This window comes from Bacillus sp. FSL M8-0350 (assembly GCF_038593345.1).
GTDB classification, from domain to species: Bacteria; Bacillota; Bacilli; order Bacillales; family Bacillaceae; genus Bacillus; species Bacillus safensis.
Genome location: NZ_CP151985.1, coordinates 3,564,362 through 3,679,704 on the forward strand (window position 1 = coordinate 3,564,362; position 115,343 = coordinate 3,679,704).

At 42.2% G+C, this 115,343-nt stretch carries 118 protein-coding genes, 1 pseudogene and 3 riboswitches; of the genes and pseudogenes, 25 read left to right on the plus strand and 94 right to left on the minus strand.

Features of this window, described 5'->3' with window-relative positions; all coding sequences use genetic code 11:
- Positions 1-24: 24 nt before the first annotated feature.
- Positions 25-1,236, minus strand: coding sequence for an FtsW/RodA/SpoVE family cell cycle protein (locus NSS80_RS18580; RefSeq protein ID WP_041115417.1), 1,212 nt, complete (start codon positions 1,234-1,236; stop codon positions 25-27).
- Positions 1,237-1,705: 469 nt separating this feature from the next.
- Here NSS80_RS18580 and NSS80_RS18585 point away from each other — a divergent pair, with 469 nt between their 5' ends.
- On the plus strand, positions 1,706-1,969 hold the full coding sequence (locus NSS80_RS18585) for a spore morphogenesis/germination protein YwcE (protein WP_008345491.1): 264 nt from the start codon (positions 1,706-1,708) through the stop codon (positions 1,967-1,969).
- Between the two features lie 77 nt (positions 1,970-2,046).
- Here the strand turns inward: NSS80_RS18585 and qoxD are convergent, their stop codons facing one another.
- The 8 genes from qoxD to NSS80_RS18625 all read right to left on the minus strand — a co-directional run bounded on the left by qoxD (position 2,047) and on the right by NSS80_RS18625 (position 11,327).
- A complete protein-coding gene (qoxD, locus tag NSS80_RS18590; RefSeq protein ID WP_012011667.1) occupies positions 2,047-2,427 on the minus strand; it encodes a cytochrome aa3 quinol oxidase subunit IV in 381 nt (126 codons plus the stop codon).
- Position 2,428: 1 nt separating this feature from the next.
- The gene (gene qoxC / locus NSS80_RS18595) at positions 2,429-3,046 is read right to left on the minus strand and encodes a cytochrome aa3 quinol oxidase subunit III (protein ID WP_041115415.1); all 618 of its coding nucleotides are present in this window, start codon (positions 3,044-3,046) and stop codon (positions 2,429-2,431) included.
- Positions 3,046-5,004, minus strand: a complete 1,959-nt coding sequence (gene qoxB, locus NSS80_RS18600) for a cytochrome aa3 quinol oxidase subunit I (RefSeq protein WP_024423835.1) — start codon at positions 5,002-5,004, stop codon at positions 3,046-3,048. The genes qoxC and qoxB overlap by 1 nt, the downstream gene beginning before the upstream one ends.
- A 27-nt stretch (positions 5,005-5,031) precedes the next feature.
- A complete protein-coding gene (gene qoxA / locus NSS80_RS18605) occupies positions 5,032-5,988 on the minus strand; it encodes a cytochrome aa3 quinol oxidase subunit II (protein ID WP_087977856.1) in 957 nt (318 codons plus the stop codon).
- Between the two features lie 517 nt (positions 5,989-6,505).
- Positions 6,506-7,588 carry an aminopeptidase P family protein gene (locus NSS80_RS18610; RefSeq protein WP_342498381.1) on the minus strand — a complete coding sequence of 361 codons (1,083 nt, stop codon included), beginning with the start codon at positions 7,586-7,588 and terminating at the stop codon, positions 6,506-6,508.
- 12 nt (positions 7,589-7,600) lie between these two features.
- The gene (gene galT, locus NSS80_RS18615; protein WP_041115411.1) at positions 7,601-9,112 is read right to left on the minus strand and encodes a UDP-glucose--hexose-1-phosphate uridylyltransferase; all 1,512 of its coding nucleotides are present in this window, start codon (positions 9,110-9,112) and stop codon (positions 7,601-7,603) included.
- Positions 9,113-9,147: 35 nt separating this feature from the next.
- The gene (galE, locus tag NSS80_RS18620; protein WP_041115409.1) at positions 9,148-10,140 is read right to left on the minus strand and encodes a UDP-glucose 4-epimerase GalE; all 993 of its coding nucleotides are present in this window, start codon (positions 10,138-10,140) and stop codon (positions 9,148-9,150) included.
- Positions 10,140-11,327 carry a galactokinase gene (locus NSS80_RS18625; RefSeq protein WP_317221760.1) on the minus strand — a complete coding sequence of 396 codons (1,188 nt, stop codon included), beginning with the start codon at positions 11,325-11,327 and terminating at the stop codon, positions 10,140-10,142. The genes galE and NSS80_RS18625 overlap by 1 nt, the downstream gene beginning before the upstream one ends.
- Positions 11,328-11,502: 175 nt before the next feature.
- Between NSS80_RS18625 and NSS80_RS18630 the strand changes: the two genes are divergently transcribed.
- Positions 11,503-12,348, plus strand: a complete 846-nt coding sequence (locus NSS80_RS18630; protein WP_024423841.1) for an AraC family transcriptional regulator — start codon at positions 11,503-11,505, stop codon at positions 12,346-12,348.
- Positions 12,349-12,382: 34 nt separating this feature from the next.
- Here the strand turns inward: NSS80_RS18630 and NSS80_RS18635 are convergent, their stop codons facing one another.
- Both NSS80_RS18635 and NSS80_RS18640 read right to left on the minus strand, forming a co-directional pair.
- Positions 12,383-12,640: a hypothetical protein gene (locus tag NSS80_RS18635; RefSeq protein WP_041115405.1), complete on the minus strand. Its 258-nt coding sequence runs from the start codon at positions 12,638-12,640 to the stop codon at positions 12,383-12,385.
- Positions 12,641-12,666: 26 nt separating this feature from the next.
- Positions 12,667-13,050 (minus strand): GtrA family protein, encoded by a 384-nt coding sequence (locus NSS80_RS18640; RefSeq protein WP_012011676.1) that lies wholly within the window; start codon positions 13,048-13,050, stop codon positions 12,667-12,669.
- A gap of 454 nt (positions 13,051-13,504) precedes the next feature.
- Here NSS80_RS18640 and NSS80_RS18645 point away from each other — a divergent pair, with 454 nt between their 5' ends.
- The 3 genes from NSS80_RS18645 to NSS80_RS18655 all read left to right on the plus strand — a co-directional run bounded on the left by NSS80_RS18645 (position 13,505) and on the right by NSS80_RS18655 (position 15,301).
- Positions 13,505-13,645, plus strand: a complete 141-nt coding sequence (locus tag NSS80_RS18645) for an anti-repressor SinI family protein (protein ID WP_008345506.1) — start codon at positions 13,505-13,507, stop codon at positions 13,643-13,645.
- A 305-nt stretch (positions 13,646-13,950) separates the two neighbouring features.
- Complete coding sequence (locus NSS80_RS18650; RefSeq protein WP_317221759.1) at positions 13,951-14,640, plus strand: class I SAM-dependent methyltransferase; 690 nt, start codon at positions 13,951-13,953, stop codon at positions 14,638-14,640.
- Positions 14,633-15,301 carry a glycosyltransferase family protein gene (locus NSS80_RS18655; protein ID WP_317221758.1) on the plus strand — a complete coding sequence of 223 codons (669 nt, stop codon included), beginning with the start codon at positions 14,633-14,635 and terminating at the stop codon, positions 15,299-15,301. The genes NSS80_RS18650 and NSS80_RS18655 overlap by 8 nt, the downstream gene beginning before the upstream one ends.
- Positions 15,302-15,552: 251 nt before the next feature.
- Here the strand turns inward: NSS80_RS18655 and NSS80_RS18660 are convergent, their stop codons facing one another.
- A complete protein-coding gene (locus NSS80_RS18660; protein WP_041115399.1) occupies positions 15,553-15,837 on the minus strand; it encodes a hypothetical protein in 285 nt (94 codons plus the stop codon).
- Positions 15,827-16,954: a Rap family tetratricopeptide repeat protein gene (locus NSS80_RS18665; protein WP_144496442.1), complete on the minus strand. Its 1,128-nt coding sequence runs from the start codon at positions 16,952-16,954 to the stop codon at positions 15,827-15,829. The genes NSS80_RS18660 and NSS80_RS18665 overlap by 11 nt, the downstream gene beginning before the upstream one ends.
- Positions 16,955-18,054: 1,100 nt before the next feature.
- Between NSS80_RS18665 and NSS80_RS18670 the strand changes: the two genes are divergently transcribed.
- On the plus strand, positions 18,055-18,633 hold the full coding sequence (locus NSS80_RS18670) for a hypothetical protein (RefSeq protein ID WP_317221757.1): 579 nt from the start codon (positions 18,055-18,057) through the stop codon (positions 18,631-18,633).
- Positions 18,634-19,242: 609 nt separating this feature from the next.
- Here NSS80_RS18670 and NSS80_RS18675 read toward each other — a convergent pair.
- A complete protein-coding gene (locus NSS80_RS18675) occupies positions 19,243-19,506 on the minus strand; it encodes an SEC-C metal-binding domain-containing protein (protein ID WP_051627325.1) in 264 nt (87 codons plus the stop codon).
- A gap of 315 nt (positions 19,507-19,821) precedes the next feature.
- On the opposite strand from NSS80_RS18675, the gene NSS80_RS18680 reads away from it, so the two are divergent.
- From NSS80_RS18680 to NSS80_RS18690, 3 genes are all read left to right on the plus strand, one after another.
- Positions 19,822-20,136: a DUF485 domain-containing protein gene (locus NSS80_RS18680; protein ID WP_034281315.1), complete on the plus strand. Its 315-nt coding sequence runs from the start codon at positions 19,822-19,824 to the stop codon at positions 20,134-20,136.
- Positions 20,133-21,674, plus strand: a complete 1,542-nt coding sequence (locus tag NSS80_RS18685; RefSeq protein WP_041115397.1) for a cation acetate symporter — start codon at positions 20,133-20,135, stop codon at positions 21,672-21,674. Before NSS80_RS18680 ends, NSS80_RS18685 begins: the two co-directional genes overlap by 4 nt.
- Before the next feature lie 319 nt (positions 21,675-21,993).
- Positions 21,994-22,332, plus strand: a complete 339-nt coding sequence (locus tag NSS80_RS18690; protein ID WP_046312819.1) for a DUF4288 domain-containing protein — start codon at positions 21,994-21,996, stop codon at positions 22,330-22,332.
- Positions 22,333-22,356: 24 nt separating this feature from the next.
- Here the strand turns inward: NSS80_RS18690 and NSS80_RS18695 are convergent, their stop codons facing one another.
- The 4 genes from NSS80_RS18695 to NSS80_RS18710 form a co-directional block, all read right to left on the minus strand.
- Positions 22,357-22,731, minus strand: coding sequence for a nuclear transport factor 2 family protein (locus tag NSS80_RS18695; protein WP_034281317.1), 375 nt, complete (start codon positions 22,729-22,731; stop codon positions 22,357-22,359).
- Positions 22,732-22,864: 133 nt separating this feature from the next.
- Complete coding sequence (gene thiE, locus NSS80_RS18700; RefSeq protein WP_041115395.1) at positions 22,865-23,533, minus strand: thiamine phosphate synthase; 669 nt, start codon at positions 23,531-23,533, stop codon at positions 22,865-22,867.
- Complete coding sequence (thiM, locus tag NSS80_RS18705; protein WP_041115393.1) at positions 23,520-24,344, minus strand: hydroxyethylthiazole kinase; 825 nt, start codon at positions 24,342-24,344, stop codon at positions 23,520-23,522. The genes thiE and thiM overlap by 14 nt, the downstream gene beginning before the upstream one ends.
- Before the next feature lie 17 nt (positions 24,345-24,361).
- On the minus strand, positions 24,362-25,249 hold the full coding sequence (locus tag NSS80_RS18710) for a LysR family transcriptional regulator (RefSeq protein WP_039182411.1): 888 nt from the start codon (positions 25,247-25,249) through the stop codon (positions 24,362-24,364).
- Between the two features lie 165 nt (positions 25,250-25,414).
- On the opposite strand from NSS80_RS18710, the gene NSS80_RS18715 reads away from it, so the two are divergent.
- Both NSS80_RS18715 and NSS80_RS18720 read left to right on the plus strand, forming a co-directional pair.
- Positions 25,415-25,798, plus strand: coding sequence for a CidA/LrgA family holin-like protein (locus NSS80_RS18715; protein WP_080701177.1), 384 nt, complete (start codon positions 25,415-25,417; stop codon positions 25,796-25,798).
- On the plus strand, positions 25,792-26,472 hold the full coding sequence (locus NSS80_RS18720) for a CidB/LrgB family autolysis modulator (protein WP_024423852.1): 681 nt from the start codon (positions 25,792-25,794) through the stop codon (positions 26,470-26,472). The genes NSS80_RS18715 and NSS80_RS18720 overlap by 7 nt, the downstream gene beginning before the upstream one ends.
- A 36-nt stretch (positions 26,473-26,508) precedes the next feature.
- Here the strand turns inward: NSS80_RS18720 and NSS80_RS18725 are convergent, their stop codons facing one another.
- On the minus strand, positions 26,509-27,690 hold the full coding sequence (locus NSS80_RS18725; protein ID WP_211043683.1) for a class I SAM-dependent rRNA methyltransferase: 1,182 nt from the start codon (positions 27,688-27,690) through the stop codon (positions 26,509-26,511).
- Between the two features lie 118 nt (positions 27,691-27,808).
- Between NSS80_RS18725 and NSS80_RS18730 the strand changes: the two genes are divergently transcribed.
- The gene (locus NSS80_RS18730; RefSeq protein WP_024423854.1) at positions 27,809-28,192 is read left to right on the plus strand and encodes a VOC family protein; all 384 of its coding nucleotides are present in this window, start codon (positions 27,809-27,811) and stop codon (positions 28,190-28,192) included.
- Positions 28,193-28,277: 85 nt separating this feature from the next.
- Here NSS80_RS18730 and NSS80_RS18735 read toward each other — a convergent pair whose 3' ends face one another.
- The 3 genes from NSS80_RS18735 to NSS80_RS18745 form a co-directional block, all read right to left on the minus strand.
- Entirely contained in the window at positions 28,278-29,006 is a 729-nt protein-coding gene (locus tag NSS80_RS18735) for an amino acid ABC transporter ATP-binding protein (RefSeq protein ID WP_034281322.1), read from the minus strand.
- A complete protein-coding gene (locus NSS80_RS18740; protein ID WP_024423856.1) occupies positions 29,003-29,647 on the minus strand; it encodes an amino acid ABC transporter permease in 645 nt (214 codons plus the stop codon). The genes NSS80_RS18735 and NSS80_RS18740 overlap by 4 nt, the downstream gene beginning before the upstream one ends.
- Before the next feature lie 70 nt (positions 29,648-29,717).
- On the minus strand, positions 29,718-30,482 hold the full coding sequence (locus tag NSS80_RS18745; protein WP_252049912.1) for a transporter substrate-binding domain-containing protein: 765 nt from the start codon (positions 30,480-30,482) through the stop codon (positions 29,718-29,720).
- A gap of 518 nt (positions 30,483-31,000) precedes the next feature.
- Here NSS80_RS18745 and NSS80_RS18750 point away from each other — a divergent pair.
- Positions 31,001-32,086 carry a Rap family tetratricopeptide repeat protein gene (locus NSS80_RS18750; protein WP_317221756.1) on the plus strand — a complete coding sequence of 362 codons (1,086 nt, stop codon included), beginning with the start codon at positions 31,001-31,003 and terminating at the stop codon, positions 32,084-32,086.
- 19 nt (positions 32,087-32,105) lie between these two features.
- The gene (locus NSS80_RS18755) at positions 32,106-32,246 is read left to right on the plus strand and encodes a hypothetical protein (RefSeq protein ID WP_162860197.1); all 141 of its coding nucleotides are present in this window, start codon (positions 32,106-32,108) and stop codon (positions 32,244-32,246) included.
- 45 nt (positions 32,247-32,291) lie between these two features.
- Here the strand turns inward: NSS80_RS18755 and NSS80_RS18760 are convergent, their stop codons facing one another.
- The 5 genes from NSS80_RS18760 to NSS80_RS18780 form a co-directional block, all read right to left on the minus strand.
- Positions 32,292-32,924: a GTP pyrophosphokinase family protein gene (locus tag NSS80_RS18760; protein ID WP_025093809.1), complete on the minus strand. Its 633-nt coding sequence runs from the start codon at positions 32,922-32,924 to the stop codon at positions 32,292-32,294.
- Between the two features lie 95 nt (positions 32,925-33,019).
- Positions 33,020-34,033 carry an ABC transporter permease gene (locus NSS80_RS18765; protein WP_070326173.1) on the minus strand — a complete coding sequence of 338 codons (1,014 nt, stop codon included), beginning with the start codon at positions 34,031-34,033 and terminating at the stop codon, positions 33,020-33,022.
- The gene (locus NSS80_RS18770; RefSeq protein WP_065214934.1) at positions 34,030-35,526 is read right to left on the minus strand and encodes a sugar ABC transporter ATP-binding protein; all 1,497 of its coding nucleotides are present in this window, start codon (positions 35,524-35,526) and stop codon (positions 34,030-34,032) included. The genes NSS80_RS18765 and NSS80_RS18770 overlap by 4 nt, the downstream gene beginning before the upstream one ends.
- Before the next feature lie 69 nt (positions 35,527-35,595).
- Positions 35,596-36,714, minus strand: coding sequence for a sugar ABC transporter substrate-binding protein (locus NSS80_RS18775; protein ID WP_024423861.1), 1,119 nt, complete (start codon positions 36,712-36,714; stop codon positions 35,596-35,598).
- Between the two features lie 170 nt (positions 36,715-36,884).
- Positions 36,885-36,994: riboswitch (SAM riboswitch) on the minus strand.
- A 97-nt stretch (positions 36,995-37,091) separates the two neighbouring features.
- The gene (locus tag NSS80_RS18780) at positions 37,092-38,519 is read right to left on the minus strand and encodes a right-handed parallel beta-helix repeat-containing protein (RefSeq protein WP_342498382.1); all 1,428 of its coding nucleotides are present in this window, start codon (positions 38,517-38,519) and stop codon (positions 37,092-37,094) included.
- A gap of 367 nt (positions 38,520-38,886) precedes the next feature.
- On the opposite strand from NSS80_RS18780, the gene NSS80_RS18785 reads away from it, so the two are divergent.
- Positions 38,887-39,978: a branched-chain amino acid aminotransferase gene (locus NSS80_RS18785; protein WP_024426445.1), complete on the plus strand. Its 1,092-nt coding sequence runs from the start codon at positions 38,887-38,889 to the stop codon at positions 39,976-39,978.
- Between the two features lie 316 nt (positions 39,979-40,294).
- Here NSS80_RS18785 and NSS80_RS18790 read toward each other — a convergent pair whose 3' ends face one another.
- From NSS80_RS18790 to sigY, 13 genes are all read right to left on the minus strand, one after another.
- Positions 40,295-40,693, minus strand: coding sequence for a hypothetical protein (locus NSS80_RS18790; protein WP_087977942.1), 399 nt, complete (start codon positions 40,691-40,693; stop codon positions 40,295-40,297).
- Between the two features lie 118 nt (positions 40,694-40,811).
- A complete protein-coding gene (locus tag NSS80_RS18795; protein ID WP_342498383.1) occupies positions 40,812-42,140 on the minus strand; it encodes a 6-phospho-beta-glucosidase in 1,329 nt (442 codons plus the stop codon).
- Complete coding sequence (locus tag NSS80_RS18800; protein WP_024427495.1) at positions 42,137-42,463, minus strand: PTS lactose/cellobiose transporter subunit IIA; 327 nt, start codon at positions 42,461-42,463, stop codon at positions 42,137-42,139. The genes NSS80_RS18795 and NSS80_RS18800 overlap by 4 nt, the downstream gene beginning before the upstream one ends.
- 26 nt (positions 42,464-42,489) lie before the next feature.
- Positions 42,490-43,839: a PTS cellobiose transporter subunit IIC gene (gene celB / locus NSS80_RS18805; RefSeq protein WP_025093803.1), complete on the minus strand. Its 1,350-nt coding sequence runs from the start codon at positions 43,837-43,839 to the stop codon at positions 42,490-42,492.
- 14 nt (positions 43,840-43,853) lie between these two features.
- Positions 43,854-44,159, minus strand: a complete 306-nt coding sequence (locus NSS80_RS18810) for a PTS sugar transporter subunit IIB (protein WP_024423869.1) — start codon at positions 44,157-44,159, stop codon at positions 43,854-43,856.
- A 122-nt stretch (positions 44,160-44,281) separates the two neighbouring features.
- Positions 44,282-46,225, minus strand: a complete 1,944-nt coding sequence (locus NSS80_RS18815) for a BglG family transcription antiterminator (protein WP_342498384.1) — start codon at positions 46,223-46,225, stop codon at positions 44,282-44,284.
- A 237-nt stretch (positions 46,226-46,462) separates the two neighbouring features.
- Entirely contained in the window at positions 46,463-47,077 is a 615-nt protein-coding gene (locus NSS80_RS18820) for a class F sortase (protein WP_135031496.1), read from the minus strand.
- 59 nt (positions 47,078-47,136) lie between these two features.
- Positions 47,137-48,528 (minus strand): copper amine oxidase, encoded by a 1,392-nt coding sequence (locus NSS80_RS18825; protein WP_317221753.1) that lies wholly within the window; start codon positions 48,526-48,528, stop codon positions 47,137-47,139.
- A gap of 125 nt (positions 48,529-48,653) precedes the next feature.
- Complete coding sequence (locus NSS80_RS18830) at positions 48,654-48,767, minus strand: hypothetical protein (RefSeq protein WP_223250414.1); 114 nt, start codon at positions 48,765-48,767, stop codon at positions 48,654-48,656.
- Between the two features lie 82 nt (positions 48,768-48,849).
- Complete coding sequence (gdhA, locus tag NSS80_RS18835) at positions 48,850-50,220, minus strand: NADP-specific glutamate dehydrogenase (protein ID WP_317221752.1); 1,371 nt, start codon at positions 50,218-50,220, stop codon at positions 48,850-48,852.
- A gap of 311 nt (positions 50,221-50,531) precedes the next feature.
- Positions 50,532-50,747, minus strand: a complete 216-nt coding sequence (locus tag NSS80_RS18840) for a hypothetical protein (protein WP_046312798.1) — start codon at positions 50,745-50,747, stop codon at positions 50,532-50,534.
- The gene (locus NSS80_RS18845) at positions 50,744-51,055 is read right to left on the minus strand and encodes a YxlC family protein (RefSeq protein WP_034281336.1); all 312 of its coding nucleotides are present in this window, start codon (positions 51,053-51,055) and stop codon (positions 50,744-50,746) included. The genes NSS80_RS18840 and NSS80_RS18845 overlap by 4 nt, the downstream gene beginning before the upstream one ends.
- Positions 51,052-51,585 carry an RNA polymerase sigma factor SigY gene (gene sigY, locus NSS80_RS18850; RefSeq protein WP_041118218.1) on the minus strand — a complete coding sequence of 178 codons (534 nt, stop codon included), beginning with the start codon at positions 51,583-51,585 and terminating at the stop codon, positions 51,052-51,054. The genes NSS80_RS18845 and sigY overlap by 4 nt, the downstream gene beginning before the upstream one ends.
- 461 nt (positions 51,586-52,046) lie before the next feature.
- Between sigY and NSS80_RS18855 the strand changes: the two genes are divergently transcribed.
- A complete protein-coding gene (locus NSS80_RS18855) occupies positions 52,047-53,084 on the plus strand; it encodes a pectate lyase (RefSeq protein ID WP_034281462.1) in 1,038 nt (345 codons plus the stop codon).
- 57 nt (positions 53,085-53,141) lie between these two features.
- Here NSS80_RS18855 and cydC read toward each other — a convergent pair whose 3' ends face one another.
- The 15 genes from cydC to NSS80_RS18930 form a co-directional block, all read right to left on the minus strand.
- On the minus strand, positions 53,142-54,875 hold the full coding sequence (gene cydC / locus NSS80_RS18860; RefSeq protein ID WP_317221751.1) for a thiol reductant ABC exporter subunit CydC: 1,734 nt from the start codon (positions 54,873-54,875) through the stop codon (positions 53,142-53,144).
- Positions 54,865-56,601: a thiol reductant ABC exporter subunit CydD gene (cydD, locus tag NSS80_RS18865; protein WP_041118222.1), complete on the minus strand. Its 1,737-nt coding sequence runs from the start codon at positions 56,599-56,601 to the stop codon at positions 54,865-54,867. Before cydD ends, cydC begins: the two co-directional genes overlap by 11 nt.
- Positions 56,601-57,617 carry a cytochrome d ubiquinol oxidase subunit II gene (gene cydB, locus NSS80_RS18870; RefSeq protein WP_041108365.1) on the minus strand — a complete coding sequence of 339 codons (1,017 nt, stop codon included), beginning with the start codon at positions 57,615-57,617 and terminating at the stop codon, positions 56,601-56,603. Before cydB ends, cydD begins: the two co-directional genes overlap by 1 nt.
- On the minus strand, positions 57,604-59,019 hold the full coding sequence (locus NSS80_RS18875) for a cytochrome ubiquinol oxidase subunit I (protein ID WP_163114663.1): 1,416 nt from the start codon (positions 59,017-59,019) through the stop codon (positions 57,604-57,606). Before NSS80_RS18875 ends, cydB begins: the two co-directional genes overlap by 14 nt.
- Positions 59,020-59,340: 321 nt before the next feature.
- Complete coding sequence (gene isdG / locus NSS80_RS18880; protein ID WP_024427505.1) at positions 59,341-60,462, minus strand: heme oxygenase; 1,122 nt, start codon at positions 60,460-60,462, stop codon at positions 59,341-59,343.
- Position 60,463: 1 nt separating this feature from the next.
- Positions 60,464-61,477 carry an iron ABC transporter permease gene (locus NSS80_RS18885; protein WP_125586876.1) on the minus strand — a complete coding sequence of 338 codons (1,014 nt, stop codon included), beginning with the start codon at positions 61,475-61,477 and terminating at the stop codon, positions 60,464-60,466.
- Positions 61,474-62,412 (minus strand): ABC transporter substrate-binding protein, encoded by a 939-nt coding sequence (locus NSS80_RS18890; protein WP_024423884.1) that lies wholly within the window; start codon positions 62,410-62,412, stop codon positions 61,474-61,476. Before NSS80_RS18890 ends, NSS80_RS18885 begins: the two co-directional genes overlap by 4 nt.
- An 18-nt stretch (positions 62,413-62,430) precedes the next feature.
- Positions 62,431-63,183, minus strand: coding sequence for a class B sortase (gene srtB / locus NSS80_RS18895; RefSeq protein WP_034281345.1), 753 nt, complete (start codon positions 63,181-63,183; stop codon positions 62,431-62,433).
- 26 nt (positions 63,184-63,209) lie between these two features.
- Positions 63,210-63,980 carry an ABC transporter ATP-binding protein gene (locus NSS80_RS18900; RefSeq protein WP_024427508.1) on the minus strand — a complete coding sequence of 257 codons (771 nt, stop codon included), beginning with the start codon at positions 63,978-63,980 and terminating at the stop codon, positions 63,210-63,212.
- Positions 63,967-64,953 (minus strand): iron ABC transporter permease, encoded by a 987-nt coding sequence (locus NSS80_RS18905; RefSeq protein WP_041118234.1) that lies wholly within the window; start codon positions 64,951-64,953, stop codon positions 63,967-63,969. Before NSS80_RS18905 ends, NSS80_RS18900 begins: the two co-directional genes overlap by 14 nt.
- A 33-nt stretch (positions 64,954-64,986) precedes the next feature.
- Positions 64,987-65,874 carry a heme ABC transporter substrate-binding protein IsdE gene (gene isdE / locus NSS80_RS18910; RefSeq protein WP_034281348.1) on the minus strand — a complete coding sequence of 296 codons (888 nt, stop codon included), beginning with the start codon at positions 65,872-65,874 and terminating at the stop codon, positions 64,987-64,989.
- A gap of 75 nt (positions 65,875-65,949) precedes the next feature.
- Positions 65,950-67,761, minus strand: coding sequence for an NEAT domain-containing protein (locus NSS80_RS18915; RefSeq protein ID WP_342498385.1), 1,812 nt, complete (start codon positions 67,759-67,761; stop codon positions 65,950-65,952).
- A gap of 19 nt (positions 67,762-67,780) precedes the next feature.
- A complete protein-coding gene (gene isdC, locus NSS80_RS18920; RefSeq protein ID WP_317221749.1) occupies positions 67,781-68,434 on the minus strand; it encodes a heme uptake protein IsdC in 654 nt (217 codons plus the stop codon).
- Between the two features lie 20 nt (positions 68,435-68,454).
- Positions 68,455-68,913 carry an NEAT domain-containing protein gene (locus NSS80_RS18925; protein WP_044334343.1) on the minus strand — a complete coding sequence of 153 codons (459 nt, stop codon included), beginning with the start codon at positions 68,911-68,913 and terminating at the stop codon, positions 68,455-68,457.
- 370 nt (positions 68,914-69,283) lie between these two features.
- The gene (locus tag NSS80_RS18930) at positions 69,284-69,616 is read right to left on the minus strand and encodes a helix-turn-helix domain-containing protein (protein ID WP_024427514.1); all 333 of its coding nucleotides are present in this window, start codon (positions 69,614-69,616) and stop codon (positions 69,284-69,286) included.
- A 177-nt stretch (positions 69,617-69,793) separates the two neighbouring features.
- Between NSS80_RS18930 and NSS80_RS18935 the strand changes: the two genes are divergently transcribed.
- From NSS80_RS18935 to ribD, 3 genes are read left to right on the plus strand one after another with little or no spacing between them, the layout of a single operon-like run.
- Positions 69,794-70,648: a VOC family protein gene (locus NSS80_RS18935; RefSeq protein ID WP_268420460.1), complete on the plus strand. Its 855-nt coding sequence runs from the start codon at positions 69,794-69,796 to the stop codon at positions 70,646-70,648.
- A 16-nt stretch (positions 70,649-70,664) separates the two neighbouring features.
- Entirely contained in the window at positions 70,665-71,426 is a 762-nt protein-coding gene (locus NSS80_RS18940) for a GTP cyclohydrolase II (RefSeq protein ID WP_024427515.1), read from the plus strand.
- On the plus strand, positions 71,413-72,504 hold the full coding sequence (gene ribD / locus NSS80_RS18945) for a bifunctional diaminohydroxyphosphoribosylaminopyrimidine deaminase/5-amino-6-(5-phosphoribosylamino)uracil reductase RibD (protein WP_041118242.1): 1,092 nt from the start codon (positions 71,413-71,415) through the stop codon (positions 72,502-72,504). The genes NSS80_RS18940 and ribD overlap by 14 nt, the downstream gene beginning before the upstream one ends.
- 44 nt (positions 72,505-72,548) lie before the next feature.
- On the opposite strand, the gene NSS80_RS18950 is transcribed toward ribD, so the two are convergent.
- From NSS80_RS18950 to NSS80_RS18980, 7 genes are all read right to left on the minus strand, one after another.
- Complete coding sequence (locus tag NSS80_RS18950) at positions 72,549-72,917, minus strand: VOC family protein (RefSeq protein ID WP_041118244.1); 369 nt, start codon at positions 72,915-72,917, stop codon at positions 72,549-72,551.
- Between the two features lie 308 nt (positions 72,918-73,225).
- Entirely contained in the window at positions 73,226-74,059 is an 834-nt protein-coding gene (locus NSS80_RS18955) for a polysaccharide deacetylase family protein (protein ID WP_317222493.1), read from the minus strand.
- A gap of 80 nt (positions 74,060-74,139) precedes the next feature.
- Positions 74,140-74,469: a PTS lactose/cellobiose transporter subunit IIA gene (locus NSS80_RS18960; RefSeq protein ID WP_024423898.1), complete on the minus strand. Its 330-nt coding sequence runs from the start codon at positions 74,467-74,469 to the stop codon at positions 74,140-74,142.
- A gap of 19 nt (positions 74,470-74,488) precedes the next feature.
- Positions 74,489-74,812: a PTS sugar transporter subunit IIB gene (locus NSS80_RS18965; RefSeq protein ID WP_024427519.1), complete on the minus strand. Its 324-nt coding sequence runs from the start codon at positions 74,810-74,812 to the stop codon at positions 74,489-74,491.
- Between the two features lie 12 nt (positions 74,813-74,824).
- Positions 74,825-76,258, minus strand: coding sequence for a glycoside hydrolase family 1 protein (locus NSS80_RS18970; protein ID WP_317221748.1), 1,434 nt, complete (start codon positions 76,256-76,258; stop codon positions 74,825-74,827).
- 30 nt (positions 76,259-76,288) lie between these two features.
- The gene (locus NSS80_RS18975; protein WP_041118250.1) at positions 76,289-77,599 is read right to left on the minus strand and encodes a PTS transporter subunit EIIC; all 1,311 of its coding nucleotides are present in this window, start codon (positions 77,597-77,599) and stop codon (positions 76,289-76,291) included.
- An 89-nt stretch (positions 77,600-77,688) separates the two neighbouring features.
- A complete protein-coding gene (locus NSS80_RS18980) occupies positions 77,689-79,647 on the minus strand; it encodes a BglG family transcription antiterminator (RefSeq protein ID WP_041118252.1) in 1,959 nt (652 codons plus the stop codon).
- A gap of 136 nt (positions 79,648-79,783) precedes the next feature.
- Here NSS80_RS18980 and NSS80_RS18985 point away from each other — a divergent pair, with 136 nt between their 5' ends.
- Complete coding sequence (locus NSS80_RS18985; RefSeq protein WP_041118254.1) at positions 79,784-79,993, plus strand: hypothetical protein; 210 nt, start codon at positions 79,784-79,786, stop codon at positions 79,991-79,993.
- Positions 79,994-80,041: 48 nt separating this feature from the next.
- Here the strand turns inward: NSS80_RS18985 and NSS80_RS18990 are convergent, their stop codons facing one another.
- The 6 genes from NSS80_RS18990 to NSS80_RS19015 form a co-directional block, all read right to left on the minus strand.
- Positions 80,042-80,467 carry a DUF5082 family protein gene (locus tag NSS80_RS18990; protein ID WP_034281360.1) on the minus strand — a complete coding sequence of 142 codons (426 nt, stop codon included), beginning with the start codon at positions 80,465-80,467 and terminating at the stop codon, positions 80,042-80,044.
- A 289-nt stretch (positions 80,468-80,756) separates the two neighbouring features.
- Positions 80,757-81,020, minus strand: a complete 264-nt coding sequence (locus NSS80_RS18995) for a YwqI/YxiC family protein (RefSeq protein ID WP_034281361.1) — start codon at positions 81,018-81,020, stop codon at positions 80,757-80,759.
- A 37-nt stretch (positions 81,021-81,057) separates the two neighbouring features.
- Positions 81,058-81,483, minus strand: a complete 426-nt coding sequence (locus NSS80_RS19000) for a DUF5082 family protein (RefSeq protein ID WP_317221745.1) — start codon at positions 81,481-81,483, stop codon at positions 81,058-81,060.
- Positions 81,484-81,779: 296 nt separating this feature from the next.
- Complete coding sequence (gene nhaC, locus NSS80_RS19005) at positions 81,780-83,186, minus strand: Na+/H+ antiporter NhaC (protein WP_041118258.1); 1,407 nt, start codon at positions 83,184-83,186, stop codon at positions 81,780-81,782.
- 144 nt (positions 83,187-83,330) lie between these two features.
- On the minus strand, positions 83,331-84,752 hold the full coding sequence (gene aspA / locus NSS80_RS19010) for an aspartate ammonia-lyase (protein WP_024423908.1): 1,422 nt from the start codon (positions 84,750-84,752) through the stop codon (positions 83,331-83,333).
- A 28-nt stretch (positions 84,753-84,780) separates the two neighbouring features.
- The gene (locus NSS80_RS19015; RefSeq protein WP_024427527.1) at positions 84,781-85,770 is read right to left on the minus strand and encodes an asparaginase; all 990 of its coding nucleotides are present in this window, start codon (positions 85,768-85,770) and stop codon (positions 84,781-84,783) included.
- 205 nt (positions 85,771-85,975) lie between these two features.
- Between NSS80_RS19015 and NSS80_RS19020 the strand changes: the two genes are divergently transcribed.
- Complete coding sequence (locus NSS80_RS19020) at positions 85,976-86,323, plus strand: helix-turn-helix transcriptional regulator (protein WP_024427528.1); 348 nt, start codon at positions 85,976-85,978, stop codon at positions 86,321-86,323.
- Positions 86,324-86,377: 54 nt separating this feature from the next.
- Here NSS80_RS19020 and NSS80_RS19025 read toward each other — a convergent pair whose 3' ends face one another.
- The 5 genes from NSS80_RS19025 to NSS80_RS19045 all read right to left on the minus strand — a co-directional run bounded on the left by NSS80_RS19025 (position 86,378) and on the right by NSS80_RS19045 (position 89,786).
- Positions 86,378-86,842, minus strand: coding sequence for a helix-turn-helix transcriptional regulator (locus NSS80_RS19025; protein ID WP_024423909.1), 465 nt, complete (start codon positions 86,840-86,842; stop codon positions 86,378-86,380).
- Between the two features lie 99 nt (positions 86,843-86,941).
- Entirely contained in the window at positions 86,942-87,469 is a 528-nt protein-coding gene (locus NSS80_RS19030) for a YfjD family protein (protein WP_041118260.1), read from the minus strand.
- Between the two features lie 21 nt (positions 87,470-87,490).
- The gene (locus NSS80_RS19035) at positions 87,491-88,249 is read right to left on the minus strand and encodes a hypothetical protein (RefSeq protein WP_041118262.1); all 759 of its coding nucleotides are present in this window, start codon (positions 88,247-88,249) and stop codon (positions 87,491-87,493) included.
- Positions 88,250-88,261: 12 nt separating this feature from the next.
- On the minus strand, positions 88,262-89,458 hold the full coding sequence (locus tag NSS80_RS19040) for a glycine zipper domain-containing protein (RefSeq protein ID WP_024427531.1): 1,197 nt from the start codon (positions 89,456-89,458) through the stop codon (positions 88,262-88,264).
- Between the two features lie 4 nt (positions 89,459-89,462).
- Positions 89,463-89,786, minus strand: a complete 324-nt coding sequence (locus NSS80_RS19045) for a WXG100 family type VII secretion target (protein ID WP_024427532.1) — start codon at positions 89,784-89,786, stop codon at positions 89,463-89,465.
- A 226-nt stretch (positions 89,787-90,012) separates the two neighbouring features.
- Here NSS80_RS19045 and pepT point away from each other — a divergent pair, with 226 nt between their 5' ends.
- Positions 90,013-91,245, plus strand: coding sequence for a peptidase T (pepT, locus tag NSS80_RS19050; protein WP_047202931.1), 1,233 nt, complete (start codon positions 90,013-90,015; stop codon positions 91,243-91,245).
- Between the two features lie 289 nt (positions 91,246-91,534).
- Positions 91,535-91,714 (plus strand): hypothetical protein, encoded by a 180-nt coding sequence (locus NSS80_RS19055; protein WP_008345664.1) that lies wholly within the window; start codon positions 91,535-91,537, stop codon positions 91,712-91,714.
- 85 nt (positions 91,715-91,799) lie between these two features.
- Here the strand turns inward: NSS80_RS19055 and NSS80_RS19060 are convergent, their stop codons facing one another.
- Entirely contained in the window at positions 91,800-92,477 is a 678-nt protein-coding gene (locus tag NSS80_RS19060) for a DUF3298 and DUF4163 domain-containing protein (protein WP_041118266.1), read from the minus strand.
- Positions 92,478-92,687: 210 nt separating this feature from the next.
- Positions 92,688-92,800: riboswitch (SAM riboswitch) on the plus strand.
- An 88-nt stretch (positions 92,801-92,888) separates the two neighbouring features.
- Between NSS80_RS19060 and NSS80_RS19065 the strand changes: the two genes are divergently transcribed.
- Positions 92,889-94,013 carry a 5-methyltetrahydropteroyltriglutamate--homocysteine S-methyltransferase gene (locus tag NSS80_RS19065; RefSeq protein WP_034281370.1) on the plus strand — a complete coding sequence of 375 codons (1,125 nt, stop codon included), beginning with the start codon at positions 92,889-92,891 and terminating at the stop codon, positions 94,011-94,013.
- A gap of 53 nt (positions 94,014-94,066) precedes the next feature.
- Here the strand turns inward: NSS80_RS19065 and NSS80_RS19070 are convergent, their stop codons facing one another.
- The 11 genes from NSS80_RS19070 to NSS80_RS19120 all read right to left on the minus strand — a co-directional run bounded on the left by NSS80_RS19070 (position 94,067) and on the right by NSS80_RS19120 (position 106,487).
- Positions 94,067-95,485: a glycoside hydrolase family 1 protein gene (locus NSS80_RS19070; protein WP_317221744.1), complete on the minus strand. Its 1,419-nt coding sequence runs from the start codon at positions 95,483-95,485 to the stop codon at positions 94,067-94,069.
- Positions 95,457-97,364, minus strand: a complete 1,908-nt coding sequence (locus NSS80_RS19075) for a beta-glucoside-specific PTS transporter subunit IIABC (protein ID WP_041118270.1) — start codon at positions 97,362-97,364, stop codon at positions 95,457-95,459. Before NSS80_RS19075 ends, NSS80_RS19070 begins: the two co-directional genes overlap by 29 nt.
- 326 nt (positions 97,365-97,690) lie before the next feature.
- Complete coding sequence (locus NSS80_RS19080) at positions 97,691-98,524, minus strand: PRD domain-containing protein (protein ID WP_034281373.1); 834 nt, start codon at positions 98,522-98,524, stop codon at positions 97,691-97,693.
- A 235-nt stretch (positions 98,525-98,759) separates the two neighbouring features.
- Positions 98,760-99,575: a YwqG family protein gene (locus NSS80_RS19085; protein WP_041118272.1), complete on the minus strand. Its 816-nt coding sequence runs from the start codon at positions 99,573-99,575 to the stop codon at positions 98,760-98,762.
- A gap of 169 nt (positions 99,576-99,744) precedes the next feature.
- Entirely contained in the window at positions 99,745-100,584 is an 840-nt protein-coding gene (locus NSS80_RS19090; RefSeq protein WP_041118274.1) for a methyl-accepting chemotaxis protein, read from the minus strand.
- A gap of 150 nt (positions 100,585-100,734) precedes the next feature.
- Entirely contained in the window at positions 100,735-101,469 is a 735-nt protein-coding gene (locus NSS80_RS19095) for an energy-coupling factor transporter transmembrane component T (RefSeq protein WP_041118276.1), read from the minus strand.
- Entirely contained in the window at positions 101,459-103,057 is a 1,599-nt protein-coding gene (locus NSS80_RS19100; protein WP_041118278.1) for an ABC transporter ATP-binding protein, read from the minus strand. Before NSS80_RS19100 ends, NSS80_RS19095 begins: the two co-directional genes overlap by 11 nt.
- Positions 103,032-103,631: an ECF transporter S component gene (locus NSS80_RS19105; RefSeq protein WP_025093768.1), complete on the minus strand. Its 600-nt coding sequence runs from the start codon at positions 103,629-103,631 to the stop codon at positions 103,032-103,034. Before NSS80_RS19105 ends, NSS80_RS19100 begins: the two co-directional genes overlap by 26 nt.
- A complete protein-coding gene (gene tenA, locus NSS80_RS19110) occupies positions 103,628-104,314 on the minus strand; it encodes a thiaminase II (protein ID WP_041118280.1) in 687 nt (228 codons plus the stop codon). The genes NSS80_RS19105 and tenA overlap by 4 nt, the downstream gene beginning before the upstream one ends.
- An 87-nt stretch (positions 104,315-104,401) precedes the next feature.
- A riboswitch (TPP riboswitch) is annotated at positions 104,402-104,505 on the minus strand.
- Positions 104,506-104,561: 56 nt separating this feature from the next.
- Positions 104,562-105,689: a hypothetical protein gene (locus NSS80_RS19115; RefSeq protein ID WP_317221743.1), complete on the minus strand. Its 1,128-nt coding sequence runs from the start codon at positions 105,687-105,689 to the stop codon at positions 104,562-104,564.
- A gap of 141 nt (positions 105,690-105,830) precedes the next feature.
- On the minus strand, positions 105,831-106,487 hold the full coding sequence (locus tag NSS80_RS19120; protein WP_034281379.1) for a type 1 glutamine amidotransferase domain-containing protein: 657 nt from the start codon (positions 106,485-106,487) through the stop codon (positions 105,831-105,833).
- A gap of 255 nt (positions 106,488-106,742) precedes the next feature.
- Here NSS80_RS19120 and NSS80_RS19125 point away from each other — a divergent pair, with 255 nt between their 5' ends.
- The gene (locus NSS80_RS19125) at positions 106,743-106,907 is read left to right on the plus strand and encodes a hypothetical protein (RefSeq protein WP_003214630.1); all 165 of its coding nucleotides are present in this window, start codon (positions 106,743-106,745) and stop codon (positions 106,905-106,907) included.
- Positions 106,908-106,941: 34 nt separating this feature from the next.
- On the opposite strand, the gene NSS80_RS19130 is transcribed toward NSS80_RS19125, so the two are convergent.
- The 9 genes and pseudogenes from NSS80_RS19130 to deoC form a co-directional block, all read right to left on the minus strand.
- Positions 106,942-107,313 (minus strand): DUF1304 domain-containing protein, encoded by a 372-nt coding sequence (locus tag NSS80_RS19130; protein ID WP_034281380.1) that lies wholly within the window; start codon positions 107,311-107,313, stop codon positions 106,942-106,944.
- A gap of 5 nt (positions 107,314-107,318) precedes the next feature.
- A complete protein-coding gene (locus tag NSS80_RS19135) occupies positions 107,319-107,573 on the minus strand; it encodes an ORF6C domain-containing protein (RefSeq protein WP_012011773.1) in 255 nt (84 codons plus the stop codon).
- Positions 107,574-107,779: 206 nt separating this feature from the next.
- On the minus strand, positions 107,780-110,161 hold the full coding sequence (locus tag NSS80_RS19140) for an immune inhibitor A domain-containing protein (protein ID WP_317221742.1): 2,382 nt from the start codon (positions 110,159-110,161) through the stop codon (positions 107,780-107,782).
- Positions 110,162-110,350: 189 nt separating this feature from the next.
- The gene (locus NSS80_RS19145; protein WP_024423933.1) at positions 110,351-110,644 is read right to left on the minus strand and encodes a putative quinol monooxygenase; all 294 of its coding nucleotides are present in this window, start codon (positions 110,642-110,644) and stop codon (positions 110,351-110,353) included.
- Positions 110,645-110,669: 25 nt separating this feature from the next.
- Positions 110,670-111,308 carry a nitroreductase family protein gene (locus NSS80_RS19150; protein ID WP_041118286.1) on the minus strand — a complete coding sequence of 213 codons (639 nt, stop codon included), beginning with the start codon at positions 111,306-111,308 and terminating at the stop codon, positions 110,670-110,672.
- A 13-nt stretch (positions 111,309-111,321) separates the two neighbouring features.
- Positions 111,322-111,806 (minus strand): annotated as a pseudogene (locus NSS80_RS19155) (MarR family transcriptional regulator).
- Positions 111,807-111,957: 151 nt separating this feature from the next.
- Positions 111,958-113,259: a pyrimidine-nucleoside phosphorylase gene (locus NSS80_RS19160; RefSeq protein ID WP_041118469.1), complete on the minus strand. Its 1,302-nt coding sequence runs from the start codon at positions 113,257-113,259 to the stop codon at positions 111,958-111,960.
- A 25-nt stretch (positions 113,260-113,284) separates the two neighbouring features.
- Entirely contained in the window at positions 113,285-114,466 is a 1,182-nt protein-coding gene (locus NSS80_RS19165) for a NupC/NupG family nucleoside CNT transporter (protein ID WP_041118288.1), read from the minus strand.
- Positions 114,467-114,632: 166 nt separating this feature from the next.
- Complete coding sequence (gene deoC / locus NSS80_RS19170) at positions 114,633-115,304, minus strand: deoxyribose-phosphate aldolase (protein WP_041118290.1); 672 nt, start codon at positions 115,302-115,304, stop codon at positions 114,633-114,635.
- Between the last annotated feature and the right edge of the window lie 39 nt (positions 115,305-115,343).

Sequence of the window (115,343 nt, forward strand, 5' to 3'; positions counted from 1 at the left end):
ATACTTAGACTGCCCTTACCCGTTTTATTTAAATAAATAACTTTGATATTTCGTTAATTGAACGCTTGCGTTATAGGCGATCCCGAATCCAATGAGAACGGACAAGACAGAGCTTCCTCCAAAGCTGATAAATAAGAGTGGAATCCCTGTTACAGGCATCACGCCTATGTTCATGCCAATGTTCTGGAACGTATGGATTACAATCAATGCTGTATATCCTACGCAGAAGAATGACGCAAATCGGCTATAAGGATGGATACGGTCAATCAGTACGACAAGCCGGTAAATCAAGAAGAAGAACATGATCACAACAAACGCACAGCCAATAAAGCCAAAGGCTTCACCTATAATGGAGAAAATCATATCCGTTTGTGCTTCAGGAACGTAGACCTTTAAGTTTTTAATGCCATTCCCAAAAATTTGCCCTGCACCAATGGCCATAATCGCCTGCTCTACTTGATATTTATCAGATCCAGATGCATCCTGCGTCTGTGCTTGGTTGGCTGTCGAAGAACTATCAGGCAGCCAAGCGGTAATCCGGTTGATCTGGTACTGCTGGATGCCTATTGTTTTCGCAAAATCAGGGAATAAGATAATCACAGCTAAAACAGAAGCAACTAAAAGCACAACCACTGAACCGATGAGAGAGATCAGTTTCCAATTGATCCCTGATAAAAACACCATCACCACAACAATAAACATACAAACAGCCGCAGTCCCTGCATCCTGCAAGAAGATCAGTCCAACTGGTACAGCTGCCACCCCGGCAATTTTTAATAGAAGGAAAATATCATCCTCTAATGTCCGCTTTCCTCTAGGTGTAGACTTTCCAATGACAGATGCAAGCATCATAATCAAACCAATTTTCATGAACTCTGAAGGCTGAAATGTCCCTATTCCAGGTAACACAAACCAGCTTTTTGCACCATTTTTGATTGGAGCAAAATCATGACCTCCGATTTGTGCAGGAGCAACCTTCAGAAAAAGTAACAGCAGGATGCCGCCTATAAAAATATAGAGACTTAGCTTCTCTAATTGCTCCAAATCAAAGTAATTTATGGCAACAATACATATAACTCCGACCATGTAGTAAATAATCTGTCTGGTCCATGCATTAGATCCGTACTGCCCAAATTGACCCGCAGCATAAATCGCAATGACACTGATGGCAAAGAAGGCTAAAAATATAAAAATCAAATCTCCTTGATAGTAAGGAGATGTATTCTGCTTGTTCATGAACTAACCACCCTTATTACAAAACATAAAAGCCCTTATTTATATTAGATTGAAATTTTCACAAAATCAACTCACCTTAAATATGACGGAAGATACATCCGAAAGGTTCCATTCAATTTTCAAAAAATGAAATACTTTTCATCCTAACAATAGGAAAAAATCCCTCTATACACTTTTCATTCAATCGATCTCAAGTCCTTTAAAAAGTTTATTTTACAGATTTTAAGGGGAAAATTCAATGACCTATGTGGCGATATGACAAGTAAACATCAGATGAGATAAGCTGCACTGAGGAATAAAACCATTTTGTATGGAATAAGGCCCATTTTCCAATTATTACGTTTACTTCAAAGTCAATTGTGGTATAATACTTGTAACAAAATGTTCACAATATCTCCTAAAAACAGACACAATTGCATCCTGACCTCTCATTTGATTTGAACATCAACTTACAAAGGAGTTGGATACGATGGATATGTTCTTTGCGTACCTATGTATAGCAACGGCTACACCCCTGTTTTTATGGCTGGAAAACAGAAAGATTGCATTAGCATCTATTCCACCCATTATGATTATGTGGATTTTCTTTGGTCTTTACATGACAAGCAGTTTATCTCCAGCAGGACATACCTTCATGATCGCATTCTTTGCCATTAACGTGATTTTGGCTCACATTGCAGCGTTCCTCATCTACGGACTTCCATTCATTCGCAAAAGATTCAGCAGCAGATAGATATCGCCCAACTATTGGAAGCGTTATCACCATCATGATAAAAACCACTCACCTTCAAGAGATGAGTGGTTTTTTTATTATTTCTCTGAATGCTCAGACTGCTTTGGCGCAGACGGTGAATAACCGTCTTTACTGTTCTCTCCGTGGCTGTAGTGAGCCGCAAAGATCCAAACAGATCCGATGACGAAGATAATCGCACAGAACAGACCAAACAAAGTATTTCCGACTTGAACAGTTCCGTTCTCGCTCTCTGTCATGTGCATAAACATGAACAGCTGCAAGAATGCTTGAATGAACGCAAAACCAAAGATAATCCATAGTTTTGCGGAACTGCCAATTTCAGCTCCAATCGCAATCCAGAATGCTAAGACTGTCAGCACAATGGATAGGATAAAGCCAACTACGTGTTTCCAAGGGAAGTGTTCGTGCTCTGCTGAGGAATGTGTTTTTCCAGCCATATCACAAAAGCCCCCCTAATCCGATCAAGTAAACAGCTGTGAAGATGAAAATCCATACAACATCAAGGAAATGCCAGTATAGACTTGAGATGAAAATCTTCGCTGCTGTTTGTGGAGTTAATCCACGCTTTTTAATTTGGAACAAGATCCCGGTAATCCAGAAGATACCGATCGATACGTGTAATCCGTGAGTTCCTAAAAGTACAAAGAATGCAGACCAATACGCACTTGTATGGATGCTCGCACCTTCATGTACATAATGGAAGAACTCGAAAAGCTCAAATCCAACGAAGCCTGCACCTAGAAGCAGTGTGAGAATCGTCCAAATGACAACCCCTTTTGTACTTCCACGGCGCATTTCATGAACAGCAATCCCGCATGTAAATGAACTAACCAATAGCAGGAATGTCATGATCAATACAAGCTTCATATCAAACAGCTCAGCTGGTAAAACGCCGCCAGCTGTTCTGCCATGTAGAACAAAGTAGGTCGCAAAAAGTGTTGAGAATAACACGATTTCCGCGCCAAGGAATATCCAGAAACCAAGGATGTTTAAACGTCCGGTTTCAGAGCGATATTCAAGCGGTGCATTTGCATAGCTGCTATCATTATGTCCCATTACTTCTGCGCCTCCTTATTCTTTTTCTCTGTTTCAATGACTTCTTCAACAGGAATATAGTAGCCATCGTCATATTCGAATGAACGTAAAATCATCGTTGCGAATACACCGATTAAGCCAATAACGCCAATCCAGTACCATTCAAATACAAGACCGAATGCACCAAGTCCAAAGAATGCAGACATGATCAGCGGTCTGCCTGAATTGTGCGGCATGTGAATTTTCTTGAATTCTTTTTCAGGATGAACGTCCACATTGTTTTGCTTCCAATGATGGAATGCATCTGGTGTTGTCACTTCTGGAAGTGCTGCAAAGTTATAATGCGGCGGAATTGCAGAAGATGTCGCCCAGTCAAGTGTACGTCCTTCTCCCCAGCTGTCTCCAGACACTTCACGTTTTGAATGTCTCCAGCTGTAGTAAATGTTGTAGCAAAGGATGATGAATCCGATACCCATCATAAATGCACCAATTGTTGAAATAAAGTTGAGTGCAGTCCAGCCATCTTCTGGTCCATACGTATAGATACGTCTTGGCATTCCTTGCAGTCCTAGGAAGTACTGCGGGAAGAAACAGATGTTAAATCCGATCATGAATACCCAGAAGAACCATTTGCCGATTCTTTCGTTTAACTTGTAACCAAACATTTTTGGATACCAGAAAACAAGACCAGCAAAACAAGCAAATACAGTACCTGCGATTAATACATAGTGGAAGTGGGATACAAGGAAGTACGTGTTATGGTACTGGTAATCCGCAGCTGCCATCGCAAGCATAACCCCAGTTACACCACCGATTACGAAGTTCGGGATGAAACCAAGTGCCCAAAGCATTGGTGATGTAAAGCTGATACGGCCTCGATACATCGTAAAGAGCCAGTTAAAGATTTTCACACCTGTTGGTACAGAAATCGCCATTGTTGTAATCGAGAAGAATGAGTTAACCGCTGCACTGTTCCCCATTGTAAAGAAGTGGTGAACCCACACAAGGAAACTAAGAACAGAGATTGCCACAATTGATACAACCATCGCTTTGTAACCAAACAACTGCTTTCTTGAGAACGTCGCAAAAATTTCTGAGAAAATACCGAAAGCCGGCAGGATAACAATATATACCTCAGGATGTCCCCAAATCCAGAATAGGTTCGCCCAAAGCATCGGCATACCGCCTGCTTCGAGTGTAAAGAATGCAGAACCGAATAAACGATCAAATGTCATAAGTGCTAAAGCAACTGTTAGTACAGGGAATGCAAAAACGATGATGACAGACGTAATCAATGTTGTCCATGTAAACATTGGCATACGCATAAGTGTCATACCTTTTGTACGCATTTTTAAGATGGTCACCATGAAGTTAATACCTGTCATAAGTGTACCAATACCTGCAATTTGGAGCCCGAGCAAGTAGTAGTTCTGTCCAGGTCCTGGTGAGAAATCATTTCCGGCGAGCGGCATGTAACTCGTCCAGCCTGCACTTGGTGATCCTCCAATAACGAAGGAAATGTTGAACAGCATTGCTCCGACCATGAATGTCCAGAAGCTAAGGTTGTTCAAATAAGGGAATGCAACGTCACGTGCACCAATTTGAAGAGGAACAACGACGTTGATTAAACCAATTAAAAATGGCATCGCCATGAATAGAATCATGATCGTACCATGCGTTGTAAAGATTTCATTATAGTGGTTTGAATCTAAAAACGTATTATTAGGAAGCGCCAGCTGCGCGCGCATCATCAGTCCGTCTACCCCACCGCGGAAGAACATAATCACAGCAGCAAGGATATACATGATTCCAAGCTTTTTATGATCAACTGATGTCAGCCATTCTTTCCAGAGCCATTTCCACTTTTTAAAGTAGGTTAAAACAAACACGATGGCAATGGAGGTAAGAGCGATAGAAATTTGCGCACCAAGAATTAATGGGTCTCCAGTTACAAAAAACTCATCCCATTTTAAATGCATAACGGCCTCCTCCTTTCCTTAGTCAGTTTATTCTGTTTCTAATTTTCTTTTATAGTTCTTCACATTCTCGAAAGGATCTGTCTTGGAATGCGGAGAAACTGCTTGATAACCTAAACGTTTGCGTGCTTGGAGTGCATATTCAGAATCCTCTCCATGCTTTGCAAAGGATAAATGTGTTGATGAGAATGTCTGCACATCTGCAGCATCAGGAAGCATCAAGTAGTCATACGTTTTCTTCGTTAACTTTGGTGCTTCTTTCTTCGTTTTGTTTACCCATTTATCATAGTCAGACTGCGTCATCGCATTGACTTTGAATTTTTGCTGAGCAAAGCCCTCGCCTGTGAAGTTGGCGTTTCTTCCTTGGTATGTGCCTACTTCATCAGCTTGAAGATATTGTTCCATTTCCATTCCAGCCATCGCATACTTCTCCCCGCCTAGCTGAGGAATCCATAGTGATGCCATTGTATCAGCGGAAGTGATTTTGAATAAAACCGGCTGATCTTTTGGAATGTTTAAGTAGTTCACTGTCTCAATATTTTCCTCTGGATAGCTAAAGATCCATTTCCAATCAACAGCTGTCGCATAAACGACAAGTGGATCTTTATGGCTTGTTGCTTGAGGTGCCTCTTCCAAAGAGTAAATTGTTTTTACAGTTGGAATCGAAAGAGCAGCAACGATTAATATTGGGATCACTGTCCAGACAACTTCTAGAAGCGTATTCCCGTGTATTTCTGGGTTATAAGAGGCGTTTCCAACGTCCTTACGCTCACGGTATTTAACCAAAATGATGGTAAACAGTACAAATACCGCACCAACGATAAAGAGCATGAATCCGATAGATAAAAGGATTAAGTCTTTTTGTTGTGCTGCGACTGGTCCTTTAGGATCTAAAACAGCGATATTGCTGCAACCTCCTAATACAAAAACACTCACGAGCATCGCTAATAAAAGCATAGGTTTAATGGCTCTGAACAAGAAGATCACCATCCTTCCTTAAATAATGTATAAATTGCTGAATAATTGTGAAAAGCCATCTGCCTTCGAAAACTTTTCTTCCCTTTGTAATGCTATCAAAATCTGTTAGAGTTAGCTTCCCTTTTTTCAAAAGTTCATTTATTTTTCAACAGATTTCTTTTAAAATGTCATAAATTCGACATAAATTTATATTATTGCACACACAATAAATTTCTAGGATTTTGAAAAGTTGAGAGTTGAAGGCAAAGGACAAACAATCAAGAACTTTGTCAAATTTAGGTTTACCACAATAAAAAAGTTTGGTCAAATTTCAACTTAACTTAATGAAATTTTATCTAGGTAAACAATTTCAAAATAGGTATCCCCACATTTAACAAAAACCTTACTTATTTTAACGCAAGTTAACAAGAAAAGAAAGTATCGATCCTCTGACTATGCGCGTTAAGAATTGACAATTATGATGAATATGTGGAATCCCGCCAAATGACTTCCAGCAAAAAACCGGCTCAGCGCCGGCACTCTGCAGTTATTCCTCTCTCACTAAAATATCAGGGCGTCTATAGATGTCCCCTTCATGTTCAACATCAATGTATGTCCACTTGCCTGTATAGGTTAAAAAGCGGTTCCCCTCTTTCTCTACGACCATCGTATCCTCTGATTTCAATCCAGGCAATGAAGGATTCCAAGTAAAGACTTGATGCAGCTGAATTTCTTCCTTCGATGAGGGAACTGCAATGATTTCTCTAGATACAAAGCCCGTCTTTCCCCCTTGATGAAGCTTTTTCCAGCTATCAGGGAAGCCCTCTTTTTCATACTGAGCAATACCTGCTTTCAATACATCTCCCAATGTCTTACCAGGGCGCGTGGCAGCATTCATGACCGTGTCAATTCTTGCAAGCCGCTCTTTGTTCTCTTCAAGCTCCTTTGGAAGCTGACCGAAGTAAACAGACCTTGTGACATTCGCCACGAGTCCATGCCGTTCAGCGCAAAGAACAACAAGCGCATGCTTTTGAAGTTTTTTGTCTGTCGGAATTGGATGACGGTATTGATGAATCCGGTCATCTGTTGCTACAAGCAGCACTTCAATCGTCATTCCCTGCGCGATCGCTTTTTGAGCCGCAAGCGAAGCGATTTCGTGCTCCGTCTGTCCTGGAACGATTTCTTTACAAACACTCTCTACAATGACCGCTGTTTCATGACAAAGCGTTTCACATTGGCGGAGCTGTGATGCAGAAAGAATGGATCGAACTTGCGACAAATCCGGCTCGATCCATTCGAATCCATCCATTTGAATGTCTGACCCGATCCGTTTGTCTTTTGTGAGTGTTTGAATGTGTGCCGTATCATCCTCAAACCAATCCATCGTCACCACTTGAAAGGGGTGATCGATATACGCCATCTCTTCTTCAATGATCCGCTTTTCTTCCATTTGATTCACTATGAGGACGATGTCGTCTTTTAACACAAGCAGCTTGCACACGCCCTCTGGTGTATTTAACACGATGTGATTTCTTCTCCCTCCTGTCAGCCAGGAGAAGTTATTACGCTTTTGAATCAAGACACCGTCGAGCTGTTTTTCTTCCATTAATGTTCTTACTTGTTCAATCATCTAATCACCTGCCTATATGAGTGTATGAATGAAACGTTTAAAAGCTGTTTTCCCTTGCTCGGTTCTTTTAAACACACCCGCCTGTGAGAGAATACGAGAAAAAATCATACCGACTTCTTTTTGTAAAATAGTTTCTGTATTGTCCTCTGTAAAGGTATTCTCTTCAAGCAGACGCTTTGCCCATGTTTCGTGTTTCGTGATAGCAGGGCGGGCTTTGATTTCTTCAAGGGGGTTTTTGGATAATAGCACTTCTTTTAATTGACTTAATTCCTCTGCTAATCTACCAGGAAGAACTGCAAGACCCATCACTTCAATTAATCCGATATTCTCTTTTTTAATATGATGGACTTCTTCGTGCGGGTGGAAAATTCCATCTGGGTGCCGCTTGTTTGTACGATTATTGCGCAGCACTAGATCTAATTCATAGTCATCTCCATGGCGGCGTGCAATTGGTGTAATGGTATTATGCGGCGTCTCTCCTGTATGAGCTAGCAGCTCCACTTCTTCATCTGAATACATTTTCCACTCGTTTAAGATAAAGTCTGCAGCGTCTGCAAGCGTCTGCCGGTCGCTGCTTCGAAGGCGGATGACAGACATCGGCCATTTCACAATGCCAGCCCTCACATTCGGAAAGGCATTCAGAGAAAAGACCTCTTCCACCTCCGCTTTCGCCATCGGAAATTCATGCGCACCGCCCTGAAAATGGTCATGACTTAATATACTGCCCCCGACAATCGGAAGGTCGGCGTTCGATCCGATGAAATAGTGCGGGTATATATATATGAAAGAAAGCAATCGTTCAAAGGTCTTTTTGGTGATGCTCATCGGCTCATGTTCGCCTTTGAACACAATGCAGTGCTCGTTGTAATACACATAAGGTGAAAATTGTAGAAACCAAGATTCATCTGAGAGTGTCACAGGAATGATCCGGTGATTCTGTCTCGCTGGATGGTTGATGCGCCCCCCAAACCCAACGTTTTCTTTACAAAGGAGACAAAGAGGATATTGTTTTTGACTAAGCTTTTTGGCTTCAGCGATTGCTTTTGGGTCCTTTTCCGGCTTTGATAGATTGATTGTGATCTCCAGCACGCCATCATCTGTTGGTGTAAACCACTGCACATTTTTGGCGATTCTGCCTGTATGAATATAGTGTGCGTGCTGCTGCATTTCATAGAACCAGCTTGTAGCAACCTCTGGCCCTTCATGCTGGCGCTTCTCTTCAAACTTTGCGTAGATGACACTTGGAGGCGCCACCAAGCATCCCATGATTTTCGCATCTAGTAAATCGCGATACGTATCCGTCCCCTCAGGGATAAGGCCAGTCTCAACTGCCCAATCCAGCATCGGCATTAAGATGTCTTCAAGCTCCGCCTCCCCTGAGACTGTCCTTGGCTCAGCTTCATCCAGCCCAAGCACCTCAAGCAGCCGATTTCTCGTATAATCCATATCTAGTCGTGTGATCATCTCTTGATTGATCCCGTATTGAATCAGCTGTTCCAGTTTTTCAAAAATATCAACCGCCATTCTCTCTGTCCCCTCTCTTGCCTGCCTGTTATGCGTTATTTACTTTGGTAGCCGTCTGGATGCTTCTGAAACCAATCCCACGCACTTTGAATGATGGTGTGAAGGTCAGCATATTGAGGTGTCCACCCTAATTCTTGCAGCGCTTTTTCAGAAGAAGCAATCAGCTTTGCTGGATCTCCCGCGCGTCTGTCAGCGACCTGTGCTGGGATCGCATGCCCCGTAACGTTTCTAACAGCATCTACTACCTGCTTCACGGAGAAACCAGTGCCATTCCCTAAGTTGTATGTTGCACTTCCTTTTCCAGCACGCAGACGATCAACAGCTAAGATGTGCGCGTCTACTAAATCCATGACATGAATGTAATCCCTAATACACGTGCCATCCTCTGTCTCATAATCATCACCGTAAATCATGATCTGATCTCGTTTTCCTAAAGCCACTTGCAGAATAATCGGAATGAGATGTGTCTCAGGCTGATGATCCTCTCCGACAAGTCCTTCTGTATGAGCGCCAGCTACATTAAAGTAGCGAAGCACAACGTATTTCATTCCATATGCCTGCTCAGACCACTTCAGCATTTTTTCAATCGCTAGTTTCGTTTCTCCATAAGGATTGGTTGGATTCGTCTCATCCGTTTCAACGATCGGCACTCGCTTTGGTTCACCATATGTGGCAGCGGTTGAAGAGAAAACGATGTGTTTCACATCAAATTCATTCATCACCTGAAGTAAGGCTATTGCTCCTCCAACGTTGTTGTCATAGTACTTTAGCGGGTCTGTTACACTCTCGCCGACAAGTGAATCTGCGGCAAAGTGCATCACCGCTTCTATTTGATGCGTTTTGAAAACCTGTCTTAAAAAATCTTGATCTCGTAAATCTCCCTCTTCTAAAACAGCTCCCTCCAAAACGGCTTCTTTGTGCCCTGTCTGCAAATTATCCACTACCACCACTTGTTCACCTTTCGCTAAAAGAGCCGCTACCGCATGACTGCCAATGTACCCTGCTCCCCCGCACACTAAAATTGTCATTACACTTCCTCCTTCTTGAGTTCTCTTGCGCCGCCTCCAATTCCAGCTGTGTAAAAAGAGGCTTGAATGCCCGTCTTCTCTTGATAAATCGCTCCCGTTTCTTCTATAAACGATGCCAGCTGCTTTTCTTTCACAATACTGATCGTGCAGCCACCAAAACCCGCGCCCGTCATACGGGAGCCAATTGTTCCAGGATGGAGCCAAGCGGCTTCTGCCAGAGTATCCAGTTCAAATCCAGTCACTTCATAATCATTCTTTAAAGAGAGATGAGAAGCCTTCATAAGCGCACCTATTTCTTCCATTTTATCATCTTTCAGAAATTTGACTGCTTTTATGGTCCGCTCGTTTTCTGTCACCACGTGTCTTGCACGTTTGCGGCATGTTTCATCCTGAATCAAATGGGCATGCTCGGCAAATTCATCTGCCGTGAGCTCACATAAGTGGGCAAGGTCGATTTCTTCTCGTAAATCGTTTAAAGCTGATTGACACTCTGACCGGCGTTCATTGTATTTGGAGTCTGCCAGTGTCCGCTTTTTGTTTGTATTGGCAATGACAAGCGCCAGTCCCTCTTGCCGAAACGGACTGTATTGAAAATCAAGGGTATCGCAATTAAGCAAAATGGCGTGATCTTCTTTTCCAAGAGCAATTGAAAACTGATCCATGATGCCGCAATTGACGCCAATAAATTCATTTTCTGCACGCTGCGAAAGGAGGGCAAGACGGGCATTTGAAACGCCGAATGAATGCCATTCATTGATGCAGACGGCGGTGACAAGCTCGATGGAGGCAGAGGAAGACAGGCCTGCGCCATTGGGAATATTGCCGCCGTATACAATGTCAAAGCCTTCTTCTATCTTCATCCCTGCTTCAATAAACTGATTGAACACGCCCTTCGGATAATTCGCCCAGCCATCCGACTCTAAGTAAGCGATTTCAAAAAGGTCGAATTCTTTCACACCATCGCCATCAAAGTTCAAGGAATACATTCTCACGCGGCCATCTGACCGCTTTGCACATGCTGCATATGTACCGAGAGTGAGCGCACAAGGGAATACATGACCTCCATTGTAATCTGTATGTTCACCAATCAAGTTCACTCTTCCCGGGGCAAAAAAATAGCGAAGTTCTTCTTCTTTATCCCCAAATTGCTGGTGAAATGCCGCGCGTAACATATCGATCATATCCATTCCCCTTTTCTCATCTGATACTCTTATTTTAGTTGCCTGAACTGCGTAAGTTCAATGGTAAAAAAATCGTTAAAAAATACCCTTTTTTTGCTGTGAATGGTACGATGTGATATGAGGTGTAACATGATTCAAAATAGAAAAAGGTTGTTTTTTGCTGTGAAGGAGGTTTTCCAATTTGAAGAAGGAAGCATTTGCATTTCGTTTTCACCATTCTGATGTTACATTGCCGGCACAAATATGGTCTGTTGGCTGGGAGGTTCAATCATCTTCGTTATACAGCTGGAATGGCGTGGAGCGGAAGGATCAGGGCAAGTGCATCTTTCAGCTCACACTGTCTGGACACGGCATGATTGAAATCGGACAAAAGCGGTTCAAAGTCTTGCCGGGGCAGGCCTTTCTTGTGAAAAGTCCAAGTGCCTATCAATATTATTTTCCAGAGGACAGTGAGCATTGGGAATTTCTCTATTTGACGCTTTATGGGGAAGCCTGTGATCTTTGCTTTGACCAATTTATAGATCAAGGAAAGCAGGTCATGCGTTTTCATCCTCATTCCAAGCCGATCCGCCTGCTGAAGAAAATTTATGATGAAGCCAGTGAAAGACGGATTACCAATCCATTTGAGGGGTCTAGCCTTGCTTATCAATTTGTCATGGAACTGTATTCATATTTGCCAAAGCTTGAGGGACAAATGGAAAAATGGCCTGAGCCCATCGTCCAAGCGGCCTTGTTTGCCAGCCATCATTTTCACGAGGAAATTGGCCCAGACGATATGGCAGCTGCGGCACGTTTATCCAAAAGTCATTTTACGAGGGAATTCAAAAAGGCCACTGGCTTCACACCTATTCATTACTTAACCAATATCCGGTTAGAGAAGGCGGAAACATTATTAAAAACAACGAAATACTCAATTGAAGAAATCGCCATACAGTGCGGCTACCGAAATGCGAATTACTTGAATAAAGTCTTTCGAAAGAAAATCGGCATGTCTCCAAAGCAACTGCGGGAAACAAGCGATGCATAATAAAAAGCAGCCGCTTCATCATTGGCTGCTTCTTTTACGCTTTTGACAGATCAACATGAATTCTTCCTTGTTTTAAAACAATCGTCATTTGCGTATCAGGGGTCATTAAGTTTTCTAAAATGTCCGTTGCCGTTTGAAGCGCAATGTCCATTCGGTTGATCTTTTCCTTTTCTTGTTCCGAAAACGCTTCTGGATGTGCGGTCATTTCTTTGACTAGCCTCAGCACTTGTTCATGCTGCTTTTCTGTTTGTTGATATATGGCATCATATAAGTCGTCTGGCCTGCTGCTCATTTCACATCACCTATCTTTTTTATGTGTTAAATCGCATCTTCTTTTGTTTTCTTGAAGACGAACCACTTACTGGCGACATAATTGACCACCACAATCACAAAGTTGACGAGAATTTTTGCGACGGTTTCATTGAGCGCCATTTGGCTCACAAATAAAATCATCAGCCCCAGATCTACACCTAGAGACATGAGACGGACACTAAAAAATGAAGAAAGCTCACGCATGAGGCTTTTTGTGTCACGAGCCTTTTGCTTGAAGACATACTTCTTATTGGTGATATAAGCAAAGAGAACAGCAAATACCCATGAAACAACCGTAGCTGTTTTGTAATCCATGGAAAACATCTCAACGAATAAATAGAAGCTGACGATATTGACAATGGTTGTACACACACCCATCACAAGATACATGACAACTTCTTGATACTTTTGAAAAAGGCTATACATGTCTTTCTTCATTCCTTCTTGGTGGTTTCTGTTTCTTTTAGAATACCATCTTGAGAAGAACTTCCCAAACGAACAATATGTATGTCCGGAAAAGATGAAATTTGTTCTACTCGATGGCAAATGTCAACGCAATCGGTTTATATGAGTCAAATGTTTTAGGTCTTTATCATTATTTTAATTTATAATCTTTCAACTGACTTTACAATTGTTTATTATTAGAAGTAAGATTTCAATATTTATGGGTTTTTTAGTCATTTTTTTAGGGACGTGGTAGTGATAGATTTTACAAAATAGGTTAAATGTCATCATTTTTCGACAAAATTTATTTTGCGCTGTTTTCAACCACACGTACAGTTACTAGACGGTTTGTTCAAGTCATTGGTTGCAGTGAATATGTCTTATTGAACTGGAGGATATTATGGATACGCAAGTGAAAAGAAGAGTTGACGAAGAGTGGGTTTATTTGATTCAGGAAGCGAAAAAAATTGGACTAGGCATCGAAGAAATACAAGCTTTTTTAACATCCAACGGTGATCAGAAGATGATAAACAAACCGTAAATCAACGCCGTTATCCTTTGTCTTTCAGACTGCTTTGGCTATAAGTTCTGACCTGTCAATTGACCTTTTGAAAATCCTTTCATGACGATACGCTACAATAATTGAACACCTCTCCATACCAATCCCTTCCACTCAATGGGGTTCTGTCTTTCTATATTAGGAGGACAGTCCGTTTCCTGTTCTTTATATGATTCCTTTTTAGCCGCCATTCATGAAAATTGTCCTTCTCTCGTTATAAAACCAAGCTGCCCACCCATATATTAAGCATGAAAACAATGAGTTTAAAGCAGAAAGGTGGGTAGAGCGTGAGTTCAGGTTCCCTTTCGTATTATCACCAAAAAAAGGATCAGTATTATCATGGGGTAAACCCGGTCATCGTCAGCCGTATCCGCGCGGAATGGACGTCTTTGTTGGATATCGGATGCGGCACAGGCAAGCTTGGAAAAGTCCTGAAACAAAAGGGCCGGACCATTTATGGCATTGAGTCATTTGAAGATGCAGCAAAAGAGGCGGAACAAGAGCTGGATCATGTTCTCTGCGGAAATATTGAACAGCTGGCTCTCCCTTATCAACATGAACAATTTGACTGCATGATTTTCGGAGACGTCCTCGAGCATTTATTGGACCCTTGGGCCGTTTTAAAAAAGGTGAAACCCTTCCTTAAAAAAGAGGGTGCCATCCTGTCATCTATTCCAAATATCGGCCACATTTCAACGGTTTTAGAATTACTAGCCGGCAGATTTACTTATACAGATGCAGGGTTAATGGATCAAACACATTTACGTTTCTTCACCCTTCACGAAATACATGCACTCTTTCATTCAGCGGGTTTTCGCATTCGCGAATTCGAGGCCATTCGCGTACAGCATCCTTCCTATGCAAGCGTGTTGAATGATCTACATGAATTACTCATGAAACACGGCATTCGTTCTGATTTCCACGAGGCAGCTACAGCCTATCAATATGTGGTCGAGGCGGTTCCATTTCATGAGTAATCCGACGATTCTGTTTGTTTTATGTGTGAATGATGAATCGATGTTTCAAGCTTGCTTCCGGCAGCTCGCTTCACTTCCGTCCCCTCATGGATACCATGTGGAGGTCTTACCCATCAGACAGGCATCAAGTATGACCTCTGCATACAATGAAGCCATCACTCATCCAGCTCAGTTTAAATTTTATCTTCATCAGGATACCTTGATTGTCAAACAGCATATGCTGCTTGAACTCATCCCGCTTTTTTTACAAAACCCATCACTTGGCATGGTTGGAGTGATTGGAGCAGAAAGCGTGCCTGACAATGGAATTTGGTGGGAGAGTTCTGATTGCAGGGGAAAAGTCATTGAATATCGTCACGACACCTATCAGCTGCTTTCGTTTGAAAGAGGCCGTCAGCAGCCCGAAGCGCAAGATTATATCAAAGCTGCGGCCATTGATGGTCTTTTCATGGCGACGCAGTATGATGTGAAGTGGCGTGAGGATCTCTTTGATGGCTTTCATTTTTATGATGTTTCGCAGTCCTTTGAATTCACTCAGAAGGGCTATGAGGTTGGGATTGTGAGGCAAGAAGAGCCTTGGTGCATTCATAAATGCGGAGATCATTTTGATGCGGAAGCGTATGAAAAAGCGAGACAAACATTTCTTGCAAATTATCGATAGAAAGCACCCTTTTCGGGTGCCCAGAATGTAGAGAAACTCATGTTTTTCTACATTCTTTTTTATTTTCCACGTCATGATGTTAGGTGAGAATGGGTCTTTTGGTGCTTTTAAGATCTTGTGCAGCTTTCAAGAAAAGGACACGGAGCACATGCTTTCGGATCTGATTTGTAGAACCGATAACCTTTCCGGGAAAATAAAGCTGTCGAGATTTTCTCGACAGCCTGACAGACCCTAAAGGTCTGTTTGATTCATCAAGTAGATAATCTAGAATCACGTGTTCCAAAACGAATATCCGGATTTACACTAGAACGGGTTCCATTCCTCACAGCAAAATCGTTATCATGTTGAGATAAAGTTATAAGAGGGAAATCTTGAGTAGTAACGCTACTGCCTGTAGCATTTCTTACTGTCAGATCAGTTGATTCTGGAGAAGTAGCATTTCTTGAATTCACATCAAAATCGACAGATGATAATGAGATCACACCTAGCAATGCTGAAGCACTCAAAAAACCAGTAAGAACCGTTTTAAAATTCATATGAACAGTCGCCCCTTTGGATTTGTTTTCGGGCGTACATCACTTTTTCGTACATTTTTACAGATTCATCCATACGCCCATTCTCATTATAGTACCGAGCCGCTTCGAGCGCTAGGTCTTCTATGTATGGATAACCCCTCTCGTTCTCTAATTTTTCCAACGAGCTCAAGACCTCACTTAGGTTTGCTGTTTTTAAAAATAAATTTTCCAATACCATCAGCAACGATAAAAACAGATCATTTTTTCTATTCTTCGCTTCTTCCAAGCCTCTTTTGAAAAATCTTTCTCCCTCAATAAATTCCTTTTGACTCAAATGAAATAAAGATAATTCATAATAAACCAAAAGCAACTCTGTAGCATGAATAGGCTCTCCTTCAAGAATAACCTGATTAAAATAAGCTAGTGCCCTATTAAAATCACCTAATCCTTTATAACAACAACCAATATTAAATAATGACTTCACAATCATTGGCTTATTAGAAATTGCCTTAGATCTTTCTAAAGCTGACAATAAATGAGGAAGCGCCTTTTCTCTGCATTCAAAATCAATGAAATTACCTGCCATAACAGTTAGACAATTAATTTCTCGAATCATATAAAGTGAATTGCTCTTATGTGCCTTATAGGTATCATAAGAAAGACCAACGTAATACATAGACACGTGTGTCTGTTTCATGTGATAAAACACTTCTGATAATTTGTAGTAAAATTCCGCTCTTTCTAACTCATCCCCTACTTGCTCCAGGCGCTTTTCCGCGCGCTTATAGAACACAATAGCTCTAATAAACTCACCATTTTTGAATTCATACATTCCTTGAAAAAAATTAAAATAGTATTCAAGAATGGCTGACATCTTCTTTCCTTGTCCTTCTACAGCTTTCAAGTAATCCGATTTTTCAAGTGGTTCTTTAGAAGGCTGCACATAGTCTGTCATCAATTGGTGACGGAACTCCATCAGCTGAAAATAAAGAACCGCCTGTTCATCTTCTTCCATGACATCTATATCTTTTCTAATCTCTTCCCTTAGCATATGGGCCTCTTTAACATTGAATCTTTTTATATGCTTATACCATTCATTTATCTTGATCGCTACAACTGGAGACGGTATAGACGCCATCTACAATCCCCCCTAGAAAACCAATTTTTAATAAATGTTAGCACAATAATTACTAATAAAATCCTATTTTTCCATTCATATGTAAAGTTTTCGGCATGACGCAAACACTTTGTAAGCAAGTAGGACACAAGACATATCAATCTTTAGATGCTATCGCAGCAGTTAACGCATTTAAATCCCATATAAGCGTTCTTGAAGCATCACACTATGGAAATACCCGAGCATAAATAAAGGTGCTTAAAACGAACATGAACGCTCTTGGTGGTTTGAAATAGGCGCTATGTTTTTTTAGAAACAAAAAAAACAGGCTCTTTAGCCTGTTCTTTATTATCCAGTGATGACCATATTGATGAATGGGACACTCAGTAAAAAAGAAAACAACGGCAAAAACAACTTTATAACCCATCTCTTTTTTTTATTATTTTTACGTTTTATCATATAAACAGCAAAATATGAAGCACTAATTAACATCATCAATACTGGTATTACAGTCATCATAAATTCTCCTTAAATAAAAGAACCTATATTGCGGTCACCGCAACCCAAAAAGAAAATTTCCATCACATTACCAATTATCAAGAAATAAATGGTAGCATGAAAATATATCAAAGAAAGTGAGTGATTCTTATAAGTCCATGACTCCTATGCCTCATTATGCAACCATTTTTTTGACTCTCTTATGATTCCCCAAAATAGGAATCTGTATAGAATTACAATCAAGAAAAAAGTATAAACAAACTCAAAGGGAGAGAATGGTTCATAATCAATTATGTATGCATTAATAAACACTATTATCAAAGAAAACAATTCCATCAAAGAATCTATAAATCTGTTTTCTTTGAACACGTCCCTTGTCTTTTTGAAATTAAAGATGTCTTTAATTTCCCCGCTGGAAAGTCCTTTGATCAAACCTAGACCTATAAAATACACCCCAAAAGAAAACTCATAGGACAAATTAAAAATGTGTGTGATTACACAATAAATCAAAGTGAATAAGAATAAATACATTTTATTACTCTCCTTAACCTCTAAGTATTCCACCCCAATAGAAGGAAATATCATGTATGCGTTACCCAAAAAAACAAATAGGAGTGGTACGTATGTTTAAAAAATTTCTAGTAATGTTATGTGTGCTTACTATTACATTTGGTTTCTCTTCTCCAATGATTAGTCATGCCAGTCAAGGTAATAATGAGACCCCTCCAGTCAGTGTAGATAAAAAACAATTGGAATTAGCAGAGAAACTATCTAATTACTTCGAATTAGATAAGGATGGAAATACTCATTTTACAGCTGATAAAGGAACCCTTATGGAAATGGGAATTTCAGAACACGACAGTCAACTAATGACTTCTATGAAATCAGAAGAATTTAGCTTTGAAGAGAATGAGAAAAAAGGTGACATGCAGGCTTATGGTTTTGTAGGTCTACACCTCAAATTAGGACCGAAAGTTAGAAGCATGAACGCCATAGTAGCAGGTGGATTTGCAGCCGGATATATCGGTTGGTACACAAGCAAAATTGCTGCTGCTGGACCATGGGGTGCCGGAGCCGCTGCGGCTATTACTGCTGGAACTTCTGGTGCGGTTGCATGGGCAGTTAAAAACAAATATAAGAAAGTTGATGTAGGCGTAAATATTATGTTTGTCGACTTAGCATATACTGTAAAAATACCTTAAAAATTACTGTTAAGCAACAATAAATAAAAAAAGCAGGCTCCAGTAAGAGCCTGCTTACTCTTAATATAAGACTTCAACACAAAATTTTTGAAATTCCTGAAAATATTTTGGTTCTGCATTAATAGTGGTAAGCGTATAGAAAGTGTTGCAGCGTGCAGACGATCGGTAAGCCCTCTCATTCTTCTCCTCGTAAAACAACCCTTTTTACATAAAAAAAGAAGCCATTTACGGCTTCTTGTGTTGAATTCCACTTTTCCATTATTTTATATCCGAAATCTATAAGGCACAGTTGAAAACCTCTCTGGAATGAATTTTTATCATCTTTCTCTAACATACCATCCTTGTATGTTTCAATTAAGTTTTCAGCACGCGACCTGTTCCATCGGCGTGTACCGGCACTAATTTATATTCCATAATACGATTTTCTCCTTGATCCTCGACTTCAAAACACCCTTTTTATAAAGCTATTTCAATTGTTCAACAAGTATTGTGCCAACGTCTTTCGAGACATATACCTCTAAATTTTCTCCAGGTGTCAGGTCGTTCATTTTTAATTGTTTCACACTGATCTAAAACAGTATCATATATTTTTTCTACTCGATCTTTGCTTCAAGTCTTCAACTCACGCATAATAAATTCAAACTCAATTTCAGTTATAGAAAAGTCCTCATAGCAGCAGTTATAACACCCCTTTTGACATGGAGGAATATTACCTGTTGATTTTTGATAATCTTCTATTTTTCGTTCGTACTTTCTGTATGTCTGGATAAGCCGAGCAGCTCTTGATTCAGGATGAATGTCACTATGACACTTTTTATATTTCTTCCCGCTACCACAGAAACACGGGTCATTTCTTGATATTGTCTTAACCATTGCCTTCCCCCTACAACAACAGGGTCAACCCATTAATTACCTAAACAATTTTATCATATATTACCAAAAAATGCCGTATTGCATCTACAAGACGGTCAGTCACCTTTCTAGATTTCACTCTTCCAAAGATGCTATTTCGTCTAATAGAATTTTTGCCCCTTCTCGACTTAACACAATACCTCAATATAAATTCATGTTTTGATCAGGCTCAGCACCCTTTTCGGGTGCCTTTTTTATGATATACTGTCATAAACAGCCAGATCGTCTCATATGCATTGGAGTACCTTGTCCCTAATTCGTACAAAGGAGGAAACAATGGCAGACAAAAAAGTTCATTATAAGAAGGTTGCCGCTTCAGAGGATTTTCGAAAACTTCTTGAGGAAAAACGCAGATTTATCGTACCGATGACGATTTTCTTTTTTCTCTTTTACTTTTCACTTCCGGTTGCTACATCCTACTTCACCTTTTTGAACACGCCGGCAATTGGCGCGATCTCATGGGCTTGGTTATTCGCCCTCACACAATTTGTTATGACCTGGGTTTTATGTGGACTTTATGCGAAAAAAGCAGCTAAGTTCGACAATTATGTAAGCGCTTTAAAAAATGAATCAAGAGGTGATGACGAATGAGCATGACCGCTTTTATTTTGTTCGTTGCGATCGTAGGGCTCACCTTGGTCATCACATATTTTGCTGCGAAAAAAACTAGCAATGCGAGTGATTTTTACACAGCAGGCGGAGGTCTGACTGGGTTTCAAAACGGCCTTGCCATTGCTGGAGACTATATGTCTGCTGCATCATTTTTAGGGATTGCTGGCATGATCGCGTTAAACGGATTTGACGGCTTTTTCTATAGCATTGGTTTTCTAGTAGCGTACCTTGTCGTTCTTTACGTTGTGGCTGAACCGCTTAGAAATCTGGGGAAATATACGATGGCCGATATGATCGCTGCACGATTTAAGCGCCCTGCCATTCGAGGGGTTGCCGCCTTTAATACCATTACAGTCTCTACTTTTTATATGATTGCACAGCTTGTTGGGGCAGGTGCATTAATCAAACTGCTTCTTGGCATTGATTACTGGATTGCGGTACTGATCGTGGGTGTCCTGATGACCATTTATGTCGTGTTTGGCGGCATGATTGCGACCAGCTGGGTACAGATCACAAAGGCTGTGCTTCTCATGCTTGGGACGTTAATTATTTCTCTGCTTGTGTTTGCAAAGTTTGATTTTAGTCTGCTGAAGATGTTTGAACAGATGAAAACAGCGACCCCGCTCGGTGGGGCATTTCTTCACCCGGGAAATAAATATGATGTGCCTTTAGAAACCTTGTCTCTTAACCTCGCCTTAGTGCTTGGGACAGCCGGTTTGCCACATATTTTGATCCGTTTTTATACAGTAAAGGATGCGATTTCTGCGCGAAAATCGGTTCTTTCAGCTACTTGGATCATCGGGATTTTTTATTTAATGACGGTTTTCCTTGGCTTCGGCGCTGCTGCATTTGTTGGAACAGAAGCGATCACAGCAGCAGATGCAGCAGGAAATATGGCCGCTCCACTGCTCGCTCAAGCTCTTGGAGGAGATTTGTTATTTGCCTTTGTTTCCGCTATTGCCTTTGCGACTATTTTGGCGGTGGTAACGGGTCTCGTCCTATCCGCCGCGTCTGCCTTTGCGCATGATTTTTATAGTCAGATTATCCGCAAAGGAAAAGCGAGTGAACGGGAGCAGGTGAAGGCGGCACGTTTTGCTTCCATCGGCGTGGCGATCCTCTCTATCATTCTTGCATTATTTGCCCAGTCCTTAAACGTCGCTTTTCTTGTGTCTCTTGCCTTCGCAGTGGCAGCAAGTGCGAATTTACCTTTGATTATCTTCACTGTTTTTTGGAAACGATTTAACTCTACGGGTGCCATCGCAGGAAGCTTAACAGGTCTTCTGAGCGCACTGATTATCGTCTCGCTCAGTCCAAGCGTCTGGGACCCATCGGGAGCAGCCATCTTCACAGGAGATCCGCTCATCCCGCTGTCGAACCCTGGGATTATCTCGATTCCACTCGGATTTCTTGCCGCTTACTTAGGCACGATATTCTCGTCTGAAAAGGCAGATGAAGACACCTTTACGGAAATTCAAGTAAAGGCACATACAGGCATGCATATGGATACTGATTCATAAGGAAAAGCCAGCTGCTCAGCCGGCTTTTCTTGTGTTCTTCTATTCAATCTCAGTAAGGTATAAATTGGCTTTTTAACTTATTTTTATACTTCTCTAATCTGGCAACCCTTCTAAACGTGATTAGAGAGCAGCATGTAATGAGGATTAACAGAATTTCATGAACTTCCCCTCTGTTATCAACCACACTCTTCATTCCTATTCCTCCCCGTAATGAATCTATTTATAGTGATGTATTCTCTGCAAGATGTCATTCCTATGTTATCATGTTATACACATACTGGAAATTATTTAAAACGACACGAAAGAAGTGGGATGACATATGCAAAGGATTTATTCTGCAAAATTATTATTCGAATCTATCTCATCACCAAGCAGTATACCTGATAAAATCTTTGAAGAACGAATTGTCTTAGTAAAAGCTAAAAACCAACGTCAAGTGAAGGAAATAATCAAACAAGGCTTCCCAGAAGAAACCTATGATAATGCAGAAGGTGGACAAACTAACATAAGTTTAGCAGCCATCCTAGATATCTTTGAGCTTGTAGATCACTTAGAGCAAGAATCACTGCACTTGAGTGAAGTGTACAGCCGCCACCTTATTTTTGATAAAGAAACATCTGTTCAAGAAGCCATTGAGGCATATTCTCTAGATAAATAAAAAGCCGGCTGCTCAGCCGGCTTTTTAGTAGCGCTGGAATAACTCTGGGTTTTTCGGAACGTTTTCTAAATAAACGATCTTCCCTTGGTCGTCCAGCTCTGCGATATCAATTCCTTCTGCTGTATAGACACGGCCATCCGAAAGCTTTCCGCAAACGGCCCAGTTTGTTTCATACTTTCCATCTTCTCTTTTATTCCACCCATCCCACATATGCTTAATGTCATCATGTACGTGGAAAAATGTATTCAAAAATTGTGTGAACGCTTGGATCCCAGGCTTTTGGGCGCCATTTAAGACAATCATGACATCGTCAGAAAACAATGCCAGCAATTCATCCATCTGCTCCTGCCCTTTTCCTGCTTCATCGTATCGGCGAAAATACGTATCGAGCACTTCCATGTTCATTCTCCTTTATTTACCTGTCATTTCGAAAATAATCGAACTATATGATTGTACACAATTGTATAGCTCCTGTCTAATTTACCCGGCATAAGAAAAGACATGAATTGATTTAATCCATGTCTCCTTCAGATTAAAGAGATGCTTTTTCTGCTGCAACAAGTGATTTCAGCTCTTCTGCTGCTTTTTTAGGATCGGCGCTCTGGCTAATAGCACTAATGATGCTTATACCGTCTGCCCCAGCTTGTATCACTGGTGCTGCGTTGTCGTATGTGATCCCTCCGATACCTACAATCGGAATTTGAAGGCCATGACGGCGGACTTCAGTGATCAAAGACACACCTTGGACACTGCGTGTATCCTTTTTCGTTTCCGTTGGATAGACTGGGCCCATCCCGACATAATCTGCTCCGTCCTTCATGGCTTGTTTTACTTCATCTAGGTTATGCGTCGATACGCCTAATATTTTATTCCCGATCCTTTCTCTGACGTCTTTTGCATTTGTGTCTTCCTGTCCAACATGAACGCCATCTGCATCTAGATCAATCGCTAGCTGTACATCATCATTCACAATAAAAGGAACATTTGCTTCTTGGCAAAGCGCTTGAATTTGGCGAGCCAATTGTTTCTTCTCTTCACCCTGCAAGGCTTTTTCACCCTTTTCACGAAATTGAAACATGGTGATTCCGCCTTGAATGGCCTCTTTCACAATATCAAGCGGCTGCCTCGTTGTATTCGCTGTGCCCAAAATAAAATAAACCGATAATTGCTGTTTGATTTGCTGTTGATCAGCCTTTGTCATGTGAAATTCCTCCTATTTTCCCTAACGTCAGCACATCATCTCCGGTTGTGTGTGATAGTGCGTTTAACAATTCCATTTGAAAGGTTCCCGGTCCTTTATCCATTGCGTGCAGAGCTGCCCTTTCAGCGGCGACACCATAAAACATCAATGCAGCTGCCGACGCATGAAGCGGCTGTTCACCCGCTGCACAAAATGCTCCGATGACAGACGTCAGCAAACAGCCAGTTCCCGTCACCTTCGTGAGCCATTCATGTCCATTATGAATGGACAGCACATCATCTCCATCTGACACCACATCGACTTTTCCTGTGATCACCACTATTGTCTGAAGTGCAATAGACGCTTGTTTGGCTAATGCCGATACATCTCCATTCGCCGCTTTCGCATCAACGCCTTTTGACTCCCAGCCATCCACTCCAAGTAAATGAGCCACTTCAGCAGCATTTCCTCTGACAACGGTGATTTTCACTTTCTCTAACAGCTGTTTAGCGGCATTCGTTCGAAACGTTGTCGCACCGACGCCGACAGGATCTAACAAAACAGGTACACCTTTTTCATTGGCTGCTTGTCCAGCGAGAATCATGGCTTCAACCGTTTCCTTAGTCAATGTGCCAATATTCAGCACTAGTGCATCCGCTAATTGCGCCATTTCAGCCACTTCTTCTTTGGCGTTTGCCATGACTGGCGAAGCACCTAAAGCAAGCAGTCCATTCGCTGTAAAATTCGTCACGACTTGATTGGTGATATTATGAACGAGTGGATTTTTTTCTCTAACCCTCTCCAATAAATGAGACGCGCAGCTTGTTTTCATCCGTATCGTCCTCCCTTTTACTCTGCATCCCACACATAGGATTTCGTATGCTTTAACCATTCTCTTGCCGCAAACGACAAATAGCGGTCCTTTCGCCAAATGACACCTAAATGCCACGGAATCGACGGGTTTAGGGAAATGACCTTTACCTTTTCAGGATCAAGATCACGGCAGATTCGTTCTGGCAGAAGTCCAATCCCTAAGTTTTCAGCTACCATTTCACTAATGAAATCCCACTGAGACGTTTCATAAATGACATTTGGCCGAAATCCCGCATTCATACACTCATTCAAAATCCGGCTGTGCAGAACAAAATCTTCTCTAAAGAAAATAAAAGACTCTTCCCTTAAATCAGCTAAATGTACTTCCTCACGACCAGCCATCGGATGGGATGGATGCGTCACGAGCTTCATGTTCTCTTTAATAATGGTGTACGTATGAAAAATTTTATCATTTGCAGGCAGAACAATGACACCAATATCAAGCGACCCATCCTCGACCCCTTCCTCTACTTTAATGGAGCCGTGCTCGACCAATTGAAATGTAACATCTGGATATTGCTGGCGGAATTCCCCCATGACATTCGGGAAGAAACTTGACCCAATCATCGGCGGCAGTCCGATTCGAATATGCCCTTTTTTCACATTCATTAAATCATTTAATTCGCTCGTTAAATTCTGAAATGACTGTGTAATTTCACTCGCCTGTGTATACATGGTTTGGCCAGCATCTGTCATTTCAACCTGCCGACCATTTCGGTAAAACAACTGCACCCCCAGCTCATCCTCCAGGTTTTTGACCATCTTAGAAATGGTCGGCTGCGATACGTAAAGAGACTGCGATGCTTTCGTGAAGCTCTTTAATCTTGCCACTTCTAAGAAATATGTTAAATGTCTGATGTCCACATGCTTCATCCTTCCTATAGACAAAAGGAATAATTACTATTCGATATATGTATTTTACCTATAACTGAACGTGCTGTACACTTTAAAGTAAGCTCATCAATTGGAACGTTGTCATGTTTTTGTGAAACACTGAACAATTTATATAGAAAAAGGAGTGAACAGAAAGTGAAATTGCTCAAAACGCCGCTGATTGCTGCCCTTCAGATTATGGTCTTGTTTATTTTTGCGAAATTCATGAATGTGCTGGCGGCCTTTTTGCATTTAAGAATTCCGGGCACGATCTTAGGCATTCTTGTCATTTTCTTATTACTTCATTTTAAGATCATTCAATTAAAATGGATAGAACTTGGCGCCGTATGGCTGCTCGGAGAACTGCTGCTTTTCTTTATTCCATCAGCAGTTGGTGTCATTGATTATGGAAAATTGCTTTCTCAATCTGGCACAAGTATTGTCCTTGTCGTCTTAATTAGTACGTTTGTGGTCATGCTCTCAACTGGTATCATGACGCAAATGATTGCAAAACGAAAGGAGCGGAAAAAGCTATGTTAGTTGGCGGACTATTTCTGATTTTAACAGTTCTTTTATATCTCGGATCAAAAGCGGTATACAAACGGCATCCGAAGGTCTATGTCTCACCGTTACTTGTCACTCCGCTTGTCCTTGTCGTCTTGCTGTTAATCGTCAACATTCCTTACGATGCTTACAATCAAGGCGGGAAATGGCTCACGAATATGCTGCAGCCTGCGACTGTTGCTTTTGCCATTCCTTTATATAAGTATTTTCATATCCTGAAGAAGCATGCAGTGGAAATTATTTTGAATGTGGCTTGCGGCTCTGTCATTGCGATCTTATCAACGGCTTTTATCGCCAAGTTGTTTCATCTGGACACAGGCCTTATTGAGAGCCTTGTCCCAAGATCAGTCACAACACCTGTAGCGATGAGTGTGTCAGAGATGATCGGCGGTATGCCGTCCGTTACGGCTGTGTTTGTCATTTTAACCGCATTGTTTGGATCGATTATCGGTCCAATGGTGATCCGTTACTTCCGCATCGATAATGACATTGCCATGGGCGTCCTGCTTGGAACGGGTGCACACGGGGCAGGAACATCGAAGGCTTTTGAAATGAGCTCCGTCTCAGGAACGATCTCAAGTGTATCGATGATTATTTCAGCCATTATTACATTATGTGCAGCGCCTATCCTTATGTCGTTTGCCTTATAAAAAAAGCCATTTCCCTTATTGGAAAATGGCTTTTTCTTATGCTTGTATGAAGACAACCTTTAAATAGTTCCCTTCAGGATAATTCTTCGTTGTACGGAAATCCTCAGGAAGGGTATATTCTTCAAGTATCCGATAGGTTTGCCCTGCTTCTTTAAAAGCCTGCGCAATAAACCCTTTAAATTTCTTCATGCCAAATGCACTGCTATTCGTTGATGCCACAATGACGCCGTTCTCAGCTGTAATTTGAATGGCTTCTTTTAATAGCTTCTTATAATCCTTCGCCGCACTGAATGTGTGCTTTTTCGTTCGTGCAAAGGAAGGCGGGTCTAAGATGACGAGATCATAGGTCCAGCCTTTTTTCGCTGCAAACGGAAAATATTTAAAGACATCCATGACTTTGATATCCTGCCCGTCCACATCAATACCATTGACTTCAAACTGCTCAGATGTTTTTTTTAAGCTGCGGTTTGCAACATCCACACTTGTCGTACGGCTCGCTCCGCCAAGCGCAGCTGCCACTGAGAAAGCACCTGTGTAAGAAAATGTATTGAGCACAGTCTTTCCTTTTGCATAACGATCTCGGATCGCTTTTCTCACATGACGCTGATCAAGGAAGATACCCGTCATCGCGCCATCATTTAAGTAAACCGCCACGTTCATGCCGTTTTCTTTCACGATGAGAGGAAATTCACCTTTCTCTCCCTTCACAAAATCATCATCTTCTATATACTGTCCAGATGTATCAAATCGTTTCTTTTCATAAATGCCTTTATAGTCTGGATATACGTGCTCAAGTGCAGCCAATACATATTCCTTTAATGTATAGACTCCTTCGCTATACCATTGGATGAGGTAGAATCCGTCATAATAATCAATCGTGACGCCGCCAATTCCATCACCCTCTCCGTTCAACACACGGAAAGCAGTCGTCTGTGCATCACGAAATAAATGCGTTCTGCTTTTCGCTGCCTGCTCAAGCCTAGAGACAAAAAAAGCTTGATCTATTTTTTCGTTCGCATCAAAGGTTAGGACCCAGCCGATACCTTTATTTTGTACACCATAATACCCTTTTCCTAAAAAAGTGCCCCGCTCATCCACCCATTCAATGAGCTCGCCTTCCCGTACACCGTTCACATTCGATACTGCATCTTTGGAAATGAGCGGATATCCCTTTTTCACTTGTTCCGCAAATGTTTGTTTTAATGAGATTTTTTTCATTTGTGTCATCCTTATCCTAAATTGACTCTCTCTATCCTACCATATGAATGTATACGTTACTTCTATTATGATAAGATGAGGAGAAAATTATCAACATGACATAGAGGAGGCACTTCGTTTGACGACATTACGCTTAGATCATACAGGTATTATGGTTTCAAATATTGATCAGTCCATTGATTTTTATGAAAAAGTGGTGGGCATGAAATTAAAGGACCGCATCACTCATACAAATGGAGTGATTGAGCTTGCCTTTCTCGGTTTTAAAGATGAAACCGAAACGGAAATTGAGCTCATCCAAGGCTACAGCAGTGACCTGCCATCTGAAGGGAAGGTCCATCATCTCGCTTTCACAACAGACAATATTCATGCTGAATTCAATCGTATTCAAAAGCTGCAAATTGAATTAATTGATGAAGAAATCACGACATTACCAAATGGATATTGCTACTTCTTTTTTAGAGGACCAGACCAAGAATGGATCGAATTCTTCCAGCGCTAATATTTCCTAGGAAATGGGGCCGCTAAATCTCTCCCATTTATTCATAAAGAAAAGAGTAAGAGCATATACATGCCCTTACTCTTTTTTATAACACTTTACTAAGAAATGATTTTGTACGCTCATGCTGCGGGTTCCCAAAAAGAGCTTCTGGTTTGTCTTCCTCGACAATATAGCCGCCATCCATAAAGATGACACGGTCTCCTACCTCTCTTGCAAAGCCCATTTCATGTGTGACCACAATCATTGTCATACCTTCGACAGCTAATTGTTTCATTACAGCTAATACATCCCCTACGACCTCAGGATCAAGAGCTGATGTCGGCTCATCGAATAATAGTACTTTCGGATCCATTGCCAACGCTCTTGCAATGGCTACACGCTGTTTTTGTCCACCAGATAATTGGTTAGGATAGCTTTGAGCTTTGTCTTTTAAGCCGACTTTTTCAAGCAAGTCTAACGCTTTTTCGACTGCTGCCTTCTTCTCGATGCCTTTTACTTTTATCGGTGCAATCGTAATATTTTCTAAAACGGTTTTATGAGGGAATAAATTAAAGTGCTGAAACACCATGCCTACTTCTTGCCTTACTTTATTGATATTCACCTTTGGGTCTGTAATCGTGTGCCCGTGGACAACGACTTCTCCAGCCGTGATATCTTCTAATTTATTGAGGCATCTTAGAAACGTGCTTTTCCCTGATCCAGAAGGACCTATGACACACACGACTTCCTTTTCCTCGATGACTGCATTAATATCCTTTAACACTTCGTGATCGCCAAAGGATTTCTTTAAGTTTTTCACCGTAATCATACTCATTTGATATCAAATCTCCTTTCTGCGTAGCTAGCCAGTAGAGAAAGTAAATAAATGATCACGAAATAAATGACACCGACAATGAGCCAGACATTCAAAGGATCAAATGTAGCCGATGCTTGAACTTGTCCTCGCTGCATAATATCGGCAATTCCGATAATAGATAAGAGAGATGTATCCTTCAAGCTGATGATGGCCTGGTTTGTAATCGCTGGGAGCATGCGGCGGAATGCCTGCGGTAGGACGATAAAGCGCATGTTTTGCCCCCCTGTAAAGCCTAAAGAGCGCGCAGCTTCTGTTTGTCCTTTATCAATAGACTGAATCCCTGCACGAATAATTTCTGAGAAATAAGCCCCTGCATTAATCGCTACTGTAATAATCCCTGCGGGCACTCGATCAAGCGAAATGAATTCAAGTGTATTCAAACCAAAATAAATGAAGAATAGCTGTACGATAAATGGTGTGCCTCGAATGGCATTCACAAAGACGAGTGCGATGAAATTTAAGATTTTAAATGGTGACAGACGGAATAATGCCACAATTAAACCGATGATAAACCCTAAAATGATGGCAACAACAAAGATATATAAAGTGGTTTGCAAACCATCCATTAAATACGGAAATGCATTAATAATAGTATCCATGTTTCTCCCTCCCTAATTCACATACGGCTGACACATAAAGAAAGCGCGCTCGGAGCGCGCCTCGCTTGTGTTATGACTTCAAATATTTATCAATAATTTTGTCATATTCACCGTTTTTCTTTAGGTTCTCAAGGCCTTTATTGATCTTCTTCAATAGGTCTTGGTTTTTCCCCTTCATGACAGAGATACCATACTGGTCTCCATTCAAGCGGTCTCCAACTGTTTTCAATTTTAAATCTTGTTGTGCGATCGCATACGTAATGACAGGATAATCCTCAATTAAGGCATCTGCATTTCCGTTTGATACTTCCTGGAACATAGATGGGCTGTCATTAAATTGAACGACTTCATACCCATATTTATCTGCGTTATCAGATGCGAACTTTGCACCAGTCGTCCCGTTTTTAACAGCTAGCTTTTCCCCCTTTAAATCATTAATAGATTTGATGCTACTGTCCTTTTTCACAACAACTGTCAGTCCAGCGTCGAAGTAAGGATCTGAGAAATCTACTTTCTTCTTACGCTCATCTGTAATACTCATCCCGCCCATTCCAACATCAAGCTGTCCTGCCTGCATCGCTGGAATGATACCTGAGAAGTCCATGGCTTCAAGCTTCACTTTGAAACCTTGGTCTTTCGCGATTGCATTAATTAAATCAACGTCTATCCCTTCATATTTACCGCCCTTTTCAAATTCAAATGGCGGATAAGTTGTATCTATCCCGATTTTATATGTGCCTTTGCCTTCTCCCGAACCACTGTCCGATTTTGATCCACAGGCTGCCATGACAAGCACAACAATTAGTCCCATGATCAATAACATCGATTTCTTCATAAAACACGACCCCCATTGTCAGTTTTGTCTAAATATTCGCAATAACAATAATACTATACCACGCTAAAGCTATAGTGTGTGATATTTTTTATCAATACCAAAGATCCATACAATTCTAGATCAATAGTCTCTTTAAATTTTACTTTTTTGCGAATAACTCATTTTATTCTAAAAGAAGAGTCATTCACAATTATGATGTGAGATAATCTCACAAAAAACGAGGCAGCGCCTTGATAAATGATGTTTCTCCCTTGCATACGAAAGCAAACTCAACAACTTGCTTCCTCTCTATATTGATATTGTAATATATTTTTCCCAAAACCCTCTTTTTACCCGAAAAAATGTAAGCGTATACACAAGAGCGGTGTCTCCCTATTTCTTTCACTACTGGTTGAATTTACATCAAAAAACATGTTTTACAAACTGCACGAGAGAGCTTAAAATATAAGAAGATACTGGAATATGGGAAGTTGATTCAGAAGAACGGATATTGATAGATGAAGAAAGGAGGATAAGAATTGGCAGAAGCAGGTGTTTTGTCGTCCATTGATGTAGCGAATATGCTCAATGATTGGTATGTCATGATGAAAAAAAGAGAGATACAAGGTGCCATCCAGTTAAAAGAAGACATTCTTCAAGCGTTTGATCGAATGGAAGAAAATCAAGACGTCTTACTTTACTATCAACTGCTAGAGTACCGTTTTAAAGATCTAATAGAAGATACAGCTTCATTAGATCATAGTCTTTTTGTTGATGAAAATGCCATCCGTACGGATGATATGCTCAGCTATTATTTCTATTTCTTTAAAGGGATGTATGAAATGCGCAGAGGCAATCAGGATACGGCATTTCACCATTTAAAATTGGCCGAGGATAAATTAGATCTCGTGCACGATGACATTGAAAAAGCCGAATTTCATTATAAAACAGGGTGTCTTTACTATAATATTAGGTCCACGCTTCTCTCCATCCACCACTTAAAGATGGCTTCATCTATTTACGACGCAGATCCATGTTATGTGAAAAAATCAATCAGCTGTCAAATGATGCTTGCTTTGAATTATGCGGATCAGTCGAAATATGATGAGGCAGAATCGCTGTTCGAAGAAGTGATTCATTCACTAGAACAGATGGAAGATCCAGATTTACTTGGACATGCTTATTGCAATGCAGCCTTTATTAAAAGTCTAAGAAATGAATACAGTGAAGCTGTGCCGCTCCTAGAAAAGGCTTTAATGATAGAATCATTCGAAACTTCTTCTCCAGGCGGCTATTTACTTGCCATGTACGCCTACACAAAAGCACTTTTTAAGCTGAAAAAGCCAGGTTTGTTCCACTATTATGTACAGCTTTCACTTCAAAAAGCAGAAAATTTAAAACAACGAAACATTTCACTTAAATTATCCATTTTAGAAACACTTATGATTCAGCCAGACAACATGATTGAGCAAATCAAGGCTTATTGCAATCAATTAGAATCAATGAATTTCCTTGTTGACCTTGAAGCTGTTTGTCAGGATGCAGCAGCTTACTTAACGGATCTTGGGCTTCATGAAGAATCCTCTTATTTTAGAAACAAGGCGTTGTCCTTGAAAACTTGTTAAGAAAATGGAGTGATGTATGATGAAGAAATGGCTCATCACAAGTGCGATTTTAACCCTCTTGATAACAGGTGTTTCTGTTGGTACTTCCATTCAAAAAGACAGCCAATCTGCACAATCTCAAGATATTATTCAAAAGAGAGACCGTGGAACCAATCCTTAATATGAAAAAAAGCAGCTGTGATCAAAACAGCTGCTTTTTGATGTGCTAATCAATTTCTCGTTTAATATTCTGCATTTTTTCATCTAAGTAATGGGCAATATCTGCGGCTTCCTTCAGTTCATCAGTCAGCTGATGAGGAACATCGTTTTGCAGTTTATAATAGATTTTATGCTCTAGACTCGCCCAAAAATCCATCGCAATGGTCCGCACCTGAATCTCAACCTTCACATGCTCCACACGATTTGTTAAGTAAACAGGTATCTCAACAATTAAATGAAGGCTTCTGTAGCCATTTGGTTTTGGATGTTGAATGTAGTCCTTCACTTCAAGGATCTTTAAATCCTCTCTTTGCCTCAATACATCCATAATGTTATAGATATCTTGAATAAAAGAACAGATGATGCGGACACCTGCGATATCATGGATATGCTCCTTGGCACATTGTGTCGTGATGTCGCATCCTTTTCTTGCTAGTTTATTCACGATGCTTTCAAAGGATTTAATTCGTGATTTTGTATGCTCTATTGGGTTGTGTCCATGGATTAAATTATACTCCTGGCTGATAATTGAAAACTTTGTATCCATTTCATCTAACGCAAATTTATATACTAATAGTTCATTTTTCCAGTCTTCCATGACATTTTTCAAATCTTCTACATGAGTTGCTGACATATTCATTTTCTTTTTGTCATCTCCTTTTGGGAAACGGCAGCTGCACCGCTTTCCGTTTACTAGACGGAGAGAGGACTCGAATGGTTTTAAAAAATACGCAGTTAGCCTCGTTGTTTGTAATATGTCAGCGCCAGTGCAAGGGCCAGCACAGAACCTTTCACAATATCCATTGCATAATAAGGGACAGACATCATCACAAGCCCATTTTGTAAAATACCAATGAGTACAGCCCCGATAAAAGTGCCAAATGCGTTTGGCTTACCTGCCCCCATGACGGAAAAGCCGATAAAAGCAGCCGCTACTCCATCCATTAAATATGGTGCACCCGCATTAATTTCTGCTGTCATCACCCTTGATGCAAGTACGATTCCGCCGATCGCTGCAAATAACGCAGAAAGCAGATAGGCCGAAATTTTGTATTTGTTCACATGTATGCCAGACAAACGAGCCGCTTCCTTATTCCCACCGATGATGTACATGAATCGGCCGTGCTTTGTGTAGGTCATGAAAACATGCGCAAAGAGTACAATGGCAGCCATAATGAGAATGATATATGGCACCTGTCCAATTTTGCTGAAAAAGGCAGGAATCGTTCCCGTTGAGAACGTGCCATCGGGAAGCACCATATTTTCAGAAATGGTCGCCCCTTTCGTATACGTTTGAGCCAGTCCTTGAATGATAAACATCATGGCTAATGTCATGAGCATATCTGGAATTTTCATTTTGACGATCATCCATGCATTTATCAATCCAACAATAATAGAAGCCGCTAGTGCAGAGAGGATTGCAATCAGTGGGTTTTGCGAGAACCATACGAACATAGAAATGACAATCGCATTTGATAGCGTAGCGACTGATCCAACTGATAAATCAAAGCCGTTTACTGCCAATGAGATGGTTAAGCCCACCGCAATGATGGTCACAATTGAGATAGACCGTAGAATATTGATGATATTTCCTGATTGCAAAAACGCTGGATTCGCTGCCGCAAATACCACAATCAACACAACAATGGTTAAGATCGTCCCATATCGATAAAAGAAATCAAACAGATGAAAGGATGGCCGCTGTTTTTTGATTTGCTGCACAGGGGCTGGAATTTGTTGTTCGCTCATGATTGTCCTCCTGTTGAATGATATAAAAGCTCCTCTTCAGTCGTCGGTGCGGTCATTTCCCGGGTAATGCTGCCATCATATAACACGTATACTCGGTCAGCGATACCTGCAATCTCTGACAGCTCACTCGACGCATAAATCACAGATTTTCCGCGGGCGGCAAGCTCTGCAATCAAAGTGAAAATATCTTTTTTCGCTCCAACGTCTACACCTTTGGTTGGTTCATCAAAGAGATACACATCTGCCTCAGCCAGCAGCCATTTTCCGATAGCAACCTTCTGCTGATTTCCACCCGATAGGTGCTTCACCTTTGCTTCAAGCGACGGCGTTTTGACACCAAGTCGTTTGACGATTTCGTCTGCTTCCCGCTTTTCCTTCGAACGATGTAAGAAGCTGAATATCCTTGAAAATGAATGAAGACTTGCAGCCGTTAAGTTCCACCCCACGCTCTCTTCGGTCAGGATCCCTTCTTTTCTCCGCTCTTCAGGCACAAGGGCCATTCCAGCTCTCACAGCTTGATGAGGCGAAGTGATGCGAATGGTTTGACCATGAAGCTGCACGGTCCCCGTCTTTTTTTCTGAGGCACCAAAAAGGGCTTTGCACAATTCTGTTTTACCAGCACCGACAAGTCCTGCGATCCCGAGAATTTCTCCTTTTTTGACATAAAAGTGAATGTTGTTTAATTTATGTTGATCGTTTAGCTCTTTCACTTCAAGCACAATAGGTGCATCTTTCAGTGGCCTGCGAGACGGGAATTGCTCCTCTAATGGTGCGCCTAGCATTTCTTCAATGACCTGCTGCGGATTTGTGTCTTTGACAAGGTGAGCTGCGACATCCGTTCCATTTCGCATCACAGTCAATTCATCACAGATGGTGAAAATTTCAGGCATGCGGTGAGAAATAAACACGATCCCCGTCCCATTCTGTTTCAACCGATCAATCATTGAGAATAATTTGCTTGTTTCTGCATGACTAAGCGGAGCCGTTGGTTCATCTAAGATTAAAATGCTGCATTTAATGGAAACAGCCTTGGCAATGAGCACCAACTGTTTTTCGGCAAGGGTCAGATCGCTGACAAGTCGTTTTGTGGAGATGTCGATGTCCATTTCTTTTAATAGTTGAGCCGCCTTGCGATGCAGCTCTTTCCAACTGACAAATGTTTTTTTCTCAATTTCATGCATCATCATATTCTCACCAACAGTTAAGTAGGGAACAAGCGCCGTATCCACTTCTTGATGGACCGTCTGCACACCATATGAGGATGCATCCTTTGGGGTTTGAATGGATGCCGCCTGGCCATTGATGTAGATGGTCCCGTCGAAGTGGGAATGAGCGCCAGAAAGAACCTTCATTAACGTTGACTTCCCAGCACCATTTGCTCCAATCAGTGCATGGACCGTCCCTTTTTTTAATGTGAAATTCACTTGATCTAACGCTTTGACCCCTGGGAATTCAATTGAAATATTTTTCATACGAACAAGCGGCGCTGTCATAGGTGTCCTCCTTCTCTTGATATCATCTGAAAAACGAAACACCCTCTATGAAAAGAGAGTGCACGTCGCTTATTTTGTATAATGCTTCTTCAAGGTCTTCATCCAATCTTCCTCAAAAGCAGTCGATGAACCGAATCCCTTCACTTCGTCTGCAAGATTGACCATGTTAATGGCTTTTCCTGCTTGCTGAAGCTGCTTTTGCGAGATGAGAGAGGCCTCAAGGTCATAGGAAGCTGGTGTTTTCTCACCAGCTATTTTCTTCGCAAGAATCCTCACGTCGACTGCACCGATGAGCTTCGGATCAACCGCTGCTGTATACTTCCACGGACTGTCCTTCGCCGTCATTTCTTGAAGATCCGCATTTGACACATCAATCCCATAAATCTTTACTTCTGTTCTTCCTGCTTCCTTTAACGCTCTTGCTGCCCCAATGGCAAAGGCATCCCATGTGGCAAAAATAGCGTCCAGCTTGCCCTTTGGATACTTATTCAGCATGGCTGCTACTGCATTTTGCGTTTGAACAGACGTATCAGAGGAGGCAATACCAAAGCGGTCAAGCTCCTTGATCCCTGAATGTTGTTTAAGCGTTTCTTGATAGACCTTATTTCGTCTCACCATTGGCGGGAATCCATCTACCCACAGGTATGCAATATTTGCTTTTCCTTTAAAATCAGACACAAGCGCATCTAATGATTTTTTCGCTAATTGTTCGTCATCTTGAGACGTCACTGTGACCCCTTTGATGTCCTTCAGCTTAGGATTCGAATCAAATGCTACAACTGGAATGCCTTTCGCTGTGATCTTTTTCACATCAGCGACTGTCGCCTCGTCGTCCCCGTGAGAGATGATAAAGCCATCATAATTTTCTTCAAGCGCCTGAGAGATGGCATCATGGAACTTCGCTGTATCTCCATTTGCGGTGTAGACATCTACCTTAAAGCCAAGTGCCTCACCTTCTGCCTTGGTCCCCGCTAAAAATTGAGCTGTATGATCGTCTCCTCCAATTTTGCGGATGACTTTAATTTTTGCCCCCTGTCCCTTTGCAAATCGCTTCGGTACATTGTCAAAGGAAACCTTTTCGTTCGTATTTGCTTTTGAGCCTGCACTTGATCCGGTGCCGCAGCCTGTTAACAGGACGGTCAATGCCGTTAATAAAACAAGAAATGATGTAAAATGCTTACGCTTCATTGCTGTTCCTCCTCAAGTTGTTTTTATTTTTCACATCGGAAAACTAGGTAAAGAAGTGGAAATACGCCTGTAAAACAGGCATTTGATTCGAAAAAGAGACGAAAAAAAGCCTCTCTTTGAAAGAGAGGCTTGATCACCGTTGCATGAAACATGTATCGGGAAGTCTTCCTCTCTTATCTGTCAAAGCTGTAACAGCTTTGCAGGAATTAGCACCAATTTCTAAAAAAGAAACGGTTGCTGGGCGTCATAGGGCCAGTCCCTCTGCCTCTCTTGATAAGAGATCCGTTATGAAATTTGTTTTCGTTGAAATGTCTTCTTTACTTTAATGTGATGTCACATCAATGTCAATGACTTTTTTGAAAATTTCTAAAATATCATCAACTTCCGATGGTTTTCTTCGCAGGTGATGATTTCTTCAGACGGAAATCATATTTTTTCTCATTCACAAATTGTGGGTTGAGATGTGCTGATCCTTTATCTTGACCGCTTTTAGAGAGATACGTTTTGTAGCCTTCCATCCATTTCCCGCGCCAAATCCACTGTGATGCTTTCGCACCTTTTCGGTCATCATAAACGTTCTTCTGGAAGGTATTCTTTTGGTTCACTTGATAAAGATTCACGACCAAGTAATGCGAGGCACTAGCTGACATGATATTATTCGTGATTCGATTGTTCACTGCTTGATACTGCATTAGCAATTGACCGCCTTCTAAGCCGGCTGTGTCATTTTTGTACAAAATATTATGTGAAATCGTCGTATTGGTTGTACCGCCCCGCTTCTTATCATAGCCGCCAATAGAAATGCCTGTATAACGGTTTAAATATACTTGATTGTGTTCGATGCGGATGCGGTCTGCCATTTTTCCCTTATGTTCGCTTGTGACTTCAATCCCCAGATCATTGTGATGTGAGATGTTATGATCGATCACAATGTCTTTTCCGCCATCAACATAAATTCCGCCAGCGGAGATGTCGCTGCCATAGGCTGGGTTTCCTGCACTCGTAATCTCATATACTTTGTTTCTAGAGACAACCCCATTTCTCACTTGATCATACTTTTTGGAGGGTGCTACGTTCTCAAAACCAATTAAATCAATGCCAATATTATCAGTGTGCCGGACCGTGTTATGTGTCACACGGAACTTTTTGACGTTTCCATTTAGCACAAGCGCTTCACTGAAGCCCAGCTTTAATTTTTCAACGGTATTTCCTTTGATTTCAATGTCTTCAATCGCTGCAGGAGCTTTTGTCCCATAGACAGCAATTCCATGTGCATTTCCATTTTTATGTTTCGTCTGAATGTCATACACTCGGTTATTAAGCAGTTTGACGCCTTTACCGCTTCCTTTGATGAAAATACCAACTGGTGTCAAATCTTCTTGATTCGTCTTAAGATGTCCTACAGTCAGGCCTTTGAGGGTGATGTAGCTTTTTTGATCGATCGTGACAAGTCCTCCATCGGCTTGATTTCCTTTAAGGGAAGCCCCGCTAATTACAGGCTTTTCTTTTCCGTAAGCTTGAAAGACAACGGGTGCTTTCTTTGTTCCTGAATGGCGGACAACCAATTTTTCTTTGTATGTACCGCCTCTCATGTAAATGGTTGCCCCAGCCTTCGCCATACTTGCTGCTTTTTTCAACGTGCGGAAAGGTTTTTGCTTTGTGCCCGGGTTTTTGTCGCTTCCGTTTACCGCTACGTAATAGGCTGTGCTTTGCTTTGCGCCAGCCTCATCTGTCATCGCCTGACAGCCAAAGCTGATCACGGTCATGAATAAAATGAGTAAAATGCCTGGTATCGCTCGTTTCATCTTGTTATTGCTCCTTTCTCTTCTCTTCTTCCTTTATCGGTTAAAAAAAAGAGGATTAAAATATGACGATGTCCCTTGCAATGTACTAGTCAAAAGGTGTATGGTTGAAAGAATATCTTACAGGAAAACCTCTCGTTTTTAAATTGTCAGATTAATCAGTTAATAATGCATTTGGATTTTATTTCTTTTTTAAAAAGGGGTGATAGGAGTCATACTGACAGCAGAGAGAAGGAAAGCGCTTTAACAGATTTTTCTTGTCTGAATTCCAGAAAACCTATTGCTAATATTTTGTGAAGGTATAGAATAGAATCATAATTATTTCATATTATTAGAATTTTCAAATAACCAAACAGCAAGGAGATTTACAATGCCAAAACAACCCATCCGCGTTGAACTTAGTTCAACAAAAAAACCAAAACCCCAATCTGATCAACTTGAATTCGGAAAAATCTTCACAGATCACATGTTTGTGATGGATTATTCAGTTGATAAAGGCTGGTACGATCCAAGAATTATCCCTTATCAGGCCATTCCAATGGACCCAGCTTCGATGGTCTACCATTATGGTCAATCTGTTTTTGAAGGCTTGAAGGCTTATGTTTCTGAGGATCAAAAAATTCTCTTATTCCGTCCGGAAAAAAACATGGAGCGCTTAAACAGATCCAATGACCGCCTGTGTATTCCGCAAATTGATACAGAAACAGTATTAGAGGGCTTAAATGAACTCATTCGTATTGATAAGGATTGGGTACCTGATGCAGAGGGCACTTCCTTGTATATTCGTCCATTCATTATTTCCACTGAGCCATATTTAGGCGTTGCACCGTCTAGCACGTATAAGCTGCTCATTATCTTATCTCCAGTGGGATCATACTATAAAGAAGGCATTCATCCGGTCAAAATTGCAGTTGAAAATGAGTTTGTCCGTGCCGTTAAGGGTGGAACAGGAAATGCCAAAACAGCTGGAAACTATGCCTCAAGCCTTAAAGCACAGCAAGTTGCTGAAACGAAAGGATTTTCACAAGTTCTTTGGCTTGATGGGGTCGAGAAAAAGTACATTGAAGAAGTCGGCAGCATGAATATCTTCTTTAAAATCAACGGAGAAATCGTGACGCCTGAATTGAACGGCAGCATTTTAGAAGGCATCACACGTAACTCTGTACTTGAGCTGTTAAAGCATTGGGGAATTCCAGTAACAGAGCGCAAAATTTCAATTGATGAGTTAATTGAAGCACATCAATCTGGCGAGCTTGAAGAAATTTTCGGGACTGGAACGGCAGCTGTCATCTCTCCTGTAGGAGAATTAATTTATCATGATCAGCCATATGTGATCCAAAATGGTCAAACAGGCGAAGTATCGAAGAAATTGTACGAAGCCATTACTGGCATCCAAAAAGGGACACAGCCAGACATCTTCGGCTGGACAGTTGAAGTTGACTCAGTCGTCAAGCAAGCATAAGCATATAAAAGAACCTTTCAATCATGAAGGGTTCTTTTTTGTTTATTCACCTCTCCTTTATCCCTTATAATGGTAAATGCACATACATAAGGAGAGTGATGGTATGTTTTTTACTTATCTACTAGCGTTCTTTGGGATCTGCATCGGATCGATGATCGTCGCCACTGGTTTCGACGATTCACCGTTCCTCACCCGGTTTCTATTTAAGGCGCTTGGGATTTCTATCCTTGCTCTTTCCATTACTTTTGTGAAGGTCAGACGAAAGAAGTTACAGAAAAAAAGGCGAAATAGACTTAGTTGACCCGTCTGCTTCCCATCAAATCGTGCACCAAAACAAGACCGACACCCCGACAATCGCCCCTGTGTATATCCACTGTTTCCTTTTGATGCTCCGCTTTTTTTCGATCAGTAAAAAGATCTCTGGCAAAAAGATGATCATGATTTCTAGGATAAAGACAAGATAATAAACAAGCGGCATTGGCCGGAAATCAAATTTTCTTGCATCTCCTCCAATCGTTGCAAAATACATCAACAGATTGGTCACCGGAATGGTAAAACAAACGAGCAGGCGGAGAACATAGATCCACACATATTCCTTATGCCGAATGAGGCCAACAAATGAAGCAATAAGGCCATACAAAAACAAGATCACTGTACCATAACTCATGACAGGCTGTACGACAAACCCGTAAAACATTAAACCAATTGCAACCATATTCCAACAGTCCTTTCTTTGAAGCCATACATGCTGTTTTTTCTAATCATACACTTCTTTCTCCAGTTTCCATATGGGGCAATCATAAAAAATGACCCCATGAAGGGGCCATTATGTGTTAAGCATTGACTGATTTGAAGAATTGCGGTAAATGTTCACGATGCGCTTCAAGCATTTCGTCTAAAATTTGCTTTGCAATTTCGTCAGATGGGACGAGCGGGTTGATGGTCATCGCCACAAGAGCTGTCTCGTAATCTCCTGTCACAGCCGCTTCTGCTGCCACACGCTCGAATGATTTGATTTGTTGAACGAGTCCTCTTACAGCTATAGGCAGATCACCTATCGCGATTGGTTTTGGTCCGTCCTTCGTAATGATACAGTTTACTTCAACCGCTGATTCAGCCGGAATGCTGGCAATCGCCCCTCTGTTCACTGTATTGACTGGTTGAATGTCGTGCTTATCATTATAGATGGAGCTGATTAAGTTACAGGCCGCATCGCTGTAATAGGCCCCGCCTCTTTTTTCGAGCTGTGGTGGTTTAATGGACAAATCAGGATCTTTATAAAGCTCAAATAATTCCTGCTCAACCTGCTGTACAACCTCTGCTCGTGTTCCTTTTTCTTGAGCCGCCTTTTGCTCTTCTTCCAGCATATCTTTCGTTTTATAGTAATAGCGGTGATACGGACATGGGATGACCCCTAATCCTTTCACAAAAGAAGGCTCCCAGTTTTTCGCTTCAATGTTTCTCATGGACCACTGGCTGTTCGGATTTCCTAGTTCATCAAGCACTTGATCCATAATGCTGACCCCGTCTAAATATACGTCTAATCCATAGACCATGTGATTGAGACCGGCAAACTGTACCTCGATGCGTTCAACGTCCACATCAAGCGCTTTGGCAATCCCCATTTTGATCCCAATCGGCACATTGCATAGACCGACCACTTTTTTTAGATTCGTGTAGCGTAAAACAGCTTCAGTGACCATGCCCGCTGGATTTGTAAAGTTCACAAGCCATGCGTCTGGGCAAAGCTCTTCCATATCCTTCACAATGTCTAGAATGACTGGGATGGTCCGAAGGCCTTTAAATAAACCGCCTGGTCCGTTCGTTTCCTGACCGATGACGCCGTATTTAAGCGGTATTCTCTCATCCTTTGCCCGTGCTTCCAGCAGTCCTACACGAAATTGTGTCGTCACAAAATCTGCATCCTTCAAGGCTTCCCGGCGGTCAAGAGTCAGGTGTACCTCAATCGGCAGACCCGCTTTTTCAACCATACGTTTCGCCAGAGCGCCTACGATGTTTAACTTTTCCTGACCTGCTTCAATATCCACAAGCCATAATTCCTTTACAGGTAATTCATGATATCGTTTAATAAACCCTTCGACGAGCTCAGGCGTATAGCTCGATCCACCGCCTATTGTGACAATTTTGATTCCTTCTTTCATGAATTGACACCTCCGAGTTGCTTCATTTTTTCATGGAGTTCGATGATTTCTGCTGCGAGCTCCTTGACGGTCATTGCGTTCATGAGATGATCCTGCGCATGAATCATTAAGAGGCTAATATCCGTCTTTTCGCCCCTGATTTCTCCTTGGATCAGCTCTGTCTGTGCGTGATGCGCCTCATTTAACGCGTCTTGTGCGTCCTGCAATTTTTGCTTCGCCTCATCAAAGTTTCCTTGTTTTGCACATGTAATGGCCTCCATCGCGGAGCTTCTGCCATTTCCGCCGTGCAGGATGAGTTGAAACACAATTTGTTCCATTTCCATCGGCCGCATCCCCCTTGTTCCCTCTATTACATGCTGACGACATTTTCATCAGTTGATGCTTTTGTTTCTAGCTCACTTTCTTCTCTCAATTTCTGCTTATCCCACATTCTAAAGAATGGGTAGTATAGAGCAAATGACAGCGCAAGGTTAATCAGCTGCATGACAGCACCAGAGATTTTGCCTCCTGTGGCGAGATAGCCTGAAATGATTGGCGGCATGGTCCATGGGACAGCGATCCCGGCTGGTTTTGCCACAAGCCCTGTGCTCATTCCGATATATGTGGTGATGATCATCATGATTGGCGTAAGGATAAACGGAATGAGGAGCATTGGGTTCATGACAATCGGCATTCCAAAAATGATCGGTTCGTTGATGTTAAAGATGGCTGGCCCAATGGCAAGGCGGCCAAGCTGTTTCATTTGTTTACTTCTGGCGCGTAAGATCATGGTCAGCACCAAAGCAAGCGTTGCTCCGCTTCCGCCGACGTTGATGAAGATTTCAAAGAACTGCGCTGTGAAAATATTCGGCAGTACTTCTCCTGCTTGGAATGCAAGACGGTTCTCATCCATTGCACCGAGCCAAATTGGCCCCATGACGCCGCCGACAATGGTTGCTCCGTGAATACCACATGCCCAGAGGAGCATTTGCACACCCATCGCAACGATACTGCCGCCTAAGCTGCCACCAAGAATCGATAGCGGTGTGCCAATTAAGACCGTGATGATATTATGAATACTCTCAAAAGGTGTCATCTCAATCACAAGTCTAGCGACCCAGATCAGGGTGATGACCACAAAACCTGGAATAAGTGCAATAAACGATTTACTGACTGCTGGCGGTACACCATCAGGCATTTTGATCACAATGTTCCGCTGTACAATGAAGCGGTAAATTTCGGTTGAAAGCATGGCAATAATCATGGCAACGAATAAACCTTTACTGCCCATCAGTGTGACAGGAATTCCCCCGCCTACTAGGATAGCTTCTGTTGAGCCTTCAGGTGTGAAAGGTACTTGATATGGTGTAGCCAAAAGGAAAGCCGCAACAGCGATCGCACCAGATGATAGCGCATCAACGGCATACTTTTCAGCAAGCCTGTAAGCAATCCCGAAGGTCGCAACAAGTGCCATAATGTCAAAGGTTGCATTCACAGGATAGGATAGTTTCGTGGCCCATTCTGCTCCAAAGATACTTGCCATAAAATCGCTGTATCCTGGGATCGGAAGGTTAGCTAAAATGAGAAACAGTGAACCGACAATAATGAGAGGCATGGTTAAAACAATTCCGTCACGCAATGCTTGTAAATGTCTTTGAGCGGCAATCTTCCCTGCAAACGGCATGACCTTCTCTTCTAGAAATCGGTTGAATCCATTCATCCCCTCCGCCCCCTTTATCCGTTCACTAACTGTTCAGCAGATTTTAAAACCTCAGCGCCATTACATACGCCATAGTGCACAGTATTAATCACGTCTACTGGGATTCCTTTTTCTTCTCCGAGCTTTTTCATTTGCGGTAATAAATATCGAACCTGAGGTCCTAATAAAAGCACATCGGCTTGATCAATATGATTTTTCGCAGAATCTCCTGATACTGCCCAAATACGATATTCTTTTCCTTGTTCTTGTGCGCTTTTCTCCATTTTTGTGACAAGTAAGCTTGTAGACATACCTGCTGCGCAAACCAATAAGATGTTCATGTGTAAACGCCCCCTTTTCAAAGTGTGAAGCTATTCTTTACACATTCATCATATTATGAAACCGCTTTCATAAACACCCATACTTTTTCCTTTAGGAAGCGGAAAAAGTTAGTATCACACAGTTAGTTCTTGTACGATGGAGCCTTTTTATACATGATATCAAGCATGTCTTCAAATGTATCACAGGCGATCAGATGCTGAATGAATTTCACATTATGCACAAGCTCCCCCAGCAGGCGGTACATGCCTTTTAAATCTTTGGCATTCTCTTTTTCGACACAAAGCAGGCAGACAAATTGAACCTTTTTCTCTCCCCAAATGATTGGTTTTTCTAATGTACATATCGCCCAAAACGTCTCATCTGTCAGCGGCGTCATCGGGTGCGGAATCGCTGTATAATGTCCGAAAGAGGTAGGGGCAGCCTCTTCTCTTTCCATGACAGATGGTGTGAGTTCAGCTGGCGCTAAGCCCATATCGATGACTTTTTGCGTTAAAAAGGTGATGACCTCTTCCTTTGTTTGAAAGGCGCGTTTTGTAAAAACCAATTCCTTTTTCATATATTGAGAGGCCAATGTCACCCTTGTTTCACTCGTCAGGGCTTCTTCAATTTTTAAAAAATCACCGCCTCCCAAAATGGTGTTCACTTGAATGACTGGAACTGGTAAATCCATATGAATTGGGATCGTTGTAATAATCAAATCCAAGGCATGCAAAGAGACATGCGGAAGCGAATATAGCTCTGCTGTTCCTAAAATGGTCAGCTTTGATCCAAATTGTGACCGCAAACGATCCTGCAGCAGCCTTGCACTCCCTGCACCAGACGCACAGACAATGAGACACCGCTTCGGCGGGATCTCCATTTTCCTCCGCTCTAAAGCCGCACCAAAATGAAGCGCCATATATCCGATTTCGTTCTCATGAATACTCAGCCCTTCCTCTTCTTCAAGAACCCTGCTGGCGATAATCCCCGCTTCAAAAGCAAGGGGATACCCCGCTTTTATTTCATCAAGCATCGGATTTCTTAAGTTCATTCCATATTTACATCGGTTGATGGCAGGCTTTAAGTGCAGACTCAATCCAATCATTAGTTCCGTATCACCGGCTAAATCAAGCTGCAGTTTTTGATCAATAGTCTTCAGCATGAGCTGTACAAGCCGGCTCGTGTCATCATCTACAATTTGTTTTTGACCGCTCGAGGAAAAGGACTGTACCATTTTGGCTGTTCCTAGCAAATGAATGGTGATATAGACAATTTCCTCTTGTGGAAATGAGACATCCAGCAGCCCTTCAAGACGCTCCACCATTTTTTTAGCGACCTTATATTCCTTTGCCCGGGGAATTTCGCTGATTTCCTCTGGAAGAACAGATACATAGTTTCCGTGTCTAATTCGTTTGCATGCAATGGCGACATGAACGATTAAATTATTCATGCAAATGTCTGATAGATTCATACCTTCCTCATTGATATAATTGATCATTGTTTTCTGAATCAATTCGAGTTCATGCTTTGGCAAAATGGTAACAGCTGTGTTCAGCATCGTTTGATAAGAACGACATTCATTGAATAAATATTCTGACATACAATAACGGATTTTCACCTCTGATCCCTTGATTCGGCAGCCTTTGCCCGGCTTCGCTTCCAGCTTCAGACCAAAGGGCTCCAGCTTACGTTTGACCGATTTCACATCGTTGCTCATCGTTGATTTACTAATAAACAGCTGCTCCTGTAAATCCTCCAGCTTCACATAGGATTCTGCCAAAAGAAGCCTTTTTAAAATAAACCGAACACGCTCCTCTGGCAGCACAGCAAGCGGCTCTTCCTGCTCGACCTCCTCCTTCATAAAACGGCGAAAGGCATTCTCATCGTTGATCAACAGCTCATAGCCGGCTCCTCTAACAGCTGTTACAGCTGCTTGATAAGGGGCAAGACGGTCGTTCAGTTCTTTTATGTCTGTACGAATGGTGCGGCTTGTCACTTGTAAACTGGCAGAAAATGCAGCGCTTGTGAGCGGGGTCTCAGCTGCCATGAGTTGACTTAAGATGTGCGCCAGTCTTTTACTCAGCATCAGATCGGCCTCCTTATGTAGGGGTGGAGAATCTGCCTTGTCTGGACAGGTTGTATACGCTTGCAGTTCTCTTCATTACTCATATTCTACTGAAAAGAAATAAAAATTGCCAACTCATATATATGACAAATGCCCCTATTTATACAACTAACCATATCTAATGTCCTATGAATCTTTTTGAAAGATACTTGCGAAAACCACGAAAAAAAGGCGTACACCATCGTGTACCCGCCTTCTTTATGAAGAGATCAGCTGGGTAAAGACAACCAATCTTTTTTCATGCGTACCTGCTGCATGATCAAATGTCCCTGTACAAGTGATTAAATTGAGATTCCGTGTAAAGGCGTATCCAAAAAACGCATTAGGCTTCTCTTCACGCGGATAACTTCTTACTTTTATGACTTCAAAGGTTCGCTTTTTTCCTGATGAAGACGTGACGATCACCTTGTCTCCCTTTTTTAGCTCCTTTAATCGATAAAAAACCGATGGACCCCATTTATTATCTACATGGCCGTTCATGACGGCATTCCCTTTATCTCCCGGCTTTGGACCATCTTCAAACCAAGCCGTGTTGTCTGTTTCCTGAGGGACACCCATACTGCCATCCTTTGATAAAGCTGTTTTCTCCACTTTTGCTTTGACATCAATCGCGGGAATGGCGATTTCTGCTGGTACAATACCAGACGGCTCGTCTTTTAATGTATCGTGTGAGTGGTTCTTTTTCTCAGCTTGATGTGTGGTCATTTCCTTAGAAGCTGATATGTTTTTTGAGGATGACGATTCATTCATTGACTGTGATGAACAGCCTGTGATGATGAGAAGCGAAAGAATACTGAGCAGCCAATTCTTCATCTAAGCCGGCCTCCTTTTGAAGAAAGGAACGGCACGATTATGCACGTTCCCACCTGTCTTTATGAGTTAGAATTTGATGCCTTACGGCGAATGAGGAAAAATGCACCGGCTGCACCGCCTGCTAGGATTAAACTTGCGATCATTCCCGCAAATGCTTCATAGGACATGCCTAAAGGACCTGCTGTGCCTCCCATGCCTGTTTTCGGCATTTCATTAGGCATATTGGATTTGAACAGCTCAGGATGCTGATCAACAATCGCTGCTGCGACATCCTGACCAACCATGAACATATGACCATAAGCCTCTCTCACTGTCGGATAAAGCTGATCATATTCGCCATTATGGTAAGACGTATATGTTTTGATCAGCTCATCAATATGTGTTTTCAAACCAGCCTCTAAATCAGCTGCCTTTAAACGTCCATCTGTCGCTTGATCTAGGAATTTCGCTTGCTTCATTCGATACGCATCTAAATCTTTGACAGCCTTTTCTTTTGCTTGTTGATTCCCTGATGCATCCGCTTTGACATAATCAACTAAATAGCCGATATGGCTTGACCAAATATCTTTGAATTGTTTGCCTGCATCTTTACCATAAACAGATGCAATCGCAGCAGATAAATCATTTGTGTTTTCATTTAAAGCCGCTGCTGCCTGTTTAAAGTCCTTACTGCCATCATTTCCTTTTTGCATGGCAACTACCGCGAGTGCCAAATGCTCTGAGAACAAGTAGTTTAAATCTTCACGAAGATCCGCTGCTGGTGTATCCACTGACTTTTGATCAAATTTCCCAGGAAATTGATCTGTGATGGCCCATGACACGCCTTTTCCTACCTCAAACATATGATGAATGGATTTTCTAACCGTTTCATAGGTCGTATCAAAATCCTTTTCAGTATAGCTGTCAAACGCTTTTAGCAGTTCATTCACATGCATCTTCAAGCCTTCTTCAAGCTCACTTGCTTTCAGTCTGCCGTCTGTTGCTTGATCGAGCATATCGGCTTGTTTCATTCGATATTGATCAAGCTGCTTCATCGCTTTCTTTTTACCTGCATTATCTTTTTTCGCTGCGGCTTGTACATAGTCAACAAAGTAGCCGATATGACTTGACCAAATGTTCTTGAATTGTTTGCCTGCTTTTTTTCCATACACAGAGGCAATTGCATCTGATAAGTCATTCGTGTTGTCATTTAAAGCCGCCGCTGCTTGATCGAAGTCTTTACTGCCGTCAATTCCCTTTTGCATTGTGATCACTGCTAAATAGGCATGCTCTGAAAACAACTGATCTAGTGCTGCTCGAAGATCTGCGGCTTTATTTGACACCTCTTGTGACGAAGACGTCTTCTTCGCCTCCCCATGCATATGTCCTTCGTGTGCACTTGCGATATGAGCCGCTGGGAATAATAACGCTGCGCTCAGTGGAATGGTTAACATTGCTTTCTTCATGTTCATCTTTTATTTCCTCCTCTTTCCGTTTGTTATGTACTTAACGGAGAGAGGGAGAAAATAGATCATTCGATTCTATTATTTTTTTCTTACAACACAGGCTCTGTATGATTGCATAAAAAAAAGCCGGATTATCCGGCTGATACGTTACGACGTTTAGATGCTTTTCGCTCTTTATATATTTTTCTCACCACTGGATAAATCACAGGTGCCCATTTGACAATTTGTTTCAGCCATTTTTTCATTTCCCCCGCGCCTCCTTATTGTCATTCTTAAAGGACGATTCCCCATCTTGTCATGAAATAAACAGGTGCGGGAGAGCAGGAGTTAAATCACGCCTTGTGCGATCATGGCATCTGCCACCTTACGAAATCCTGCAATATTTGCTCCAACCATGATGTTTCCTGAGTGTCCATATTCGTCTGCTGTCTCTGTACACTGACGATAAATAGACTGCATCATTTGTTTCAGCTGAGCATCTACTTCTTCAAATGTCCAAGATATTCTTGCACTGTTTTGTGCCATTTCCAATGCTGATACACCTACACCGCCAGCATTCGCTGCTTTTGCCGGCGCAAACAAAATACGATTCTCTTCAAATACTTTGACCGCCTTAAGAGTGGATGGCATATTGGCTCCTTCTCCTACAGCGATGACACCATTTGCCACAAGCTGCTGTGCATGCGCCTCTGATATTTCATTTTGTGTTGCACATGGCAGTGCAATATCACAAGGAACGGACCAAATTTGTTCGCAATCTTCAATTAATTCAGCATGCGGGTGAATGTCAATGTATGCCCCAATCCGCTGATTCTCGACTTCCTTGAGCTGTTTGATCGTCTCAAGTGAAATCCCTTGAGGATCATAAATCGCTCCGCTTGAATCACTGCAAGCCACAACCTTACCGCCTAATTCGATTACCTTTTCCATTGCATAGATAGACACATTTCCTGAGCCCGACACAACAACAGAACGTCCCTCAAATTGGAGCCCATGTGCTTTCAGCATTTCCTCCATGAAGTACACCAGTCCGTAGCCTGTCGCCTCTTTTCTCGCTAAGCTGCCTCCGAATCCAGGGCTTTTCCCCGTGAGTACACCTGCTTCATAAGCACCGCGCATTTTCTTGTACTGTCCGAACATATAGCCAATTTCGCGTGCTCCTACACCAATATCACCTGCTGGCACATCTTGATCAGGTCCAATATATCGGCCGAGTTCACTCATAAAGCTTTGAACGAAACGCATGATTTCTCCATCAGACTTCCCTTTAGGATCAAAATCCGATCCGCCTTTCCCTCCGCCAATCGGCATACCAGTCAGTGCGTTTTTAAAGATTTGTTCAAACCCTAAAAACTTGATAATGCTTGCATTGACGGTTGGATGGAAACGAATGCCTCCTTTATAAGGACCGATGGCACTATTGAATTGAACCCTAAACCCTCGATTGACTTGTACTTTGCCCTCATCGTCTACCCATGGCACTCGAAATACCACAAGCCGCTCAGGCTCAATGAGCCGTTCTAAAATGCCTTGTTTTTCATACTCTGGATGCTTCGCAAAAACTGTGACGAGTGATTCCAGAATTTCTTTTACGGCTTGCTGGAACTCCTCCTCGCCGGGATTTCGTTTTTCCACCTCTTCTAACACACGGTGGATGTAGCTTTGTGCTGTTTGTGCTGCTCGATCTAAGGTCAACATGTCGCATCTGCCTCCTTGTAGATATCTCCACACATTTAATTGTTAGATTTTCTAACGCATATTGAGATTAATTTAACACCAATTGTAAAATCTGATCAATATTGATAACAGATGAAAATGATGCCGAATTGAGATAGATCAAGCAGCCGCAGCGATTGTTTTTTAAAATAAGCGCTCAAGGAATGACTAATGTGCTAGAAACGAACGAGCGGATATTTCTCGTCCCGTTTTCTTTGACAAATACATGAATCATGATGAATTTCTAGCTGGTTTTCCATTGAAAAAAGGGTCAAAAGTTTGATCGGATGCACTCAATCTTTTCGGGGCGGCTTCCCGCCTCTTTTTCGATCAGGTAACACGACACAAAGCCAATATAAAATAGAAGACGATGGAAAGTTAATGAGACCGACAATGCCCCAAAACCACTTGTAACGCCCTCTTTTCTTTGCATCTATAAATAAAAGAAAGCCCTGTGCAAACAATAACGGCAAGACGCACAATAAGATGATCATTTCCGACTGACTCATACGGAAGACCCTCCTTTGATATGTTGATATTCCTTGTAGCCAACAACAAAGCAGATGGGGACGCTCACTATTTGGAGAAGAATGAAGATGATAGGCAAATGGGTAATGGCAGCTGCAAAGAGTGCTAGAATGGTCAAACTGATCAAAACGTATGCCAGCACTTCTTGTTTAAAACGCCTTTTCTCTTTTTCCTTCGCCTGTTTCAGCATCATCATGACAGCCTGCTCACTTGGCTTTTCCACTTCAATTTGTTCGTCTAGCTGCTGCAGTTCTTCTTTTAAACGTTCGGTCAAACGATCTTCCTTCATAAATCCCACTCCTTTCGAATTTTCTTTAATCCATGATGAACCCTCGATTTCACAGTGCCTTCTCTCATTCCAAGCATTGAAGCCATTTCTGGGTAGGTAAATCCATAATAATAGTGCAGAATAATCGGTGCTCTCTCCTCAGCCTTTAATTCATTTAAAGCATCCCACATGTCATGCCATGTGTTCCCCTTTTGCTGAACGTCCCATTTAAAGCGGCGTATGGCTTCCTGATTTGCTTTTCCTTCTCTCATTTGTTCACGTTTTCTTTTCTTCTGGTGATCTAAAAATTGCCTAGATGCAATCGAAATGAGCCAGGTTGAAAATAAGGCATCTCCTCTAAATGAAGAAAGTTTCATATACGCTTTCAGCATCGTTTCTTGCATGATTTCCTCTGCCAGCTCTTGTTGAAGGGTCAGCTTCAACATATATCGGTAAAGAAAGGAATAATGATGCCGATAAAGGGCTGTAAACGCGGCATCATCTCCCTGTTTTGCCCGCTGAATCAATAATGTCTCTTCTGTCTGCTCCAAGCACGCCCCTCCTTCCTTTTCTTCTCTTACTCATAAGACGACACGGATGACAATATCGTTTAAATTAGACCTTATTTTTTAGCATTCCTTCTATGATTCTCGTTTTATATCCAATTTTTTCTTATGTAATGATTATGGCATTCCTTCTTCTCTAACAAAATGATGCGTTTATAATCATCTTGATTTTCTACCAAACGGAGAGCCTCCTCTCCATAATCAAGATGTCATCCTCATACCTATCGACAATGGTCCTTATCTCATGAAGATGAAAATGAAATAATCATTGGCTTAGCTTCCTAGAAAATCATGGAATACGCTGCGCCTATCCTTAGCCGATGATACCTTTTTGCATGCTATGCTCATCCTACATTCCGAAAGAAGCAATGCTTGTGAAGGAAGGAGGAGTGGTTGAATCACAGCTTATTTTGGAAACGTTTTCATTAAAATAAAATAGAATGGAGATGTTGAGTTTGAAAAGAAAAATTCCAATGTTAGCCGGTGTATTAGCTGTTGGTCTCGTCACTTCATTATTTGCACCAAACGGGGAGGCAAAGGCAGCAGCCAAATATCCAGAAAGCCCTTCTATTATGGCCAACTTTAATCAACAAGGCTTCTCCACATTAAATGGCGGCACAACAGGCGGTGAAGGCGGTAAAACCGTCACAGTCAAAACTGGAAATGAACTATTGGCTGCCCTCAAAAATAAAGGAACAAACGAAAAATTAAAAATTGTTGTAGACGGGACCATTACCCCTTCTAATACATCAGCCAATAAAATCGATGTGAAAGATACAAATAATGTCTCGATCGTCGGTAAAGGGACGAACGGCGAATTGAATGGAATTGGCATTAAAGTATGGCGTGCCAATAACATCATCATCCGCAACTTGAAAATCCACCACAGCAAAATCGGTGACAAGGATGCCATCGGGATCGAAGGCGGTTCTAAAAACATATGGGTCGATCATAATGAATTGTACAACACATTGAATTCCGGGAAGGATGATTACGATGGTTTATTTGATGTAAAAAATGACTCTGACTACATTACCTTCTCGTGGAACTATGTACATGACAGCTGGAAAACAATGCTCATGGGCAGCTCCGATAACGATAACTACAATCGAAAAATTACGTTCCACAACAACCGCTTTGAAAACCTAAACTCTCGTGTACCGTCTATGCGCTTCGGGGAAGGACATGTCTATAACAACTATTATAAAAACATCCTCACAACAGCGATTAACTCACGTATGGGCGCGAAAATGAGAATTGAACACAACGTATTTGAAAACACCACAAATGCCATTGGAAGCTGGGACAGCCGTCAAGTTGGTACATGGCATGTCATCAACAACTCGTATATTAACAGCACAGGCAGTCTGCCAACGTCTTCAACAGGTACGTATAACCCTCCTTATAACTACTCTTTGCTTAACGTGAACAATGTGAAATCAGAAGTGATATCAAATGCAGGTGTTGGTAAAGTAAACCCTTAAACCACAAAACGTTCGGGCAGAGATTTCCTGTCCGAACGTTCTTGTCATTTCATTCATTTATATAGTAGAAAATGGACGATCCATTTCATACAACTTTTGATAACGCGTATTTTCTTTTAGTAAATCCTGATGCTGACCCTGCATCTCAATGCGCCCGTTTTCAATAAACATGATGCGGTCACATGCCTCACAGCCAGTCAGGTGATGGGTAATCCAAATAACTGTTTTCCCTTTTAACACACGGAAGATGGTTTCAAGCAATTCACGCTCTGTCCGCGGATCAAGCCCGACGGTCGGTTCATCTAATACAACTACCGGCGTGTCCTGAAGCAATATCCGAGCTAACGCCATACGCTGTCTTTCTCCACCTGAAAATCGAACCCCTGTCTCCTGAACACCTGTGTGATAACCTTCTGGCAAAGACTCAATGTAATCATGCAGCTGCACTTGTCTTGCTGCTTCTTTTACCTGTTCTTCTGTCGCCTCTGGAGATCCTAAACGAATATTGTTTAAAACAGACGTATCAAATAAATAAGGCTGTTGATTGAGCACAGACACATAGGCAGACACCTTCTCTTGAATGCTTTGAACCGATTTCCCTTGAATGCTGACCGCTCCTTGATTTGGAACGACTGCCCCTTCTAACAATTTTAAAATGGTCGATTTGCCTGCACCGCTTTTTCCTAAAAGCGCGAGTGATTCCCCTTGCTTCAGAGAAAATGACAGGTCTTGAAGTACATAATGTTGTGTGTCATACCGAAAGGACACTTGATCAAAACAGACAGCTTCATCGTGAGAAATGGCTGACTGATCCACTGCCTTGCTCTCAGCTTCTCCTTCATATGACTGCTTTTCATAATGATGTAATCTGCTGACAGCATGCTGATAGACGGGAATATCACCTGCCGCATCTGACAGCGGAAGAAAGGCTTCTGTTAACGGAAACAGCACAAGTACAAAGGCTGCAATCAGTGTGTGTGACATGGATCCTGACTGAACGACCGAGCCGCTCCAATACACAACAAGCACGACAGCTCCTCCAATCAAGAGCTGTGCCAAAAATTGACGCACGCGGATAAATCGGTGTTTGGCTGCTTCAAGCGCTAACAGCTGTGCTTCTTTCTGTTCATATCCATCCACAAAATCTTTCTGCCTGCCGCTGAACAGCCAGTCACTAACGCCCATGACTGCATCTGTTAAATGGCTGTACAGTTCATTTCTGCCTTTTTTCATTTGAATTAGTCTTGCCCGGTTCACAAGCACTGTGACGTATGGGAAAACGAATACGAGAAGTGCCATATAAAGCAGCATCAGTCCAGCAAAAGGCCATGAGAAAAGGCCAAGTGCTCCAATGGATGCGGCATATAAAAGCAGTGCACCGATAGATGGAAAGATGGTTTTTAAATAGGCATCCTGCAATCTCTCCACATCATCTGACAAGAGACCAAGCATTTCACCTGTCCCCAGCTTTGTCTGTTTGGCACTTCGTTCAGCCATGTCATAGAGGCGTACACGCATTTTTTCAATCATTGTCAAAATGAGCTGATGACTTGCCAGCCTTTCTGCATAACGGGCAGCAGAGCGCGAAATACCAAAGGTACGTACGGCCACAATTGGAACGTAGACCATGAGTATATTCTCAGGTCTTGTCGCAGCCTTTGAAATGAGAAATCCCGACGTGTACATCAGCATAGAAGCAGAGAATACCGCAATGGCTCCTAAAAATAAAACCAAGGCAAACAGCTTTTGATTCTCCTTGATATAAGGTATAAACCAGCCTTTACTGACCATGTGTGACCGCCCCCATTTGCTCCTGTACCAATTGATAATACACGCCTTTTCTTTGCATTAATGATTCATGTGTCCCCATTTCTGCGACGGTTCCTTGATCCATGACAATGATTTCATCCATGTCCGGCATCCAATGGAGTCTGTGTGTCGCTAAGAACACAAGTTTATGTTCAAACAGTGGAAGCATTGTTTTCTTCAGTTCATACTCTGTTTCAATATCGAGATGCGCCGTTGGTTCATCTAACAGCATAATGGACCGCTGGCCCAGCACAGTTCGAGCAAGCGCAATTCTTTGCGCCTGTCCTCCGCTTAGCTCTCTTCCCTGTTCTCCAATGACTTCGTCCAGCCCATTTGGCAGCTGTGTAACCAGCTGAGATAAGCCAGCTTCATGCACCGCTCTTTCCACTTCTTCCTCTGTTGCATTTGGTTCATAAAAACGAATGTTTTCTCTTAATGTCATGTGAAATAAATAGGGGTGCTGCGGCATATAGACAACTTCCTTTTGCCATTCCTTCATCTGTAAATGACCGAGCGGTTGACCGTTTAGCGTGATTTGACCCGAAGACGGCTCAACAAAACCGCCGAGGACATCGGTTAACGTCGATTTCCCTGAACCACTGGCACCAATGATGCCGATTTTTTTCTTCCCTTTGACAGTGAGATCTACATCCTGAATGGAATAAGGGGCATGTTCATCATGCTGAACACAAACATCCTGCAGCGTGAGCACGGATTGTTCATCCCACTTATTCAGCTGCACAGATTTTGTCTCCTGGGCGCGGAAGCCTTTTTCTTCTAAAATGACCTGCATGGCTTCATTCGCTTCTTTTCCATTTAACGTCGCATGATAGTCATTTCCCACTTCACGTACCGGCAGAAAATACTCCGGCGCCAGCATAAGCGCCGTCAAAGCCGGCAATAACAGAAGCTCTCCTTCAATTAAACGTAAGCCAAGAAAAACAGCGACGGTTGCAATTGATAGCATGGAAAAGAAATCGAGGGCAAACGATGACAGAAAGGCGACCTTCAGTGTACTCATGGTCGCTTTTCGATATCGCTTTGACACCTCCGCAATATGACGGGAGTGTTTTTTGCTGATACCTAAGTAACGAAGCGTCTCAAGGCCCCGGAGAGAGTCAGTAAAATGATTGGATAATTTCTCATACGATCTCCATTGTTTGGCCGCTTTACGCTGAGCAACAAGGCCTAGCAAAATCATAAAAATAATTAAAATTGGCAGCGTCACAATTAAAATGACGGCTGATGTTTCATCTAATGTCCACACATAGATAAGGACCATCGCCGGAATCACTGCCATGTTCACCATTTTCGGCAAAAACAGCTGTAAATACTGACGGTATTGAGCAATTCCTTCCATTGCTAATGTGACAAGCTTTCCTGTCCCTTTTTTCTTTGCGAAGGCAGGCCCTAATCGAAAGAGTTGGTCTAACAGCTGCTTTCTGACGTCTGCTCCAATTCGGGAAGAGTAGGTAAACATGACCTTCTCCCGAATCAAGGTGAGACCGTGCCGCACAACAAAGGCAGCAAGAAACAGCATGACATAAGGCGTTGCCTGCGAGAGGCTTTTCCCGTCAAACAGCGTTGTAATGGCATGTGCCAGCCACTGTGCTTGGAAAATAATACTTGCTCCTTGGATGAGTGACACAATACCTAAGAGGGCAAGAAGCCCTCTCATTCCTTTTAATTGAAGCAAACGTTTATCCATTAGTAGGTCATTGGCTCCTTACCGCTTACACGTTTACGGAAGACGTAATAGCTCCAAATTTGATACCCAAGCACAAAGGGCAGCAAAGAAACAGCAACAATCGTCATGACCGTCAGTGAATAAGATCCAGATGCAGCGTTTTGAATTGTGAGATCAAATGAATGACTGATTGAACTAATCATGACGCGCGGGAACAATGCAGTGAACAGCATGGACACCGTCACCATGATGCCTGCACCTGTGAATAAGAATGTCCAGCCATCACGTTCTTTTCTCATCAAAACAAGGGCAGCTACATAGCAAACCACAATCAGCACAGTTAATGGAATGGTGATGATCGGGCGTACAGTATAAATATCTGTTTCAATGATGGACACACCGACAAATATAACAAGAACAGGGAGTGCAATGAGCAGGACACGCTGGCCTAGTTTTCTTGCACGGTCTCTTAAGTCACCCTCTGTACGAAGTGTGACGAAAATCAAGCCATGCAGCAGACAAAGAACCGTCACAGCTAACCCGCCGATCACTGAGTAAAGATTCACAAAGTCCGTAAATCCAGCGTACATGTTCATGTCTTGATCAATTGGCATCCCGCGTAAAATACTCGTGAATAACACACCGAGCAAAAACGGCGGAAGCAGACTGCCAAAGAAGATCACCCAGTCCCACGCTTTAATCCAAGAGGCTTTCTCAACCTTCCCTCGGAATTCAAAGGCGACGCCGCGCCCAATGAGCGCTAAGAGGAGAACCGCAAACGGAATATAGTATCCGCTGAACATCGTGGCATACCAGTGAGGAAATGCAGCGAAAATAGCGCCGCCAGCTGTAATCAGCCAGACCTCATTCGCATCCCAGAAAGGACCAATCGTATTGATTAAAATTCGGCGCTCGTGCGCGTCCTTTCCAAGCAGCTGCATGGACATCCCGACACCAAAATCAAATCCTTCTAAGAAGAAAAATCCAACAAACAATACTGCGACAAGAATAAACCAAATCTCGTTAAGATATGCCATGATATGCGCCTCCATCAAATGGATCTGTAGACAGGTCCGTTTCATCCTTTTGATCTGTATCCTCTTCAGAATGTGCACCTTTTTTAATTTCTCGAATGAATAAGTAGGCAAGCAAAATGGCAAGAATCAGATACATCGCCGTAAAGCTAATGACTGAGAATAACAGCATGCCATACGATACGTTCGGTGAAATCGATTGAGCTGTCGTCATCATACCAAAGACGGTCCACGGCTGACGCCCGATTTCAGTCATGATCCAGCCGGCTGAATTCGCAATAAACGGGAACGCAATCATCCCTACCATGAAGCGTAAAAACCATTTGTTTGTTTCGAGTTTCTTTCTAAAGCTCAAGTACAAACCAATCATACTAGCAAAAATCATCAGCATGCCGGCACCGACCATGATTCTAAAGCTCCAGAATGTTGTTTTCACTGGCGGAATATAGTCCCCAGGACCAAACTTGGCTTCATATTCTTTTTGAAGTGTCAGCATGCCTGGAACATCTCCACTGAACTTCGAATATGCCAAATAACTTAAGGCAAACGGAATATTGATCTCCGCAGAGTTTTCTTTTTTATCTGTGTCAATGTTGGCAAATAGTGTCCAAGCCGCTGGATCTCCACTATCCTTCCAAAGGGCTTCACTTGCTGCCATCTTCATTGGCTGTGATTTCATTAAGTGCTTCGCTTGATCATGTCCAGAGAACGCTACACCTAAGCCAGAAATTAAAGCGAGGATCATCGCAATCTGGAATGATTTTTTGAAAAAGGCGATTTCTTGTTTTTTGATCATTTTATAGGCACTAACGCCTGCAATAAAGAAAGCACCTGTTGCCAGTGCACCAAACAGAACGTGCGGGAACTCAACCCAAAGCTGCGGGTTCGTCACAAGAGCGCCAAAATCATTCATTTCTGCACGGCCATTTTTAATGGAAAATCCAACTGGCTCCTGCATAAATGAGTTGGCGAGTAAAATCCAAAACGCCGAAAAGATCGTACCAAGAGAAACAAGCCAAATGCACAATAAATGAATCTTCTTCGGCAGACGATCCCAGCCGAATATCCAAAGTCCAATAAATGTAGATTCAAGGAAAAAGGCCAAAAGTGCTTCAATGGCAAGCGGTGCACCAAAGACATCACCGACAAACCTTGAATAATCTGACCAGTTCATCCCAAACTGGAATTCCTGTAGAATCCCTGTTACCACACCTACTGCAAAGTTAAGTAAGAACAGGTGACCCCAAAACTTCGCCATCTTTTTATAGATGTCTTTTTTCTTGACGACATAAAGGGTCTGCATCAATGCGACGATAAACACCAAACCTATTGACATAGGAACAAAAATAAAATGAAATAATGTCGTTGAAGCAAATTGAAATCTTGCTAAAAACAGCTCACTCACAGCCTTACATCCTCCCTTACTTTACAAGCCGAACGATTCATGCTCACCATTTCACAAAATATTCACTATTTGTTCAATGTTTCACAAATAAAAGTCTATTTGAAATGGTTCACTCGGTGAAATTTTACTCTTGATTTTCATTCGGTTAGTTATTTATACCTGTACTTTACACCCATACGCTTCAAAAATAAAGTAAATTTTACCTAAAATTTGGATAGTATTGTGTCAGTTGTTTGAATACTTTGTCAAGAATATGTGACGAAAAATAAACAACCGCAAAAAAATAGCGCTGCATGTGAGCCGCAGCGCTTTGTTTCTATTTTAAGCTTTTTTCTGTAAAGCAGGTCTTGTCACTTGGACTTCATAGTACGTAATTTTGTTTTTTAATAGACCTTCAGGTTTCGCTTTTCCATGAGCGTGTGCATCTCCAAATGCCTGAGACTTTGTCCAGTTCACAAAGTCTTCTTTTCGATTCCAGCGGGTATGAATGGTCACTTCATCGTAATCGGTTGTCTGCTGTGTGACCCAGACTTCCATACCTAAAAATCCTTCCATGAATTCTACTTGTCCCTGCTTGTTAAAACGCTTGACGAGGTGGTCTGCACTGCCTTTTTCTACTCTAACCTGGTTGTTTACAATGATCATGTTTGATTCATCTCCCTTTTGTTGTTGGATCGAAGCGATTGGGATAATGAGCGGATGCTCTCCATCTAGGTGAACCTCTGCCTGAATCCCAAAGACCTCTTTGAAAAAGTTTTCTGTTAATACTTCCTTTGGTGTCCCTATTTGGTAAACCTGACCACGCTTCATTGCAATCAGGCGATCACAATATTTTGCTGCCTGCTGCAGGTCATGAAGAACCATTAAAATGGTGATCCCATGCGTTTCATTCAGCTGTTTGAGCAGCTCTAGTAAATCAAGCTGATGTGCAATATCTAAGTAAGTGGTAGGCTCATCCAAAATAATCGTCTCTGTCTTCTGAGCCAGTGCCATGGCAATATACGCCTTCTGCCTTTCTCCGCCTGACAATGTATGCAGCATCCTGTTTTCATTCACGCGGCTATTTGTCACATCAAGCGCCCACTCTATCGCTTCCTGATCTGTCTTCGAGCTCTTTTTCCAGATCGAACGATGCGGACTGCGTCCAAGTGCAACCAGCTCACGTACTGTCATTGATGGGATGGCCGTTCTCGTCTGCATCAGAACGGCGATTTCTTGTGCAATCTCCTGTGCTGTCATTTCTTTTTGCGGGATATCGTGAATATAAATCATGCCGCTTTCAATCGACGTAAGGCGTGCGGCCGCTTTAATAAACGTCGACTTCCCTGACCCATTCGGTCCAATAATTCCTGTTACACTTCCTTTAGGCACAGCTGCTGAAATAGACGACAATCGAAAGCCTCCTTGACTGAGGCTCACGTCATCCATCGCAATCACATCCAACTTAACCCCTCCCTTTCTTTTTTAATAAATAGAGGAAGAAAGGTGCACCAATACAGGCAAGCAGAATACCAACAGGCAGTTCAACCGGTGTAAACCATACCCGTGCTGCTGTATCAGCAAAAACCACAAGTACGCCGCCGCCAAGCATTGAGATCGGCAGCAGGTAACGGTAGTCATCTCCAATTAAAAGGCGGATAAAATGAGGGACGACAAGACCGACAAATCCAATTAAACCGCTCACGCTTACAGCTGCACCCGCCAAAAGCGCCGCCAGTGCAATTAAGAAAAATCGGGTTCGCTCGACTCTAAGGCCGAGCAGCTGTGCTGAATCATCACCAAGCAAAAGAAGATTTGCCGGCTTGATCGCAAAAAAACAAAGACACAATCCAGCAATCGCATAGGGTGACACAAAGCTCAGGTGATGCCAGCTCCGTCCATTTAATCCTCCTGATAAAAAAGGCAGAACAGCCTGCACACGCTCACTATAAAGCACCATAAATCCATTCATGACCGCACCAAGCAGGGCATTGACTGCCACACCCGCCAGAATCAATTTCAGTGGCGAAACCCCTTGATCGAACGACAAAATATACACAACAAGTGCCGCTAATAAAGCGCCCAGGAATGCAGCCGCTGGAAGCAGATATGTGAATTGAGGAAACACAATCATGCTGAGTACAGCAGCTAACCCACCACCGGCAGTCACACCGATGATCCCGGGGTCAGCGAGTGGATTTCGGACGACTCCTTGTAAAATGGCCCCTGATGCTGCGAGACAGGCCCCGACGATGAAACCTATGAGAACGCGAGGCAGACGTAAATCCATGACGATTTTTTCATGGACTGGCTGGCCTGATCCCGTCAAAGCAGCGATCAAATCTGGCAGCGATAATTGAACAGAACCTAATGCAAGCCCTAGACATATGCCCACACCTAGCGAGAAAAGCAGTCCCGGTATCAGCCATCTTCGTCTCGACTGCCTTTTTTGAAAATCTAACTCTGCATTCACTTTCATGATGACAATCGCTTCAATCTCTTCTCTAGTTCATCAATCGCCTTTATGACGTCTGCGCCTGGGTTCGTCCCGAATAAATCACTAGGCAGAATCTCCACGCGGCCATTTTTGACAGCTGATACGTCGTGCCATGCTGCATTCTGTTTCATTTCACTCATAAAGCCCGCTTTCACATCGTCAGGATTGCTGTGTGTCATGAGCAGAATGAGATCAGGATCGGCTTCGATCACCTTTTCTGCATTAATTTGAGCGTATTGAGGAAATTTTTCGAGTGCCGGTTCATTCTCAGCAATGTTTGCACCCCCAGCGATGTGCAGCAAATCTCCGCTCAAGGATTGGGGAAGTGCCGCCATATATGTGCCGGGTGCACCGTACACAACGAGTGTTTTCACTTTTTTCTTAGGCTGCTTGACCTGCTTTTTTCGCTCATCAATTTGCTCATTGAGTGCTTTAGCCTTTTGCTGCTTTCCGAGCAACTCCCCAAATAACGAGATTTGACGCTGGATGTCCTTCACTGAATTGGCACTTGTCAAAAGAAGCTGTGAATCAATTCCTTCTATTGTAGAGATGTCCTTGCTGTTTAATTGTTCATTTCCAAGCACAACATCAGGCTTTAAGCTTGTGATCAGCTCTACATCAAATTGATGCGTTGTGCCAATCGTTTGTACGGACTTTGCCTTTTGTAAGCTGGCTGGTAGCTCAGCAGTTGGCCGGCCGACCGCCTTACCGCCTAAAGCATACAGAATACTCATGTCCCCGGTCGACAAGGCGACGATACGCTGAGGGGATTCATCAAACGACAGCGTTCTTCCGGTAAAATCCTTTATCTTCAGCGCTCCTTGCCCGCTTCCTTTCTCTACAGGTGCTGCCTGACCGCATCCGCCGAGGAGAAGCATCAAGACGAGTCCCGCTAAGATCACATGTGAAAATTTCAACCGTCTGTCTCTCCTTTTCTAGTAAACTTTCTTTAGCTTTGCCTGTACCACGAGACGCCCGCTTTTAGGTGCAAGCACATGATCACAGGTCGATAAGGTGAGGATGAGGTCATCTGTGGACACGTCTGTCTTCGTTTGATAGATTGATTTCTTCCGCACAGCTTGCAAGTAGTGCGCATATTCGCCAAGATCTTGAAAATCGGTTTGAATATAGTCGAAGTCAACCGTCGTTTCATACACAGCAAAAATCTCCGCTTCATAGCTTTGATACAGCGTATCGTACTGAAATGTCCGGTGCTCTTGGAAGAAATCTTTTTTTAGATAGTTTGTGAGTCCAGCGAACATGGATCCATCCCTCATCCGATGGCCGTACACCACTGTATTTGGGCTTTCATGCAGGACATCATTACGATAATCCATAAAGATACTGCCTGCCCGGGTGTCGTTTTTTAAATAATTGCGAGTTAAGTAGAACGCATTATCGTGAGATTGAACAATCGGATACTGAATCATCGTGTCTTTCATATTGATCCAGCCGACAATGTCCTCATTCACCTTCCGCAGCTCATCAAATGACGAACGGATCTTTCCCTGCTCCCGTTTTTCAGTCATATCTTCTTCATATCCATACATCGTCTGAGCCTTTGCAAGCACCTGGCGATTTTGATAATAACCGAAAAGTTCGAAGCCGATGGCTGTCCCGCTATAAATAAATACGCCTAAACAAACGATCGTCAGCATTCGCTGCCAAAGCCGTTTTCCTCGTTTCACACTGTCTCACCTGCTTTTTGCCCAGCTTATATACCAACAGGCACGATGTACATCCCTGTTTCTGCATCCTGTCTAATCGTGACGGACACATCATAAATGTGCCGCACGTTTTCCTCTGTTAACACATCGTTTGGCTGTCCTTCACTGATAACCTGTCCATCCTTCATCGCTATGATGATATCGCTGTAGCGGACAGCCTGATTCATGTCGTGCAGCACCATGACAATCGTTAATCCATGCACGGCATTCAGTTCACGGATCAGCTCAAGAATGTCAAATTGATAGTAAATATCCAAATAAGTTGTCGGTTCATCTAAGAAAAGGATCGGTGTTTTTTGCGCAAGTGCCATCGCAATCCATACACGCTGCCGCTCTCCACCTGACAGTGAGGCGAGCGGCACCTTTCGTTTGTCCGTTAGCTTTGTACTGGACAGCGCCCACTCTATCGCTCTCTCATCCTCTTCCTTGTCTCCTCCGCGCATCGTCTGGTACGGCGTTCTGCCGAATGCCACGACCCGTTCGATCGTTAAATCAAGCGGCGCTTCATTTTGCTGATGGACGACAGCGAGCTTTTTTGCCAGCTCCTTTGGCTTGAACGTATTCAGCGTTTGCCCGTCTAAGTGAATTTGCCCTTTATTTGGACAATGATTATTCGACATTAAGGAAAGCAGTGTGGATTTTCCCGAGCCATTTGGACCGATAATGGTTGTGATTTTCCCCTTTTCAATCTTTGTTGTGACTGATTGAACGATGTCCTTCTGCTGGTCATATGAGAATGACACCTCACGAATGTCCATGGAGACGGTCCCCCCTTCTTAATAAAAAGATCAGAAACGGCCCGCCAATCACGGCCATGATCGTAGAAGCAGGAATCTCATTTGGCGCCACAAGCGTCCTGCCAAGCGTATCAGCCGTCAAAATAAGCAAAGCCCCGCTTAACGCAGAAAATGGAATCAGTACCCGGTGATCCGAGCCGACAAGCCTTCTTGAAATGTGCGGAATGAGCAAGCCGACAAAGGCGATCACGCCCGCTACTGCAGCTGTCACCGCCGCAAGTAAAACGGCTGTGATGGAAATCAAAAGGCGCATTCTGGTCACACGCAATCCTAAATTTTTCGCTGTCTTGTCCTGAAGAGCCAGGAGGTTGCACCACCTGCTGAAGAAGAGTGCAACGACAAGGCCGGCAACACCATAGACACCGATTAAACGGACATCTCCCCACGTTTTCATCGTGAGATTCGACTGTCCCGACTGATTAATCGTGATATTGAAATAGCTGCAAATGGTCACAAATGCTTCAGCCATTCCAGTAAACATGGCATTGATGGCGATCCCAACCAAGATCATGCGGATTGGGCTTAAACCACCCTTCCAAGACAGAACATACACGAGGAAGCACGCAATAGCTCCGCCTAATACCGAAAATAAAGGAGAGTAGAAATAAAATTGAGGAAGCGCTGTAATCGCCATTAATGAAAAGAAGCTGGCTCCTGATGAAATGCCAATGACGCCGGCATCAGCTAACGGATTCCTCATGACCGACTGTAGCAGTACACCGGAGACAGATAAGGCGGCCCCTGTAAACATCGCGATAAGCATGCGGGGAATTCTCAAATCTTTAATGATTTCTACCTGTGCATGTTGACCGGTGATGAGCCCTTCTAATAATTCAAATGGGGTGACATGAATGCTCCCAGTAATGGCTGAATAAATAAATACGCAGACCAGTAAGAGACTGACTATCAGAAATAAAATCCCTGTTTTTTTCATCTTGAACGTCCTTTTATCATTAAGATTCGCCGCTTATGACGGATACAACATACGAGTCAATTCATCTAATGCTTCTGCTGCCTTTAAATTGCCTGTTGTCCCGAATAAGCTTTCTTCGAGGTCATACACTCGGTCTTGTTTGACCGCATTGAAATGTTTCCAGATGTCATTTGTTTTGAATTCTTCATCAAACATTTGGACGACTTCGTCTGGCATCCCATGTGCGGCCCGGAGAATGATATCTGGATTGGCTTTTTGTAAATATTCCGTATTGGATGCCAAATACTCCATTTTCTCGCCTTTGACAATATTCTTTCCTCCTGCGATACGCACAAGATCACCAATATATGAATTCTCTGTCGCCACCAAATAACTGCCTGGCACACCAAGCAAAATCAGAACGGACGGCTTGCGTTTTCCTTTCGTCCTCTCTTGAATGTCTTTCTTTTTTTGCTCAAACTCTGACACAATGCGTTCAGCCTGCTTCTTTCTGTCATACTGATCTCCAAGCTTCGTGATGGCCTTCTCCATGTCAGCCATGCTCTCGAGATTTAGGTATGTGGCAGGGACACCTGCTTGCTGAAAGGGTGTCTCTAAATCATATTGAAGGGTTGTGACAGAGAGGACATCTGTCGGTTGAAGTGATTGGATGATTTCCATGTCCGGGCTCATTGGGTTACCGACTTCCGGCAGTCCTTTGTAACGAGCTGGCAAGGATTTTTGACTTGTTGGCACCCCGACAAGATCCACCTCTAAAGCATCCATGATCTCCGCAGCAGCTACAGTCGTTGCTACAATGCGCTCACTTGATTCAGCGCTTTTTTTGCCTTTTGCTGAGCTTTCAGCTGACTGTGAGCAGCCCGATAAGATCATGCACACACTGAAGGCAGCGATCAAGGTACATAACATTCGATGCTTCAAAAATAGAAGCCTCCTTTCGAAAAAAGAGAGTGGATGCGCCAGCATAAATGGCGCATCTCACATAAAATAAACAGTCTATCTTGTCCGTGTTTGATATTTTCTGACGAGTACCAATAACGAACCGCCGAATAAAAGAATATACACCCAAAGAAGAGAGGTATCTCCCGTTTTCGGATTCAGCTGTCCAGACTCAGATTTGGTTTGATCATCTGATGGCGTAAATGTCATCTGCTCCGCACCCGTTTCCTCAGGTACTGCATTCTCAAGTTGATTCGTTTGAGAATCGTGATCATTTGGATTTTTGATAAAGCCGATACTCTCATCGTCTCCAATGACCGTTGAAATTCCGCTTCCCTCACCGAGAGCGATACCTTTTGTGTCATAGACGAGTTTGACATCGTACTGCTCATGATAATTCGCAGCTGGAATATCAATCTTTACGCGTGCTGCCTGAGCTCCACTTAAACTTTTTGCTTCATATTGAATGACGCGTGTATCTGCTTTTTGATCTGTCTTCGCGACAAGTGTCTCCTCAAACTTTCCGCCTGTTCCTACTTGGAATGACGTGATCGCTGAGCTGTTCTTCACTGTATATGAAACGAAATGGCGGCCATTTTTTACAACCAGTGTCGCAGGACTCACGACGTAATCGTTCATGCGAGAAAGCTCATCCTTGTCTGCCTTCTTCATTGAGAAAGGAAGCTTGTATACACCATCTTTTAGCTGAGCCGTCTCTTGATTTGCTCCGCCGTTATTTGTTTCTGTTGTTGGTGTGTTTGGTTTTGGTGTTTCTGGTGCAGCTGGTGTTTCTTCCTCTACCACCTGCCCGTCCTTCACTGGAGCGATACTCTTTGAATCAAATTGAAAACGAATATCGTAGGTTTGGTCATAGTTAGCGGCTGCTACTACAATGTGTACTTTTCCTTTGATCTCGTTTTTCAAATCACCTACATCAAATGAAACCACTCTTGTGTTCTTTGCTTCATCCTTGCTGACTGTTTTGGCTTCTTGATAAGAACCGTCTTTCTCTGTTTTCAAAGAAGCGACAGACTTATGGTCCTTCACCGTAAAGGAAATGGTTTGCTTTCCATTTTTGACAGTTAAGGATGCAGGATGTGAGAAGTAATCACTCATTCGAGATGACTCATCCGTATCCCCTTTTAGCACACTGTAATTGATACGATATACGCCATCTTTTAATTGATTTTGCGCGGAATCATCTGGTTTTGTGCCATTATTATTGCCCGGTGTTGTCGGTTGATCGTCTGGCTTTGTACCATTTTGGTCATCCGGTTTTGTTTCGTTATCGTCTGGCTTTGTACCGTTTTGATCATCCGGCTTTGTTTCGTTATCGTCTGGCTTTGCACCGTTTTGGTCATCTGGTTTTGTTTCGTTATCATCTGGTTTTGCAGGCGTAACGAGTGTGAGGCTGCTTTGATCGAATGCAAGCTGTACGTCATATGCTTCGTCATAAATAAAGCCGCCTAAATCCCAGTAAATTTTCACCCAGCCGTTTAATTTCGCTGATAAGTCGTCGACATTAAATTTGATCACACGTGTATTGGCTGTTTCGTCCTCACTGACCGTTTCAGTGGTAACGAGAGCACCATTTTGTTCGACCTTGAAATCTGTTATTTCTTTGCTTTGCTTCAGTGTGACATAGGCTGTTTTCTTGCCATTTTCCACAATCAGCTTAGCTGGCTTTTCTGTATAGGTATCCATCATGGACGCTTCTGTGCTGCCATTTTTTAAAATGGTGAATCCGACTGTGTATTCACCATCAACGAATGATGCCGCTTGAGCTGTTCCTTGAGGAATCTGAAACGCAGTCAACAAACTGAATAAAACGAGCAGAATGGCTGCCTTTAGATGAAAAAGACGTTTCAAATGGTGACACTTCCTTCCGTTAATGCTTGATGATCCACTTTCTTGCTAAAAACCCGCCTGAACATAAGACAAGCACAAGGAGCCACCCTATTTGGCTTGTATCACCAGTTTGGGGATTTTCTTCTTGTTTCGTTGTGGATGAATCAGCTTTGTTCGTTGATTCTTTTGATGGCTGCTGACTTTCTGCTGCACCCGCTGATTGATTTGCACTGTTAGACGAAAGTGACTTGATGCTGCTTTCATCAAATTTCAGCTGAATGGTGTAATCATGATCATAATCAGCAGATTTCACAGTGACATGAATTTTTGACGTGATTGGTTTAGACAAGCTTTGAGTCTGGAACTGAACGAGCCTTGTATTGGCTTTTTTATTTGTTGAGAGAACGGTTGTATCGACATAGCCGCCATTTCCTGGTACTTTAAATTCCGTTACCCAGCTGCTATTTTTAATCGTCATTTGCACTGTCAGGTTCCCATTTTTCACTATCACTTTTGCTGGTTTCAGCCAGTAATCATTTGCCATTGAGACCGCATTTCCTTCAGCTTTCAGCACTGTATAATTGACGGAGTATGTACCATCCTTTAATGCGGCAGCCTGTGCGTTTGAAAAAGGCAGCATAAGTGCCAGTAAAAAAACCGCCATGAAGACTGACAGCCTCATTCTTATTTTCATCAAGCGAATTTCCTCCCTTTCTATTGAACAGATGCCGCATCAAACTTGAGACGAATGTCGTAATTGCCTGTATATCCGATAGCCGGTACAGTCACACTCACTTTTGCTGGTACGACCTCAGTCAGGCTGTTCACATTGAATTCTACTGTCCTCTTATTCGCAGCTGTATTTGTACTAATCACCTTCGCATCTTTGTAGACACCTTGATCGAGCGTCTTAAAGCTTGTGATCCAAGAGCTATTCGTTAACGTGACTTGTGCTTTGATTTTTCCATCCTTGACGACAAGCTTGGCTGGTTTTTCGAAATACGTATTCGCTGTTGAAGTCGAATCGCTATCAGCCTTCCAAACCACATATTGCGCTGAATATTGACCATCTGCTAAGCCAGCTGCTGAGGCTGAGCTAACAGGAGCTAGAGCAAATAATAGAACAAAACTAAGGAATAATAATACGGGTGATGTTGAACGAATGACTTTCATGTGAGCCCTCCTAAATGATATTGATAATTATTCTCAATAGACAATAAAAAAAATAACCTTCATAAGTGCTGGAACACACTTATAGATGATTATGATAATCATTATCAATTGAGTTGAAAAAATAAATCTTTGCTTCCTAAAAGTCAAAGATGTCTGTTTCTAAATGATGGATTGATACGTGTTTTAGGCAATCTGTCCCATTCATAATACCATGGCATAACCTCCATTCCATTACAGGGAAAAGAACCCTCTTCTCCTTGATATTATATAATGCATGAAATGATTGTCAACATCATTTTTCATACTATTGTCTTAGTTTTCTGGAAAATCACACAAAAAAATTTCGATCAGACACACTGATCGAAATGGATTAAGAAGGAACATGTTCCTCTATTTTGCTGTTTTTACGATCTAAAGACCAAGCATACATTTCACGAATAATCGGTTCAATTTTCTTTCCTTGCACTGTTAATTCGTATTCAATCCGTACTGGAATGTCGGGGTATACCTTTTTCTCAACAAGTCCCTCAGCTTCTAAATCCTTCAGCCTTTCTGATAGTAATCTTCCGCTGATGTTCATTTCATTTTCAAGCTGACAAAAACGCTTAGGCCCTGTCAGAAGCTGATTGATGATGAGAATGACCCACTTCTTGCCTAGAATCTCCATGGCATCTGTAATTGGGCAGCCATCTACTTGAGCCATATCTTACTCCCTCCTGCTTTTTTCTCTTTTTTTCATTATAACATAATTAATTACTTGAAATAAGTCACTAACTATTATATAGTTTAGTTACTAAAAGTAACAAGGTATTCATTTTTTATAGATTTTCAAAAACATTTGAACATGCCGATGCATATATCATGAAGGAGATGACCGAGCTTGAAGACAATTGAGCAGCTAAGGCTGGGTGTGACAGAATTACATGTGTCCAGCTTTGATCGTTCTTTACCTTTTTATACAGACATTTTAGGATTTTCTATATTAGAAAAAACAGATTCCACGGTGACACTTGGCAGCAATTCAAAGGAACCGATTCTTTTGTTAAAAGAAGATGCACAGCTCAAAGAGAAGCCTGATCATGAGCCAGGACTTTATCATTTTGCTGTTTTATTACCTACCAGAAAAAATCTGGGCACATGGCTGGCACATGTGATCAAAAAAGGCTATCCTTTAATTGGAGCAAGCGATCACTTTTTCAGTGAAGCCATTTATTTAAGTGATCCTGACGGCATTGGCGTAGAAATTTATGCGGACCGTCCTCAGGACATTTGGGTAGGTGAGCATGGAGAACTGAAAGGTGGCGGAAATTCACCGCTTGATGGAGATGGACTCCTGCAGGAAGCCGCTGATACCACATGGGAAGGACTCCCTGCGGGCACAGTGATGGGACACTTGCATTTCCATCTCAACCCAGAAGAAGCAGATCCTTTTTATGTCCATACGCTCGGTTTTCATATCCGAATGGCTCCACCAGCAAGCCTATTTATCGCCGCTGGTGTATACCACCACCACCTTGCCTTTAATGCATGGGGACGCGGACGAAAAGGAGCCATTGATCCACGTTTCTCAGGAATTAGAAGCTATACACTGGTTTTCCCAGAAGAAGCAGACAGACAATCCGTCATCGAACGCCTGACAAAAGCAGGCACTCAAGTCAACACGACAGGAAAAAGCAGCGAATTTGTTGATCCATTTGGCGTTCTCGTTCGTTTACAGATTGAAGAAACAGACTAAAAAGAAGGTGCAGAATATGGACAAACACACAGAGCTTAAAACAGCCATATTAAAAGATAAAATCAAACGAGTACAGCAAGAAGACGGGTATATATATATCACTGGACCCATTAAACTACCAGTGAATTTAGACGGCAGAACCGTCATGTTTAACTGGTATTCATGGTTAAAAGATGATGGAAAAGAGCCATTGTCAGATGAAGCTTTAATTGAAAGCCTCTCGTCCCGCCAGCTTGCTGATCATCAGCAGTCAAGCGTTCTTGTATATGGGGATTTTGAGCACGCTGACGAAGCTCTTATCCGCATGCATTCCATTTGCCACACTGGCGATATTTTTGGAAGCAAGCGCTGCGACTGTGGATTCCAATTGAAGCAGTCTATGCGAATGATTGAGGACAATGGAGCAGGAGCCCTGTTTTACTTAGCCAATCATGAAGGCCGCGGCATTGGTCTTTTCAGTAAAGCCATGGCTTATATTCTTCAAGAAAACGGCTACGATACAGTAGAAGCGAACGAAGCACTTGGTTTTGAAGATGACACACGTCAATACGAAGAAGCCATTGCCGTTCTTCAAACACTTCGTACAAAGCCGGTCAGACTCATTACCAATAACCCGAAAAAGACAGATGCGATCAGCCATGCAGGTTTATCTCTTTCTGGACGCATTCCGCTTTGGGGAGATGTCTCTGAATTTAACGAAAAATACTTGCAGACAAAAATCAACCGCTCAGGTCACATGAAGGCGGAGCAAGAGGTGCGTACGATTGCCACATCATGAGCGATATATGAAGCTAGCCCTTGATAATGCACGGGCAATGAAAGGTCAGACATCTCCGAATCCGCTCGTCGGGGCTGTGATTGTGCGAGAGAATGAAATTGTTGGAGTCGGTGCTCATATGAAAGCCGGTGAACCACATGCTGAAATTCATGCACTCAACATGGCCGGAGACAAAGCAAAAGGAGCCACTATTTATGTGACCCTCGAGCCTTGTTCCCACCATGGACGCACAGGCCCTTGCGCAGAAGCACTTGTAAAAGCCGGCGTCGAAACTGTTGTCGTGGCAGCACTTGATCCGAATCCGCTTGTCGCTGGCCGCGGGATTGCCATTTTACAAGACGCAGGCATTCAAGTCATCACGGGCGTACTTGAACAAGAATCCATTCTGATGAATGAAGTATTTAATCACTTTATTACGAAAAAAACACCTTTTGTGACGCTCAAAGCAGGCATTACCTTAGATGGAAAAATCGCCTCTGCCACGTCTGACAGCAAGTGGATTACATCTGAGACATCCCGTTGTGATGCTCACCATATCCGCAGTATCAATGATGCGATTTTGGTCGGTGCTCAAACCGTCATTCACGATGATCCTTCATTAACTGCGCGGATTCCAAATGGGAATAATCCGATTCGAATTGTCTTAGACTCTAAGCTGTCAACACCACTGACAGCAAAGATCGTCACGGATCAGATGGCACCTACATGGATTTTTACAACAAAGCAAGCCGATAAGGAAAAACGAGCGGCCTTAGAAGAAGCTGGCGTCCGTGTCTTTATGACAGACAGTGACACGCGGGTGCCCCTGAAAGAAGTGCTTCAAGTGCTGGGAGAAAAAAATATCTCCTCTCTCATGATTGAAGGCGGCGGCCAGATTAACGCCTCGTTCTTAGAACAGCAGCTTGTAGATAAACTCGTCATCTATATGGCGCCTAAGCTCATTGGCGGACGACTTTCCCCTTCCTTTTTCGGAGGCGAAGGCATACGCCTCATGAGTGATGCCATTGAACTGGATCAACTCGCAGTGGAACCGCTTGGAAAAGATATTAAAATGACGGGCTATCCCGTTTATCAATAACAAATAGGCTGTCGAGATTTCTTCGACAGCCTTCTTTTTGTCTTCTAGTCTCTTCTCTCTAAAAACTCAATTCGATTCCCAAAAGGATCTTCTACATAAAACCGATTGGCTCCCTCCAATGGCTCATCTTCACTTATACGAATATGATACTTCAATAATGCCTCTTTTAATTCCGATAGACTCTTTACAAGAAAAGCCGGATGAGCTTTCTTTGCAGCTTGAAAATGTTCCTGAATGCCAATGTGAAGCTGATGATGACCGCATTGGAACCAGACACCTCCGCGTTTAGCTAGATTACTAGGCTTAGGTATTTCTTTCATCCCTAAAATTTCGCCAAAAAACAAACGAGCTTTCTCTTCACTGCCTTTTGGGGCAGCTAGTTGAACATGGTCGATTCCAAAAAAGTTTGACATATTTCCTCTCCCTTTCTTTTCTCAATTGGTTTTTCTATGTAGTGTGTCTTAAGTTTTTGCGATGCTGAGAAAATTTACTTGTTACTTCATTGGCGGGCTTGATCTTTGAGTTTTTCATTGAGGTGTTTCTTACGATGTAGGGTTTGAATGACAATTTAAAAAACAGAACTCCCCTGATAATGAAAGTTCTGTCTATCTAAGTGTCTTGTAATAACAGTTGAAACCAAGACATATCATGTCAAGGTGTATGGGCGGTAAGTCATTTTGGCGAAACTTGTCGTAAAATGTTTCATGTGAAACATTGATCGTTACTTCCCTTCGACCAGCCTGCCAAAGCTTTCTGGTGAAAGTCCCGGTGAAATGCGGACGCGGTGCAAGGACATCATGCCTTGTTCCTTCTTCGCATGTCCTGGTTCAGTGGTGACAGCCATTTGATATCCAGCTTCCTTCGCCAGCTTCAACGTCTCTTCATTATAGCGCCCGACAGGATAGCTGACCATTCTCGTACGCTGAGAAAACCGCTGATCGAAGAATGTCTTTGATCCTTTTAACTCTTCTTCCTGCTGCTGCTTTGATAATCGATTGAGCTCTAAATGATGAATCGTATGACTCTCAATCGATATCCCATGTGCCATCATCTCATCCATTTGCTCATCCGTTAAGTGATTTGGACGGCCAATGGATTGCTCAATCATGAAAATCGTTGCTTTCATTCCATACTGCTTTAAAATTGGAAATGCCTTTGTATAGTTATCCGTATATCCATCATCAAATGTAATGAGGACACTCTTCTTACTTGGCATCGAATTTGTTGTGAAAACGCGGTACGCCTCTTCTGGCGACAGTGTGACATAGTCATTGTCCTTCAGCCATTTCATATGAGATGCAAATTCGCTCTTTGGCACACGTAACGAGTTGCCGCTTGAGATACTATGATACATCAAAATCGGAAGCTCGACCGGCTCCTTTTGCTTTATCCAGCTTTTTGTCTCTATCACTGCCGTTTCTTTTTTCTGCTGAATGTCTTTTGTTTGTATTCGACCCTTTTCCTCTTTGATGACTTGCTGGCTTCCTCCCGCCTGCTCCTTCATTCCCATACAGCCCGAAATGAGCAGCAGCATAAGACCAATCGTCATCAGCATACATGTTTTCTTCATTCACCAATCCTGCTTTCTCTTTATCTACCGAATGATTATAACAGAAATTGGTTATTCATTGACAACTATTTTGACAGGGTATTCATTTTTTTACACATTTCGATCATTTCGATGGCGAGCAGATGAATGGTCTCTGTTGTGAGCATTTGATCTTCTGCGTGTATGAGCAGTAAAGAAAAAGGAAGCTGTTCACCTGCCGCTTCTTTTTGAATCAGCGACAGATGCAGGTTGTGGATGCTTCGAAACGCTTCCTCCCCTTTTTCGATCAACTGCTGCGCTTTTTCAAAATCATCCGCTCTTGCTAGACGAATCGCTTCTACATAATGACTTCTTGCCTCGCCTGCATGGGCAATGATTTGAAAGGCTGCTCCCTGCATTTCCTCTAATACCGTCATCTGCTTCTCCTCCAATTATTCAAGATTCATTTGCTAGTGTCAGTGCATGCTCTAGAATTTTTTCTCCGTTTGCTGTTCCGTATAATCTCACATTGACGACATCGACGGGGATTTGATAGGGTGCCGCTGTTTTTTCTGCTGCTTTTTTCATAAAACTAACTTGCGGTCCAAGTAAAATCGCCTGTACATCCTCTCCATGCTCTTCTAGTTCATCCGCAATGGCTCCTTCAGGTATAGCATAAATATAGTAATCCAGCCCTTTAGCTTCTGCGGCAGCCTTCATTTTGGACACCACAATAGACGTTGACATTCCTGCTGCACAAGCGAGAATGATTCGTTTCATTTCTCATCACTCCTATTGATAAATGACTTCTGTTTCAACCTGCAGTTCCCTTGTTTTGATTAATGTCTGATACCAATACGCAGATGCTTTCAGCTGACGATTTCGTTCATTCTCCAGCTGGATTTCGACTAATCCGTAGCGGTTTTTAAAGGCATTCATCGGTGAGACATTGTCTGTAAATGCCCAAAGCATATAGCCTGTGCAATTTGATCCTTCTGCTTTCGCTTGAAGTGCCCGCTTCAAATGCTGGCTGATAAATGAAATGCGATACTGATCATCAATGATACCGTCTTCTGTTTTAAACCGTTCTTCCTTTTCGACACCCATGCCATTTTCGGCCACAAACCACTCAATATTTCCGTATTCTTCTTTTATTCTCATCCCCATATCATAGACAATCTTCGGGTAGATTTCCCAGCCTCTGAAAGGATTCATTTTTCTCCCTGGAAGCTCAAACATATCGTAATAATAGGATGGATGAAAAGGCGTCCCTTCGTTCCAAGCCTTACTCGGTGCCTTGACACGATGCGGATAGTACAAGTTAAGCCCAACAACATCCACCGTATGATTCTTGATGATCTGAAGCTCTTCCTCTGTGGAATCGAAAAGAATATCATGCTTTTTCAACACATCGATCAGTTCCTCTGGATACTCCCCTTTGATGGAAGGATCTAAGAACATTCGATTAAAAAACAAGTCATACATACGTGCCGCTTCTTCGTCATGCGGGGCAGACGATCTTGCATACGTCACTTCTGGATTGAGAATCACGCCGATTTTGGCTCCTGCCGATTCCTTCAACCCCATCTCCTGAAACAGCTTCACCACTTTTGCTGTTGCCAGAGCTTTATGATAGTTCCACTGCATCCATTTCTTCGTATTTTGCTCAAACGGATATCGGATGGCATCTAGATAAACACGTGTCTGGACAACAATCGGTTCATTAAAACTAAACCAATGCTTGACTCGGTCTCCGTAGCGCTCAAACACCTTTTCTGCATAGAGAACAAACAGCTCGACAACATGCTTTGATGACCATCCGCCGTACTTCTCAAGCAAAACGGCAGGAAGTTCATAGTGCTCTAAGCAAAACATCGGCTCTACACCTGCTGCGATTAATTCATTGATCAGATCATCAATGTAACGAGCATAGGCCTCATCCACTATCCCATTCTCGTAATCTATGAGAAACCTCGACCAATTGATCGATGTCCTGTAATGTGTCAGCCCAATCTCTTTCATTAAGGCGACATCTTCAGGGTAGCGCTCGTAAAAGTTTGTCGCACCAGCAGGACCATAGCCTTCGTGCCACACGTGATATCCTTCCTTATACCATAAGTCGATATACGAGTCCTGGTGCGCCCGCTTTCCCTTCCATCCCTCGGTCTGCCAAGCAGAAGCCGCAGCACCTAGGATAAAATCACTTGGAATCTCAATTCTGTTCATGTCGCCGCCTCCCTTTTTTCGTCTGAATGTTTATTCTGAATCTGGTGCTGCTTCTGGCTTGCGATTAGACAAGAGAACAAACGGTAAATAGATGAAAACAGCAACTCCAATGCAGATAAGCTGTGTGATGACAGCGCCCATACTGCCAGCGGTGGACAGCCATGCATTCACAAGCGGCGGTGTCGTCCATGGCACCATCACGACCGCTTTTCCAGCGAATCCTGTAGCCGTCGCAATATACCCAATCGTACCTGTCACAAGCGGCGTGACGATAAATGGGATCGCCATCACAGGGTTTAGCATCACAGGTAATCCAAAAATAACGGGTTCATTGATGTTGAACAGTCCGGGTCCAGATGAGAGCTTGGCAATGCTTCGCATCTCTTCCCTTCTCCCAGCAATAAAAATCGCAATCAAAAGACCAATGGTCACACCTGAACCACCGATGCTCATATACACATCCCAAAACGGCATCGTGATGATATTCGGGATCTCTTTTCCCTCTTGAAATGCTGTCATATTCACTGCAATCGATCCTAATAAGAGCGGCTCCCGGATCGGCTTAATCATCTGGTTGCCATGAATGCCGATCACCCAGAAAAATTGCGCCACAAACATCAACGTTAAAATCCCAGGCAGCCCCTGTACAACACTTTCTAACGGACGCTGCACCACGTTATACACTGCTTCATGCAGATAAATGCCTGTCAACCGGTGAAATGCAAAGCCAAATGAGCTAATGATTGTAATTGTAATGATCGATGGGAAAAGTGACGAAAAAGACGTTGCCACATTCGACGGAACCGAATCCGGCATCTTGATTTGCAGCCATTTCACCTCGGTCAGCTTACAAAAAATCTCCACAGATACGATCGCAATGATCATCCCTAAAAATAAGCTTTTTGGATCAGAAAATTGTCTTGCCAACACGTCAACAACCTCACGCATCGATCCATCGACTTCAAGAAGAAGTGTCGTTGGAATAACAGATATAAATGAAATCAATGCCATCAATCCTGGGAACAGAGACTTGTGACCGTTGATTTTCCCAAGCTCAATCCCAATGAGGAACACAGCCCCAATGGTTAAAAAGTTCAGTGTGGCATAATTGATTGCCTTCATAATAGGCTGAAGCTCTGCTAAAAACCTGAATATCTCAAAATGAGCAAGCCCTGTTTCCGGGCTCATGATCATATTCGCCACCAGTACAGCAAAAGCTCCTGTAATGATGATCGGCATCAGTGTGACAAATGCCTGTTTAATCGCCATAATATATTTCTGGTTGGTGATGCGATAAGCCACATGCCCCATGACATCTGCCGCTTTCTCCTTGAAGCTCATGATCCGTCTCCCCCTTTGCAAAAACTCGTGATCATCCTCCTTTTTGATGTTATTTTAAAAGCGCTTTCATTAACATCTAATCTTTTTCCTCACAGATGCGGAAATGGGTGCCGCGTTTTTTCATTTGGATGCTCCAATACTTGAAGCGCAGCTGTCAGTTCTTCAAATGAAGCGGCTTTGATGAGCTGTTCCACCACTTCCTTCCGTTCTGTCAGATGCACAAGAAATTGATAAAGCGACTGTAATTCTTTTTGATACGTCTTCTGGATGCTTAACAAGCATACGACTTGTACTCGATCTTCTCCCCACAGCACCGGCTTTTTCAACGTACAGATCGCACAAAATGTGTCATCTGTTGCCGGCTTAATTGGATGAGGAATCGCAACCAAATGACCGAAAGATGTGGGTGACACCTGCTCTCTTTCTAGCAATAATTGTTCAAACTCGTCTGGGATTCGATGCTGCTCCTTTAGCACGTTCACGAAAAATTGAAGAACCTCTTCCCTTGATTGGAGATCTTGCTGAAAAAATGTCAGCGCCGGACTCACATACCGCAAAACTCCTGTATCCTGTGAATTCTTCACAAATCGTTTCAGCCGTACAATATCATCGTCACTTAGAATCGTATGTACATCAATCACTGGCACCGGCAATGTATTCTGAAGCGGAATGGTACTAATAATAAAATCAATGCTTCTCAAATCATACGAAGGAAGTTCCCCGACACTTGCAGTTCCAGCGATCTCCAGCCTTCCGCTAAAAGCCGCCGTGAGCTTATGAAGAAGAAGCTGACTGCTGGCGACACCCGTCGCACACACAATAAGACATGTCTTTCTCACATGCTGTGATTTTGTCCGCTCGATTGCAGCCCCAATATGAAGTGCCAAATATCCGATTTCATCCTCAGGAATCTCAACACCCTCTTTTTCCTTCAGCCATCTGCCCATATAAACACCCGCCTCAAACGCAATGGGATAATACCTTTTAATGTCTGGTAAATAAGGATTTCGGATGTTCATATCGTATCTAAAACGATGAATGGCTGAACGCAAATGAAGACTTAAACCAACGATCAGCTCCTTATCAAACTGAATATCAAGTGACATGTGCTCCTCTACATAAGCAAGCAATTGGTGAGTGAAACGAAAATGATCTTCGTCCAGCAGATGAAATAGCGTATGGCCAGCCTCTCCATATGCCATCATCTTTGCCCCCATTAAGTGAATCGCGATGTACGCCATTTCTGATAGCGGAAAATCAATCGATAATACGCGGCGAATATCTTCAGCCATTTGTTGAGCTACCTGGAAAACTGGCTGTACTTGAATTTCTCTCAATTCCGCTTCTGGCATCTTGACCAGCTTTTTTTCTTCAATTCGTTTGCATGCGATAGCAATGTGGGTTACTAAATTACTTAAACCGATTTCTGATAGATGAAGTCCGGTGGCTTTTGTACGTGAACGCACGATGTCCTGAATCAATTGATATGTTTCTTCAGGTAACAGTGCAGCGTTCGCGTGCTCCTGCTGAAACACATGCTCTGCCATACAATATCTTAATTTCATTTCATCGCCTGTCAGACGCAGTCCATATTTAGGCCGGTGCGATATAGAAAGTCCATGCAATGAAAACAAGTGCCTGACAGCTTTCAAATCATTTTTCACTGTAGATTCACTCACAAATAATTCCTCTGCCAATCCCTCTAATTTGATATAGTCTTCTGACAGAAGCAGCCTTTTCAATAGATAAGCCACACGGTCCTCAGGCTGATTGGGAATGAACGGTTCTTTTTTCTCATTCCTTTCTCTCAGTGACTTTTTCAAAAATGTACGAAATGCTCCATAATCTTCAACGCTCAATGTATACCCTGCCCCGCGTTTAATATGCAGTGCGGCACCATGTTCTTCTAAGATCTCTTTAAGCGCTTTCATATCTGTTCGAATAGTTCGTGATGTGACTCCGATCACACGGGCAATTTCTTCACTTGTCAGTTCCTGCTCCGCTTGCATCAATCGTTTCAAAAGCTCCTCCTGACGTAGAGATAGCATGGGCTCTCCTCCCTTGGCATTTACTTTTGCCTATCATCATAAACGAAAATAGAACTCTTTGCCCAGTATTTCTTTCAAATCGGGAACCTTGATATGGCTCATTCGTATGAATATGAAACTAGAGGAGGGATGCATTATGGGTACTTTTATGTTTGTGATCATATTAGTTTTTTTAGGAGCCATCATTGCCAACCAGTTCACATCAAAGGATAAACGTGCATCTGCTAACCGTTCTGCACATCATAGCTCAACGACAAGCACTTATTCTGATTCGTATACCCATCACGCTTCTGATGCCTCCTGTGGGAGTGATTCAGGCGACAGCGGCGGTGGTGGATGTGATTAAACAAAAAAACAGCCGCCCTTTTATAAGTCGGCTGTTTCATTTATGGTTTTAAAGAGCTTTCCAGCCCCGTTCAATCAAATGTTTAACATCCTTTGCAAAATCCTCGCCCTTTTCCATCACGTCCTGAGCTCTTCCTGCAAAATTACTGGCTACGGCCAGCTCCATTTTTTTCAATTCAAAGTGTAAGATTTTTTGATCAATCTCTGTTATATATTTTTCATATTCATTGTTGACGATGTCATGCATCACGCTGTAAGCGTCTTTCCGATGGCGATGAAAGTCGGTCCCTCTCTCGCCTTTCCATGACGAATCTAGTGCAGGCTTCTTGATTTCTTTGATATCTGACTGGGCAAGATCTTGTTCTGTTTGAATATTGCTTTTGGCTGTCTTTAACCGAGAGATCATTTCGTCAAATTCTGCACGTTTGTTCTCAATTCCCATATGCAGATGGTGCAGCATCTCGGATAAACTCATGTCATCCACCTCTATCTGACCTCATACGAAAGCATGGCGTGAGCGCCTTTGGAAACCAACGAATCACATGATTTTTCCAATCCTGATATTTCTATCGTTTTGCTTTCATTAAGTATAGTATAAGGCGAAAAGCCTCAGCCTTAAATAGGGAAAAGGTGTCCTTTTAGTGACGCATTTGGAAGAAAAACGGAATAATACAAGGTCTTACACCCCTAATTTAATATGAGTCTTTAAGACTATAATTATACACCGCGTTAAATGTACCTATAAATAAAAGCGAGTGTGCTGATTATTTTGCAGCAATCGCTTCGTCTTGTTCTTTTAATGTTTTCACGTTAGAACGTGTATCCTGAACATTTTTAATTAAGGCTTCTTTAAAGCTTGAGACCATTTCGCTCACTTCTCTTTCACGTGCCGTCCACTTAGTTACAAATTCAAGGCTGTTTTCACCCGCTTTATCTGCTGCTTTTTTCATCGCTAAAGCTTCTACGGCTTGGGAGACTTCATCTAGTTTATCCATGACTGTTTGGTAGTTTAACTTAATTTGTCCCATTGTGATTTCCTCCAGATTTGTTCAGCATGACGCTCTCTTACAAGCTGCTCCATGCTTTTGAGATCAAGCGTTTTGCGTCCTCTACTGCGTCTTCTCCTTTTTCAGCAAGACGTGCGGCGTCTCCAGCTAAGGAACTGGCAAAGGATAACGCAGCTTGTTCTGCTTCTAATGTACTGATTTTGAATTCGATGCGGCTCACGTAGCGTGGGTATTGATCGTTCACGATTGTTTGCAGCGCATCATGTGCTTCATTTCGGTCTGTTTTGAAATCCTGGCTTCGCTCACCTTTCCAAGAGGTCCCAAGCTTTGGCTGCTTGATTTGCTTTAAATCTGTTTCTGCCGCATCTTGTTCACGTTCAACCTTGCTTTTCACCTTTTTGAGTCGAGCAATTTTCTCTTCAATTTCTGCTTTTTTATTTGAAATGCCACCGTTAAGGGCAGACAGCATATCCGATAAGCTCATATGGGTTCCTCCTCCTGTCCAAAAATAAAAACGCTGCTTAGAGTCCCTCTAAACGAGCGTAAGGTGAATAGCACTTTTTCCAATATTGTTATTATAAGGTTCAAAGACTCATGTTTGAATAGGGATTTGTGCCCTTTTTATGGGATAAATATGCTTTCATTCTGCTTTACACCACCCCTTTCGACCTCTTTTATTGGAGGTCTAAATTCCTGTTCGTTTGTTATATGCCACATATAGTCTCACAGTCCTAGGACAAACAAAGCCGCCCCCGTTCAGGAGCGGCTTTTGCAAACGGCTTATGAGGCCGATTCTTCTCTTTCTTGTTGATCTTTCACGTACCAAATGAATTTACCCGTATATCCGTAAATGATCGCAAGACCAATGGCGACAAAGCTCAACCACATAAATGGTAAATAAGAGAATGTCGATACGCCGAGAATTCCTGCCATGTAAATACCGTTATCTGACCAAGGAACCATACCAGACGTAAGCGTACCACCGACCTCAGAGTTTCTGGATAAAACTCGTCTATCTAACTTTAATTTATCGTAGCTCTTTTCCATAATTTTTGGTGTAAGGATAATTGATACATACATTGCACAACCAAAAATGTTAGCAAAGAATGCAACAAGAATAGTGGAAAGAGTAACATTTCCCGCATTGTGGAGTTTTTTCTCAAAGGTTGAGACAATGACTTTCAATACACCCAGATGTTCCAATACTCCCCCGAAACCAAGCCCAAGAATAATCACTACCAAAGAGCCAAGCATGTTGACCATTCCACCACGATTGAGAAGCTGGTTTAGAAAGTCTACATCTGATTGAATTGAAAATCCATTGTATGCTGCACCAATTGCATCACTAGGATTCGCACCTTGAAACGCAAAGGCCCAGATCGCCCCAAACAAAGCACCGATTGCAATAACCGGCAGAGCAGGCTTTTTCATGACAAGTAAAACCACGACAATGAGAGCTGGAATAAGCATCCATACATTAATATTGAATGTATCGAGCAACGCATTCTTTAAGTATTCAACCTTTTCTTGATCAATATTACGTCCTCCATAGATAAAACCAGTGACCGTAAACATAATAGCAGTAATAACAAAGGCAGGAATGGATAAGACCATCATGGCTCTTACATGCGCCAGAACTTCAACCTTTGATAAGGACGAGGCGAGAACTGTACTATCAGACAGTGGAGAAAGCTTGTCTCCAAAATAAGCACCTGACAAGACGGCACCTGCAACGATTGGGAGAGGAATCCCTAAACCTTCACCAATGGCAATCATGGCAATCCCAGCTGTACCAACTGTTCCCCAAGACGTCCCTGTAGCGACAGACATAATGGCACAAATAATGAGTGTTGCTAGTAAAAAGATATTTGGATGAATAAATTCAAGACCATAATAGATCAGTGTCGGTACGACTCCGCCAGCGATCCAAGTTCCAATTAAAGCACCTACAGCAAGTAAAATCAAAACAGCATCTAATCCATTTGATATCCCTTTTGTAATAGCACCCTGTAAATCCTTGTAGGCGTGTCCTAAATGAAGACCAAGTCCAATTGCTAGAAACCATGAAATAAATAAGGCCAATTGGATATCCAAGTTAAAATAAATAGTAAATGATAAGACAATCGCCAAAAATAAACCTAGTACGGCGATGATCTCCACCATAGATGGCAAGCGAACCGATTTCAATGTTGTTTCCTCCCTTTGTGCGTGCGTTAAGCGTTTTCAAAATATTGTGAAAAAAGTGTGTCAATTCGAAAGAAAGTGAATTGCCTGTTTTTCTCTTTTTCACAGGCAATTCTACATATTAATAAAATAAAATTTTTGATATTATTATCGCTCTAGGAGCTCTGCACCTGCAATGCCAGGCTTTGTCATCTCGAATGGATTTAAGATAATATCAAGTTCTTCTTCCGTTAAAACATCGTACTGCAAGCAAAGATCTCTGATCGATTGTCCTGTTAAAATGGCTTCTCTTGCAATTCTAGCGGCTGCTTCATAGCCTAAGTGAGGGTTCACGGCAGTGATCACGCCTGCACTTTTTTCTACATATTCTTTCAAACGTATTTCATTTGCTTCAATGTCCGCTAAGCAATGATCTGTGAATGAACGGAATCCGTTATTCATTATACTAATAGATTGAAGCAAGTTAAAGACCAGAACTGGCTCCATCACATTTAACTCAAGCTGTCCTGCTTCAGAAGCAAGACAGATCGTGTGGTCGTTCCCAATGACCTGGAATGCGATTTGGTTAATGAGCTCAGCCATGACTGGATTGACTTTCCCAGGCATGATGGAAGATCCAGGCTGGCGGGCTGGCAATGCGATTTCAGCAAGACCTGCGCGCGGACCAGATGCCATTAAGCGAAGGTCATTGGCAATCTTAGACATGTTCATCATACATACTTTTAAAGCGGCGGATACTTCTGTGTAAGCATCTGTATTTTGCGTTGCATCCACGAGATGCTCTGCGCCTACAAGAGGAAGACCAGATATATCAGCGAGCTTCTTCACCACGATTTCAATATAACGAGGATCTGCGTTTAAGCCTGTCCCAACTGCTGTTGCACCCATATTGACTTCATATAAATGCTGTTTTGATTGGTTGATCCGCTTAATATCACGGCTCAGCACGCGGCTGTAAGCTTCAAATTCCTGTCCCAAACGGATTGGAACAGCATCCTGAAGGTGCGTACGTCCCATTTTGATCACATGATCGAATTCTTTCGCTTTCTTTTGAAAGACGTCCTGCATGACTTGCATCGTTTCAAGCAGAATATCTAACTGCTTGAGCACAGCAATGTGGATCGCCGTTGGGAATGAATCATTCGTTGATTGCGACATGTTCACATGTGTGTTTGGGCTTAAATGGATGTATTCTCCCTTTTGATGTCCCATGATTTCTAGTGCTCTGTTTCCAATCACTTCATTGGCATTCATATTCATGGACGTTCCTGCGCCGCCTTGAATTGGGTCGACAATAAAGTACTCGTGCAGCTTGCCTTCAATGACTTCATCAGACGCTTGAACGATGGCATTTCCAATTCCCTCATATAAACGTCCAACTTCCATATTGGCTTGAGCTGCTGCTTTTTTCACGATGGCAAAGGCTCTGATTAGTTCCTCGTGCATCCGATATCCTGTAATCGGGAAATTCTCTTTTGCACGAAGGGTTTGAACCCCATAATACACGTCTGCTGGAATTTCTTTTTCACCAAGAAAATCCTTCTCATAGCGATAAGTTGCTTGAACCATCTCTTATGACCTGCTTTCTATAGAATAGTTAAATCACTAAATCTTCTGCGATTGGCGTTTCCATAATCTTTTTGACTTCTCTTGGATCTGTTGTTTTGCCTAGTGCCCACATCAATTTCGGCACGATAGCTTCTGTATTCATATTTCTTGAACGTGCCACCAATTCTTGATTGATCTTGCGTCCTACCTCATACACACTCATATCTTCTCCTTCTTCAAGACACTGAGTGGTGATGACAACAGAAATGCCTTCTTCCAGCAATTCGTTAATCTTTTCTAAAAGGTTTCTTCCTTCGAAAGGAATTCCGCCGCTGCCGTAGCTTTCAATGACAACCCCTTTGTACATGCTTTTGACTGCATCTAAAAACTCGGGCTTCAGGCCTGGGTGCAATTTTAACAGACACACATCTGTGTTCAAGGATGCATCTAATTTAAGCGGTTTCATTGGTGTTCTTTTTACTTTGCTATTGTATTCAATTTGATGGTTTTCAATTGATGCAATATATGGGTAGTTAATGCTTTCAAATGCATCGTAGCTTTTCGTTCTTAGTTTGATCGCACGTGTTCCTTGGATGACTCTGCCATCAAACACGACATACACGCCGCCAACACCGTCACATGCAAAGCGAATCGCATCTGTGATGTTTTTCTTCGCATCTGTTTTCTTAAAAGTAATCGGAATTTGTGAACCTGTAATCACGATCGGCTTATCAGGATTTTGCAGCATATAAGACAGCGCTGCTGATGTATAGGCCATTGTATCGGTTCCGTGAGTAACGACAAACCCATCATACTGATCATAATTCTCATAAATGGCTGTTGCGATATCAACCCAGTATTCAGGCTGCATATTTGTACTATCTATACTCATTAGGGACTTTGTGTCCATTGTATATTCTGCATTAATTTCGTTTAAATAGCTCAAAAGATCCTCAGCTTTAACACCTGGAGCTAAACCATTTTCACTCTCTACAGATGCAATCGTCCCACCAGTCGTTAAAAGCAATAATTTCTTCAACAGGTCCACCTCTTTCGTAAAATTACTTCGTTTGTCACACATATTATAAGCTAGCTTGTGCTATTCTATAATATACGCTTTACGCGTACCTTCATTGCCATTATAGTCACATAACGCGAATTAATCAAGAAATTGTTACGCATAACGCGTACATTCTATGTCAAAATATGATATACTGTTGTTGTAAATAAAGGAGCGTTCATGTATGATACTCGATCGTTTAACCACCCTTAGAAAAAAGAAAAAATGGTCTCTCCAGCATACGGCAGATCGCCTAGGTATCGCCAAAAGCACCTATGCCGGTTACGAATCTGGGTACCGACGACCTTCGCTTGAAGCAGTGAAGCTGCTGGCTGATTTGTATGATACGTCCATTGATTTTTTACTTGGTAGAACGGACGAGCCAGAGATACAACGCAAAATCTCTGATATCAAAATTGAACTGACGGAAGCAAAAGAAGGAACCATTTATGTAGACGGCGTTCCCCTAAATGATGAAGAAATCAAACAGCTTGTTGCCTTTATTCGGGCGAAAAACACTCTAAAAGTATAAACACAGAAAAGAGAGGCACCTTATAAACAGGTGCCTCTCTTTCCTTTTCCAATCTCAATATGGAGAAGACAGCTGGCTTAATTCCTCTAGCCGCCGCTTCGCTTCTTCTTTATTAAACGAACTATAATAGCGATAATTCTCCTCGTCTAAGATGCGGTAATGCTGACTAAGTACATTTTGCTGAAGCCGAAACGTGCCTTTTTTGACAGACGTCCTCCACCAAACCTTGCCGCCAATCGTACGCTCTACTGATAGATGCAATTCATCATGTGCCACAACTTCCAAAATCTCGAGCGGGTCATCCCCCAGGGTGCCTTTTAAAATGTCACTATCTCTGAATAATGCACATACGGCCGCGGATTGCGTCCAGTTGAGACGCAGCCTGTTTTTTTCAACCTGCTGTAGATGCCGTTTCGATAGACCAAGTACCTCCGCCATACGATCCTGCGTATAATCCTTTTCTTTTCGAATCCGTGCCATTTGTTCTGTGACGAGGTCGATTACCATCTCTTTATCCATCTCTCATCACCTCTTTCGAGTGTTCAGTCTTTACTGACATCATACACGATTTCTTCGAAAAAGTGGCGCCTCATCCTATGGAATTCTGACAAAAACAACTTAGTCGGTCTCCTCTTCTCCTTGGCCATGCTGCTGTCTCCAATTTTCTTGGGCTGTCTGATGTAAATATGGATAGATCTCCTGTTTGACGGTCTGCTCAAATACTTCTTCATCTAAAATGCTGTACGCCGGAATTTTGATCAATTCCCCATCTACTTTCCGAATGAGCACATCCATGAAAAGAAATCCTCTTATACTGTAACGATGCCTGCGCATGTCGATTGATTGAATATCTTGAAAAGGAATCATTCGCTCCCGGTGCAGCACAGCGCCATTCTCTCCGCGCTGAATGCGAAAAATCACATTTCCCCTCTTCGTAAAAGCAGGCAAAATCATCAAAAAGGAGATCCAGCCATAGACAATACCTAATAGTCCGCCTAAAAATAAAAACAATGTATAGTTTGATTCAAATGTAAGAGCTTCTGAAAATAACCAAATACCGATGATACCGAAGCCGCCCGTTGCTAAGAATGCCCATACTCTTAAAAAAGGTCTGCTCCTTACTTCTATTACTTCACTTGGATTCAAGTGTCATTCTCCTTTTCTCCATTAGAATATAGAACGTAACCCGTCTCGATGAGCCGTCTCAATGCGAAATTGATTTTCTTTTATTCCTGATACAAGCCACGATTGGTTCTCACCTGGAATCACAAATAGCATGGACTCCACATCAGGCGTATTATTTTTGTCATAGACGACCTTCATGAGGGAGTCTATCTTTCCTTTTCTCGTCTGTACATCAGAAACAAATGCCTTCACGAGCTCTTGATTCTCCGCTTTATTCAGAAAGGATGGCCACTCATTTTTCGCTTCGCTTGCCTGTTCTAATAGCATTTCAAATTCCTCTGCCTGCAGGCTGATGACAGGTTCAGGGTGATCATTCATCTGTATGTTGAAAAAGGCTGTCACTTGCTCCTCTGCCTGCTGATCGCCATCCAGTTTGCGAATCTGATGCACTTGTTGATCATAAAGCGTATGATGCGCATATACACCCGCTTGTGTTGTGTGAAAAGAGGTGCTGACTTCTTCATCTAAATCTCCAAATCTAGACGCCTTGATCGTGTGGGAGGCATCATTCATCGCCTGGATGAAATGACGGTATTCCGTTTTATAACGGTATTGTCTGTTTCGAAATTCCAGTACACCTTTTGCGAGCAAAGAGCGGCACGCAATTTCAAATAAAAAACCCAAGCGCTCGTCCTCTACTTCAGGATAATAAGCCTCCTTTAAGGACATACCTTGTTCAAAATAGCCTTCACTGTAAAAACTAAAGATGAGTTCCTCAATACTTAGACTTAGCTGATCCAACTTGATCTCTCCTTATCCAAAAGAAAATGCACCCTTAAAGAAATCGCCTGCACCCTTTATGAGCGAATCTGCGGTTTCTTTTGTTTTTTCTATCCCTTTATGTATTACCTGATTTGCCTGATCAATGGTATCATTCACTGCTTTCACACCTTGACCCGCCAGTTCGAATGCTTTTTTCCCTTTATCCACGACTGCATGAATCGGGTCCTTTAATTTCACTGCCATCTGTTCAGCAAAACCGGATGTCAGCTTGGCGACTTTTTCTCCAATAAATCCACCTACTGCTGAACCAATGGCTCCGCCAACCACGGTTCCAATCGGACCTGCAAAGCTGCCAAGAGCACCGCCGACAACGGCACCTGCGACAGAACCGCCAGCGATAAAGACCGTATTGTTCACTGCATTTCCAACAGCCTTTGCATTTTCACGCTTAAGAACTTCTGGCTGATCGCCGAATTCTGCATAGTTCTCGGCAATTTTCAATCCACAGCCAACCGTCTCAGTTGCACCAGTGACAACTGTTGCAATGATGGCATTTCCTTTCGCAAATCTTGCACCATTTTTCAGAACAGACTTAATAGCAGCCGTGTCCTTCCAATTAATACTTCCTTTTGTAAAATCACGAACACTGTTTGTGAACGCAACTGTATCGTCAGGATAAAATTTTGTGAATTTCTTATGAACCAAGTCAGCCATCGGCCAGTTCGATCGTTTTAATAATTCTTTTTTACTCAGCCAAATCCTTGCTAACCGGTCAAATCTCGTTCCTTCTACCCGGCTGGTCAGATCAAGCAGCAGCTTTGAATGCTGCGCTGCATATCGGCCATTCTCTTTAATGAAGGTCGTCATTCCAAGCCCGTAATATTTCGCCTGCATCATCACGATACCAGCTAAGCTCGTGAGTGTACCATATTGATCATAAATACTGTACAATTTCCGCAATATATCATCTGCTTCGACCATTTTATCCGTTGCATGACGAATGGCAATATCATCACTGCTCAATTTGCTGATTAATGCCTGTCCTGCTCCCCATGCATCCCCGACACCAGAAAAACAGCTTCTATACCGAGGATCACAGCCTAAAATCAGCCCGTCCAGTTCACTATGTAAATCGCGGTGCTTCGTTTCAATGGCTGACAGCTCGCCTACAAAATCATTCGCCAGCCCAGTCAGCTGATCTGGATCAACCACAATGTCACGTGCCATCACATCATCTCCCTTCTCGGTTTCTTTCTCTCCGTTCTTCTCGTCTCTTTCGCTCAAGCTCTTCCATTCTGGCAATTTCAGCTTTACGCTCCTCAATTTTGACCGCTGCATCCCGCAGTTCCTGACTTGTTTCAAGCAAATCCTTTTCAAATTGATCATAGCGTGCCGTTGTTTCTTCAAAGCTTTGATCAAATTTATCCCTTGCTTCTCCCTGCCAGCCTGATCCTACTGCCTTCAGCCGATTTTCCAGCAGCTGCTTGGACTGCCGAATCTCATCAGCCGCTTCCTGAAACTTTTGAGCGAGTGCCAGCGTTTGACTAGAATCCAACTTTCGCACCCCTTTCTCCCAATTTAACGTACAAATGGATGATTTTATATGTCCTCATTATAAATAAAAAGACACCCAAAAAAATCACCCTAAAGAACCATTCAGCACATTACCTAATGAAAGTAGGCCTTTTTCCTCTCTAATTGCCAGAGAAAGCCTTTCTTGTTATGAAGCGCATTCAAGACGTGATAAAATGGACGTATTCTACAAAAGGAGTGACGTATAGATGAAAGAGGAAATGATTCAGCGTTTCACAAGTTATGTGAAGGTAGATACGCAGTCGGATGCAGAAAAGGAAAGCTGCCCATCTACTGAAGGACAATTGAATCTGGCGAGACAGCTTGTTGAAGAAATGAAATCCATTGGGATTCAAGAAGTGACTATGGATGAAAACGGCTATGTCATGGGAACAATCCCTTCTAACACAGACAAAGATGTGCCGACCATTGGCTTTCTGGCTCATATTGACACAGCCACTGACTTCACTGGCAAAAATGTAAAACCGCAGCTTCATGAGAACTATCAAGGCGGCGACATTACCTTAAATGAAGATCTACATATCGTTTTATCTCCACAACAGTTTCCAAATTTACAAAAGTACCAAGGACATACACTGATCACTACAGATGGCACAACCCTGCTTGGTGCAGATAACAAAGCTGGTATCGCAGAAATTATGACCGCTATGCATTACCTCATCGAACACCCAGACATCAAGCATGGAAAAATCCGTGTCGCTTTTACGCCAGATGAAGAGATTGGCAGAGGGCCGCACAAGTTTGATGTTGATGCCTTTGGCGCTTCCTATGCGTACACAATTGACGGCGGACCGCTTGGCGAGCTGCAATATGAAAGCTTCAACGCAGCGGGCGCGAAAGTATCCATTAAAGGAAACAATGTCCACCCAGGGACAGCAAAGGACAAAATGGTCAGCGCTGCGAAAATCGGGATGCTTTTTCACAACAAACTTCCTTCTGACGAATCTCCGGAGTATACAGAAGGCTACGAAGGCTTTTTCCACCTGACGAAATTTGTAGGGGAAGTAGAAGAGGCTGAGCTGCAATATATTATCCGTGATTTTGATAAAGAGAAATTCAACAATCGCAAGGCACTGTTTGAAAAAATAGCAAATGACTTAAAAGCCACATACGGAGAAAACAGCATCACCCTCAGCATTCAGGATCAATATTATAATATGAGAGAAAAAATTGAGCCAGTGAAACATATTGTGGACATTGCTCATGAAGCCATGGAAAATCGCTCAGTAACACCGGTCATTGAACCAATTCGCGGCGGCACAGACGGCTCCCAGCTTTCATATAAAGGTCTCCCAACGCCAAACATCTTTACAGGCGGGGAAAACTTCCACGGTAAATATGAATTTATTTCCGTTGAAAACATGGTGAAAGCAACTGAAGTTATCGTTGAAATTGCCCGTTTATTTGAAGAAAAAGCATAGACATGTTTACAACCGTTCCTGTTCGGGAACGGTTTTTTAATAAAAGTTTACAATTTTCTGAAACTTTTATGACACTTATTCGTACTAATAGAGACAACCCCAGAAAAAATTCTTCTTGACGAGTGAAATAACTGGAAATATAATAGTTAAAAACAACCAGTATTTTAGACCTAAAATAGCAGATCGAATGAACCTTAAGAACTAAACCGATTCTGCTGCTTATTTTCAGTTATAAACATCACTCACCCTGTCTACACTTAAAGAATAGGATGAATTGGAGGAATGTCATATGATGATTTTATTGATTATCGCTTCACTTTGCTGCTACTTACTATTCTCTTTCAAAAAAGATAACCGCACCCAAAAAAGAAAAAGCGCAGAGCTTTCGGAGTTTGAAATCTTTCGTATGCGCCGCCACTACAACGGAAAACGCCGTCACCCACTAAACGATGCACCTAAACAAGTATAAATCCAAATAAAAGAGCCTCATGAGGGGCTCTTTTTTGTTTGCATAAACAGCAAAAAACGACCAGATTCAGTGGTCGTTTTTCTTTTTATTTATATACCTTAGCAGGAACTTGAATCATAGGAATTCCAACATAATAAGGTGAAATTTCATATGGCTGGAAGACAACAGCAATTCCCTTTTTCGTGAAGTAATACTGCGTGTTGTAGTTGATTTCAATGTCACTTTTTTTCAAGTTCGCGTAGAACTTGCTTTTATGTTTCTTTGTGTAGTTATAAATATAATCTCTTACTTTCGTACGCTTTTTCTTTGTTTTCACAACGTCTGTCAAGAACAGCTGCTTTGTTTTTTTCTTTGTTAACACATAGTTCATGCTGGAAACCATTGTGTCTCCGTGCGCTCCACCGTTATACATGTAATCATAGTTTAAGATACTCAGTTTCTTACCATTGTTAAATTTCGTTTTATACGTTCTCTCATACGTGACCTTCCCGTAGCCTTCCTTTTTCGCTTCGTCCTTTAAAAACAAGTACGTAGAATAAGAGAAGGCGATATCTTCTTTTAAATCACGATTGATGGTTTTCATATGCGCCTTGCTTAGGTTTTTCACCTGTGCATATTTGAACGTTTTTTTCTTCTTATAATAGTGTGTGCTTACTTTTGCTTTTTTTGCTTGTTTGGCATCCGCAGATCCAACTGGCGCAAACAAGGAAACAATCAGTGAGAAAATGAGCAGGCTGATCGTTAGACCTTTTTTCATTGTCATAGTAAAAACCCCCATTTTTGTCTATTACCAAATGAGTATACCATGACAAAAGAACCAAAAGAAGTATTTTTTCCATATTATTCTTTATTTTTCCACACTGGGTTTGTTTCCCTTGATTTGTTCATTTTGAAAATTAAACGATAAAACCATTGACTTTTCCCTGAAAAGGTTGAATAATTGTGTTTATTAAGAAAATTGAATCAAAAGGTAACCTTATTAAGAGTGGTGGAGGGACTGGCCCTGTGAAACCCGGCAACCGCTGTTCCTAGGAACAGAATGGTGCTAATTCCTTAAGCAAGCAAATGCTTGTTTGAAGATAAGGCAGAGTTCTCACAGTATATGATGCTCTTCCTTATCTAAGGAAGAGCTTTTTTATTTGATTTTTTAACCTGAGGAAAGAAGGGATTCAGCATGACACAAGTACAAACCATTGGAAAGAAAACAACGAAACCGCCATTCCGCGCAGATCAAGTAGGAAGTTTACTTCGCTCAGAGCGCATCAAGGAAGCACGCAAGCAAAAAGCAGACGGTACGCTGACAGCAGAGCAGCTCCGACAAATTGAAAACGAAGAAATTACACGTATTGTAGAGAAGCAAAAAGAAATTGGGTTAGAGGTTGTCACAGATGGTGAATTCAGACGTGCATGGTGGCATTTTGACTTTCTTGAAGGACTCGATGGAGTTGAAGGATTTGAAGCAGATCAAGGCATTCAATTCCATAACACAACGACAAAAGCTAGAGGTATCAAGGTAACAGGCAAGATCGATTTTACAGATCATCCAATGCTGGAGGATTATCGTTTCCTTCACAGCATCGCTGGTGATCATACGGCTAAAATGACGATTCCAAGTCCGAATATGCTCTTTTTCCGTGGAAAGCTTGAAGAAGGAGTGTATGACAGCTTAGAGGAATTCCACCATGATGTGGCACAAGCGTATAAGAAAGCCATCCGTGCTTTTTATGATGCAGGCTGCCGCTACTTGCAGCTGGATGATACGGCATGGGCAGTGTTCTTTTCTGAAAAAGGCCATGAACAAATCAAAGCCTTTGGCCGTGAAGAAGATGAACTTCGTGAATCGTTTGCGAAGACAATCAATGAAGCTGTTGCCGACCGCCCAGAGGATTTGGTGATCACCATGCATATTTGCCGCGGTAACTTTAAATCGACATGGGCAGCTGAAGGTGGTTACGAAGCAGCGGCAGAAACAATTTTTGCCGGCTTAGATCTTGATGGTCTCTTTTTAGAGTTTGACGACGATCGTTCTGGCGGATTTGAGCCCCTTCGATATGTGAAGAACCCAAACCTTCAAATCGTACTAGGCCTTGTCACTTCAAAATACGGAGAGCTTGAGCCAGTTGAACAGATTAAAAAACGCATTGAGGAAGCGGCTCAATATGTAGACATTAACCAAATTTGTTTGAGTCCACAATGCGGATTCGCCTCAACAGAGGAAGGCAACCTGTTAACAGAAGAGCAGCAATGGGAAAAGCTGCGTCATGTGATTGAAATTGCAGATCAAGTGTGGACTTCGTAGTCCCTCAGAGAAAAAAAAAGACAAACCGCAGTATGGCGGTTTGTCTTTTTCTTTTATGCATCCAAATGTTCACCATTCGTCGCAATCACTTGTTTATACCAATCGAAACTTTTCTTTTTCTTTCTATCTAATGTACCGTTTCCTTCATTATCACGGTCAACATAAATGAAGCCGTAGCGTTTTTTCATTTCAGCCGTTGATGCGCTGACAAGGTCAATTGGGCCCCAGCTTGTATAACCGATCAGGTCAACTCCGTCTGCGATCGCTTCTCTCGCCTCTAGCAAGTGGCTTCTGAGGTAATCAATTCGGTAATCGTCTTGAATGGATCCGTCTTCTTCTACTTGATCGACAGCACCCAATCCATTTTCTACGATAAACAATGGCTTTTGGTAGCGGTCATACAGCTGATTCAGTGTTGTACGAAGTCCTTTCGGATCAATTTGCCAGCCCCAATCACTTGCTTCTAGATAAGGGTTTTTCACACCTTCAAATAAGTTACCGCCAGTCACTTGTCCAAGAATCTCTGGATCTGTACTTGTCACAAAGCTCATATAATAGCTGAAGCCAATATAGTCCACTGTATGGTTTCTTAAAATATCTTCGTCCCCTTCTTGGAACTCGATGTTGATGTCATTTTCAAGGAAATAACGTTTCATGTAACCTGGGTAATAACCTCTTGCCTGTACATCTGAGAAGAATAATGTTTTACGGTCTTGCTCAATTGCAGCAAACATATCTTCTGGTCTTGAGCTGTACGGATAAGTTGTCATCGCTGCAATCATACAGCCGATTTTCGCATCAGGAATGATTTCGTGTCCTGCTTTGACAGCCAAAGCACTTGCAACAAATTGGTGATGCGCTGCTTGATATTGAATGCTTTTCTCGTCATCACCCTCTTCAAATACAAGTCCGCCGCCAGTGAAAGGCGCATGTAATACAACGTTGATTTCATTGAAGGTCATCCAATATTTTACTTTGTCTTTAAAGTGGGTGAACAATGTTTTCGCGTATGTTTCATAAAGATCCACAAGCTTACGGTTTCTCCATCCGCCGTAGTTTTTCACAAGTGCGAGCGGCATTTCATAGTGAGAGATGGTGACAACTGGCTCAATTCCATGCTTATGCAGTTCATCAAATACTTTTTCATAAAAAGCGAGGCCTGCTTCATTCGGTTCCGCATCGTCGCCATTTGGGAAAATACGCGGCCAAGAAATGGATAATCTGAAGCACTTGAATCCCATTTCTGCAAAGAGTGCAATATCTTCTTTATAGCGATGGTAGAAATCGATTGCATCATGATATAAGTTAAGGTCTTTCATTGATTCATCGAATGGGTGCATAATACCATTTGGTGATACATCAGCTGTCGATAAGCCTTTTCCATCTTGATTATATGCGCCTTCAACTTGGTTGGCTGCAACAGCGCCGCCCCATAAGAAACCTTTAGGAAATGTTTTTTCTAACTTGTTCATGTTGAATACCCTCCTCTTTTTCTTCTACACTGACTGTAAGCAGTGTCTCTTTCACTGTAATCGTTCCATCTGTTTTCGCATCAACTTGTGCAAAATCGTTTGTGTTGGTGACAATAACAGGTGTGGTGACATCATAGCCTTCTTGCTGAATGCCCTCGATATCAAAATCAATGAGTACATCTCCTGCTTGAATCAGATCACCTGACTGCACATGACTTGTAAAATACTTTCCGTCAAGTTTTACCGTGTCAATCCCCACATGAATGAGAAGTTCTGTACCTTGTTCACTCTTCAAACCAATGGCATGTTTTGTGTGGAAAATGGTTTCAACCTTGCCGTTGAAAGGTGCTACAACACGCCCAGCTGTTGGTACAATGGCTGCACCTTTACCCATGATTTCATTAGAGAATGTTGCATCATTTACTTGATTGAGCGGCTTTAGTTGACCTTCAAGCGGGCTTTGTACCACTTCATTTTGAAGTGCTGCTGTGTCTTTCTTTTCTTCTGGTTTGTCTGCTTTTGTATCATCTTTCACTGGTACATCTTTGAATCCGAGAACAAGTGTCATGATCGTTGCTACGACAAAGGCGATTACTAAGCCGATGATTGAGTAGACAAATGTTGGTCCAATGAATGTTGGGAGACCTGGAAGGCCTGCTGATCCAGATATCACATATGATTTTACTTTAAAGATTGACATGAACACGCCGCCTGCTGCTGCACCAATAAGGGCTGCAAGGAACGGTTTTTTCAATCGCATGTTCACACCATACATAGCAGGTTCAGTAATACCCATTAAGGCTGTGATACTTGTAGACATCGCCAATGATTTAAATGTTTTGTTTTTTGATCTTAAGAAGACACCGAATGCTGCGCCTGCTTGTGCCATATTTGCTACAAACATCATTGGAAGAATGAAGTCAAAACCGTTTAACGTAATGTTGTTGATCATGATTGGAAGCAGTGCATAGTGCATGCCCGTAATGATCAATGGTGACATGAAGCCGCCGATCAAGAGTCCGGCCAAAATACCTGCATGTTTGAACAATAAATCAATTCCACCTGAAAGGCCACTTCCGATAATCCCGCCAAGCGGTCCAACCGCGATGAGCATAACTGGTACAACGACTAGAAGTGTGACTGTTGGAACAAGGATGATCTTTAATGATTTCGGACTATATTTTTCTGCGAATCTTTCAACATATGAACCAAGCCAGATGGTGAGCAGAATTGGAATCACCGATGAAGAGTACACAACGGCAACCACTGGCAAGCCTAGAAATTCTGTATTTCCCGCGCCCAGTAAAGCGGTTAACTGCGGGTGCAGTGCTGCTGCTGCAATGGCAGCCGCAATATACTGATTTGTGCCAATTTTTTTGGCTACGCTTACAGCAAGCAGAATCGGTAAGAAGTAAAAGGCTCCATCTCCAATGGCTGTTAAAATCGCATACGTACTGCTTTTATCTGATATCCACTGGAATGTGAGCATCAGTGCCAAAATCCCTTTGATCATACCGGCCCCAGCGATGGCCGGAAGAATCGGTGTGAAGACACCAGAGATAAAATCGAAAAGCTTTGATATCACATTTTGCTTTGACGCTTCTTCTGTACCGCCTGACTTTACATCAGATGATAGACCTGAGTCAGCAATCATCGCTTGATAGACATTTGAGACATCATTGCCGATAATGACATGATATTGGCCTCCGCTTTGATTCACGCCCATGACGCCATCTGTTGATTGCAGCTTCTCTTTATCTGCCTTGCTTTCATCGTATAAGTTGAAGCGAAGTCTTGTCATACAATGCGTAACTTGCTTAACATTCTTTTCACCGCCGACAAGTTCTAGCACTTCTTTTGCTGTTTGTTTGTGGTTCATTGTATTACCCTCCAATCGTTGATTTCATCTTGATATAGAAAAAACCTAAACATCCATTAATGTCCGAGAAATAGCGATTCAGACATTAATCGATATTTAGGTTTTGCCTGCTTAACCAGTAACAATCCTTCATAGCGATTGATCGTTATTTAATTTTTATAAGTCTTTAGATATAAAAAAACCTAAATCACGCCTTATCATAGATAGGGACAATGATTTAGGTTTTGCCTGCTTGACCAGTAACAATCCTAAAAGATTGTGGTTATTTAGTTTATAGTTATAAATTATCATGTTAATTTTGTGATGTCAACGCTTTCTTTTTGAATTTATTTTCTTTTTATTACTCTGTCTATATGCAAAGTTAAATATAGCATTTCATCTTCTATGAGACTTCGGTTGTATTCTTTTTGAACATAATCGTTAATTTTTTCTGCGCACTGAAAAGCTGCGGTGTTTTTCTCTTTTACCACTTCATACAGAAACTCGTTTTGATTTTCCATCTGTGTTTCGTTAAACAGACGCTGACCAAAAAACTTCAAATGCGTAACAAAACGGAAATAATTTAATGATTCCTCGTCCAAATCAATTTGAAAGTGATACTTAACGATGTTTAAAATGTCTTGAATGAGTTTGGTGATTTGAATAACGTTTGGCATTTCTTCATTGAGCTCTGCATTGACAATATGCATGGCAATAAAGCCGGCTTCATCCTCAGGAAGATGGATGCTCAGCTTGTCCTCAATGATCCGAATAGCTTCTAAACCGCATCTGAACTCATCTTTATACAGCCGTTTGATTTCCCAGAGCAAGGCATTTTTGATGTCCATTCCTTTTTGATGACGTTCAATGGCAAAGGTGATATGATCCGTCAGCGTCACATAGATGCTGTCATTTAAATTTTTGTTAAGGGTTGTTCTCGCATGCTCAATAATCGCCTCACACACTTGCATATACTCGATTGGAATATCATAAAGCAGGGTTTTGAATTTTTCTGATATATCTTTATTTTGAATAGAAAATACTTTTTCGATTCGTTCTTCGTCAATCGGGTCTCCGCTTTTCTTTTGAAACGCGATCCCTCTGCCCATAATGACCAGCTCATGCTGCTCGTCATCATATGCACTGACAACATTATTATTGATTACTTTAGAAATGATCAATTGATACCCCCCAGTACATTCCGCTTTTTCGAGCATTTTATCGTTGATTCATATGTCATGTTATTATTATTTTCAAAAAAGAGGACTTTAAGATGATTTTACATTTTTTTTTGATACGGTCAACTAGAAAGAATGACATATTACCTCTCAAAAATGACGAAATAGGGGCAAAAAAGTCTAAAAAAATACACAAAAACACTCTAAAAAGAGTGTTTAAAGTGTGTATTTTACAAAATCAAGAGCAGTCCCAATTATAGACGACATTCTCGAAATTTTTTCGTTTAAGATCTTCTGGTTTGATAAAAAAGTTGGCGATTCCGCAATCTCCCCACATCAGATCTACTTCATCATCTGAGTCAATTTGCAATAACAGAACGGTATGTTCTTGATCTACATAGGTACGCGGGTCTTCTTGTGTAAACCCTGGATACCCGCCCAATTTGTGACCAAAGCCACTCGCTGTTTCATAGAATTCATCCAGCAGGGCATCTGCTTCATCGCCATTAACACCATCTGCATCTTCGAATAGGTCCCAGCTGTTCTTTCCTGTGACTTTTTCAAAGCGGAAATCTCCTACACTGATCGTTTCGCTTGATAATTCACCTGTAATCGCGCCTTCCTTCGTCACAGGAAAATAAAAATCATCTGGAATTTTCACAAAAGAAAAATCAGTCATTAACTCTTCTTCTGCCAAGAAAGGTTCCTCAATAAATTTGATGCGAAAATCTTTTTGCTCTGTTTTATGGTCAATATTCATCCCATAAAGATCATCATGCACAGAAATAAAAACTTGCATAAGTCCTGTTTCTGGATAATCCTTCAGCTTGGGCAGCTGGCCGAAATTAATTTGTGCCAAAAGTTTCATAGGATGTCCTTCTCCGTCAACTGGATATTCGTCGTTTTTGGGAAAATAAGGATCACCAGCTATTTTGCTGTCGTATGGTCCTGTTTTTCCTTGTTTCATCTGTAATTGAATCATTGGTTTTTCCGTTTCATCTAACAACGGACGGTAGGGTGCAAGTATTTCTTTCAGCTTCGCTGATTGTGTCACGATGATCTTCCTCCTTATGAATAGGTCTAATGACAAAACTAGTCTCTCTTTTTCTATCATACAGAAGTGTATCCTGCCTGTCAGCGATAAAACGGTCATAATCCTAACAAGTTTCTCACCTTGAAATGATAAAAAAACCTCCGATTCAGCTGGAGGTTTTGTCGTTCTTTTATTTCACTTGATAGTTTACTAAGTCGTTTGCTAATGCTTTCATCGTTTCGTTTGTTTCGTGAAGACCTTCAATAATTTTTGTGAAAGTGCCTACTAGCTCTGCCTGATGCTCAGAGGAAGCGACAATTTGCGCAATTTCTTCTTCCATTCCTTTGATCGATCCCTGCACATCTTTTAGGGCTGTTTCAATATCAGTCGTCGCTTGTTTCGCGTGAGTTGACAGCTTTCTCACTTCTGTTGCGACCACTCCAAAACCTGCTCCTGCTTCCCCTACTCTTGCAGCTTCTATTGATGCGTTGAGTCCAAGTAAGTTCGTTTGATCAGAGATACCTTTGATGAGATTGGACACTTGATTGATTTTAGAGGAATTTTCGACAGTGGTTTTCGTATTTTGTAGAATTTGTTCACTTGTCGCTTGTAGTTCCTCTGAATGTGCGGCAACCTGCTGTACCATTGCGACTAGTTTTTCGGAAGCTTCGTTGCTCTCCGTCATGATGTGATCTAATCGTTGTTGATTCGTTTGGTCATATGCCACACAGAAGGCAGCAGCCACTTGACCTGATTCATCAGTAATTGGAACGGATACGATATCCATTGGAATCCCGTATACTTCTTTTGGAATTTGGATAAACGATGGTTCTCTCCCATTTTTCAGCATCGCAAAGTTTTGGAATCCAGCATCTAGTGCATCACCAGCTTTAAATCCTAAATCAATATTCCCATGCTGCTGATAATAAAGAACCTTCTCTTTCCCTAAAACAGAAAAGGTTAGCTGCTCTCTCATAGCAAGTCCAATGATTGGTAAAGCGTCTATTATGTTATCAATTCTCTGTGACATTCGCTTACGTTCATCCTCTCTATTTCTCAGTACACCTTCTTTATCGGTTCGTTATATGATCTATTACAGCCTGTAATGTGCACTAATATCAATCAAATGACCTAAGACATATAAAAAGCCCACATTCTATCAAGAGAATGTGGGTGTTTTTTAAACAAAGTAAATGCACATGAAGACACTGATACCGATGAGAAAAAGATACATATAGTCAATCCATGAGGTGCTGATGTTATGATAATACGTTCGCTCTTTCGTCCCTGTGAAGCCCCTGGCTTCCATCGCAATCGCTAAGCGCTCTGATTTTCGTACACCTTGTGTAAAAAGGGGCAATGCATAACGCATAAAGGCTTTCCAGCTGTTTTTTTGCTTGTAGCCTCTGATTTTATGTGCAGCTTTCATTTGTTTTAATTCACTTTGAAATAACGGAATAAACCGGAAGCCGGCAAGCATTCCATACGCCCATTTTGGGGACATTCGGCATTGGTGAATCAGACTCATCATAAATGCCGTCAAATCTGTTGTGGACGTAAAAAGGAGACCAAATGTCACAAATCCAAGCATTCTAAAAGCGATGGTGAGCCCATTTCTTAAACTCTCCTCTGTGATATGAAACCACGCCCACTTCCAAACGGTATGATCTCCCTTGCCGAAGGCCGCCATCATCCAGAACACGAGAATAAAAAAGAGCAGATAAGGGACAAGCCTTGTAACGATATACTTCATATTCCATCCACCTAAAACAACTCCAATGCCAAGAGCAAACAGCCAAATGATAAAGGTTGTTTTAGGGTCAGAAATCGCCATAAGACAGCACATCGCAAGCAGATGAGCGAGTAATTTCATGACTGGATTCACAGTAGAAAGAAAGGAATGATTACTTTGCAATCGTCAGCACGTCCTTTCTTTCTGCCACATAGCGATAATGCAAAGGAGCTCTTAGCCGATAAGTATCAACAAGTTCCTGATTTGAAAATAAATCATAAGGAGTGCCATCATACACATGCTTCCCTTGATGAAACAGAAGCACTTGATCGGCACACTCATCGACAAGCTCCATATCATGTGTGACCATCACAATGGTAGTGCCTTGGCGCTGACGCTCTTTTAAACGCCTCATTAATTCCTTCGCCGTTTTTTCATCCTGCCCGAAAGTCGGTTCATCTAACAGCAATACATCTTGATCAAAGAGGAGCATCGTGGCAACACTCAATCTTCTTTTTTGCCCTAAACTTAAGGTGAAGGGATGTGCTTTTGCATGCTTCTCTAAACCGAACTCTTCCAGCAGCTGAACCGTTTTTTCTTGTACGACAGATTCTGGCCAGTTTCGCTGTCTGCCGCCAAAGGCAATTTCATCGAATACTGTATCTTGTATGAATTGAAGCTCAGGGTTTTGAAACACAAAACCTGCTTTTTCATATAGTTCTCGGTCTGACCACTTTTTTAGGAGTGTATCTTTTAAGAAAATGTGGCCTTTTTTCGTTGGCTCTAAACGAACCAAATGTTTGAGAAGTGTGCTTTTTCCACTTCCATTTTCCCCAATGATCGCCACCCAATCCCCTGCTTTGATATCCAGCTGAAGGTTACTCATAATCATTTTTTTCCCGTAGCTTAATTGCAGATTTTCTGTACGAATCATTGTCTTTCGTTCGATTGATGGCACTTTTTCACGCTGCTCTTTTCGTGCTTTAAAGGTTTGCATAAAGGTTTGACCCAGTGGATGAAATGGATCTTGAATGATCGTGGACCATTTCTCGGGAAATAATTTGGGCCGCCAAATTCCTGCCTCTTTCATTTCTTTCTCATATGCCGCGAGCACATCATTTGGAGCTCCATCTACTAAAATGCTGCCTTGATCATCTAATAAAATCACCCGGTCCATCCATTCGATGACACCGTCAAGCACATGCTCTACAAAAATCATGGTCTGCTGCTGATCAGCTGCAAGCTGCTGCAGCAGTTGAAATATGTCCATTCTACCTGACGGATCAAGCTGTGCGGTCGGTTCATCAAAGAATAGAACATCCGGCTGTAATGCGAGTAAACAAGCAAGTGCCAATCGCTGCTTCATGCCGCCAGATAAAGTGTGAATCTCTGTATGCGGATCGACATTCAGTTGGACTTTTTGCATGAGCTGCTGAATGATGTCATCCATCTCTTCACGAGGGACGGAACGGTTCTCTAAGCTAAAGGCAATTTCTTCATTGACGCGGTGCATACAAAACTGAGAGTCTGGATCTTGAAACATGACGCCTGTATGTCTTTGCAGCACCACTTCGCCCTGCATGTCTGCTTCCACATGCTCTGGAATGATTCCAGCCAGAACCGAAATGAGCGTAGATTTCCCGCTTCCGCTCGGTCCTAAAATAAGCACCTTTTCCCCTTTTTGAATCGTAAGGGAGATTTGATGCAAAACGGGCTTAGGCTGTTCATAAAAACGGACAGAGAGTTCATTGCACGCGAGAAATGAATTCATGCTGTTCACCTTTGTTTCGTTTTTCTTTCATGATGGCATATTGATTCAGTACACCTGTTTTGGATAGTGCGTCCACCACCACTTTCGCAAGGCAGCCGCCAAGTATCATTCCACTAATGATTTGAGTCACAAGCGTCATAAGTAAAACTTGAGGCGTGTAATATCCAAAGCCATTTGCCACGAGACTGTAAGCCATCGCTCCGATAGCGGCAAAGGCACCAGACAGCATCAGTGTCCACATGCGATACCGTTTATAACCAAAAAGAGCGAAAGCGATTTCTGCCCCAAGCCCTTGGCATACACCAATCAGCAGAGCTGAAAGTCCAAAGTGGCTTCCTGTCAATAATTCCACAGCAGCGGCGGCTGTTTCCGCAATCAGAGCAGCTCCCGGCTTTTGAATGATATATGCAACGATTGGACTGGCAATGACCCATATTCCAAACATGATGTTGCCTCCTGCTGGGCCAACAAGTGCTGTAATCGGTAAGTATAGCGTGGACCATCCTAAATAGATCACACCGCACGCAACGGATAAAATCACCGCAAGGACGACTTCTTTCATCTTCCATGTCATGATGAATGCACCTCCAGTTGAACTGGCCACTCTTCAACAGTGAAGGCCATTTCCCAAAACTTGTACTCTAGCTGGCAGCTTAAGATAAAGTGCTGTTTCATTTTTTCCTTTTCCTTCTCACTTGCTGCTTCCGCCAACTGATCGAGCCGCTTGCAAAGCTCACCTGTAACAGAATCGGTTAATCCTCCATAAAACGTGATCCACTCATAAAACGGATGTGAAGGGTCTGGCTGCACATCTGTAAGCATTCGTTTCCCTATTTCCCAATATGTCCAAGGACATGGAAGCAGGACAGCGATGATTTCACCAAGCGTGCCTTCTTGCGCAACTTGCAGCATGTGATGAATATAGTGATGAGCACTCGGAGCCAAAGAAGCACCTTGGAGCTCATCATATGCTACTCCTGCCACTCGGCAAAGGTTTTGATGAGGATGCGTCTCACTATCTAGTACAAACGCAATCTGCTGATGAAAAAACGCAATATCCTCTCTGTCTGTACATCTGCTGAGCGCTGCTGCATAAATTTTAATGAATGCTTGTAAGTATTCTGCATCTTGTTTGATGTAATGAATGATTTGTTCCTTTTCCAGCTTTCCTGCTGCCAGGCCTCTGACGAACGGATGCTGATAAATGGCTTCAAATAACGGTTCTGCTTCTTTCCTTAATTGTGTAGAAAATGTCATAAAAAAAGCCTCCTCTTCTTCAGTTGAATAAATGAAAAAGCCACCCCAAATGGAGCGGCCTTCTTATCAATTCAATCATGAATAAGACAAGGTCCAGCTCCACTTCCCTCCGCTAGTACGAACTAGATCAGGTTCAAAGGGTCCAAGATTTTCTCTTGTCTCAGTCATACATGACTCCCCTAGTGGACTTTTGTCATTTAATTATCTTTACTCTACACATGTGGCGATTTGATGTCAACCGCCTTTCTTAATTCAACGTTCTGATTGTTGGCAGCTTCTCGATCCCTGCAGCATAGTAGAAATTCAGCACACTGAAGAAATCAATCGGCTTTCCTGTTTTTAAATCTACAGCTAAAATATGATCACCGTAATTTGTCATATCATCAATATCTAAGCGTCTTGGTGTTGTCTTCCCGAGTGTATCAACAAAGGTATCATGGTAATATTGCCCGCTTGCATATGATGATTGATGGTACATAAACAATGTCTCAACATCTAAGTAAACGAGGATGGCTTCTGAGGAGCTCGCATAAGGAGCTGAGTATGACACAGGAGCCGAAATGTTTTTTACTTTCACACTTGAGATTGAATGAGTTCTTTGTTCGTATTTTCCATCATAAGAGAAATAAAAAACACGCTCCCATTCATAATTTGCTGTCTTTGTTTGCTTATTGTATACTTTTGTACCATTTGCAAATACATCACCGTTTGCATACTCAGCTACAAAATATTGCAAGGTGGACGAAAGAGATACAGCCCCCGTGAAATTGGGCGGGTTTTTTGCATTTACTTGTATTGTGTAGGAATCTCCAAATTCTCCGCCGCTTGTAATACCGAATGCATAATCACCTGCTGGTAAGCTGGTCAATCCAAGCAGGCTGCCTGCCGGTTGAATCAAATCTGTAGGGTAGGCTTGTCCTGTTTCATAATCAACAACAAATAATTGAACAAAATAATCAGGGTTTGAAGAGGTAATCCGGCTGATGAGTGCCTGAGGTGAAGATGTGCTTAAAAACCATAAATCAACTGGGTCGTCCTCTGTTAAGACAGCCGATTGATTAATAGCTAGTCCATCAATGGAGCGAACGGCAGACGTGCGCATTTTGCCTTCTTTAGCAGCTTTTCGTTTGATACTGATTCCTTTCTTCTTATTCACTTTAAATGATTTTTTCACTTGCTTCTGTTGAATAGCGGTTCCTTCATCCTGCTTTTCAAACGATTCTTGCGCTTGCTGAATCGCTTTTTCCGTCAGTGGTGATATTTTCCCTTCTGATTTCGGTGCTTCTTCTGCTTTTAATGCTGGTGACAACAAACCTGTTGCGACGAGTAAAACAGATAGTAAAGCTGCGGTGATTTTGACATAAAATGCTCTCACAGGAACATCCCCTTTTTCCTCATTTGGGTTTTTTACCCTGTGATTATTTTACCATTATTCTAATTATTGTTTTGGTCTTTTTTGGGACATTTTTATAACAAAAAAACCAGCCGCATGAGTCACGACTGGTTTTTGATCGTTTTATGCAATAGTTTTGACAAACAAGCGTGCTGTTTCTGCACTTGATCCCGGGTTTTGTCCAGTGATGATTTGTCCGTCAACGACAGCAAATGGCGCAAAGGCGTCTCCTTTTTCAAACGCTGCCCCCTGCTCACGAAGTTTTGTTTCCAATAAAAATGGAACCTTTGATGTCAGCTGCACGGCTTCCTCTTCTTCGTTTGTAAAGCCTGTGATTTTTTTGCCTTCGATAAATGATTTGCCATTTTCATCCTTCACATCAACGAATGCTGAAACACCATGACAAACGGCTCCGATCGCACCATTTTTATCTGAAACTGCTAAGATCGCATCCGCTACCAGTTGATTAGACGCAAAGTCGATCATAGGGCCGTGCCCTCCAGCAAAGAAAATTCCGTCATAATCAGCGGGATTCACATCTGTAAGCGCCTTTGTGTCTTGAAGTAATTCATATACATCTTGATATTGCGCTGGGACACCTTCAGGAATTGAATTTTTGTCAATTGGTACAGTGCCACCTTGAATAGAGACAATTTGTACTTCTAGTTCATTTTCTTTAAAGATATGAAATGGCTCTGCCAACTCTTCTAGCCATAAGCCTGTTGGATGTCCATTCATTTCTGGGCTGCTTGTCGATACTAATAACACTTTCTTACTCATCTTGATCATCCTTTCGATTTATCCTGTGGTTATTTTATATTTTGCACAATTAAATATCAAGCAATATGACTTTAGGCCAGCTCATTATGTTATACCCGATTTTCTAAAAAATATGGTATGACTCGAAATCTAATCAATATGTCACATTCTATTGGTAGGGAATTTCATGTAAAATTGTCATTGAGTGATATAATATGAGGAAAGATTGACAGATCTCTCGTCACATGAGGGGATTTTTAAAGGAGTGGAAAAGAGATGAAAACCTATTCGATTGTGATGATCATCATCACGCTCTGTATTATATTGGCCGTCTTTTTGATGAACCTAACGGGGGTCATGTACGGAAAAATCATTTTGGCCGTTGCCGTTGCCCTTTGTCTGACATCCATTATTCGTTTGATGGGTCTTCGAAAAAGATAAAAGCCGCCCTCACCAGGGGCGGCTTTATTTAAGATTAGATCGCCAGCATCAGTGCAATGAGTGCAAGCAGTGCTGGTACTCCTTGTTTGATGATAATTGATTTATTGGATGTTACACCACCAAATACTGCTGCGATGATCACACAAAGAATGAAAAACAGCTGAATCATATATCCAACGGTATTCGATCCAAGAATGAGCCCCCAAATGAGTCCTGCAGCTAAAAACCCGTTATAAAGCCCCTGATTGGCAAACATTACTTTGACATTTGGATCTTTTTGCAAGTGTTCTGGCAGCTTAAAAGATCGCTTCGCCATCTTTGATTCCATAAAAAACATTTCTAATAACATGATGACAATGTGTTCTAATGCGACAATTCCTACTAAAATCATTGCTAAAATATTCAATTTAGTTAATTCCTTTCTGATAGACGGTCACGAATCTCTATTTTGTCCGTGTATAAATCAAAGTCTTGTATTAATTCTAGCGCTTCTGTAAAGCGACTTTGTGGAATGTCTTTCATTTTTCTCACGCCGAATTCCTTTTTAATAAAAGCCATGATGGTATTGATATGAAGCTTACCGTGGCCATCATACTCCAAATGGCTGCAAAAAGTCTGCATCGTCCCTCGAATCACCTTTAATTGCTTGGCAGTGACACAACTCATTGGTAACGCTCATCCTTTCCTTTGTTTTAACAGCTAAAAAGAATCATGGTTGAAAGAAAAACCTTCCAGTGTCTATTATATAATGGTTTCATTCGGATATCAAAATAAAAAAGAACAGACATTCGATTTAAAAAACAATCGTGCCCTCACAATCCTTTTCTCACATATCAAAAAGCCGGATTCAATGGTAGAATCCGGCTTTCTATTTAGTTACTTTTCGAAATTAATACCTTTCCAACAGAACGATCCTTACTTTGTCCAACGACTTTAAAGGATAACCCATATGTCGGTACATCGCGTCCTGCATCTGGGTTGTTTGGATTCACATAGTTCTTTTTATCACTAAATGTACGAGCCGGTCGAATGTAGCGATCTTGCAAAGTTAAGCCCGTTGTTGCTGTATAATCTATATTCAGCTTCGTACTTGGATTCAAAGAGAATGCTGCATCATGTACTTGGAACCCTGTGGCGGCAATGGAACCGTCACTCCATTTTAATACTTGCTGATCTGCATCTACTACGCCAAGGAATCCGTTCCCCGGATGTTTTCCTACCCAGTTATCACTGTATGATTGATCGACATACCAAACGACCAACCCGTTATTATAGCTCATCAGACTTGCCCCGCGTTTAATATGCTTTAAGCCTTTATCGACATCAGCATAAGAGCGCCACTCTAGTAAATAGTATTGTGCTGCATATTGTTTTCCATTAGATTTTGAGAATCCATTAAAGGTAAAAGTAGACGTGCCCTCGGCATCATCTGACCATACTTTCGCTCCATCTGCGGTGATGTTCAGGTCATCTACGAATAAGCCTGGAAGTGCATAGCCTGCATCAGTTGTGTAACGGAATTGCAGGTCGATTTTCTTCCCTGCATAAGCAGACAGGTCAAAGGCTGCATCTACCCAGCCGTCTGATTTTCCGTCGATGCCATGGCCTTCGTTTGCACCTGCTTCATTTCGATCATTCGTGATGTTACCCGCGATGGTCTTCCATTGATCAGTCCCTGTTTCACGCACTTCGATATACGCATAATCATAATCTTCTTCAATATCGTACCATGCTTTAAATGTCAGCTCTGCTTTGCTTCCTTTTGACAAATCAATACCTGTTGTCGTCATGGTTGCATTCAAATTGTCACCCGTTCCGCTGAAGTACGAATATTTCCCTTGAGCAGGTGTCGTGACGACAATCTCTTTATCTGGTAAATCGACTCGAACGGCATCATGGTTCGTTCCTTTTGTTGCTGCTTCATCAATTAATACTGTTTTGCTTTTCTTTAATGTTTTACCATCGATGGTTTGTCCAGAAAGCCAGTTGCCCCCATGCAGATTTTGAAGCATTTCTTTCGCATATGGGCTAAAGCCTGTTGGTTCCGTACCAGGAACTTTACCTGCCCAGCTTCCGCTTGACATGATCGACCAGTAAGAAACGGGCTCTCCTCTGCCTGTGTACTGTGTATCGTACTCGTCAGGAAGACCAAGATCATGTCCGAATTCATGTGTGAACACACCTGCTGCGCCATCTTCAGGCTCGATGGTGTAATCCAACGCGCCTAATTTCCCGCCTTGACCAACTTCAGATTCAGTATCCGGAATTTCAAATACATCACCAAGTGACCAGCGGTGTGACCAAATCGCATCAGCGCCAAGTTGTCCGCCGCCTGCTTCTTCACCTACGCCGGCGTGAACGACCATCAGATGGTCAATGATGCCGTCTGGCTCGTTATAAACCCCGTCGCCATCAATATCATAGCGATCCCATTGATCATACTCGCTGAGATCAATATTCGGATCTTTTGCTGCAGCTTCGAGTGCTTCTTTCACCAATTCGCGCGGCCTGCCGTCACTGCCTGAATCGTCAGGTACGTTCCCGCCGTAATAAGCTGCTTCATGCTTCGCTGTATACCATCCTGCAACTGTTCCACTAACTGTGTAACTGCCGCCAGACTGCTTTTCATAATATTGCTTCATGGATACTTTCCGTTTCCCATCTGGACCGATGTAGCCATTTTTTCCGAAAAGCATATCTTGATAGTGCTGTTGATCGTACTTGTCATAGTACATATCAGTCTCTTCTTTTTTGATACTATTATGCTTATAATCTTTAAAATCTACTAATAAAACCAATACTTTATCATTGCGGACGTCACCTTTATACTTTTCCTTTTTGACCGGTTTTACTTGATTGCCTTCTTTTCCTTTATGCTTCTTTAATTTTTTCTTTTTGGCAAGTTTGTTATGTACCTCTTGTTTGTATTCTTTCAGGAATTCAGGCTCTTCTGTTAAGGTGCTGGCACTTTGTTTCATTGCCGATTCTTCTTTTTTCTTTAGATAGTTCTTTAATGCTTTTTGGGTATCTGCCTCATTGGCATTCTTTTTGATCTTTCCTTGTTTTTTCAAGGCTTTGATAAGACGGTCTTCATTCACGACACTTGAGTCAAATGGAATACCTGAATAATGACCGCCATCTGAGGATGTTGATTTTTCTGTGGTGTGGGCAGATAGAGGGGTGCTGAAAGCTGTCAATGTGCCTAAACTTAGGACAGCGGTTAGTGCAATTTTCGTCCATTTCCCTTTTTTCATATTGGTTCCTCCCTATTTTGGTAATAAATAATATCTAATTCTAGCATATTCCAATATAGTTAAGTCGAAAAACATTTTATTTTCAGAAATTTTGTGGAAAATGCACAATACGTGAATGAAATGGGTGAAACCATATGTCGAAAATAAAAGAACCCTAGGCGATAACCGCCTAGGGTGTTTGTTGTTTTTCTATGAAAGCTGCTGGCCTTGAAAAGCAACCACGTCAAGTGGAGCGGCTAGGAATTCTTTTGCCTTCGCTACGAAAGCCTGGAAATGAGCACTTGCATTATGGCTCTGAACCGCAGCGTCATCTTTCCACACTTCTACCATTAAAAATGTATTTTCCTTTTCTGTATCCTTGAACAGCTTGTAGGAAACATTGCCTTCTTCAGCCTGTGAAGCTTTCATTAATTCGTTGATTTCTTCTAAAAATACGTTTTCTTTTTCTGGATGAATGGTCATCCCTGCATGAATAATGATCATGTGATCGTCTCCCTTTTTTTAAAAATTATTTCCACTCTGTGATACGGTCGATCGGTAAGCGGTAAGATGCATAGCCTTCGTCAGCTGCTTTCCCAATGGACAGAAGCATGACTGGTACATAACGTTCTTTATCCCATCCAAATGTTTCAGCGATGACTTCTTTATCATATCCGCCAATTGGATTTGTATCATAACCGTGTGCACGTGCAGCAAGCATAAGCTGCATAGACACAAGTCCACCGTCAATTAAGATTGTTTCACGATTCACTTGTTCTGGAAGAGCTTCAAAATGTGCAGTTAATGCAGCAATTTGTCTTTCTTTCACTTCTTGCGGCATGTAGCCATTTTCTACTGCTTTTGAATAAATTTCTTCTAAGTATTCATTGTTTTTCATATCTGCAAAAACTGCAATGACAGCTGCTGATGTTGACACTTGAGTTTGGTTGAATTTTGCAAGTGGTGCAAGCTTTTCTTTTCCTTCTGGGCTGTCAATCACCATGAAGCGCCAAGGTTGTGCATTTACTGATGATGGTGCAGTTGTTGCTTCTTCTAAAATCTCTGTCATTTCTTCTTTGCTGATTTTCACAGATGGATCATAGTTACGAATAGAGCGGCGCCCTTTCATAATTTCCATAAAATCGTTTGTTTTTAATGTTGTAGCCATGTGTAACACTCCTTTAGGTTGTTTGAATCTTTTCGATGTTTTGTTGTATACGGATGAGCACATCAGTGAGAAGCCTTCGTTCTTCTTCACTTACGTTTTCAAGCATTTCTGAGATAAATCGTTCTTTTTCTATTTTAGAAGCTTCGATTCTCGTTCTGCCTTCCTCTGTTAAGCGGACAAGTGTGACTCGATTATCTTCTGGTTTTCTTCTGCGTGTGACCATTCCTTTTGTTTCCAGCTGTTTTAAATGACGCGTCACAGCTGCACTATCAATATTTACTTTTTTCTGCAAATCTGATTGGCTGATTTCATCGGCTTGGAATAACAGCGATAGCAACTCAAGTCTTGATTGGCTGATGCCCGTACATGCTTCGAACTTCACGCCCATCATACGGTTCACGCACTGCAAACGATATAATACCTCTGCCTCTTCAGAGCAAAATGCAGTCAATGCCATCCCCTCTTTTCTATTCAGAAATCAATTACTTGATATATCAATCATTGACTCGTCAATTAATATACACCCATTGTTTGATGATTGCAAGAGGTTTGTTTCATAAAGTGAATTTTTTTATTTCAATAGAAAAAGACGAGCCTAAAATGACCATAAAAAAAGACAAAAGCGACGAATCGCTTTTGTCCTTTTTCTTTATTCAGTAATGACCGTGTGGATCAATGTTGGTGCATCGGCATGATCAGCAATGCGGATGTTGTCATAAATTTTCTCCATGACATTTGCAACATCTTCACGATTCGCATGCAGAGTCACAAGTGAATCTCCTTTTTCAACACGATCTCCCACTTTTTTGTTCAGCATGATGCCGACAGATAGGTCGATATCGTCCTCTTTTGTTGCGCGTCCTGCTCCAAGGATCATCGCTGCAACACCAATTTCATCCGCGACGATTTCAGCTACGACACCTGATTCTTTGGCAGGTACTTCAATTTTGTAAGGTGCTTGCGGCAGTTTTTCAGGCTGATCCACAATTGAGCTGTCTCCACCTTGGTTTTCTAAGAATTCCTTGAATTTCTCAAGTGCTTTGCCGTTTTTCATCACTTCAATCAGCTTTTCTCTTGCTTCATCAAGTGTGTCTGCTTTTTTCGCAAGAACGACCATTTGACTTCCTAATGTGAGCACAAGCTCGTTTAAGTCTTCAGGGCCTTCGCCTTTAAGTGTGTCAATCGCTTCTTTCACTTCAAGGGAATTCCCAATCGCTAATCCTAGCGGCTGAGACATATCAGAGATGACCGCCATTGTTTGTCTGCCTACGTTGTTACCGATGCGAACCATGGCTTTTGCAAGCTTTTCTGAGTCTTCTGGTGTTTTCATGAAAGCACCTGCGCCTGTTTTCACATCAAGTACAATCGCATCTGCACCAGCAGCGATTTTCTTACTCATAATGGAGCTTGCAATAAGCGGAATTGAGTTAACAGTTCCTGTCACATCACGAAGAGCATACAGCTTTTTATCAGCTGGTGTCAGGTTGCCTGATTGCCCAATGACCGCTACTTTATGACGGTTCACGAGCTCGATGAATTCGTCTTTTGTAATTTCTACGTGGAAGCCTTTCACCGCTTCAAGCTTGTCCACTGTACCGCCTGTATGCCCAAGGCCGCGCCCAGACATTTTCGCAACAGGTACATCTAGTGCTGCAACAAGAGGGGCGAGTACAAGCGTTGTTGTATCGCCTACTCCGCCTGTTGAGTGCTTGTCTACTTTAATACCGTCAATGGCAGACAGGTCAATTGTATCTCCTGAGTTCGCCATAGCGAGTGTTAAGTCTGCACGTTCTTGATCCGTCATATCTTGGAAGAAAATTGCCATAGCCAAGGCACTTGCTTGGTAGTCAGGAATTGTTCCATCCGTATAACCTTTGACAAAGAAAGAAATTTCCTCTGAAGATAATTCTTTTCCGTCACGTTTTTTCGCAATGATATCTACCATTCTCATTGTTTTCACCATTCCTTTTTTTAAATTAGAAAATTAAACCGACTACACCTGCTGTTAAGAAGCTGACAAGAGTTGCACCGAATAACAGCTTTAATCCAAATCGTGCGACGACGTTCCCTTGCTTTTCGTTTAAGCCTTTGACTGCTCCAGCAATGATACCGATAGAAGAGAAGTTCGCAAATGATACAAGGAATACAGAAATGATCGCTTCTGTACGAGCAGTGAAATGCAGACCGTCTCCAGATAAAGCGAGCATCGCAACAAATTCGTTCGATACCATTTTGGTTGCCATAATGCTTCCTGCTTGTACCGCTTCGCTCCAAGGTACACCAACAAGGAACGCAAATGGAGCAAAGACATATCCAAGTACATCTTGGAAAGAAACACCAATGACTGCTGTAAAGATACCGTTAATCATCGCAATTAATGCAACGAATCCAATCAACATTGCAGCAACAACAATCGCTACTTTGAAACCATCCATAATGTATTCGCCAAGCATTTCGAAGAAGGATTGTCTTTCTTCCTCGACGACTTCAAGCATGTCTTCGTCCTTAGACACTTCATATGGATTGATGATCGATGCGATAATAAATCCACCAAATAGGTTCAGCACAAGTGCTGTAACCACGTACTCTGGTTTAATCATTTGCATGTATGCACCAACAATCGACATCGATACCGTCGACATTGCAGATGCACATAATGTATAAAGACGCTGCTGAGGTAATAATCCAAGCTGTTTCTTAATAGAAATAAAGACTTCTGATTGACCTAAAATCGCAGACGCTACTGCGTTGTAAGATTCTAGTTTCCCCATACCGTTTACTTTACTAAGCAAATATCCGATTCCGCGTACGATAAGCGGAAGAATACGCCAATGCTGCAGGATACCGATTAACGCCGAGATAAAGACGATCGGCAGTAAAACATTGATGAAGAAAGTGGACGCATTATCATTCATTAACCCGCCAAATACGAAGTTGATTCCTTCACCGGCATAGCCTAGAAGCATTTGGAATCCTTTTGCAAAGCCTCCGACTAGGAAGTTTCCAACACCTGTATTAAGCAGAATATAACCTAAAATAAATTGCAGTACAATCATGACAATTACTGGACGGAATTTCACTCGTTTTTTCCCATTACTAGCCAGCCATGCAATGGCAAGAATCACTAGCAAACCGATGATACCAATCACGTATTTCATGTTTTTCCTCCTTGAATGAATTCGTTTACATTAATGTGCTTGTATGGAACAAACCCTATTTCGTAAACAAAATGCGGAAGAAATTCCCAGAAGTGAGATCCTTCCGCATATGACTTTTTCATCATTTATGAGTCATGAATGTTATCCTACCATAGGATCGTATGAATTAATAGTCTTTCGAAGGAGCTGATTGATCCCCTTTGATAATGGAAACGCCTGCACTAGCGCCAATACGGGTAGCACCTGCAGCTGTCATTGCCTCAACGTCTTCTTTTGTTCTCACGCCGCCTGATGCTTTCACACCGATGTCAGGTCCAACTGTTTTACGCATTAATGCGATGTCCTCAGCAGTCGCACCGCCTGTACTAAATCCAGTTGATGTTTTCACAAAATCAGCGCCCGCTTTCACTGAAAGTTCACAAGCTTTGACTTTCTCTTCATCAGTAAGTAAACATGTTTCAATAATGACTTTCACTAATGCTTTGCCTTTTGCTGCGTCTACAACTGCACGAATATCTTGTTCAACCACATCATATTCGCCGTCTTTCAATGCCGCAACATTGATGACCATGTCCACTTCTGTGGCACCGTTTTCAATGGCATCCTTTGTTTCGAATGCTTTTACCGCTGTTGTGTTTGCGCCTAACGGGAAACCGATGACTGTACATACATCTACACCTGTTCCTGATAGTTCTTTCGACGCTAGAGATACCCAAGTTGGGTTTACGCAAACAGATGCAAATTGATGAGTCTTTGCTTCTTCAAGTAACTGCATAATTGCAGCTCTAGTTGTATCTGGTTTTAGTGCTGTATGATCAATGAGCTTTGCTATCGTCATGCTTCACACTTCCTTTTAATTATGATACTTTCATCATAT

Coding starts and splice junctions, on each gene's coding strand:
- cydB (WP_041108365.1), bottom strand. CDS start 57,617: ATGGCATATCTTAACGAGATTTGGTTTATTCTTGTCGCAGTATTGTTT.
- NSS80_RS19160 (WP_041118469.1), bottom strand. CDS start 113,259: ATGAGAATGGTAGATATCATTGCGAAAAAACGTGACGGAAAAGAATTA.
- NSS80_RS18985 (WP_041118254.1), top strand. CDS start 79,784: ATGGGTACTTTTATGTTTGTGATCATATTAGTTTTTTTAGGAGCCATC.
- NSS80_RS18635 (WP_041115405.1), bottom strand. CDS start 12,640: ATGAGCAGCAGGCCAGACGACTTATATGATGCCATATATCAACAAACA.
- NSS80_RS19075 (WP_041118270.1), bottom strand. CDS start 97,364: ATGAACCACAAACAAACAGCAAAAGAAGTGCTAGAACTTGTCGGCGGT.
- NSS80_RS18940 (WP_024427515.1), top strand. CDS start 70,665: ATGGACAAACACACAGAGCTTAAAACAGCCATATTAAAAGATAAAATC.
- gdhA (WP_317221752.1), bottom strand. CDS start 50,220: ATGTTGACCTTAGATCGAGCAGCACAAACAGCACAAAGCTACATCCAC.
- NSS80_RS19000 (WP_317221745.1), bottom strand. CDS start 81,483: ATGAGCTTATCGGATATGCTGTCTGCCCTTAACGGTGGCATTTCAAAT.
- NSS80_RS19040 (WP_024427531.1), bottom strand. CDS start 89,458: ATGGCACGTGACATTGTGGTTGATCCAGATCAGCTGACTGGGCTGGCG.
- NSS80_RS18815 (WP_342498384.1), bottom strand. CDS start 46,225: ATGCTGAGTAAAAGACTGGCGCACATCTTAAGTCAACTCATGGCAGCT.
- NSS80_RS18670 (WP_317221757.1), top strand. CDS start 18,055: ATGTTTAAAAAATTTCTAGTAATGTTATGTGTGCTTACTATTACATTT.
- NSS80_RS18810 (WP_024423869.1), bottom strand. CDS start 44,159: ATGAACATCTTATTGGTTTGCGCAGCAGGTATGTCTACAAGCTTACTT.
- NSS80_RS19060 (WP_041118266.1), bottom strand. CDS start 92,477: ATGACAATGAAAAAAGGTCTAACGATCAGCCTGCTCATTTTCTCACTG.
- NSS80_RS18640 (WP_012011676.1), bottom strand. CDS start 13,050: ATGTATCTTGTGATGGGTGTGTGTACAACCATTGTCAATATCGTCAGC.
- NSS80_RS18695 (WP_034281317.1), bottom strand. CDS start 22,731: ATGGAAGTGCTCGATACGTATTTTCGCCGATACGATGAAGCAGGAAAA.
- NSS80_RS18950 (WP_041118244.1), bottom strand. CDS start 72,917: ATGTCAAACTTTTTTGGAATCGACCATGTTCAACTAGCTGCCCCAAAA.
- NSS80_RS18980 (WP_041118252.1), bottom strand. CDS start 79,647: ATGCTATCTCTACGTCAGGAGGAGCTTTTGAAACGATTGATGCAAGCG.
- NSS80_RS18760 (WP_025093809.1), bottom strand. CDS start 32,924: ATGAATATGTCAGCAACTCATGTAGAAGATTTGAAAAATGTCATGGAA.
- thiM (WP_041115393.1), bottom strand. CDS start 24,344: ATGAAAACAAGCTGCGCGTCTCATTTATTGGAGAGGGTTAGAGAAAAA.
- deoC (WP_041118290.1), bottom strand. CDS start 115,304: ATGACGATAGCAAAGCTCATTGATCATACAGCACTAAAACCAGATACA.
- NSS80_RS18775 (WP_024423861.1), bottom strand. CDS start 36,714: ATGAAGCGTAAGCATTTTACATCATTTCTTGTTTTATTAACGGCATTG.
- NSS80_RS18925 (WP_044334343.1), bottom strand. CDS start 68,913: ATGAAAGTCATTCGTTCAACATCACCCGTATTATTATTCCTTAGTTTT.
- NSS80_RS19020 (WP_024427528.1), top strand. CDS start 85,976: ATGATACTCGATCGTTTAACCACCCTTAGAAAAAAGAAAAAATGGTCT.
- NSS80_RS18855 (WP_034281462.1), top strand. CDS start 52,047: ATGTTGAGTTTGAAAAGAAAAATTCCAATGTTAGCCGGTGTATTAGCT.
- NSS80_RS18795 (WP_342498383.1), bottom strand. CDS start 42,140: ATGAAAGAAGGAATCAAAATTGTCACAATAGGCGGTGGATCGAGCTAT.
- NSS80_RS18585 (WP_008345491.1), top strand. CDS start 1,706: ATGGATATGTTCTTTGCGTACCTATGTATAGCAACGGCTACACCCCTG.
- NSS80_RS18610 (WP_342498381.1), bottom strand. CDS start 7,588: ATGATTGAACAAGTAAGAACATTAATGGAAGAAAAACAGCTCGACGGT.
- NSS80_RS19070 (WP_317221744.1), bottom strand. CDS start 95,485: ATGAACAAGTTAGAAAAAACATTTCCTAAAGGTTTCTTATGGGGCGGC.
- isdC (WP_317221749.1), bottom strand. CDS start 68,434: ATGAAAATAAGAATGAGGCTGTCAGTCTTCATGGCGGTTTTTTTACTG.
- NSS80_RS18990 (WP_034281360.1), bottom strand. CDS start 80,467: ATGAGTTTATCCGAGATGCTGCACCATCTGCATATGGGAATTGAGAAC.
- NSS80_RS19165 (WP_041118288.1), bottom strand. CDS start 114,466: ATGAAATACGTGATTGGTATCATCGGTTTGCTAGTGATTCTTGCCATT.
- NSS80_RS18675 (WP_051627325.1), bottom strand. CDS start 19,506: ATGGTTAAGACAATATCAAGAAATGACCCGTGTTTCTGTGGTAGCGGG.
- galE (WP_041115409.1), bottom strand. CDS start 10,140: ATGACAATTTTAGTGTGCGGGGGAGCAGGGTACATTGGCAGTCATGCG.
- NSS80_RS18660 (WP_041115399.1), bottom strand. CDS start 15,837: ATGAATTTTAAAACGGTTCTTACTGGTTTTTTGAGTGCTTCAGCATTG.
- NSS80_RS18625 (WP_317221760.1), bottom strand. CDS start 11,327: ATGGATATGATCGATATGTTACGCGCGGCATTTCACCAGCAATTTGGG.
- cydD (WP_041118222.1), bottom strand. CDS start 56,601: ATGGATAAACGTTTGCTTCAATTAAAAGGAATGAGAGGGCTTCTTGCC.
- NSS80_RS19100 (WP_041118278.1), bottom strand. CDS start 103,057: ATGAATTCATTTCTCGCGTGCAATGAACTCTCTGTCCGTTTTTATGAA.
- NSS80_RS18975 (WP_041118250.1), bottom strand. CDS start 77,599: ATGAGCTTCAAGGAGAAAGCGGCAGATGTCATGGGGCATGTGGCTTAT.
- NSS80_RS19105 (WP_025093768.1), bottom strand. CDS start 103,631: ATGACATGGAAGATGAAAGAAGTCGTCCTTGCGGTGATTTTATCCGTT.
- NSS80_RS18785 (WP_024426445.1), top strand. CDS start 38,887: ATGCCAAAACAACCCATCCGCGTTGAACTTAGTTCAACAAAAAAACCA.
- NSS80_RS18830 (WP_223250414.1), bottom strand. CDS start 48,767: ATGAAAAAATGGCTGAAACAAATTGTCAAATGGGCACCTGTGATTTAT.
- NSS80_RS18965 (WP_024427519.1), bottom strand. CDS start 74,812: ATGAAACGAATCATTCTCGCTTGTGCAGCAGGAATGTCAACGTCTATT.
- NSS80_RS19135 (WP_012011773.1), bottom strand. CDS start 107,573: ATGAGTTGTGTCACTGCCAAGCAATTAAAGGTGATTCGAGGGACGATG.
- NSS80_RS18995 (WP_034281361.1), bottom strand. CDS start 81,020: ATGGGACAAATTAAGTTAAACTACCAAACAGTCATGGATAAACTAGAT.
- NSS80_RS18845 (WP_034281336.1), bottom strand. CDS start 51,055: ATGAAGGAAGATCGTTTGACCGAACGTTTAAAAGAAGAACTGCAGCAG.
- NSS80_RS18970 (WP_317221748.1), bottom strand. CDS start 76,258: ATGAACAGAATTGAGATTCCAAGTGATTTTATCCTAGGTGCTGCGGCT.
- NSS80_RS18955 (WP_317222493.1), bottom strand. CDS start 74,059: ATGCTGATGACGATTGGTCTTATGCTGCTGCTCATTTCGGGCTGTATG.
- NSS80_RS19090 (WP_041118274.1), bottom strand. CDS start 100,584: ATGTCACAGAGAATTGATAACATAATAGACGCTTTACCAATCATTGGA.
- NSS80_RS18905 (WP_041118234.1), bottom strand. CDS start 64,953: ATGAAAAAAACAGGGATTTTATTTCTGATAGTCAGTCTCTTACTGGTC.
- NSS80_RS18720 (WP_024423852.1), top strand. CDS start 25,792: ATGTTAGTTGGCGGACTATTTCTGATTTTAACAGTTCTTTTATATCTC.
- NSS80_RS18685 (WP_041115397.1), top strand. CDS start 20,133: ATGAGCATGACCGCTTTTATTTTGTTCGTTGCGATCGTAGGGCTCACC.
- NSS80_RS18680 (WP_034281315.1), top strand. CDS start 19,822: ATGGCAGACAAAAAAGTTCATTATAAGAAGGTTGCCGCTTCAGAGGAT.
- NSS80_RS18765 (WP_070326173.1), bottom strand. CDS start 34,033: ATGAGCGAACAACAAATTCCAGCCCCTGTGCAGCAAATCAAAAAACAG.
- NSS80_RS19025 (WP_024423909.1), bottom strand. CDS start 86,842: ATGGATAAAGAGATGGTAATCGACCTCGTCACAGAACAAATGGCACGG.
- NSS80_RS19140 (WP_317221742.1), bottom strand. CDS start 110,161: ATGAAAAAAGGGAAATGGACGAAAATTGCACTAACCGCTGTCCTAAGT.
- NSS80_RS18770 (WP_065214934.1), bottom strand. CDS start 35,526: ATGACAGCGCCGCTTGTTCGTATGAAAAATATTTCAATTGAATTCCCA.
- NSS80_RS18840 (WP_046312798.1), bottom strand. CDS start 50,747: ATGAGTCAGTCGGAAATGATCATCTTATTGTGCGTCTTGCCGTTATTG.
- celB (WP_025093803.1), bottom strand. CDS start 43,839: ATGAATGGATTCAACCGATTTCTAGAAGAGAAGGTCATGCCGTTTGCA.
- NSS80_RS19125 (WP_003214630.1), top strand. CDS start 106,743: ATGAAAACCTATTCGATTGTGATGATCATCATCACGCTCTGTATTATA.
- NSS80_RS19065 (WP_034281370.1), top strand. CDS start 92,889: ATGACACAAGTACAAACCATTGGAAAGAAAACAACGAAACCGCCATTC.
- NSS80_RS18665 (WP_144496442.1), bottom strand. CDS start 16,954: ATGGCGTCTATACCGTCTCCAGTTGTAGCGATCAAGATAAATGAATGG.
- NSS80_RS18780 (WP_342498382.1), bottom strand. CDS start 38,519: ATGAAACGAGCGATACCAGGCATTTTACTCATTTTATTCATGACCGTG.
- NSS80_RS18740 (WP_024423856.1), bottom strand. CDS start 29,647: ATGGATACTATTATTAATGCATTTCCGTATTTAATGGATGGTTTGCAA.
- NSS80_RS19150 (WP_041118286.1), bottom strand. CDS start 111,308: ATGGCTACAACATTAAAAACAAACGATTTTATGGAAATTATGAAAGGG.
- NSS80_RS18900 (WP_024427508.1), bottom strand. CDS start 63,980: ATGGACATTCGTGAGGTGTCATTCTCATATGACCAGCAGAAGGACATC.
- NSS80_RS19055 (WP_008345664.1), top strand. CDS start 91,535: ATGATGATTTTATTGATTATCGCTTCACTTTGCTGCTACTTACTATTC.
- NSS80_RS18885 (WP_125586876.1), bottom strand. CDS start 61,477: ATGAAAGTGAATGCAGAGTTAGATTTTCAAAAAAGGCAGTCGAGACGA.
- aspA (WP_024423908.1), bottom strand. CDS start 84,752: ATGGTTCAAGCAACTTATCGCTATGAGAAGGATTTTCTTGGTGAAAAA.
- NSS80_RS18930 (WP_024427514.1), bottom strand. CDS start 69,616: ATGGCTCAAGTAGATGGCTGCCCAATTACAGATGCCATGGAGATTCTA.
- NSS80_RS18800 (WP_024427495.1), bottom strand. CDS start 42,463: ATGGAAATGGAACAAATTGTGTTTCAACTCATCCTGCACGGCGGAAAT.
- NSS80_RS19120 (WP_034281379.1), bottom strand. CDS start 106,487: ATGAGTAAGAAAGTGTTATTAGTATCGACAAGCAGCCCAGAAATGAAT.
- cydC (WP_317221751.1), bottom strand. CDS start 54,875: ATGGTCAGTAAAGGCTGGTTTATACCTTATATCAAGGAGAATCAAAAG.
- qoxB (WP_024423835.1), bottom strand. CDS start 5,004: ATGCATTTAAAATGGGATGAGTTTTTTGTAACTGGAGACCCATTAATT.
- thiE (WP_041115395.1), bottom strand. CDS start 23,533: ATGACAAAGGCTGATCAACAGCAAATCAAACAGCAATTATCGGTTTAT.
- NSS80_RS18745 (WP_252049912.1), bottom strand. CDS start 30,482: ATGAAGAAATCGATGTTATTGATCATGGGACTAATTGTTGTGCTTGTC.
- NSS80_RS18645 (WP_008345506.1), top strand. CDS start 13,505: ATGGATACGCAAGTGAAAAGAAGAGTTGACGAAGAGTGGGTTTATTTG.
- NSS80_RS18725 (WP_211043683.1), bottom strand. CDS start 27,690: ATGAAAAAAATCTCATTAAAACAAACATTTGCGGAACAAGTGAAAAAG.
- qoxD (WP_012011667.1), bottom strand. CDS start 2,427: ATGGCTGGAAAAACACATTCCTCAGCAGAGCACGAACACTTCCCTTGG.
- NSS80_RS18690 (WP_046312819.1), top strand. CDS start 21,994: ATGCAAAGGATTTATTCTGCAAAATTATTATTCGAATCTATCTCATCA.
- NSS80_RS18825 (WP_317221753.1), bottom strand. CDS start 48,528: ATGAACATGAAGAAAGCAATGTTAACCATTCCACTGAGCGCAGCGTTA.
- NSS80_RS18735 (WP_034281322.1), bottom strand. CDS start 29,006: ATGAGTATGATTACGGTGAAAAACTTAAAGAAATCCTTTGGCGATCAC.
- tenA (WP_041118280.1), bottom strand. CDS start 104,314: ATGACATTTTCTACACAATTAAGGAAAGAAGCAGAACCGTTATTTGAA.
- NSS80_RS18820 (WP_135031496.1), bottom strand. CDS start 47,077: ATGAAGAATTGGCTGCTCAGTATTCTTTCGCTTCTCATCATCACAGGC.
- NSS80_RS18655 (WP_317221758.1), top strand. CDS start 14,633: ATGAGTAATCCGACGATTCTGTTTGTTTTATGTGTGAATGATGAATCG.
- NSS80_RS18580 (WP_041115417.1), bottom strand. CDS start 1,236: ATGAACAAGCAGAATACATCTCCTTACTATCAAGGAGATTTGATTTTT.
- NSS80_RS18960 (WP_024423898.1), bottom strand. CDS start 74,469: ATGACGGTATTAGAGGAAATGCAGGGAGCAGCCTTTCAAATCATTGCC.
- pepT (WP_047202931.1), top strand. CDS start 90,013: ATGAAAGAGGAAATGATTCAGCGTTTCACAAGTTATGTGAAGGTAGAT.
- galT (WP_041115411.1), bottom strand. CDS start 9,112: ATGGCGGTTGATATTTTTGAAAAACTGGAACAGCTGATTCAATACGGG.
- NSS80_RS19145 (WP_024423933.1), bottom strand. CDS start 110,644: ATGATCATTATTCATGCAGGGATGACCATTCATCCAGAAAAAGAAAAC.
- NSS80_RS18755 (WP_162860197.1), top strand. CDS start 32,106: ATGAAGAAATGGCTCATCACAAGTGCGATTTTAACCCTCTTGATAACA.
- qoxC (WP_041115415.1), bottom strand. CDS start 3,046: ATGGGACATAATGATAGCAGCTATGCAAATGCACCGCTTGAATATCGC.
- NSS80_RS18790 (WP_087977942.1), bottom strand. CDS start 40,693: ATGGTTGCAATTGGTTTAATGTTTTACGGGTTTGTCGTACAGCCTGTC.